This is a genomic window from Paenibacillus physcomitrellae, assembly GCF_002240225.1.
Classification (GTDB): domain Bacteria; phylum Bacillota; class Bacilli; order Paenibacillales; family Paenibacillaceae; genus Fontibacillus; species Fontibacillus physcomitrellae.
The window spans coordinates 4738271-4828565 of the sequence record NZ_CP022584.1 but is presented as its reverse complement, the minus strand read 5'-3'; the positions used below and the strand labels follow the sequence as shown (position 1 = coordinate 4828565).

General features: G+C 50.2%; 79 protein-coding genes, 1 tRNA gene and 1 other RNA gene (1 of these 81 only partly in view). 22 read left to right on the top strand and 59 right to left on the bottom strand.

Annotated elements, in window-relative coordinates; all coding sequences use genetic code 11:
* Window positions 1-524: 524 nt before the first annotated feature.
* A complete protein-coding gene (locus tag CBE73_RS21790) occupies window positions 525-758 on the top strand; it encodes an LSm family protein (protein ID WP_094096039.1) in 234 nt (77 codons plus the stop codon).
* 55 nt (window positions 759-813) lie between these two features.
* Here the strand turns inward: CBE73_RS21790 and CBE73_RS21785 are convergent, their stop codons facing one another.
* From CBE73_RS21785 to CBE73_RS21740, 10 genes are all read right to left on the bottom strand, one after another.
* On the bottom strand, window positions 814-1521 hold the full coding sequence (locus CBE73_RS21785) for a GDSL-type esterase/lipase family protein (RefSeq protein ID WP_094096038.1): 708 nt from the start codon (window positions 1519-1521) through the stop codon (window positions 814-816).
* Window positions 1522-1701: 180 nt separating this feature from the next.
* Complete coding sequence (locus CBE73_RS21780; RefSeq protein WP_229752737.1) at window positions 1702-3324, bottom strand: cellulase family glycosylhydrolase; 1623 nt, start codon at window positions 3322-3324, stop codon at window positions 1702-1704.
* Window positions 3325-3670: 346 nt separating this feature from the next.
* The gene (locus tag CBE73_RS21775; protein ID WP_174704791.1) at window positions 3671-4387 is read right to left on the bottom strand and encodes a glycerophosphodiester phosphodiesterase; all 717 of its coding nucleotides are present in this window, start codon (window positions 4385-4387) and stop codon (window positions 3671-3673) included.
* 79 nt (window positions 4388-4466) lie between these two features.
* Window positions 4467-5513, bottom strand: a complete 1047-nt coding sequence (locus CBE73_RS21770; RefSeq protein WP_094096036.1) for a CehA/McbA family metallohydrolase — start codon at window positions 5511-5513, stop codon at window positions 4467-4469.
* On the bottom strand, window positions 5513-5983 hold the full coding sequence (locus CBE73_RS21765) for a hypothetical protein (RefSeq protein WP_094096035.1): 471 nt from the start codon (window positions 5981-5983) through the stop codon (window positions 5513-5515). The genes CBE73_RS21770 and CBE73_RS21765 overlap by 1 nt, the downstream gene beginning before the upstream one ends.
* Window positions 5980-6825 (bottom strand): ABC transporter permease, encoded by an 846-nt coding sequence (locus CBE73_RS21760; protein ID WP_094096034.1) that lies wholly within the window; start codon window positions 6823-6825, stop codon window positions 5980-5982. Before CBE73_RS21760 ends, CBE73_RS21765 begins: the two co-directional genes overlap by 4 nt.
* Entirely contained in the window at window positions 6822-8000 is a 1179-nt protein-coding gene (locus CBE73_RS21755) for an extracellular solute-binding protein (protein ID WP_094096033.1), read from the bottom strand. Before CBE73_RS21755 ends, CBE73_RS21760 begins: the two co-directional genes overlap by 4 nt.
* A gap of 112 nt (window positions 8001-8112) precedes the next feature.
* Window positions 8113-9150, bottom strand: a complete 1038-nt coding sequence (locus tag CBE73_RS21750; RefSeq protein ID WP_094096032.1) for an ABC transporter ATP-binding protein — start codon at window positions 9148-9150, stop codon at window positions 8113-8115.
* A gap of 54 nt (window positions 9151-9204) precedes the next feature.
* Complete coding sequence (locus tag CBE73_RS21745) at window positions 9205-10029, bottom strand: ABC transporter permease (RefSeq protein ID WP_094096031.1); 825 nt, start codon at window positions 10027-10029, stop codon at window positions 9205-9207.
* A gap of 35 nt (window positions 10030-10064) precedes the next feature.
* Window positions 10065-11066 carry a LacI family DNA-binding transcriptional regulator gene (locus CBE73_RS21740; protein WP_094096468.1) on the bottom strand — a complete coding sequence of 334 codons (1002 nt, stop codon included), beginning with the start codon at window positions 11064-11066 and terminating at the stop codon, window positions 10065-10067.
* A 346-nt stretch (window positions 11067-11412) separates the two neighbouring features.
* Here CBE73_RS21740 and CBE73_RS21735 point away from each other — a divergent pair, with 346 nt between their 5' ends.
* The 3 genes from CBE73_RS21735 (at window position 11413) to CBE73_RS21725 (ending at window position 15320) form a co-directional block, all read left to right on the top strand.
* Complete coding sequence (locus CBE73_RS21735; protein WP_094096030.1) at window positions 11413-13173, top strand: DEAD/DEAH box helicase; 1761 nt, start codon at window positions 11413-11415, stop codon at window positions 13171-13173.
* A 2-nt stretch (window positions 13174-13175) separates the two neighbouring features.
* Window positions 13176-14108, top strand: coding sequence for a YqhG family protein (locus CBE73_RS21730; protein WP_094096029.1), 933 nt, complete (start codon window positions 13176-13178; stop codon window positions 14106-14108).
* 153 nt (window positions 14109-14261) lie between these two features.
* Window positions 14262-15320 (top strand): hypothetical protein, encoded by a 1059-nt coding sequence (locus CBE73_RS21725; protein WP_094096028.1) that lies wholly within the window; start codon window positions 14262-14264, stop codon window positions 15318-15320.
* Between the two features lie 96 nt (window positions 15321-15416).
* Here CBE73_RS21725 and CBE73_RS21720 read toward each other — a convergent pair whose 3' ends face one another.
* On the bottom strand, window positions 15417-15611 hold the full coding sequence (locus CBE73_RS21720) for a YqzE family protein (RefSeq protein ID WP_094096027.1): 195 nt from the start codon (window positions 15609-15611) through the stop codon (window positions 15417-15419).
* A 201-nt stretch (window positions 15612-15812) separates the two neighbouring features.
* Between CBE73_RS21720 and CBE73_RS21715 the strand changes: the two genes are divergently transcribed.
* Window positions 15813-16481, top strand: a complete 669-nt coding sequence (locus CBE73_RS21715; RefSeq protein ID WP_244905509.1) for an N-acetylmuramoyl-L-alanine amidase family protein — start codon at window positions 15813-15815, stop codon at window positions 16479-16481.
* A gap of 7 nt (window positions 16482-16488) precedes the next feature.
* Here CBE73_RS21715 and CBE73_RS21710 read toward each other — a convergent pair whose 3' ends face one another.
* The 6 genes from CBE73_RS21710 to zwf form a co-directional block, all read right to left on the bottom strand.
* A complete protein-coding gene (locus CBE73_RS21710; RefSeq protein WP_229752739.1) occupies window positions 16489-17379 on the bottom strand; it encodes a divergent polysaccharide deacetylase family protein in 891 nt (296 codons plus the stop codon).
* 103 nt (window positions 17380-17482) lie between these two features.
* Complete coding sequence (locus tag CBE73_RS21705) at window positions 17483-18874, bottom strand: MATE family efflux transporter (protein ID WP_094096025.1); 1392 nt, start codon at window positions 18872-18874, stop codon at window positions 17483-17485.
* A 185-nt stretch (window positions 18875-19059) separates the two neighbouring features.
* Window positions 19060-20565, bottom strand: a complete 1506-nt coding sequence (locus CBE73_RS21700) for a copper amine oxidase N-terminal domain-containing protein (protein WP_094096024.1) — start codon at window positions 20563-20565, stop codon at window positions 19060-19062.
* An 85-nt stretch (window positions 20566-20650) separates the two neighbouring features.
* On the bottom strand, window positions 20651-22774 hold the full coding sequence (locus CBE73_RS21695; RefSeq protein ID WP_229752741.1) for an acyltransferase family protein: 2124 nt from the start codon (window positions 22772-22774) through the stop codon (window positions 20651-20653).
* Window positions 22775-23047: 273 nt separating this feature from the next.
* The gene (gene gndA / locus CBE73_RS21690; RefSeq protein ID WP_094096022.1) at window positions 23048-24466 is read right to left on the bottom strand and encodes an NADP-dependent phosphogluconate dehydrogenase; all 1419 of its coding nucleotides are present in this window, start codon (window positions 24464-24466) and stop codon (window positions 23048-23050) included.
* A 46-nt stretch (window positions 24467-24512) separates the two neighbouring features.
* Window positions 24513-26045, bottom strand: a complete 1533-nt coding sequence (gene zwf / locus CBE73_RS21685) for a glucose-6-phosphate dehydrogenase (RefSeq protein ID WP_094096021.1) — start codon at window positions 26043-26045, stop codon at window positions 24513-24515.
* Between the two features lie 195 nt (window positions 26046-26240).
* On the opposite strand from zwf, the gene CBE73_RS21680 reads away from it, so the two are divergent.
* Window positions 26241-27119, top strand: a complete 879-nt coding sequence (locus tag CBE73_RS21680) for a LysR family transcriptional regulator (protein ID WP_094096020.1) — start codon at window positions 26241-26243, stop codon at window positions 27117-27119.
* 88 nt (window positions 27120-27207) lie between these two features.
* On the opposite strand, the gene CBE73_RS21675 is transcribed toward CBE73_RS21680, so the two are convergent.
* The gene (locus tag CBE73_RS21675; RefSeq protein ID WP_174704790.1) at window positions 27208-27771 is read right to left on the bottom strand and encodes a TetR/AcrR family transcriptional regulator; all 564 of its coding nucleotides are present in this window, start codon (window positions 27769-27771) and stop codon (window positions 27208-27210) included.
* Between the two features lie 115 nt (window positions 27772-27886).
* On the opposite strand from CBE73_RS21675, the gene CBE73_RS21670 reads away from it, so the two are divergent.
* Together CBE73_RS21670 and CBE73_RS21665 are read left to right on the top strand one after the other, a co-directional pair.
* The gene (locus CBE73_RS21670) at window positions 27887-28864 is read left to right on the top strand and encodes an SDR family NAD(P)-dependent oxidoreductase (protein WP_094096018.1); all 978 of its coding nucleotides are present in this window, start codon (window positions 27887-27889) and stop codon (window positions 28862-28864) included.
* 155 nt (window positions 28865-29019) lie between these two features.
* On the top strand, window positions 29020-29916 hold the full coding sequence (locus CBE73_RS21665) for a polysaccharide deacetylase family protein (RefSeq protein WP_094096017.1): 897 nt from the start codon (window positions 29020-29022) through the stop codon (window positions 29914-29916).
* 247 nt (window positions 29917-30163) lie between these two features.
* Here CBE73_RS21665 and CBE73_RS21660 read toward each other — a convergent pair whose 3' ends face one another.
* The 15 genes from CBE73_RS21660 to CBE73_RS21585 all read right to left on the bottom strand — a co-directional run bounded on the left by CBE73_RS21660 (window position 30164) and on the right by CBE73_RS21585 (window position 53183).
* Window positions 30164-31357, bottom strand: coding sequence for a sugar ABC transporter permease (locus CBE73_RS21660; protein WP_094096016.1), 1194 nt, complete (start codon window positions 31355-31357; stop codon window positions 30164-30166).
* 2 nt (window positions 31358-31359) lie between these two features.
* Window positions 31360-32871, bottom strand: a complete 1512-nt coding sequence (locus CBE73_RS21655) for a xylose ABC transporter ATP-binding protein (protein ID WP_094096015.1) — start codon at window positions 32869-32871, stop codon at window positions 31360-31362.
* A 127-nt stretch (window positions 32872-32998) separates the two neighbouring features.
* Window positions 32999-34093 carry a D-xylose ABC transporter substrate-binding protein gene (gene xylF, locus CBE73_RS21650; RefSeq protein WP_229752745.1) on the bottom strand — a complete coding sequence of 365 codons (1095 nt, stop codon included), beginning with the start codon at window positions 34091-34093 and terminating at the stop codon, window positions 32999-33001.
* Window positions 34094-34292: 199 nt separating this feature from the next.
* On the bottom strand, window positions 34293-35876 hold the full coding sequence (locus CBE73_RS21645) for a helix-turn-helix domain-containing protein (protein ID WP_094096013.1): 1584 nt from the start codon (window positions 35874-35876) through the stop codon (window positions 34293-34295).
* Between the two features lie 55 nt (window positions 35877-35931).
* A complete protein-coding gene (locus tag CBE73_RS21640; RefSeq protein WP_094096012.1) occupies window positions 35932-37371 on the bottom strand; it encodes a sensor histidine kinase in 1440 nt (479 codons plus the stop codon).
* A complete protein-coding gene (locus CBE73_RS21635) occupies window positions 37368-38351 on the bottom strand; it encodes a sugar-binding protein (protein ID WP_229752747.1) in 984 nt (327 codons plus the stop codon). The genes CBE73_RS21640 and CBE73_RS21635 overlap by 4 nt, the downstream gene beginning before the upstream one ends.
* 244 nt (window positions 38352-38595) lie before the next feature.
* Window positions 38596-40968 (bottom strand): vWA domain-containing protein, encoded by a 2373-nt coding sequence (locus CBE73_RS21630; RefSeq protein WP_094096011.1) that lies wholly within the window; start codon window positions 40966-40968, stop codon window positions 38596-38598.
* A 465-nt stretch (window positions 40969-41433) separates the two neighbouring features.
* A complete protein-coding gene (locus CBE73_RS21620; protein ID WP_094096010.1) occupies window positions 41434-43200 on the bottom strand; it encodes a sugar-binding domain-containing protein in 1767 nt (588 codons plus the stop codon).
* 21 nt (window positions 43201-43221) lie between these two features.
* Entirely contained in the window at window positions 43222-45234 is a 2013-nt protein-coding gene (locus tag CBE73_RS21615) for an alpha-L-arabinofuranosidase C-terminal domain-containing protein (protein WP_373286388.1), read from the bottom strand.
* A gap of 23 nt (window positions 45235-45257) precedes the next feature.
* Window positions 45258-46157, bottom strand: a complete 900-nt coding sequence (locus CBE73_RS21610) for a carbohydrate ABC transporter permease (protein ID WP_094096008.1) — start codon at window positions 46155-46157, stop codon at window positions 45258-45260.
* A 15-nt stretch (window positions 46158-46172) separates the two neighbouring features.
* Window positions 46173-47132 carry an ABC transporter permease gene (locus CBE73_RS21605; protein WP_094096007.1) on the bottom strand — a complete coding sequence of 320 codons (960 nt, stop codon included), beginning with the start codon at window positions 47130-47132 and terminating at the stop codon, window positions 46173-46175.
* A gap of 34 nt (window positions 47133-47166) precedes the next feature.
* Complete coding sequence (locus CBE73_RS21600; protein ID WP_094096006.1) at window positions 47167-48732, bottom strand: extracellular solute-binding protein; 1566 nt, start codon at window positions 48730-48732, stop codon at window positions 47167-47169.
* A 116-nt stretch (window positions 48733-48848) separates the two neighbouring features.
* A complete protein-coding gene (locus CBE73_RS21595; protein ID WP_094096005.1) occupies window positions 48849-50441 on the bottom strand; it encodes a response regulator in 1593 nt (530 codons plus the stop codon).
* A gap of 24 nt (window positions 50442-50465) precedes the next feature.
* On the bottom strand, window positions 50466-52238 hold the full coding sequence (locus CBE73_RS21590; RefSeq protein ID WP_094096004.1) for a sensor histidine kinase: 1773 nt from the start codon (window positions 52236-52238) through the stop codon (window positions 50466-50468).
* An 87-nt stretch (window positions 52239-52325) separates the two neighbouring features.
* Window positions 52326-53183 (bottom strand): AraC family transcriptional regulator, encoded by an 858-nt coding sequence (locus tag CBE73_RS21585; RefSeq protein WP_308420953.1) that lies wholly within the window; start codon window positions 53181-53183, stop codon window positions 52326-52328.
* Between the two features lie 122 nt (window positions 53184-53305).
* Here CBE73_RS21585 and CBE73_RS21580 point away from each other — a divergent pair, with 122 nt between their 5' ends.
* Window positions 53306-54844, top strand: a complete 1539-nt coding sequence (locus tag CBE73_RS21580; protein WP_094096003.1) for a sulfatase family protein — start codon at window positions 53306-53308, stop codon at window positions 54842-54844.
* A 20-nt stretch (window positions 54845-54864) separates the two neighbouring features.
* The gene (locus CBE73_RS21575) at window positions 54865-56115 is read left to right on the top strand and encodes an anaerobic sulfatase maturase (RefSeq protein WP_094096002.1); all 1251 of its coding nucleotides are present in this window, start codon (window positions 54865-54867) and stop codon (window positions 56113-56115) included.
* Window positions 56116-56264: 149 nt separating this feature from the next.
* Here CBE73_RS21575 and CBE73_RS21570 read toward each other — a convergent pair.
* From CBE73_RS21570 to CBE73_RS21550, 5 genes are all read right to left on the bottom strand, one after another.
* Window positions 56265-56348 (bottom strand) — tRNA-Leu (locus CBE73_RS21570).
* Window positions 56349-56500: 152 nt separating this feature from the next.
* The gene (locus CBE73_RS21565; protein WP_094096001.1) at window positions 56501-56737 is read right to left on the bottom strand and encodes a hypothetical protein; all 237 of its coding nucleotides are present in this window, start codon (window positions 56735-56737) and stop codon (window positions 56501-56503) included.
* Window positions 56738-56898: 161 nt separating this feature from the next.
* Window positions 56899-57234, bottom strand: coding sequence for a hypothetical protein (locus CBE73_RS21560; protein WP_094096000.1), 336 nt, complete (start codon window positions 57232-57234; stop codon window positions 56899-56901).
* 108 nt (window positions 57235-57342) lie between these two features.
* Window positions 57343-57915, bottom strand: a complete 573-nt coding sequence (locus CBE73_RS21555) for a xanthine phosphoribosyltransferase (RefSeq protein ID WP_094095999.1) — start codon at window positions 57913-57915, stop codon at window positions 57343-57345.
* Window positions 57916-58009: 94 nt separating this feature from the next.
* Window positions 58010-58612: a DedA family protein gene (locus CBE73_RS21550; protein ID WP_094095998.1), complete on the bottom strand. Its 603-nt coding sequence runs from the start codon at window positions 58610-58612 to the stop codon at window positions 58010-58012.
* 172 nt (window positions 58613-58784) lie between these two features.
* Between CBE73_RS21550 and CBE73_RS21545 the strand changes: the two genes are divergently transcribed.
* Complete coding sequence (locus CBE73_RS21545; RefSeq protein ID WP_094095997.1) at window positions 58785-59834, top strand: YkvI family membrane protein; 1050 nt, start codon at window positions 58785-58787, stop codon at window positions 59832-59834.
* A 126-nt stretch (window positions 59835-59960) separates the two neighbouring features.
* On the opposite strand, the gene CBE73_RS21540 is transcribed toward CBE73_RS21545, so the two are convergent.
* Window positions 59961-61088 (bottom strand): glycosyltransferase family 4 protein, encoded by a 1128-nt coding sequence (locus CBE73_RS21540; protein ID WP_094095996.1) that lies wholly within the window; start codon window positions 61086-61088, stop codon window positions 59961-59963.
* A gap of 204 nt (window positions 61089-61292) precedes the next feature.
* On the opposite strand from CBE73_RS21540, the gene CBE73_RS21535 reads away from it, so the two are divergent.
* The gene (locus CBE73_RS21535; RefSeq protein ID WP_094095995.1) at window positions 61293-62726 is read left to right on the top strand and encodes an RsmF rRNA methyltransferase first C-terminal domain-containing protein; all 1434 of its coding nucleotides are present in this window, start codon (window positions 61293-61295) and stop codon (window positions 62724-62726) included.
* A gap of 118 nt (window positions 62727-62844) precedes the next feature.
* Entirely contained in the window at window positions 62845-62940 is a 96-nt protein-coding gene (locus CBE73_RS22295) for a dihydroorotate dehydrogenase (protein WP_188793281.1), read from the top strand.
* A gap of 109 nt (window positions 62941-63049) precedes the next feature.
* Here CBE73_RS22295 and CBE73_RS21530 read toward each other — a convergent pair whose 3' ends face one another.
* The 6 genes from CBE73_RS21530 to CBE73_RS21505 all read right to left on the bottom strand — a co-directional run bounded on the left by CBE73_RS21530 (window position 63050) and on the right by CBE73_RS21505 (window position 68782).
* Entirely contained in the window at window positions 63050-63868 is an 819-nt protein-coding gene (locus tag CBE73_RS21530; protein ID WP_094095994.1) for a Cof-type HAD-IIB family hydrolase, read from the bottom strand.
* Window positions 63869-63922: 54 nt separating this feature from the next.
* On the bottom strand, window positions 63923-64678 hold the full coding sequence (locus CBE73_RS21525) for a pseudouridine synthase (RefSeq protein WP_094095993.1): 756 nt from the start codon (window positions 64676-64678) through the stop codon (window positions 63923-63925).
* Window position 64679: 1 nt separating this feature from the next.
* The gene (locus CBE73_RS21520; protein WP_094095992.1) at window positions 64680-66299 is read right to left on the bottom strand and encodes an RsmB/NOP family class I SAM-dependent RNA methyltransferase; all 1620 of its coding nucleotides are present in this window, start codon (window positions 66297-66299) and stop codon (window positions 64680-64682) included.
* An 82-nt stretch (window positions 66300-66381) separates the two neighbouring features.
* The gene (locus tag CBE73_RS21515) at window positions 66382-66852 is read right to left on the bottom strand and encodes a DUF309 domain-containing protein (protein ID WP_342351906.1); all 471 of its coding nucleotides are present in this window, start codon (window positions 66850-66852) and stop codon (window positions 66382-66384) included.
* Complete coding sequence (yjbM, locus tag CBE73_RS21510; protein ID WP_094095990.1) at window positions 66839-67660, bottom strand: GTP diphosphokinase; 822 nt, start codon at window positions 67658-67660, stop codon at window positions 66839-66841. The genes CBE73_RS21515 and yjbM overlap by 14 nt, the downstream gene beginning before the upstream one ends.
* Before the next feature lie 27 nt (window positions 67661-67687).
* Window positions 67688-68782 (bottom strand): quinone-dependent dihydroorotate dehydrogenase, encoded by a 1095-nt coding sequence (locus CBE73_RS21505; protein WP_094095989.1) that lies wholly within the window; start codon window positions 68780-68782, stop codon window positions 67688-67690.
* A gap of 216 nt (window positions 68783-68998) precedes the next feature.
* On the opposite strand from CBE73_RS21505, the gene CBE73_RS22255 reads away from it, so the two are divergent.
* A complete protein-coding gene (locus tag CBE73_RS22255; protein WP_174704789.1) occupies window positions 68999-69136 on the top strand; it encodes a hypothetical protein in 138 nt (45 codons plus the stop codon).
* Between the two features lie 11 nt (window positions 69137-69147).
* Here CBE73_RS22255 and CBE73_RS21500 read toward each other — a convergent pair whose 3' ends face one another.
* From CBE73_RS21500 to CBE73_RS21490, 3 genes are all read right to left on the bottom strand, one after another.
* Complete coding sequence (locus CBE73_RS21500; RefSeq protein WP_094095988.1) at window positions 69148-70572, bottom strand: L,D-transpeptidase; 1425 nt, start codon at window positions 70570-70572, stop codon at window positions 69148-69150.
* Window positions 70573-70800: 228 nt separating this feature from the next.
* Window positions 70801-71043: a ferredoxin gene (locus tag CBE73_RS21495; protein ID WP_094095987.1), complete on the bottom strand. Its 243-nt coding sequence runs from the start codon at window positions 71041-71043 to the stop codon at window positions 70801-70803.
* A 124-nt stretch (window positions 71044-71167) separates the two neighbouring features.
* The gene (locus CBE73_RS21490; protein WP_373286389.1) at window positions 71168-72466 is read right to left on the bottom strand and encodes a DNA polymerase IV; all 1299 of its coding nucleotides are present in this window, start codon (window positions 72464-72466) and stop codon (window positions 71168-71170) included.
* 159 nt (window positions 72467-72625) lie between these two features.
* On the opposite strand from CBE73_RS21490, the gene cimA reads away from it, so the two are divergent.
* On the top strand, window positions 72626-74245 hold the full coding sequence (cimA, locus tag CBE73_RS21485; protein ID WP_094095986.1) for a citramalate synthase: 1620 nt from the start codon (window positions 72626-72628) through the stop codon (window positions 74243-74245).
* Between the two features lie 94 nt (window positions 74246-74339).
* Here the strand turns inward: cimA and CBE73_RS21480 are convergent, their stop codons facing one another.
* A complete protein-coding gene (locus CBE73_RS21480) occupies window positions 74340-74897 on the bottom strand; it encodes a TlpA family protein disulfide reductase (RefSeq protein WP_094095985.1) in 558 nt (185 codons plus the stop codon).
* A gap of 114 nt (window positions 74898-75011) precedes the next feature.
* Between CBE73_RS21480 and CBE73_RS21475 the strand changes: the two genes are divergently transcribed.
* Window positions 75012-75473 (top strand): M67 family metallopeptidase, encoded by a 462-nt coding sequence (locus tag CBE73_RS21475; RefSeq protein WP_094095984.1) that lies wholly within the window; start codon window positions 75012-75014, stop codon window positions 75471-75473.
* Between the two features lie 34 nt (window positions 75474-75507).
* Here CBE73_RS21475 and CBE73_RS21470 read toward each other — a convergent pair whose 3' ends face one another.
* From CBE73_RS21470 to CBE73_RS21460, 3 genes are all read right to left on the bottom strand, one after another.
* Window positions 75508-76242, bottom strand: coding sequence for an exonuclease domain-containing protein (locus CBE73_RS21470; RefSeq protein ID WP_094095983.1), 735 nt, complete (start codon window positions 76240-76242; stop codon window positions 75508-75510).
* Window positions 76239-77315, bottom strand: coding sequence for a DUF294 nucleotidyltransferase-like domain-containing protein (locus CBE73_RS21465; protein ID WP_094095982.1), 1077 nt, complete (start codon window positions 77313-77315; stop codon window positions 76239-76241). The genes CBE73_RS21470 and CBE73_RS21465 overlap by 4 nt, the downstream gene beginning before the upstream one ends.
* Before the next feature lie 72 nt (window positions 77316-77387).
* Entirely contained in the window at window positions 77388-78779 is a 1392-nt protein-coding gene (locus CBE73_RS21460; protein WP_094095981.1) for an ammonium transporter, read from the bottom strand.
* A gap of 302 nt (window positions 78780-79081) precedes the next feature.
* On the opposite strand from CBE73_RS21460, the gene CBE73_RS21455 reads away from it, so the two are divergent.
* Both CBE73_RS21455 and CBE73_RS21450 read left to right on the top strand, forming a co-directional pair.
* On the top strand, window positions 79082-79510 hold the full coding sequence (locus tag CBE73_RS21455; protein ID WP_094095980.1) for a MerR family transcriptional regulator: 429 nt from the start codon (window positions 79082-79084) through the stop codon (window positions 79508-79510).
* A 29-nt stretch (window positions 79511-79539) separates the two neighbouring features.
* Window positions 79540-80223, top strand: coding sequence for a zinc metallopeptidase (locus CBE73_RS21450; RefSeq protein ID WP_094095979.1), 684 nt, complete (start codon window positions 79540-79542; stop codon window positions 80221-80223).
* A 72-nt stretch (window positions 80224-80295) separates the two neighbouring features.
* Here CBE73_RS21450 and gltC read toward each other — a convergent pair whose 3' ends face one another.
* Window positions 80296-81207 carry a glutamate biosynthesis transcriptional regulator GltC gene (gene gltC / locus CBE73_RS21445; RefSeq protein ID WP_094095978.1) on the bottom strand — a complete coding sequence of 304 codons (912 nt, stop codon included), beginning with the start codon at window positions 81205-81207 and terminating at the stop codon, window positions 80296-80298.
* A 54-nt stretch (window positions 81208-81261) separates the two neighbouring features.
* Window positions 81262-81882, bottom strand: coding sequence for a rhomboid family intramembrane serine protease (locus tag CBE73_RS21440; RefSeq protein WP_094095977.1), 621 nt, complete (start codon window positions 81880-81882; stop codon window positions 81262-81264).
* Window positions 81883-82039: 157 nt separating this feature from the next.
* Here CBE73_RS21440 and tpx point away from each other — a divergent pair, with 157 nt between their 5' ends.
* Entirely contained in the window at window positions 82040-82558 is a 519-nt protein-coding gene (gene tpx, locus CBE73_RS21435) for a thiol peroxidase (RefSeq protein WP_094095976.1), read from the top strand.
* 148 nt (window positions 82559-82706) lie between these two features.
* Here the strand turns inward: tpx and CBE73_RS21430 are convergent, their stop codons facing one another.
* The 4 genes from CBE73_RS21430 to cshA all read right to left on the bottom strand — a co-directional run bounded on the left by CBE73_RS21430 (window position 82707) and on the right by cshA (window position 86140).
* Complete coding sequence (locus tag CBE73_RS21430; protein ID WP_094095975.1) at window positions 82707-83099, bottom strand: DUF1499 domain-containing protein; 393 nt, start codon at window positions 83097-83099, stop codon at window positions 82707-82709.
* A gap of 118 nt (window positions 83100-83217) precedes the next feature.
* Window positions 83218-83408, bottom strand: a non-coding RNA gene (ssrS, locus tag CBE73_RS21425) — 6S RNA.
* A 109-nt stretch (window positions 83409-83517) separates the two neighbouring features.
* Window positions 83518-84327: a YesL family protein gene (locus CBE73_RS21420; RefSeq protein WP_094095974.1), complete on the bottom strand. Its 810-nt coding sequence runs from the start codon at window positions 84325-84327 to the stop codon at window positions 83518-83520.
* Window positions 84328-84565: 238 nt separating this feature from the next.
* Window positions 84566-86140: a degradosome RNA helicase CshA gene (cshA, locus tag CBE73_RS21415; RefSeq protein WP_094095973.1), complete on the bottom strand. Its 1575-nt coding sequence runs from the start codon at window positions 86138-86140 to the stop codon at window positions 84566-84568.
* 302 nt (window positions 86141-86442) lie between these two features.
* On the opposite strand from cshA, the gene CBE73_RS21410 reads away from it, so the two are divergent.
* The 3 genes from CBE73_RS21410 (at window position 86443) to CBE73_RS21400 (ending at window position 89288) form a co-directional block, all read left to right on the top strand.
* The gene (locus CBE73_RS21410) at window positions 86443-87264 is read left to right on the top strand and encodes a YitT family protein (protein WP_094095972.1); all 822 of its coding nucleotides are present in this window, start codon (window positions 86443-86445) and stop codon (window positions 87262-87264) included.
* 272 nt (window positions 87265-87536) lie between these two features.
* Window positions 87537-87731: a hypothetical protein gene (locus tag CBE73_RS21405; RefSeq protein WP_094096463.1), complete on the top strand. Its 195-nt coding sequence runs from the start codon at window positions 87537-87539 to the stop codon at window positions 87729-87731.
* A gap of 198 nt (window positions 87732-87929) precedes the next feature.
* Entirely contained in the window at window positions 87930-89288 is a 1359-nt protein-coding gene (locus CBE73_RS21400; RefSeq protein ID WP_094095971.1) for an MATE family efflux transporter, read from the top strand.
* A 516-nt stretch (window positions 89289-89804) separates the two neighbouring features.
* On the opposite strand, the gene pfkA is transcribed toward CBE73_RS21400, so the two are convergent.
* Window positions 89805-90295, bottom strand: partial view of a 6-phosphofructokinase gene (pfkA, locus tag CBE73_RS21395; RefSeq protein WP_094095970.1) — the 3' portion only. The gene runs 481 nt beyond the window's last position; only the last 491 of its 972 coding nucleotides appear in the window; its start codon lies off the right edge, out of view; it ends in the stop codon at window positions 89805-89807.

The following is a 90295-nucleotide window of genomic DNA, read 5'->3' as shown; positions in this document are numbered from 1 at the left end:
ACTCATTTTGAATCTGACGAGATCGGATGAAATTCAATCCGTTAGGATTGTTTCACCCTAAGTATCTCAATTTATTTCTCACTCGTTGTTCAGTTTTCAAAGATCAAACTTTTCATTTTGTCGCTCGCTTTCGTTCTCAGCAGCAACTCTTATATCTTATCACCTTATCAGCAGTTTGGCAAGCACTTTTTTCGAAAAGTTTTTTAAGTTTATTTAACTTATTAAAATTTCAATAGAAAGCAGCTCATCATTCACTGCCAGCCTTACTGGCCACGACCAGTTGTTTTAAGCGGCTGGAATAAGAATATATCACGATCTCAAGCTGCTTGGCAACCCACATAATTTTCCAATTACTATTTTTTTATTTAGCAGATGTCTGAACGTTCTTCAAGGTTCTAGCTGCCGCACTTCAGTCTTTTAATACTAATCCACCTATATTTAAAGCAATTGTGTCTGCCTCCCGTTATCCGCCGTGCCTGCAAGCCGTTATCCTCATACATTAGGAACAAACAGGAGGTGCTGAAATGATTGATCAGATGTACTATCATTGTCTGAGATACAAGAATAGAAAAGTCAGAATACTGACCAGAGACGGAAATGAATATCGAGGTACACTTGTAGATGTGGATCGGAATAATGTTTATTTGCGTCCTGAAGGCGGCAGCGTCACAACGTCTGCATTCTTTGGATACCCGGGATTTGGGGCTGGACTATTGACTCTAAGCTTGTTTAGTTTATTGGCTATTTCTTTAATTTAACTACAAAGGCATCGGAGAAGAACAAAGCCCTGGGGATTAATCCCCGGGGCTTATGCTATTTTTGCGGAACGGACTGCTGATTCGTATTCAAGACCTGATCAATCAGGGCATTCACTTTGTTTCCCCAAATTTGATACCCGTCACCATTAATATGAATACCATCAATGGAGTAATTGGAAAGCAAATATCCGTTAGGGGCAAGCACTTTATTTAAATCGATGTAAGGGATGCTGTGGGCATTCGCATAACTTTTCAGATACCCGTTCAGCTTTTGAACTCTCTGATTAACCGTCATATAGTTCTTAACTTCTTTCCCTACATATAAAGTCAGGGTGATTGCCGGCGTAATCTGTTCTTCCTGCAAGCGGTTGAGGATATTGGCATAGTTATTAAACGCCTCCTCTGCGGTAACTTTCTCGCTGGTTAAATCGTTGATGCCTGCCATGATAAATACCATATAGGGACTTAAATCCGTGACATAATCCAACCGGCTCAGCATTCCGGAGGTGAAATCGCCGCCTATTCCCCGGTTAGCCACATTCCGGCCCAGCAGCTCATTCCACTGTACATTAAAGGTAAGTGAATCACCAAGCATCACGACGTCGGCATGCTGCACCTTATAATGAGACTGATTAGCTACCTGCAGGAGGTAGGTTTTGTTCTTCATATAAATCGGGGTTTCGGAGGTTGCTCCAATGACCGGAATGGATACCAGAGCAGCCAACACGAGAAAAAACACAATTTTACGACCCAGCTTTTGCATTAGTCCTCTTCCTCTTCATTTAAAATGATGATTCTATTCTTTATTTTCGGCTTCAGCTTGAAAATTATGTAGGTGCGGCTAGAAGATCCAAGCAAGCGGTACCCAAGCAACCATAAAATTCCCAAAAAGGAAAACGTCCCTCCCATATAAATATGAGAAAGACGTTTCCGCATTCTTAGCTTAAGGAGCCGTTGTCACTGTAAAAGCTTCCCATGCCCCTCCCACGCTGTCCCGGCTTGCTACAAGCACCGGCGTGGCGGCATTCAAATCGCAGGTTACATACTTGTTGTTGGCTACCGCCTGGAAGGAAACAGTACCGTCCGCGTTGGTTGTTTTGCGGAATTTCTCCCAGCCTGCAATACCTTGGGCTCTGGCAACCAGTTTTCCACCCTGATTCAAATCGGCAGTTACATATTTGTTATTCGCCAAAGACAAGAAAGATACGGTACCGTCCGCATTGGTAATCATAATGAATTTCTCCCATGCATCCACAGAATCACGATTAGCGACCAGCGGGTCATTACCGTAGTTCTCAGCGGTTACGTATTTACCGTTGGCCACCGCTTTGATGCTCGAAGGAGTGCTAAGCTGAGCGTAAGCTTTTACGATATTCTGCAGGGTTGTATTCTTCTGATGGAAACTTGTTGCAAATTTACTTAATTTGCTCTTGATGGTATCCACGCTGTCGCTGTTCATATTCGGGAACGGGTTGGAATTGTTGTTGTAAAGCCCCCAATTGCCCCCGCCTGTAATTTTGTAGGTCCAGTTCGTCCAGGAGACGTTCAGCGCATCCAAACCGGACAAATATTTCTCCCACAGGTCGTTGAATTCAAATAAAGTGAACTCACCCGCAAAAACAGGCACGTTCCAGCTCTGCTGGTGGGAGGCGATATCCGCGAACCATTGATTGATACTGTTGCTCTGGCTGTTGTAGTCTTTATCGTTCCAATCATAGTTGTGCAGCTCATACACAGTGTTGGTCCAGCCGTAAGTGGAAGGAGAAACAATATTATTCCAGTAGCCGAAAGCTTCGACGACGATAATATGATCCGGATCGATCGCCCGAACGGATTTGTATAATCTGTCGTACATTTGGCTGATAGAAAGACTGGAATTGTTGCTTACCGGTTCATTAAGCAAATCGTAACCTGCGATCACCGGGTTGCCTTTGTAATGGTTAGCAAGACGCTGCCAGATTTGGACCGTCCAGTCCTGATAAGTCGTGTTGCTCCACAATTCATTAGCGCCATCCCGTCCTCCGCTTTGCCAGCCGTTCATATTCCCTGGCACTCCGTGGAGATCCAGCATCACATAGATCCCGCGAGCGCCCGCTTCGGAGACAAGCCAGTCCAGCTTGCGAAACGAAACACTGTCTGCTTTCATAGACCCGTCCCGGTTCATCAGGTTCTCCCAATAGATCGGAACGCGAACCATATTTAATCCAAGGTTCTTGATATTGTCCAGATCGCTGGCCTGAATCCAGGTATCCTGGTAGCTGGCAAAGATGCTGTCGGTAGCGGCCGCTCCAAACCGGTTAAGCAGCGTGGAACGAACTGTCCATTCATCCGTCCCGCCAAGCGGCGACATCCAATTCTCCCCGAGCAGCCATCCGCCCAGATTCGTTCCGTGAAGGTTGACTACATTTCCGTTTCCGTAATTATTTTTAATGAGAGTACCGCTTGTCTTCAAAAAGTCACTAGCTCCGATCGCAGCCGCTTCGGCCTTAGGTTGGGTGCCAAACTGCATCAAACCAAAAATCAGGGTGAAGGCGAAAATGAACGAAAAGGCTTTTTTGACTTGCAAGATCAGTTCCTCCTTTAAATGTATTGTCCCATGCGGAGACCAACCGCGAATCCGTCAGCCTCACCTCCTTTCATTGAAGGAATTCGAAATCGATTTCATTTACTCCATTGGTAAGAACAGTACCCGATTACCTGCATTCCCTATGTAAAACGCTTACATTTTTCTTTTTCGCTAAGATTATAGTTAGAATATGGCAATTATGTCAATCTGATTTTAGCGCTCTTCGCGATCCCATTTTCCGATTCAAAAAGGTTTTGTTTCTCATGTCCTAAAACAAAAAAAGCACGCGTTTTGGGCGCGCACTTCATGGCTTGCTGTGATTCTGAAAGGTTTAGATGGTTAAGTTTCACGTTTGGCGTCTCTTCATCCTTAACCCAACCAAGGCTTCCACATTCCGGGCGGTTATGGACGCTACCCCCATATCGGCATACAGCTCCATAAGCTTTGTATCATTTACTGTCCAGGCATAGACCGGCAATTCTAAGGCTTGAGCACGTTCCAGCAGCGCCGGAGTTATGAATTCATGATAAATGTTAATCCCGAAGCAGGAGGTTTCCAAGGCGTCTTGGCAAGTTTGGCTGACTGCCTGTTCATAAGGAATGGACGTAAACAGCTTAACGTCCGCATTCAAGAGCTTTCTCAGTTTAGGTTGGCGCTGCTCGGCCTCCCGGGCACGGTCCACCTCGCATCCGGACAGAAAAACTTGTTCCAGCATACCCAGTTTATCAACAACTGCAGCAGCCGCATTTATGGCCTCATCCGTTTTCAAGTCCAGATTGGCTATTTTGCCGGACGGTTTGATGATCTCCAGCATCTCCTCCAAGGTACGGAAGCTGATGATTCCCTTCTTCCCCGCATGATCTACCTCTACCTCCAGCTTACGAAGCTCAGCGAAATCCATTTGGGAGATACGGATCTGCTCGCCGCCGACTGCAGGCCAAAGATCGTCATGAGCCAAAACAGCCACGCCGTCTCTGGTTACCCGTACATCCTCTTCAATCACATCCGCTCCAAGCTCAATGCCTCTGCGAACGGATTCCAACGTATTGTCCAACGTTTCCATACAACCGGTATGGGCCGTAACTAAAGGAAAGGACTTTCTTTGGGCCGCACTAACAGTCATCCAGAATCTCTCCCTTTCTCTATTCAAAGTAAACGGCATTCGTAAACGCGATCAAGGTTCTGACGCCGTGGATGATGCCCCATAGCTCGGCACGCAGCCATTTTAGTTCTTCAGCCGGAACTTCAGCCGTAATTTGTGGCAGATCCCGAAGCAGTGAGCCTTCGAACAACACACCTTGGTTACTGTCCAGCTTAAGTGTAAAAGTTTGCTCCGGCAGCTCCCAATGTCCGCTTCTCACCGAAAAATCGGCTGTGGCCAGAACTTGGACAAAGGAAGACTGGACAGCGGAGAGTTGAACAGCAGAAACATGCTCCTGATCAAAAGTTTGTCCGCTTTCCGGAAGGCCGGGTATGACGTCGCCTATTCCGTACGTTGTTCCTTCCCGGCTGATTTCAAGATCAAGCCGCGGTCCCAGCGTTACGGTGGCTCTTCCCGACGACAAGGCTTGGATTGCCCGGTCCCTCAGGGGAGCATCGTTGTCTTCCAGGCGCAGGTAGGTGACGGACAACGGCTCATCCGTAGGCTCCTGATGGTGCCAGTCACGGCCCGAAGTGGCGGCCAAACGATAGCCTTCGTTTAACCTGTCCGTCCAGAAACGGTAGGCTCTGGCATTGTTATTTTTCACAGGGGCAAATGTTGTGGACCAGACTTCGATATAATCGATATCGTTCCAGTCACTGACCTCGAACTCCCAGTAGCAGCCCGTACACATCGGACTCCCGGGACGAAAAGGATGCGCCATGCCGGCAATGCCGCCCTGTTCATGAACCTTGGCAAGTCCTGCGTGAATATCTCCGGGGCCTACCGGCCGCCAATCTACATACCTGTCTAACCCGATTGTTACCATATGCCCGAAAAATGTCGTCCACTCCATTCCCGGAATAATGGAAATCCCGTTCTCCCGCTCGACTTCCTCTTTGCCTGCAAGTCCTGTCATGGTGTTGTGATCCGTCAGGGCAATACAGTCAAAGCCAAGCGCTTTGGCACCGGCAGCCAGCTCCGACAAAGATTGTTTTCCGTCGCTGTGAAACGTATGCGTATGCAGCTCGCAAGCCAGCCAGCTCATCAGGCATCCCCCTCTTCCTGCCAAATTTGCAGCGAATAGGCGCAGCCGTCCGTTACGATGGCATGCACGCTTAACGTCACTTCCCACAAACCTTTGAATAATTCCCCGTGTTCCAGCCCCGGAGATGCCTCATCCCGGCTTATAACCAAATGCTGCTCCGGGTCATGCCGATGGGCGGCTCCGCGGTGCCCGTCCGGCGCGTCCACGGAAACGGTAATCAGATTTTTGAGCGGTAAATGGGATTCCCAGCGGGCTTTCGCCTGCTCCTGGAATTCCTCTTCAACATACAGTCCTACGCTTTCTTCAATTAAAGTTTTGGCTTTCTCCCGATCCTCCAGATTTTTAGGGCCGTAGGCAAAGTCGACACAGAGCTTCCCGCCTGGGCGGGGAAGAAAAAAGCGGTAAGCGATATGCGATCTGCTGCAGCAGGGAGTCACTTGGCCTTGTACGTCTATCAGATAGGTCTTCATGACTGGCGCATCCCTTCTTCCTTGATCATGGAACGGATATAGAAATAACCGATAAACGAACACAGCAGGAAGGTAAAGAAAGCCATAGCCGCAGCAAGCTGACGGTCCTGGAAAACGCCGAAGACCTGCTCCATCGAAACCCCGAGCATTTGCGGCGCGTTAGGTCCAACCAGATAAGGTGCCGTAAAGGATCCGATAATCCCCATAAAGACAAAGGTTACGGCAACCAGCAGTGTTTTGTAGGTCAGCGGCAGAATCAGTTTGAAAAAGATCCGGAGTCTGCCGGCCCCCACATCCTTGGCGCTTTCGATCACGGCATCGGGAACCCCTGACATGGCCGAGCCAAGCAGCATTGTGGTAAATGGAATGTTGAACCATAGATTCGCGATAATGATGCCTTTCATATCAAAAATAATCCGTGGAAAACTTTCGTTCCCCATATGGTACAAAATCCGGGAAGCCCAGCCGTGATTGCCCAGCAGCTGGATCATGCCATAAGTGGCGATAACAGCCGGGATGAAGATGGGGATCATGTACATCCGGCGAATCCAGCGTACGGCAAAACCGTCATTAAACCTCATGTATACGGCAAGGATATAACTGATTAACAGGACAAGCACCGATGAAATTAAGGTGACTTCAAGCGTGAAAATAATATTGGAACGCATCAGCTTGTCGGTGAACAGGTACCGGTAGTTCGAGAAATCATACCCGCCTTGCTCATTCGTAAGGCTTTCTTTTAAGGAACCGATGATAGGCAAAACGACGATGAACACCAATATTAGAAAGGAAGGGAGTACCAGGGCTAACCCCAGCATCCCCCTTTTTGCCTGTTTACTCATTGGGCAGCAACTTCACTTTGCCATCTTTTATTGATTTCCGTGCCTAGATCGCCCAGGTTGAATGTACGGAAGCCGTCGGATGCGCCTTTAAAGGAATCCTGAATGTCCTGCGGCATGTTGGACAGCTTGATACCTGGGAAGCCGTGCATTTTGCTGACCACTACGGCTTGAGCCTCAGGGGATAAAACAAAGTCCAGGAACTTGTAGACGGCATCCTTCTTGTCAGACTCTTTAGGAACCATCAGGTAAGTTGGACCTCCGTTAAAGCCAGGCGTTACCTGCTGCATTTTGATGGATGCAGGAAGCTGTCCTTTGTCGAGCTGATCCAGCACCATATCGGACCAGGCCGGGATCATGTCCACTTCGCCGCTGGCCAGCAGGTCAAGTGTGCCCTGGTTTTTCTTCGGATAAATGCCCTTGCCGTATACGTATTTGCCCAGATCCTTCAAAAGATCAAAACCTTGCGTCCACTGGCTTTCAATGCTTGGGTCGGAATTGTGAATCGCATCCTCAGGCAGGAATTTATAAATGGATGTCGTCACGAAAGAGCTGCCCGCTCCGCCCGTGGAAGGATCGTTGTAAGCAAACTTTTCGGGATTGTTCTTAATCCAGTCATACAGCTCGTCCAGCGTCTTCGGCGGGTTAGGGACTTTGTCACTGTTATAAGCCAGCAGGACCGCGGAAGAACGGTACGGAATCGCCAAATTGGAAACGTCCTGGAGCGTTTGCTGGTCTACGTTGTTCAGGTTAGCGATCTGATCGGCTGCAAGCGTATCCCAAAGGTCGTCTTTCTGTCCTTTAGTCACGTCATCAACGCCGCTTTCATACAGGTCTACACCGCCGGAGCCTTTACCGGCCTGCTTGGCGGCCAGAATTTTATCGTAGGTAGGCTGTGCCGCCGTGCCTGAAGCGACGTAAACGGGTTTCACTTTAATGTCCGGATTTTTCTCCTCAAACATCGGAATAAGCGCCTTCCACAAATCATCCACGTTCTGCGAGCCTGTATAGTAGAAAGTAAATTCAGAGGATTGAGCTGCCGATGGAGTCCCTGCATTTGCGTTTGCACTGCCGGGCGGAGCCGATTCAGCCGTCTTATTGTCACCGCAGCCTGCAAGCAGAGAACCTGCCAGAACTAGACTTGTCAGTAAAGAAAAAGCCGTTTTCTTTTTAACCATGAAATAATACCTCCTCATAATTAGGAAAGATGATTGGGATAGGATAAATAGCTAATGGCCAGAGCGTCCAAGTTTGTTTCTGGATTAATGGGTTGTCCCTGGATTTCAGACTTTAAACCTCCGGATATGCCAGAATTTTGGCATACTGTACGGAAACCTCCTGACCAGGATGCAGTTCCTTGACTTCATCTCGCGCCAGAAATGCCCGAATTGTACCTTGTTCACGGACATCAACGGAAACCTCGGCATAATGTCCAAGTACCATGATCTGTTTGATAATGCCGTGAAGCCCAGGTTCCTGTCCCGCTGAAGTCTGCACTACAACATCTTCAGGCCGAATGGCCACGGTCACAGAACCCGAAAGCAAATGTGAATTCGGAAAGCTTAATGGACCTGTCGTAATCGCGCCTCTGGCGACCACCCCCTTAACAAAGTTCATTTTCCCTATAAACTGAGCGACATAGAGAGACTTGGGAACATCGTAAATTTCCTGCGGCGTTGCGATCTGTTCGATATGACCATGGTTCATGACCACAATCCGGTCGGAGATGGACAAAGCCTCTTCTTGATCATGGGTTACAAAAACCATGGTCAGTCCGAGCTCGGCCTGAATCTCCCGCAGCTCCTCGCGCATCTCGTGGCGGAGTTTGGCATCCAGCGCGGAGAAAGGCTCGTCCAGCAACAGCACGGACGGCTTGAGCAGCAACGAACGCGCCACCGCTATCCGCTGCTGCTGGCCGCCGGACAGCTGGGCGGGATATTTTTTCCCGGATCCCGGCAGACGAACCAGCTCAAGCACCTCGTCAATCGACTTATCGCGTTCGGACTTCTTGACCTTGCGGATCTTGAGGCCGAAGGCCAGGTTGTCATAAACCGTCATATGCGGCCACAGGTTATAACCTTGGAAAACCATGGACGTAGGGCGTTTCTCGGGTGGAGCGCTCAGGACACTTTTGCCTTCGATCAAAATGTCGCCGGAGTCCGGATCCAGAAAACCGCCGATGCTGCGCAGCACCGTTGTTTTCCCGCAGCCGGAAGGACCAAGAAGCGTAATCATCTCGCCTTTAGCCACATCCAGTGAAATATCGGATACCCCGTCGCCTGTCTTATAACGTTTAGTCAGTCTCTGGATCGATAATTGAACCTGCATAAGGACCTCCTTGAATAAGTAAAAGTGACGTAATGATTAGCGTTCTCAGACAGATTACTTGATCTGAAATCCGCTCGATAGAACATCTGCGCTTACGAATTTCTGGGCGGCGAACAGCAGAATGATGGTCGGAGCGGTCAGGATAATCGAAAATACGGCCCCTGCATAAGCCGGGTAATCGGTAATAATGCCGTACATGACAACGGGCATCGTTCTAAAGTTCGGTACACCTACCAGATACGTTCCTTGTGCTTCGTCTAAAGAGTTCAAAAAGGTGAAGATTGAAGCCACGATAATTCCCGGCATGGCCATTGGCAGTGTAATGCTGCGAAAAACACGGAACGGGCTGGCTCCGACGTCCCTCGCCGACTCCTCCTGCGCCGTGTGTACATTACGGAAGGCGGAGGTTGGTATCCAGGTCATAAACATCAGGACGTTAATGATATGAATCAGCACCACGCCCGCCAGCGTGTTCATCAGCCCTACCTTGTAGAACAGCACGGCGATCGAGACGTAAAGCCCCATCTTCGGGAAGGCGTGCGTCAGCAGGAATGAAAACAGGAAAAACTTGCTGAGCGGGAAACGGATTCTAGCAAATGCGTAAGCCGCCGGGATACACAAAATGATGGACAAGGCGGTTACGATGGCGGCAATGCCGAAGGAAAGGCCTATCGATTTGGCGATTCCGTCCTGCGAAAGCACAAAACTCCACCATTTCAGGGACCATTCCCTCGGAAGCATGTCCGGATAATTCCATTTGCCCGTAAAGGCCAGGATTGCCAGATTTAATAACGGCCCCATAAAGAAAATGACGAAGACGACCAGCAGCAGAAACTCGATAATTTTCTTAGGCCCTACCGCTTTCAAATACCACCTCATGCAACAAACTCTCCTTTCGTTATATAAGCTGCTTGCTAAGTGGAAGACCGGATAACCAGCTTCGGCGCTAGTTCAATTGCCGTGTCCTCGACCGCTTCCTGACGGATCAGCTTGTCTAGCATCACGCAGGCGAGCCGCCCCATTTTTTCAGTGTCGACTTTAATCGTGGTCAAGGAAGGCGTTAATATGGAAGCCGTTTCGATATCGTCGAAACCCATGACGGCAACCTGCCCGGGAACTTTCACGGAATGTTCCATCAGAAACTTCATGGCGCCAAGCGCAATCATATCGTTGGTGCCGAAGACGGCCGTGTATTGCCCGCCCTGAAAATGCTCCCAGTTCTCCTCCATTTTGCGGTAGCCTTCTTCAAAGGTAGACGCTTCAGGATAAGCGATCGAGGAATCGGAGCACTCCAATCGTTGCTCGTTTAGGTAACTCCTGAAGCCTTCCAGCCGTAAATGGTGGCTCCGGTGAGACTGCGGACCGGCAAGCATGAAGATCCGTCTGTGGCCCAAGCCGGTCAAATGCCGGGCCGCCTCCCGCCCGCCGTCCTGATCCCGGTTGACGATATGGATCACGCCGGAGACGTCCGTAGAACCGTTGACCATAACATAAGGGACGCCGAATTTGCCGATATGGTCGATGACGTTTTGTTCCAGCCGGCTGATCAGGATCAGCCCGTCCACTCTTTTCTCCAGCATAAAATCCGCGGAACGAAACGACATTTCCTGATCGGTCGTGACAAACACGGAATAATTCATCTGCGCCGAGGCGGCCAGGATGGCATCCAGTATTTTTCCGTAAAAAGGATGGGACACTACGGGATAATGACTCCGGTAAATAAGAATTCCGATATTGTGTGTCCTTTGTGAAACCATGGCCCGTGCTACCGCATTTGGTTTGTACTGAAGCTCCTGGATCACCTTGAGAACCTTGTTCCGGGCTTCCTGGCTGGTATAGCCGCGCCCGGATATAACTCTTGAAACCGTAGATTTAGATACGCCCGACAATTGGGCGATTTCTTTAATGTTGCTCACACCCTTAACCTCACTTTCATGTGAGACCGTTCCCATATGAGATCGTTCCCACATGAAACAGAATACCTTTCGAATGTAAGTTTCGTATTAATCCGGGTAATCAAAAATGTAAATAATCATGAGGCGAAATTCGACAATTTACGCAGATCTCATCTTCTAACCGGGAAAAGGCCAAAGAAAACGCTATTATATTAACCTGGTGTTAACATCGTTTGCGGCAGGTAAATACGCAGTACAAGTCCTCTCTCTTTTCGGATACCTCAGATTCCGGTTATGAACTCCTTCCATTTCGTCCATACTACTTCTACAAAGTTTCTTGTTTGCCGACAAAGGAGGTAGTTTGGACATGAGCGTGCAGGACATCCCGGAACCATACAGCGGTGTGCCTATCACTTTTGATCAAAGCTGGCACGAGAATCTGCAGAGCCGTCTCGACAGAGGGGGCCCGTGGGATGATGTTCGTCTTCTGCGGCTTTCGCTGCAGGCAGAACAAGCCGGTCTTGTCACCCATTTCGAGGAATTGCAGTGTCTTAAACATCTTTCGGCTGTTCAGCCTATGCCGCATCAGGTCGATACGGCGCATAAGGTTCTGTTTGAAATGCGCGGCCGGGCCATTTTGGCCGACGAAGTCGGCTTGGGCAAAACGATTGAAGCAGGCCTTATCCTGAAAGAATATTTAATCCGCGGTCTTGTCCGTAAAGTATTGATTCTTGTTCCTGCTTCGCTAGTGCTGCAGTGGGTCAGGGAGCTGAATCAGAAATTCGGCATTCCTGCCATTGCTCAGAAGAAGGAGCATTCCTGGCAGTCCGACATCGTTGTTGCTTCCATGGATACGGCCAAACGGGATCCGCATAAAGATATTTTGCACGGCGGAGTCTATGATCTTGTGATTGTAGACGAGGCCCATAAGCTGAAGAACAAGAAAACGACTAATTATCAGTTCATGCTGGGACTGCGTAAAAAATATTGTCTGCTGCTTACGGCAACGCCCGTTCAAAACAATCTGGACGAGCTGTTCAATCTCATCACCTTGCTGAAGCCAGGGCAGCTGGGCAAACAGAACGAATTTGCGGCCAATTTTGTCGTTGATAAAAGGAAGCCCAAAAACGAAGATGCGCTTCGCGGCGAGTTATCCAAGGTCATGATCCGCAACCGGCGCAGCGACGGCCAGCTCGACTTCACCAAACGGATCGTTCGCAACATCCCGCTGGAGCTTTCCGAGGAAGAGAAAGCGCTGTATGACGGCGTTACCACGTTTGTCAAAGAACAGTACACGGCGGCCGGCGGTGATTTGAACAGCCTGTTCTCCCTGATCACTTTACAGCGGGAAGTATGCAGCAGCCGGGATGCGGTATTCGTGACGCTGGTCAACTTGTCGAAAAAGCTGGCTCCCGACTCCCCGCTGCGCGATAAGATTTGGGAGCTTGTTCACACGATTAAAGCGATTAAAGCCAACACCAAAGCGGAGAAAACATTCGAGCTGATCCAAAGCATCGATCCCGGCGAGAAGGTCATTATTTTCACCGAATACCGTGCGACCCAGGAATCACTGCTAAAGTATTTCCGTGACCGAGGCATGAGTGCCGTTCCCTACAGCGGGAATATGAACCGGGGCAAAAAAGACTGGATGATGGATCTGTTCCGCGGCCGGGCCCAGGTAATGATTGCCACCGAAGCCGGCGGCGAAGGCATCAACCTGCAATTCTGCCATCATATGATCAATTTCGATCTGCCGTGGAACCCGATGCGGGTTGAGCAGCGGATTGGACGGGTTCATCGTCTGGGGCAGAAAAATGACGTTAAAATCTATAATTTATCGACCGTCGGTACGATTGAGGAGCATATTCTTAACCTGCTGCACGAGAAGATTAATATGTTTGAAATGGTCATCGGCGGCCTGGACGTTATCCTGGAACGCTTGGAGAAGCAAGGCTCGCTGGAGAAAAGCATTTACAAGATTCTGCTTGAGGCCGATAACGAGGAGCAGATTAAACAAGGTGTGGAATCGCTGGCCTCCTCAATGATCGCGATCAAGGAGGAACTGGAATCGAGTCAAGAGGAAGGTAACAGCGCACCGCCGGTGCAAGAATTGCTGGGAGGTTCGTAACGATGACTATGACGGCAAAGGAAATTCGTAATTATGTCCGCGCCTATCTGGAAGCGACGGAATGCGAGCTTCGCGAGGAATCCGAGCACCACGTAACCGTCAAGCTTTCCCCGCAAGCGGATCGCGAGCTTACGAACCGCCCTTATTATTGGGCATATGTGGATCGCTGCAATGTCGAACCCGAAACGATGTCCTATACATTTGTGTTTGATCCGGAGCGGTATGACTCCGCCTTCCCTGCCGCTGCACCGGAGGTGGACTCCGTAATGAGCCGCCATTTCGGCGCCGTCCGGCCGCTGCCCATCCTGGGACCGGGCCGGATTCAGCGGGAAGATCTGTCCTTTGGAAGCCCACGGCTTCAGCAGCTGTTCGAAGCGGCCAGACGCGGAGGCAGTTTTGTCTATGTATTTGAAGATCCGGGACAGCTGCAGCGGAGAACCCTGCTTCCTGCTGCTTATGAACCGTGGCTGGGCGTATGCTTTAAAGCGGAATTCGCCTGTGACATGAAACGGGAGGAGCTGCATTATTACGGCATATCGCTGACCAGTGGAACAGTCGATCCCCGGTTTGGCGACCGAGTATCCAAAATCCCTTTACTGAACCGGCTGCCGGAGAATATCAGCATTGTCCCCACTTCCCTCACCCTTAAGGAAGGCAAGAGCCTGCTTGAGGAGCAGATAGAAGCCTATCTGCGTCAGCTGGACGACAGCTGGGCGCTTGAAGCCCGGGCAAGACTGGAGGAAGAGCTTGCTATTCTTGACGGCTACTACAGCCATTTGCTTGAGGACGAAAATGAAGAAACGCGCTTGGGAGCCAAGCAGCAATATGAAGCCAGAGGCGAGGAGATCAGGTGGCAGTTTGAGCCCCGTATCCAAGTTTCCGCCATAAACTGCGGCATCTTTCATCTCCGTTCCAGCCTGATGCCAAGAACCTGACTTCTGTCGCTAAAAGACAGCAAAAATAGAAGTCCCTTGCAGCGCGGCTCACGACAGGGACTTACACCCTTTTTTGCACAGTTTAACTACAATGGAGAAAATTCGATGTAAGGACAAGTCTCACCATTTCTAAAAAGTGCAGGTGATGATGTCATGAAAGGCTTCGCCTTATCCAAAAATATAACCCTGCTCCTGCTCGGTGCACTGCTGCTCACTCCAGCAGTCGTAGGAAATGCAGCTGCTCCTACCGGTTCTACTGTTTCTACTGCTACTGTTCCTGCCGCTTATACGGCTTTCTCTTCCTTGCTCAAAGAGGCTGAAGCTCCGCAAGAAACCGCGCCTGCCGAGGTCCAGCTGTTTGCCCGCAAACTGATTCAAACGCTTGGTGAGCAGGAAGGCTTCACGGAATGGAAAGAAAGCACCGCAGCGATTGATCCGCTCGGTCCCGGTACCCATGGCTGGCTGGTCAGCTTGATATCCCCGAGCCGGACTCCGGTAGGTTATCTAATCATAGGTGCTAAACCTGAGGGCGGGCTGGCGCTGATTGAATACGGCAGCGGTCCAGAACCATTGTACAACCCTAAACGACTTTCGCTGGGCAGCAATGACAGTCTGGTACCGCTCTATGGCGGCCCTACGCTCACTCAATGGAAAGTTATTAATCAATCAGATCAATCGGGTCAAACAGGTCAGTCCGGCAAGTCGCCGTCCATGTATTATGAAGCTGCCGGCGGCGAAGCGCTGCCGGATAGCGATGCAGACTGGCTAAGCCGTGAGAAAGCTTCGCCTCTTTCAGACTTAAGCGGAACTGTTGTTATGTACAGCGGCGCTCAGGGGAAACCGGAGGCAGCAGATTTGCCGAAACCTGAATCTTCCGTTCAACATTCCCTTTTCTTCCATCCAGACGATAATATATTGTGGATGACTGGAAAGTCTCTTAAGCTTAATCCGGTTCAATTCAAAAATGCAGCCGCTTTGGCGGACAAACCAGTCAAGCCGGACAGATGGGTCTTGTTCTCCTCAGGAGCTTCCCGCACTTATGCGCAATCCCTCCCGATTTCCGGCTACCAGCTGTGGAATCAAACGGCTGCCGGTCAAGCCGGCTCAAAGCCGATCGTATACTTAATCAGTCAGACGGAAAATTTGACCCGCTATATCTCGTTTAGCGCGCTCGCAGAAGCCGGAGAATTTAAAGCCTGGACAGGCCGTTAGTTCCTGCCATTCAGACAGCATACCGCATTAAAAAACAGAGCTGCTTTCCGGGCCTAGCTCCTATCCGGAAAACACTCTGTTTCTGTTTGTCTTCTCTCAGCGTATATTTCGCCGTTTGCGTTTAAAGGTGTTTTGTCCCCACATCGATAAAGAAGCCGGGAGCATTCCAAACCATTTTGTACTCCATGGTTCCTTGACCTGCTTCCGTACCTTACGGACTTCCTTCGGTGTTTCTACATAATCTACTACCCGCTCCGTTATAAACCTGACCAGTTCGTCACCTTTGGCCATCTTGTCTTCCTCCTTGCATCTTCTGATTTCATTTCTTATTCCGCCCCTGACGTTATCTTTATTGTGTACAAATAGAGACTTTTTAAACGGGCGGATGCATAAGGAAGCTGAGGTTTGCTTACGATAAAGGCAAATAAATCCTTGTAAAGGGTGAACGGTATGATTAAAGGTCAGCAAAACAAATGGTTTCTTACTCTCTTCATGGTTTCAATTTCTACTGTTCTTCTGCTGCCTCTTCCGGTTCGGGCAGATGACAAGCCGGCGGATAATCCGGCGCACCATGCTTTTCCAAAACCGGTGATCCTGATTGATGCAGGGCATGGCGGCATAGACGGCGGAACATCTCATGGGGACATTTTAGAGAAAAACATCAACCTGGAAATCGGCCAGCGGCTGTATATGCTACTGCGGAGTGAAGGGTACAGGGCGATTCTGAACCGAAACGGAGATTACGCGCTCAGTGATGAGAACCGCTGGCACGGCAGCCGGTCCCGTCATATGAGAGATTTGACCCAAAGAGAACGAATGAGTGAGGATGTTAAAACTTCTATCGTGGTCAGCCTGCATGTGAATTGGTCCAAAAATAAAACAAGAAAAGGCCCTATCGTTCTTCATCAGGATGAAGGACGAAGCGCCCTGCTGGCCGCCTGTCTCCAGGAGCCCTTAAATGATCTTTACCACAGTTCCTGGAAATCGGAGGTCGGTGAACCTTTTTATCTGCTTAATCATACGGAGGTTCCAGCTGTAATTGTCGAGACAGGCTTTATCAGCAACGAGGAGGACCGGAATTTTCTGAACTCGTCCCAAGGGCAGACGAAGGTCGCCCAAGCGATTGTCGCGGGGATTGCCCGTTATTTTCTTGAGTCTTAACGGCGCGTTAAGGTAATATTCCACGTAAAATGGGATCGCCGTTACGTTCTCGGACAAATTCACTCAGCGTTACAAATTCTACGTCCTTCGGCATCTGATGGATTGAGCTGCGGATGACGCCAGCTGTCTTGGTCCCCGGAACACCGACGTGTCCAATGATGATGCAGCTGTCATGATCTTTCATCCAGTTCATCACCTTGTGCATTTGCTGGATGATATGCTGCTGATTATATTGATCGTCGAGGAAAAATTCATTGCCGATGTCCGGCATGCCTTTCTCCTTGCACAGCTTGCCTACAACAGTCTTATAATTCGTACGGCTGTCCAGGAAAAACAAACCGCGTTCCCGGCAAACATCCAGCACGATGGACATGATCCGGGGGTCAGCGGTTATTTTGGAGCCCATATGGTTGTTGATGCCAACTGCGTACGGAACGTTATCAATCGCCTGCTCCACCCGGGTCCGGACTTCGCTATCGCTTAAGGAACTCATGATGGCACCTGGGCCAAGCCACTCCGGTTTGCCGTGATTGGGTTCCATGGGCAGATGAACCAGCACATCAAACCCGCGTTCGTGGGCCATCTTGGCATCCCGCTCTGTTGTCGGCATAAAAGGCATGACCGCAACGGTCAGTTTAATCGGCATCTTCATGATTTCCTGCGTTCCATCCATATCATTGCCTAAGTCATCGATGACGATGGCTAATTTCTTGACAGCTGAGGCTGGTTTGGGCGCTGGCTGTTCGATGTCAGAATCGAAAGGCCTTCCTGCTGGCGTCCCCTGTGTAAGTGAAGAAGCCCCGGCCAAACCGGGCTGTAAGAACAAAACCGCTCCAAGCATAACCTGGGTCAGCCAAAACACGGTTTTGTTGAACGGATTTCTGATTCCTGTGCTCATCTCGTCTTCCCTCCACTCGTAGTTGTCGGTAAATACATTGTTTGATGTTGGAGGAAGGATTAGTACAGGAAAATGAAGCCTTGACGCACAGGTACAACCATTATTAATCGATCAGCTTGTGCTGATACCATTTGTTGCCGGCAAAACGCCGCATGAATATGAAACCCCGGATGCCCCACTCCAGTTCCATGGCCAGCCAAACCCCAAGAATACCGAGCGGCGAAACCACACCAAGTATATAGCCGAGCACGACCCGGAACAGCCACATGGAAAGCATGGAAACGATAGAGGTATATTTGGAATCCCCCGCCGCACGCAGGGCGGATGGCGCTATAAAACTGATCGACCATAATGGGATCTGGATCAAGGAATTAATCAGCATAATGATAAAGATGTCATGTACGATTTCCTGTGGCGGATGAAACATCGAGACAAGCGGATGAAACAGCGACATGACGATCGCTCCAGTCAGAACAAACGACAAGGACGACAGCCATACGAAGGATTTCGTGAACTTTCTGGCGTCATCGATGTTTTTGCTGCCGATACATTGCCCCACAACCGTAATGACGGTCAGAGACAATGCGTTGGCCGGGATCTGCACCACATTCGCCAAGGTCCCGCAAATCGCATTGGTTGCAATGGCATTAGTACCGAGACCAACAATGAAGATTTGGGTCAAAATTTTCCCGCCGTTGAAGAACATCTGCTCCGCTGCAAACGGCAATCCTATAAACATGATCTTCTTGAACATGGCCCAATTGATCCGAATCATATCCATAATCCGCAGCTGCAGATTCGTATCGACTCTGACCAGATAAAGAATCGCGCAGGCCGCAGCCAGATAGCGTGATACGTTCATGGCAACCGATAGTCCTGTTACCCCCATATGCATAAAATTAATAAATACAATATTCAAAACCACATAAGACAAATTCATGATCAGCGACAAAAAAAGGGATGCACGGCTTCTGCCGATCCCCCGAAGCGCTCCGCAGACCGCCTCCACAATCCCGATGCCGAGATAGGAGACGCTGCTGCCGATCAAATATATCCGTGCATTATCAAAGACATCCGGCGCCGCTGAACCGAAGAGCAGGTTCAAAGCCGGCATATGAAATACACTTAGCAGCACGCCAATCCCCAGCGACAGAACCGCCACAGAAGAAATGGTCCCGGCCGTAGATTTGGAGACCATGTTCGGATTGTCGCTTCCCTTATACTGGGCCACTACAACCGTACCGCCGGTAGCTACCGCAACAAAGACGCTGATCAGAAAGATATTCAGGGAATCCACCATGTTGACCGCACTTACGGCAGCAACCCCTGATGAACTGATCATGGCCGTATTAATTAAATTCAGCCCCACTATAAAGGCCTGATCCACCAGAAGCGGAATAAAGAGGGCAATCATCTGCGGATAGCTGATGGATTTGCCTGAGAAATATTTCGTTAACAATGAAGCAGGTTTGAGCTTAACGAGAGCCTGGGACATGGAATCACATCTTTTACTATTTGATTTGCCGGATCCATTCCGGCCTAGAATTCCCGACCTTACCTTAACATTCAGGTTTCATTATGCTCCTATAGCTGCGGCTGGTCAATACAAAACGGCACACGCCCTGCAGTTGTTACTTTAGACAGGGGTGTGCCGTTAATCGTTCTATTTACTTATTTGGTTTAGTTCCGAACCACTTGGAGGGAGCCATCGCTGTTCCATTCAACATGCGCCTGGAGTCCTTCTGCCAGCACACGAAGCGGTGCGTAAGCCCGGCCGTAAGCATCGATAAATACCGGCTGCGGCAGGTCCACATTGTTCCCGTTAACAATCGCGGTTTTGGCCCCCGGCTTAAAGATCAGCTGACCTCCGTCAAGATCTTCCGTAATGACGATATTTCCGTCTTTGACCTGAACCGCTGCATCCAGATTTTCTGCCAGATAACGAAGCGGAATCATCGTAGTATTTTGTTTGACGATGGTGTCATCAAATTCCGGATCGATCGGGATCAGCTTGTTCGTAAGTCCCAACTCATTTCTGAACACGTTGTAGACTTCCGATTGGGGATCCAGATTCCGGAGGATCGTTCCCGGAGTCATCGGGACAACCGAAAGATCAACGCCGTTATCCGTGTTCAGCAAATCCGCTTGAATCGCTTCATTTACGTTCCACTGCTCACTGGATACTTTATAACTGAAGCTCTTGAAAGGAACACCTTCCGATTGCGGCAGGTTCACCTTCAGCTCCAGGTTCTGCTTGCGGAGCTTGTAGCTGCTGTCTAAATAAATATCCGTAGTCAATTTCGTATCTTTGCTTAAGACTGCTGCAGCATCCGGCTGTTCTTGGAGCATTTGATTTACCGTTTCGTCATAGCTCAGTACTACAAGATCAAGCGCTTTTTGAAGTTTAGTGTAAGTTTCAGCTATGACAGCATCACGGTCATCCAGTGGAACATTGCCCAGCCCGCTATTCAGATCCTGAAGATTCGTTAAGCCTTCTTCTTTCAGGACCGGCAGCAGGTTGTCGTAAAGCCCGCCGATCAGCGTTTTGAGCCCTTCCTGGTCATTGGAAAGCGCTTCAAGGAAAGTCTTAAGCAGTCCTGTCAGCTCGTCGCCGGAAACCTCGGCATGAAGTTTGGTCAAGCTGAGCGGCTCCCCATGAATGGTTTCATTCACCTTGGTCACGCCGATCACGGATGGATTAGGCAGATGTTTGATGACGATGGATTGGATCTGTTTCACTAATTCCTGAGATTTCTCAGGGTTCAATCCTCCCAATCCCGTGTTCGTCATTTCGTTTGTCAAAGGAAGATAGAAGGGTTCTTTCGCTCCCTCTACCTGTACAGCCAGGGCATCTTCGTTCACAGAAAGCTTAAACGGAATGTTGAACTTGCTGGTGTCCAGTTCCCCTGTTGCTGACATGGTAGAAGTGTTCTGTACTTTGACATTGTCTAATTTAAGGGTCAAAGAATTAATAAGTTCAATAATCTCTTGATCTTCTTGCGTTGCTGTGCTGTTTGGCTCAAAATGCAGTGAAAGGTTCAAATTAGATTCGGCTGACTTGACCTCCGCATTGCCAAGGAGCATCTTGTCTACGTCGAACCCGCCTACAGGCTGACAGCCTGCCAGCACCAGCAGCAAAGCTACTGCCGGAAGAACCCACTTTAAACCGGATTTCCATTTCCTCATTTCCTACAAACCCCTCCTTTATTTTATTGAAATTCTATTATCCCATCTCTCTAACTATTTGTAAAATCTCCCTTACCTTCCAATTCTACTTATCTGATAAAGCGTGGTTTAACAGCAGGGCATAGGCGGCCGCTCCTTCTGGCTTTAAATGGACACCGTCCTGTTCAAAATAAGAGGTTTGACCGTCGCTCGCCTGATACCAATCTATGATTTGTATCCGGGTATCGGTTGACGAAATTTTATCGAGCGCCTGATTCACAGTTGCTTCCCACGGCCTCGGCACACGTGTATTCACCAGCAAAATTCGGTTTGCATCCTTTAATAGAGCAAGAACCTTCTGCATCTGTTTGTTTGAAAAAGCTCCGTTTGTGCCGAGCTCCAGAATCACCGTCTCCCTTAACTGCCCTTCTTCGGCTAATCGCTGTAAAACAGCCGGCACATCCACCATCTGACGGCCGATTTTGCCGTCTATAACAGCATCCGGATACATGGTCTGCAGATCGTCCTGAATATCCAGCATAACGGAATCCCCAATGGCCGTGATGTCACTGCCTGTGCCGTGAGGTTTATCTTTAGAGGGTTTCTCTTTGGAAGGGTTAGCCGAATCATCCGGCTCCTTCGCCGGTTGTGAAGCTTGCTCCTGACCGGAAGTGTCTTCTTGCGGATGGTGTTCTTCTGATGAGTGTTCTTCCGGTGAGTTCTCTTCAGATTGGGAACCTTCAGATTGTTCTCCGCCAACGTTTGAAGGCAAAGCTTCCTCTGGGCCTGCTCCTTTGCCGCCCGTAGTCTGTTGGCCGGTCGGGCCGATTTGGCCGGTGTGGCCAGTTTCGGAAGGAGCTTTTCCCTGGTGGCCGTCTGAATGTTCCGGCTTATTCTGAAACACCGGCATAACCGTTGTGACAGCGCCAGCCTTCCCGGATGCTTCCGTCGATCCCAAGAAGAACGAGGGCACATATAAATGAATGAAGCTGAACAAAATCATGAACAGGACGAAGGACATTGAAGCTGCCGGCAGCCTTTTCCATCTTCTCCAAGCAGAATTTGTGGTGGACAAGCTCGCAAGCCAGCCTTGAAATCCGTAATGCCGAATCGGATCCTCTACCCATCGGTAAGACGCGGCGGCCAGCAGGAAAGTAGCCAGCAGCTGCAAAAGCATTCTAAGCCAGTGACTGCTTCCGGTGTCCAGCTGCGGAGTGGTCAGCATAATGACCGGGTAATGCCAGAGGTATAAGCCGTAAGCCCGTTTGCCTACCCAAACCAGAGGTCTGGCGGAAAACCAGCCGCCAATCCGGCTTCCCGGATGGGCTAAAACGGCGATCAAAATGGCACTCACAAACGCAATTCCGAACAAACCGCCTTGATAAAGAAAATCATCATATTGATCCGAGCTATATGTCCAATAACCAAGCAGCACCAAGCTTATCATACCGGCTGAATCCAGGAGGAGACTGGCCTGCCGGGAAACCTGCAGCTTTAACTTCCCGCTTGGCCAGACTAGCGCCAAGGCTGCGCCGATCAGCAGAGCAAACCCTCGTGTATCCGTACCGTAATAGACACGGCTCGGATCGGTCCCCGGCTCATACAGCAGCGCCATCAACACGGCCGACCCGGCAGCGAGTCCCAGTACCCATCCCGCAAGCCAGATCCGGCTTCGAATCCATTTAAGTCCGGCAGCAAGCAGAACAGGCCAAACGATATAGAACTGTTCTTCCACCGCAAGCGACCATAAATGCCCTAATGGGGAAGGTGGACCGAAGGATTCAAAATAGGAGACTTTGTGAAAGATAAACCACCAGTTGCTTATGTAAAGGAGAGCAGCAGGCACATCGCCGCGGAGCTCTGATAACGGAGACGAATCCCCAAGCCAGGCCCCTGCAACAACAGCCGACACTACGATCAGCATAGCAGGCAGAAGCCTTCTTGCACGCCGTATCCAGAACTCTTTGAGCGATAACCGGAGGGTGCCCCTGCCTTCCCCCGCTGCCTTGCCGTTTGCCAGAATATCCGTGATTAAATAACCGGACAAAGTAAAAAATACCGCTACCCCAAGAAATCCTCCGGGAAGCCATTCCTGCCGGAGATGATAAATCAAGACGGCCAATATGGCCAGTGCCCTTAATCCATCAAGTCCTGTCATATACCGCCGCTTTGGCAGCGGGAAACGATCGGAGCTCCCATCCTGCGCTTTAAAATCTTCTGTCCTCTTCAATGCCCTCGATCCTTTCTCCTTTTTTATCTGTGAGTTCATTATATAAAAGCTTTCCTAGGCATCGATCTCAATAAAGTTAAAAAGGAATGACAAGATTTTTATAAGAAGGACAAAGAAGGCAAATCCGTGCTTGACCGGCAGCGTCCATTCAAAAACAAACAAGGCTCCTGAAACGGCAGAAAGCCATTCAGAAGCCTTGTTAAGTAAAGCATTTCAAGCGAAATATGCTGCTTGTTCGTTATTTGTAACTCTTTATACGTTATACGATATTCTTTATTCGTTATTTTGCATCCATTGGAAATGGAAGCTGCCCGGCTGATCTACACGTTGAAACGTATGAGCGCCGAAGTAGTCTCTTTGCGCCTGCAGCAGGTTGGCCGGCAGCCGCTCCGTGCGGTAGCTGTCATAATAAGCCAGCGCAGAAGAGAAGGCCGGAACCGGAATGCCCCGGGTTACCGCAACTGCAATAACTTTACGCCATGCCTCTTGATAACTCTCGATCACGCCGCCGAAATATTCATCCAGGAACAGGTTGTTCAGCGCCGGATCACGGTCATAAGCGTCTTTGATATTCTGCAGGAAACGGGCACGGATGATACAGCCGCCGCGGAAAATCATCGCAATGTTGCCGTAATTCAAGCTCCAGCCGAAATGCTCGGAAGCGGCTTTCATCTGAGCAAAACCTTGCGCGTAGGAGGCAATTTTACTTGCATAAAGGGCTTTGCGCACCGCTTCGATAAATTCTGCGCGATCACCTTCATACGCCTTCGCTGCCGGACCGTTCAGCTTCTTGCTGGCTGCCACACGTTCCTCTTTCATGGCCGAAATAAAGCGGGCGAAGACGGATTCCGTAATAATGGAGAGCGGAACGCCGAGATCCAGAGCGCTTTCGCTGGTCCATTTTCCCGTTCCTTTCTGGCCGGCGGAATCCAGGATTACATCAACCATTGGTTTGCCGGTATCCGGATCTTGTTTGGAGAAAATATCAGCCGTAATCTCGATCAGATAGCTGTCTAGCTCGCCGTTGTTCCATTCGCTGAAAATGCTGTGCAGTTCGTCGGTGCTTACGTTCAGCACATCTCTCAAGAGCTGATAGGCTTCGCCGATCAGCTGCATGTCGCCGTATTCGATGCCGTTATGCACCATCTTCACATAATGTCCGGCTCCGCCCTCTCCAATATAAGTCGAGCAAGGATCACCATTAACTTTGGCGGAAATGGCCGTCAGGATTGGCTCTACCAGCTCATACGCATCACGCTGGCCGCCAGGCATGATAGCCGGACCTTTCAGCGCTCCTTCTTCACCGCCGGATACACCTGCTCCGATGAAACGGATGCCTTGAGCTTCCAGGTCCTCATTTCTTCGCTGTGTATCCGGGAAATGCGCATTGCCTCCGTCGATCAGGATGTCGCCTTTGCTCAAAAATGGAACCAGTTGATTAATTGTATCGTCTGTTGGCGCTCCCGCTTTGACCATGATCAGGATTTTGCGCGGTGTCTCCAGGGACTGCACAAATTCTTCAATGCTGTAGGTACCGACGAAGTTTTTGCCCGGCGCTTCCGCCAGCAGTTCTTTCGTTTTCTCCGGGGAACGATTATACAAGGCTACTGAAAAGCCTTTGCTTTCAATATTCAAGGCCAAATTTTTGCCCATAACGGCCAGGCCAACGACTCCAATTTGCTGTTTGCTCACTTTTCTAATCCTCCAATGGTATTTATCGATATATGATTGTAGTTTTTTATTGATTGACGCTTTGAGCGTATTCTCGGATTTGAACAGGTTTCTCTTCGGAGCGTTCCGGCTCTTCCACGTCCAGCCACCAGTGGTTGCCGTCCTGGGCCAGCAGCTCGTGAGCCTGGCGAGGTCCGCTGGAACCAGCTGGATATTCATGAAGCGGAATCAGGTTCTCTTCGAAGGCCTCCAGAATAGGCTGTACCCATTTCCAGGACAGCTCCACCTCATCCCAATGCGCAAAATAAGTGGAATCCCCATTCAGTGCATCATGAATCAGGTTCTCATAAGCTTCCGGAAGACCGGTTTGACCGGCCAAAAGCTCCACTTCTACCGGCTTTAGCTCTCCTTTATGGGCAAGATCCATCATATTAAGCTGCAGTGTAATCCGCTCTTTCGGTCCCAGTTCAATGATCAGCAGATTAGGTTTGGCCTTATCGTTCTGTTCGCCTGCCGGCTGGGCCAGCGGCTCCTTGAATTCAATGACAATCCGGGTCGCTTTCTCTCCCATACGTTTGCCGGTGCGGATATAGAACGGCACCCCGCGCCAGAAGAAATCATTGATCAGCATCCGGACAGCCACAAACGTTTCGTTGGTGGAATCCGCCGGAATACCGGGCTCGGCTTTGTAGCCGGGAACCGGAAGTCCCTGCTGGCTGCCGGCCACGTATTGACCGCGGACCACCTGCTGGCTTACGTCCTGCTTGCGGAGCGGATCAAGTGCTTCCATGACCAGCTTCTTCTTCAGGCTGACTTGATCCGGCGTGCTTTTTCCAGACAGTTGGGTGGCAGTCATCATGAGCAGCTGGAGCATATGGTTTTGGACCATATCCCGCAAAGCACCCACGTGGTCGTAGTACCCGGCTCTTTCCTCTACGCCAACGGTTTCGCTTGCCGTAATCTGCACATTGGAGATGTATTGCTTCTTGAGCAGCCCCTGAATAGCCGGATTGGCCTGCCACAAAGCTTCAAGCCCTTGAACCATCGGTTTGCCGAGATAATGGTCAATGCGATAGATTTCCTCTTCTTTAAAGAAATGGCTTAAATATTGATTCAGCTCTCTTGCCGAGAGCAGATCGTGCCCAAACGGTTTCTCAATAACCAGCCGTTTCCAGCCTTTCGCGGAACCAAGTCCGCTCTGATGAATATTGGCGGCGATCGTTTCAAAATATTCTGGGCCTACCGACAGGTAGAACAAACGATTAGGCGGCAGCTGCAAAACCTGTTCCCGCTCTTCCACCAGCGACAGCAGCTTCGAATAATCCTCCGTGCGGTCAATGTTCAGGACGCTGTAGCGGAATGCCTGCAGAAAAGCCTCCAGGTCTGCGCCTTCCTTGACCCCGCTTCTGGAGAATTCACGCAGCGATTGCTCGACCTGCTGGCGGAATTTAACATCACTCCATTCTCTTCTTCCCAGACCTACCAGGGAGAAGGTACGCGGCAGCTTATGATCAAGATATAAATTATAAAGGGCCGGATAAATTTTTCTTTTGGCGAGATCGCCGGTTGCTCCAAATAAAACAAGGGTTACAGGTTCCATCTTCTTACTCCTTTCAATATCAAGCAGAGCTTGGGTCGACACTCCCTACGGTGACTGTATATACGTTGATGAGCTCGGAGTATGCTGGATGAATTCCTCCATGCGGCTCTGGTTTCTTGTTTGTAGCTCCACTATAATACTTTTAGGTGCCATATAAGTAATTAATATATTTCACAGGAGATATAGATCGTGTCTATGACTAACAATTATGAGTTATACAAAGTGTTCTATTGGGCTGCCAAGACAGGCAGTCTTACGCAAGCGGCCAAAGCGCTATTTCTGACCCAGCCGAGCGTCAGTCATGCCATCAAACAGCTGGAGGACAGCTTCGGAATCCCCTTGTTCCACCGGAATGCCAAAGGTGTTGTCCTCACTCAGGAGGGCTCCATGCTTTACTCCTATATCGAGCAGTCTCAAATCCTGATTTCACTCGCGGAAGAGAAAATGGCCGCTCTGAAAAATCTGGAAAGCGGAGAGCTGCGGATCGGCGGCAGCGACTCGCTGTTCAAACATTATTTGCTGCCATACCTGGAGAACTTTCACCGCATGTACCCGAATGTGAAGCTGCATTTAAACCATGGCACCACCCCGGAGATCATTTCGGTGCTGAAGGAAGGCAAAATTGATTTCGGCGTCGTGCGGATGCCGATTGTTGATCCGCAGCTTGAGGTCAAAGAAAGCTTCCAGCTGAACGATTGTTTTGTCGCAGGGGAGCAATATGCCGAGCTGAAGGACAAAGTACTCAGCATTGATGAGCTGCTGCAGTACCCGATTATCCTGTTCTCTCGCAACAGCCGAGTGCGGATGGCGATCACTGAATTGTTTGAACGGTACGGCTACAGCATCAAACCGGAGATTGAGGTCGGCAGCGTTGATCTGCTGATTGAATTTGCCCGCAGAGGGCTGGGCATTTCTTATGTCACCCGGGAGTTCATCGCCAAAGAGCTGGCGGAAGGCTCGCTGTTCGAGGTGAAGCTTGACGTGGAGATGCCACCTTCCCAGGTCGGCATTATGATTAAACAAAGCCTCCCGCTTTCCAATGCGGCGGCCAAATTTATTGAACTGATCTCTTGATCAGTACAAAAAAACACCTTCAAGTTATCCGCCGCTTCTTACTTGCGAAACGGCGAGTTTCTTGAAGGTGTTTTGTTTTTTTCGCTAATCATTCCTGTTTGGAAGTAGAAGAGACGATTTGCAGCAAATCTCGGAGCATATGGCGAAGCTCCTCCGAGCTTTTGGCCACCGTTTTAAATCCGCGCAAAGCCCCTGTTAACAGATGCCCTACTCTCTCTGCAGGAATCCCCACATCAGCCTGTACCTCGCGCTCCTTCAGCAAAGCAGCCAGCAAGACGGCCAATTTATCATAACTTGTGTCCAGCGCCTCCCTTGCGAATTGGTAGGAGCTGTCTGTGATTTCCTGATATTCCGGCGAATGCAGCGAGGCGTCAAAATTGCGGACCGACCATACCTCAAAGGCAAACATCATTTTGTCCTCGGCCGTGTCCAGCGCCGGCAGCCCTCTCTTAATCTCTTCAATGAGAATATCCCCGTGATAGACAATAGCAGCGTTAAATATATCTTCCTTTCTCTTAAAGTACAAATAAAGCCCTGCACGGGAAATGCCGGCCGCCTCCGCTATATCATTCATGGACACCCGCTTGTACCCGTATTTGAAAAAGACCTCTAATGCAACTCCAACAATGTGTTGTTTCTTGTTCTCATCCATACCCTCATTATTATACACTTTACAAAAATTGTCCATCTGTATAATATAGACATGTAGACATTTATACTTTATTTGTCTAATTGTATAAAATAGATAACAGAGGAGTTAATACACAATGAGAACCGAACAGAAATCTCTGCAATCGGGCTTTCGCCCCGAAACAACCGCTCAGGAAGTGATCCAAGGACATGATCTGCGTGGAAAAGTAGCTATCGTCACCGGCGGACATGGCGGCATCGGACTGGAAACAACCCGAGCGCTCGCCTCGGCTGGAGCGACCGTTATTGTAGGTGCTCGAGACATCAAGAAGGCCCAAGAGGCTCTTGCTTCCCTGGAACAGGTAGAAATCATCCGTCTCGATCTGGCCGATCCTTCCTCCATTGATGAGTTTGCCGATGTATTTCTGCAGTCGGGCCGGGCCCTCGATCTACTGATTCTGAATGCCGGCGTTGCTTTCCCTCCGGCGATTCGGGATGAACGCGGTTTTGATGTTCATTTTGCCGTCAATTATCTGGGTCATTTTCAACTGACAGCACGCCTCTGGAATTCGCTTAAACGTTCGGGTAATGCCCGCGTCATCGCCCTCTCTTCAATCGGTCATCTCTCCGGGCCGCTGGATCTGGACGATCTCCATTTCACCAAGAGACCTTATGATAAAGGAGCTTCCTACGGCGCATCCAAAACAGCCTGCTCGTTATTTGCTGCCGAGCTGGATCAGTGCGGCCAGGCACATGGCATCCGCGCGTTCTCGCTGCATCCCGGCGCCATTCTCAGCGGCCTTGCCCGTTACATGAGCGATGAGGAGCTGGCGGCTGCCGGCGCGAAACGAAATGAAGATGGCACCTATACCTCTTCAGGAGGTTTCAAGACGGCCCAGCAGGGTGCGGCTACAACCGTATGGTGTGCGGTTAGTCCGCTGCTGGAAGGAAAAGGCGGCGTCTATTGTGAGGACTGCGATATTGCTGAGCTGCTGTCGGAAGACAGCCCGCTGCAGCATGGCGTCCGACCTTGGGCCGTTGATCCTGAGACAGCCCGGAAGCTGTGGAGCATCAGCGAGGAGTTGCTTCAAATTCCGCACGGGACTTTTAATTGACAAACTGAAAGTTTGACTATCGGCGAAACGGCTGTTTCTTAAAACTTGATGCATTTTTGAAACTTGATATATTTTTGAATTTCGCAAACAGGTTATGACCCCGCGGAAAAGTCCATAAATATATCAAGATCATTCATTTTAAGGAGCCGTTCCCGATGAAAACCTCTGAGCTGTTAGGCTTTAATCCAGTCGACCGTTTGTTATTGATCAACGCCGACGATTTCGGCATGTGTCAGGCCACAAATGCCGGGATTGCCAGTCTGATACGAAGCGGCATGCCGGTTTCGACCAGCATTATGATGAACTGCCCGTGGGCGCTTGACGCTTCCAGACTGGGCAGACAGCTTTCCCACAGCGATGTAGGCGTTCATTTAACCATGACTAGTGAATGGGAGACCTACAAATGGGAACCGCTCAACGATGTCTGCCGGTCTGCGTCCCTCCGCACTGAAGACGGGTTCTTCCCGGCTGACTGCCAAACCTTTGAATCCCAAGCCGACCCGGAAGAGGTAAAAGCCGAAATCGACGCCCAAATAACAAAAGCATTGGCATGGGGCATCGCCCCTACCCATTTGGATAACCATATGGGCAGTCTGTTTGGTCTGGCTACTGGCCGCCATTTTGTCCAAATCCTGATAGAGGCCGCGGCGAAATACGGACTTCCGCTTCGTCTGCCCAGATCCGCCGGATCATTCACTGACCCGGCTTTGGCCGAGCTGGCCGAAAGCAGCGTCAAATTTGCCGATCATCACGGCGTGCTGATTCCGGACGATCTGCTCAATTGGCCTTATGCTCCGGAAACAGCCTCTTATGCGGAAGCCAAGAACAGGCTGTTCGTTGCGTTCGAGCAAATGTCTGCCGGCATCTCCGAGCTGATCATGCACCCTTCCGCTGTTAACGACGAGCTTAAAGCGATTACGCCGCATTGGCGCTGGCGCGGTATCGAGATGGGGCTATTAACGGACCCCGATACCTGGGACAAAATCAAACAGGAAGGCATCCGGGTGGTCCGCTGGTCTGATTTACAGGCTGTCCAGCGGAGGCTGGCCTAGACCACACGGCCATTACGGCTGTCGCGGCTATTTACAACCGTTCGCGTGTGAGTTCGCATCGAAAGCATGAAGCGAATTTAACCGCGAACGGCTTCTTTTTTTAGACCGGCAGAGGGCCGTGTCCTTCCTTGTTTATCTCGCCGGCGCGGCTATTTTCACGCAGAAGAACAGCAAAAACGGCATCCGAAGAGAATCATCTCCTCAAATGCCGTCTTGTTCTTTTCATGACACCCAGTTTGCCAATCAATTATCTTACACCCTTGCGGCGGTTCGAAATGTCGAGCCATACGGCGAAGACGAGAATCGAACCTTTCACCACGTACTGCCAGAACGATTCCATCCCCATCAGGGACATCCCGTTATCCAGCGAAGTCATGACCAAAGCGCCGATCAGCGCGCCGACTACGGTGCCCGCACCGCCCATCAATGAAGTTCCGCCGATCACGCAAGCTGCGATCGCATCCATTTCGGCCATGTTCCCTGCCGTAATCGTCGCAGACGCGAGACGGGAAGTCAGGACGATCGAAGCGATGGAAGCCAGCAGACCGCTGAGCATAAAGATCATCATCGTTTTGAAGCGGATATTGATGCCGGACAAACGGGCCGCTTCCGGGTTGCCGCCCAAAGCGTAAATATGGCGCCCGAACGTAGTTTTGGTGGACAGGAAGAAAAAGATGACTGCAAGCACGATCACGAAAATGATCGGGAAAGGAATGCCTTTATAAGCGTTCATCACCAGTACGAACGCAATCACCAGCAGGGACAATACGACTGCTTTGATAATATCCACGCCGATTGGGGATACTTCGAAACCGTATTTTTGCCGGGAACGGCGTTTCCGGAAGGTGGACCATAAGATAAAAGCTACAGCGATCAAGCCGAGAATAATGCCAAAGCCTGAAGCAAAATACGCGTTGCCCAGCATTTCGATGAAGGAATCCGATACCGGAATCGTTGTGGATTTGGTAACGCCCATCAGAATGCCGCGGAAGACGAGCATGCCGCCCAAGGTGACGATAAAGGCCGGAATCATTTTATACGCAACCAGCCAGCCTTGGACAAGTCCAAGCACCAGACCGGCTGCCAATGTGACAAGAATTACAACATACGCCGGCAGCTCGAGCCAGTTGCTGAAAATCGCAGCGATCCCGCCCGTCAAACCAACGATGGAACCTACCGAAAGGTCGATATGACCAGCCACGATGACGAGCACCATCCCGATAGCCAGGATGGAGGTCACGGACATCTGCGTAAACAGGTTGGACAAGTTCCGTGAAGTCAAAAACGTAGGATCCAGGATGCCGAAGAGCGCCCAGATCAGGATCAGCGCCCCGACCATGGTATAGGCGCGCACATCCATTTTCCCGAACAGGCTGTTCCAGAGCGACGTTTTGGCTGCAGGGACATTTTGCTGCGTTTGAAGATCCTTTTGAAGCATCATGGTTATTTCCCTCCCGTTGCGGCTTGCATAATATTTTCTTGCGTCGCTTCCCGCCAATCGAATTCGCGGACGAATTCCCCTTCGCTCATCACCAGAATCCGGTCGCTCATGCCAAGCACCTCGGGCAGCTCGGAAGAAATCATAATAATGGCAACCCCTTGCGCCACCAGCCGGTTCATCAAATGATAGATTTCGTATTTCGCCCCGACATCGATGCCGCGGGTCGGTTCGTCCATGATGAGGATTTTAGGGTCGGACATCAGCCATTTGCCGATGACCACCTTTTGCTGATTCCCCCCGGAAAGCGTACCGACCAGCGTTTCCAGCGACGCGGTTTTCGTTTTCAAATCCTGCACGTACTGAAGACCCCATTTGATTTCCTCATTGACGTTGATGACGCCCATTTTCGATACCTTGCGCATCGTCGCCAGCGTCGTGTTGGTTTTGACATCCATACCCATCACGAGCCCTTGACGTTTGCGGTCCTCGCTGACCAGCGCAATCCCCGACTTGATAGCGTCCGCTACCGAACGGATTTTGGCCGGTTTGCCGTCAATCCTCACTTCGCCGCTTGAACGTCCCGGATAGGCCCCGAACAGGCTGCTGACAAGCTCTGTCCGGCCTGCGCCCATGAGCCCGGCAATCCCAAGAATTTCGCCTTTGCGAAGCTCGAAGTTCACACCCTTGATGACTTTTTGACTGCGTTTCTCCGGATGCCAGACGTTATAATCCCGCACTTCCAGCACCTTCTCGGACGGGGTATGCTCTACCCTTGGGTAACGCTCCGTCAATTCACGGCCAACCATAAGAGATACGACCTGGTCGTCGTTCGTTTCCTGACGAGCCAGCGTTTTCACCGTTTGCCCGTCACGGAGAACCGTAATGGTATCCGCCAATGCAAAAACCTCCGGCATTTTATGCGAGATGTAAACGCAGGACACCTCTTCACGGCGGAGCTGGTTCAAAATATCCATCAAGATTGCGACTTCACTTTCCGTAAGAGCAGCCGTCGGTTCGTCCAGAATAAGGATTTTCGTATGTTTGGACAACGCTTTGGCGATTTCCACCAGCTGCTGCTGTCCAATCCCCAAGCTTCCGATCTTCGTATCCGGAGAAAGGTTCAGCCCGACTCTTTTCAACCAGATTGAAGCGTTGTGATAGAGTTCATCCCATTGGATAACCCCATGTTTCGTAGGCTCGGAGCCCAGAAAAATATTTTCGCCGACCGTCATTTCCTTGACGAGCGCCAGCTCCTGATGGATGATGGCGATCCCGGCTTTTTCGGCGTCGGTAATATTGTGAAACTGCTTTTTCTCCCCGCCGATGACGATGTCGCCGCTGTAGGTCCCCGCCGGATAAAGCCCGCTCAGCACCTTCATCAGCGTGGATTTGCCGGCTCCGTTCTCGCCGCATAGCGCGTGAATTTCGCCTTTTTTCACTTTGAAGTTCACTCGGTCAAGAGCCTTGACGCCGGGAAATTCTTTGGTGATGTTAACCATTTCTAACACATGCATAGGCTTAGCTCCCCTTCCGGCCCGGTAATTCGGCAGGGCGCGTACCCAACGCTATCCTACTCTAAAACCGTCAAGGTTTATGAAGAAATTCGCAAAGGACCCGCGCCCGCACCGTTGTTACGCTAGTTTATTCTTTTGGCCATTGGTCCTTCGGAACGTTCTTATAAACCTCTTCCAGCTTGTGGAAGCCGTCTTTGATGACCACATCCAGGTTGTCTTTGTTCACCGCAATCGGATCCAGCAGCACGGAAGGAACGTCGATTTTGCCGTTGTTAACGGTTTTGTCCGCTTTCACTTCTTCGCCTTTAGCCGCGGATACGGCCATTTCAGCTGCGGTTGTTGCGATCAGGTTGATCGGTTTGTAGACGGTCATCAGCTGTTTGCCCTCGGCGATCCGCTGTACGCCCGCCAGGTCGGCATCTTGGCCGGATACCGGAATTTTGCCGTCCATGCCTTGTGCGGTCAACGCTTGAACCACACCGCCTGCGGTGCCGTCGTTTGCAGCGACTACGCCTTGAATGTCATTGTTATTGGCAGTGAGCGCATTTTCCATGTTCTTCAAAGCTTCTTCCGGCTTCCAGTCTTTGGAGAACTGATCATATACGATCTTGATGTCGCCTTTATCCACAAGCGGCTTGAGCACGTTCATCGCGCCTTCTTTAAACATGTGCGCGTTGTTGTCGGTATCTGCCCCGCCGATGTATACGATATTGCCTTTCGGAGCTGCTTCGGTAACGGCCTGGGCTTGAAGCTCGCCGACCCGTACGTTGTCAAAAGAGATGTAATAGTCCACGTCCGCATTGTTGATCAGACGGTCATACGCGATCACCTTGATGCCTTCCTTGTGTGCTTTCTCCACGATTGGCGCGGTAGCTTCCGCATTGTGGGCCACGACGACCAGCACGTCTACGCCTTGCGAGATCAGCTGCTCCGCCTGGCTCATCTGCACCGCGTCGTCGCCGTTGGCGGCGAGTACCTTCACTTCTCCGCCCAGCTCTTGGACTTTGGCGGAAAAAAGGTCGCGGTCTTTCTGCCAGCGTTCCTCTTTCAAAGTATCCAGCGACAAGCCGATAACGATTTTATCGTCTTTGGCATTCCCGCCGCTTCCGCTGTTTGCAGAGTTTTTACTGTTTCCGTCCGACACAACGCCGCACGCCGCCAAAGTGGATGCGAGCAGAATGGACGCCAAGCTTAACCGTAAAGTAGACCCGAAATTTCTCAATTTTTTCGCCCCTTTTCCAAATCTTAGGATTGATTGCGCTTTCATTTAAGATTCTAGCACCGGGATGAAAGGAAAGGGGCGATGAATGCCTGCACTTCTTTGCCCTCCGCCTTCACTTGTTTGGCCTCAAATGAAAGATAAGCTCCTTCCAAAGTCTTTCACAGGACTTTTTAGTCCTTGAGCGCAAAAAAGTCCTTGTTCAAATGAACAAGGACTTGGCGCCAGCCTGCTGGCGGTACTCACTTGGGGGAATGCCCATGGCCTTTTTGAAGACGCGGCTGAAGTAGTTCGGATCGTTGTACCCAACCTCGTAACAAATTTCCTTCAGACTGAGATTCTGCTCTGCGATCAGTTTCTTCGCTTCGTCGATGCGCAGCCGGGTCACGTAATCGATAAAAGTTTCGCCCGTCTGCAGCTTGAAGAGTTTGCTGAAATAATAAGGGCTTAAATTTACGAATTCCGCGCACTGCTCCATAGAGATATCCTCTTTGTATTTCTCATCGATATAAAGCAGAGCTCTCTGCAGCACACTGGAGCGGCTTTGCTCCTTCTCTTCCTTCATACCGTCAATCAGGGTCCCCAGCCATAAGACCGCTCCGCTGCGAAGCGTTTCGGCGTCTTCAGCCGCCCCGAGGGTAGAGATCAGCTCGGCACCGTCCCCGAGGCGTGCCCCGCGGCTCAGAAACAGGAGCAGGCCCACCACTTCTCCTCGCAGCCGAGGAAACGACCGGGGTTCACTTTGCTCCAACCGATCGAACAGCAGACTAAACCGCTCCGTTGTATCCTGCTTGTCGAACCGCAGCAAAGCATCCAGCAGCTTCTTCTCGTCGTCCAGTGAAATGATTTTCCGGCCCAGGCTTTGTGTAATATCGTCGTAATGCCGGACGCTGACGATATCGCTGTCATCGGCGCAGACGCGCAATGCCTCGCGGTAGGAGCGGTTCATGCCGTCCCAGCCCTCTCGGATTGATCCGATGCCGACGGAAAGCGGAACCTGAAACCGCTCCTCGATGAAGCAGCGAATTTTCTCTCCCCATTCCAGAGAAACGACCCGCTGCGAATAGGCAGGTTTGCCGGGAGGAAACGGAATGAACAAGGCCATCTGGTAGCCGACCACCGGACTGACCATGCAGGACAAATTCGGTTTGGCCATCTGCTTGACGGCCTCGTAAATCTCTTTTTTGACGAGCTGGAACGTTTCCAGCTCCTTTTTGGTACGGCGGGAGTAGGACAGCACCATCGCGTATCCTTTGTGCCACTGCAAATCCAGGAGCCCTGCTAACTGCTCCAGCTCCACTTCCTGAACGCATTCCAGCATCAGCATCAGCGAGAGCTCGTTCTCAGCCAGAGGCATCAGCTGGGACAGCTTCTCCCGCAGGGCCAGCTGGTCGTTTCGCGCCCGTTTCTCTTCCTCCCATTCGGCAATAAGCGTTGTCAGCGTGTCCTGCACCTCCGCCGTACTTGCCGGCTTAAGCAGGTATCCGCGCACACCTAACGCCAGTCCTTCCTTCGCATAAGAGAAATAATCATGAGCAGTAACGATTACAATCTTGGCCGCCGGATCCTTGGACATAATTTCACGGACAGCCTCCAAACCTTGAATACCTGGCATTTTAATATCCATAAAAATAAAGTCCGGCCGTTTCTCTTCCGCGATCTGGATCGCTCTCCGCCCGTTTTCGGCGTGCAGGAATGTAAACGTGTCCGGCATCATATGCCGGATCATCAGCTCCAGGCCTTCCCTTTCCAGTGCCTCATCGTCCGCAATCAGCAAGCTGTACATGCCTATTCCCCCACTCTTTTGTTGTAAATGTCTCCTCCATTGTCCCCAATTACGTTTATGGCGCCGTGGTCATAAAGGGCAGCCTGAACAACACCGCTGTTCCCGCACCTTCTGCGCTTTCGATTTCGATTTGCTGCTTCCCGTCAAAAAATAAATGCAATCTTTTGAACACGTTATGCGTTCCAAGCCCGGTTGATTTTCGTTTGCTTCCGCCGATACGAGGCGCATCCTCCCTGATGGATTTCAGCAGCATTTCCGCCGTTTCCCGGCTCATGCCGACACCATTGTCCTTAATTTCGATTTGCACCGCATCCCCGCGGTACTCGATACTAAGCTTCAACATGGCGCCCTCCTCCATTTGCTCAATCCCGTGCACAAAGGCGTTCTCCAGAATCGGCTGCAGCGTCAGGCAGGGAATCAGTCCGGCGAGCGCACGCTCATCAATGTCCATCACGAATGTTATACGGTCCCGAAACCGCGCTTTCTGGATTTTGATATATTCAGTGACATGCTCCACCTCTTCCCGCAGCGGAACCGCCTGGTTAAGCTTCTGCAGATTGTATCTGAGAAGCCGTGATACGGATACGGTAAGGTCGCTTGTTTTTAAAGCTCCTTCAATGTAAGCAAGTCTCGAAATGGAGTTAAGTGTATTAAACAAAAAGTGCGGATTAATTTGGCTCTGAAGCGCCTTCAACTCCAATTCCTTGACGAGCCGGTCCTTTTCCAGGCTTTGAATGTTGTCCGCCAACAGCCTTTGAATATTATCGAGCATTCCGTTGAAAGCCCGGTTTAAAATACTGATTTCGTCGTTTTTATCGCTTTCCGGCGCTTTCGTATCCATACGCCCCTTGGAAATTTGTTTGGCCGTAGAGACAAGCCTACGGATCGGTTCAATAATGCTGCTCGACAGCCACATAGCCAGCATAATGCTTAGCGCAGCCGCGTTAATCACCATCAGAATCCCGTATCTGTTCAGCTTCTCCGTCGTATCCATCATTTCCTGATAAATAGGCTTGTATTGCTCCAGCTCAATGTCCACCAGTTCCTGCGCTTCCTCCCGGATAAAACGTTCCGTCTGCTCCGCTTCAATATATTCTCCGGCTATCGTGTTGTAGTCCTGGTATTCAATCTGATCGATCATTCCTTCCACCTGCTCCAGAAAGGTATCGATAATATTGCGGTAATTCACAAGCGGTAAATCACTGCTGCCTGTCGTCTCCAGACCATCCAGCTCCTGGCGAAGCCGTCGCACCTCATCCAGATGCTGCACAACTCCCGGCAGGCTGTCCGTGTCCATCTGCATAATATAGAAGTTCAAGGACTGCATGCTGAGCTCAACCTCATTGGATACGTCCTTATACAACAAAATCCGGTTCATCATTAGGTTATAGCTTTCCTGCACATTTTTACTGCTTTCAAACAGAAAGAAAGAAACCGAGCTCATAAGGAGCACCAGCAGCGGTATAAAAATAAACAGCTTTCTGCGGATCGTCACAGGCTTTCTCCTTCCATTGCGTTGCTCTTGTCAAGCACTTTGACGTCGGTAAAATAGTCAGGCTCCAGTTGTTTTCCTTGAAAATGCTCATTCAGCAGCTGTACCGCCATTTGTCCCATCAGAAAAGGCTGCTGCGCCACACTCGCTTCAATTTGACCGCGGGTGATCGCATCCAACGTCTCTTTCTGGTTATCAAAGCCGATAATTTTGAGCTTATCCCGCTTCAGACTTTGCGCAGCCTGCAGCACACCCATGGCGTCCGTCGCACTCGTGCCGACCATAATGGTGATTTCGGGGTGCCGCATAAGCATATTGGCCGCCTGTTGAATCGCCTGCATATGCGAAATGTTTGAGCTGCGTACTTCGACAAGCTCAAGCCCCTTGTAATCTGCTACCGCTTTCTTTAGTCCATTCAGCCGCTGCAGCTGGCTTTCAGCCTGATCGCTGCCGATGATGACGCCGATTTTCCCTACGCCGCCGGTCGTTTGCACGATCAGCCGGCCCAAACGTTCGCCAGCAGCTTCGTTATCGGTGCCGACATAGGCAAGCCGTTTGCTGCCAGGAGCATCCGTATCAATCGTGATGACCGGAATACCTCGTCTGACGGCCTTATCAATCACGGGCGTAAAACTCTCCTCGTTCAGTCCTTGAACAATTATCGCATCCACCCGCGCGGCGATGGCCTTTTCCAGCAGGCTGAGTTGTTCTTCCATATTGTTGCGGATTGCCCCGGCGAATTCGATGTCTATGCCGAGTTCCTTCGCGGCTTGTTCCGCTCCCTTTTCCACCCTGACCCAATACGGGTTATAGCGCTCCTGTTCGATAAGCACGATATGGTAACGGTGTTCCCCGTTTCCGGGCCGTCCCTGCAATTCTTTCACGATACTGCCCATTTTGCTGGAATGGTGAGCAAAGCTCATAAACAAATAGGTCAATAATACAAATAAGACCGTAACACCGGCTAGCCATTTTTTATCCAAGCTCCTTCACCTCAACCTTTATCCTACTCTAGAGTTGAAAACGGTTGCAATATGAAAATTGGATCTTTCTGGTTATTTCAAATCTACTTCGAGACAAAGCCAAGCCGTTCGTCTAGTTTATTGTGCATATAAAAAAACAAGCCCTTGAAGGCATCCAGCCATTCAAAAGCTTATTTTTATTGAGATAGAATCCGCTTGAAAGGACTCCATTTCCCCTTTAATCAATCACCTTTTGACCGCAAAATCACTCTTCCTCTTCTTCGATTGGAATTTCGACAGATACCTTAACATCACCCACAGTGGTACGTAATATGGCTAGAAGCGTATTCTGCTCAAAAAGATTGATAACCGGCGCGGTAAGCCGGAAGAGAATCGTATCCACTTCTCCAGGCTGATTAACGCCAAGATCAATATTATTAAGCGTTTCCGCTAAATACGGCTGATCACGGACAACCAAGGATCGGGGAACAAATTGGAATCCTGCAGGAAGACCAACTTGCAGCTGTTTCACAATCGCAATGTCGGCCACATTTTGGACCGTTATAATGATCGTTATTTCTCCTCCCGGGAAAACGTCGGGCGGGTCCATCCCGATCTCTACAACCGGAGGTGGGGGGACCGGAGGCTCGATAAACGGGAGCTGAGGTGTGCAGAAGGCAGGCACGAACACCAAAGCGGGTGGATAAGGCAGTGTTCTTTCCACTCTCGCTTCTACCCAACTTACGGAGGCTTCGATATTAGCCGGGATATCAGGTACGTTCTCGCCGCTTTGAGAGATTACGCCTGGATTCGGAGTGAGGTCAAAAGCGATAATCGCTCTGAAGAAACGCCCTTCTTGTAGAACGGCTTCCTCCGGAGCCCACAGGTCGCCGGCTCGTAAAGCGATAATATAACGATCCCCCTCTTCGATTACGCTGACAGGTCCGCCATTCAAATCGACAGGCTGAAATAGAACCGGACTTTCCGGTGTCTGCACAAAGGCAACCTGGAGCGAATTCGTATCCAGTGTGAAGGTACCATCATTCTGCAGAGGAGACACATCGCTGGAACGACGGGGAACCATATCGGTGATGACGACATCGCTAAAGAAACCAAGCTCTGCGTTAGTGACGGCAAGCATCTGATCACGCAGCGCGTCTTGAGCATGGGCAACTTCGAGAGGAACGAAAAAGGCTTGGCCCGAAGACGCCGTTTCATTCAAATATTCGGGCAGCAGAACCGAATGGCCGATCCCGATCGTATCGATCCTAATCCCATTCGCGCGGATGGCTTCCGAGGCGGCGATCATAAACCGCTTGGCTTCGTTGCTGCCGAAGATATTCCGGCTTGTTTGCTCGTAATAATCGATAAGCCGGGTTTGCGGGATTTTTTCGTCGGTGGCGAAGATCATAAGCTCCGTCTCGGAGTTGTCAAACGTGACCGTCTCGAGCTCGCGGCCGATCAGGCTTTGACGGAAAAAAGCATCTTCATATACCGGTTGAAGAGGGATACCCGTGTCCGATTGCGAATATTGCCAAATGCCTCCCACCTTGGCGAAGAACGGGCTGTGCTGGTAGTAATAATAATTAGCCGCAAATCCAATGCGTCCATTAGACCAGTAATAACCGTTTAATGTAATGTCGTCGAGCAAATTGGGTATGGCTGGCACACGCGTCGCATTGTCACTGTTTCTTCCATCGAAATTATGCCATTCACCGGCAAACGGATTAATGGTGAGCGACTGGGTTGCAGCTGTAAAGAACGCTTCGCTCCTTCCAAGTGCACGCATTTTGAGACTGACGACTTGTAACGGCGTGAAGGTTGCTCGGTCGAAGCTGCTCGGGTCGATACCTTCCCGGATCAAGTCCTCGTTCGTAACTTGTGCCCGGATACCGCCAGAATCGGCAAAGAGTGTGTTCCCCTCTTGGACGAGAAGCGCTGCATTGATCCGATTTGGAATATCGGCTTCATTATAGTAGGCATAGAAAGTGGACGATGCTGCGCTCTCACCATCCGTCAAAAGAATGATCAACTTGTGAGCTTCAACTGGAATATCTTCTAACAGTTCACCGGCTAAAAGAAAACCCGATTCGATATTTGTATTGCTGTAACGACTTATATTGTTGATCATCGTTTCAACTTCTTCCTCATTCTCATAGAAAAAGGTGGTTTTGTCCGCCACGCTCCTAAAGTTGGCCAGCGCCGTTACCGCCTGCGCCGGGTCGTAGCTGTTGGCGCCTATGTAATGATCTTGTACCGGTGCACCGCCGCCGGCTGGTACCGTTAAAGGAGCCGGGTTGACTAAACCGCTAAATCTTCCTTCGGCGTCAGCCTGCGTGACATGCACCCTGGCTCCGTTTCCGAACGATACAACGGCGATATGCTTCTCGACGGACGCATATTCTTCAGAAAAAATAATGTCCAGGAAGCCGTGAATCGCTTCAACCGCAACCTGAAAGCGTGTTGCCGTATTGTTGTTGACATCCTGTATGCCCATCGTCGAAGTTGCATCAATAGCGAACACCAGATACAAAGGCAAATCCAATGTTGTAAGGCTGCCCTCCGCTGAAAGCTCAACCCGGAACGTACAAGGTGTATCCGGGCTGCTGCTTGCGCTTTTACTAATGTTTAATGCCAAGGTTCTCAACCCTTCCACTTTTCTTAGAATAGCGATTTCGCTTAGGTTATATATATGCTCTAACCAATCTCAACTATTCGCTAGCCGACCTGCGAAAGGACGATGTTGAGAATACTCTTGCGAGCTGTGAGATTTAAGTTCATTGAGTTCTGCCAAAAGAATAACATTCTAGTAGAGGCCTATTCGCCAATTGCCCACGGTGCAATTCTCGATCATCCAGAGGTAAGGCTATCGCCGATAATTATGGCGTTATCTGTTGCCCAGCTCTTCGCTACGATATCCGGCTTGGTCTGGTGGTCATTCCCAAGACGGCAACCCCGGAGCATATGAGAATAAATGCCGAGCTTGATTTTGTAATCAGCGATACGGATATGGAGACTTTGAAGAAGGCAGACTGGCTAGACTGCAAACAAAGGGACCAACCCGTCTTCCGCTGGTTAGTCCCTTCCTCCGCTCAGTTGAAAATCAAGCCAGATTAATTTCCTTGATTTTGTCCATCGGGAATTTCGGTTTCCGTTCCTCCGTCAACAGCCCGTTGATTTCTTGCTGCACATCGGTTAGTTGCGTATAACAAAAGCCGCAAATGTAGTCAACGCTTTTGATCGCCTGAATCAAACCTTCGAAACGGTTCAAGAACTCTTCGTCCGTCCTTACCTGATGTCCATAACCCCAACCTTTATCCGATTCGAAAGCGATCCCGCCGAACTCGGTAATCATGATCGGCTGGCCCTTGTACTCGTAACCGTCTGCTAATGCATATTTCCATTGGTTGCAGGGAATTTCCTTACTCACGATGGCGTCCTTGTTGCCCGCGTACCGTTTTAGGAAACCTTCTCCCGTCTCGACATAGTCGTGCAGCGTAATAATATCGGAAATCGTATGCTCCCAGCCGTCATTCGTAATGACCGGCCGGTACGGGTCAATGGACTTGGTCAGATGGTAGATGCTTTCCGTAAATTTCTGCTGTCTCTGATCGTGCAGAATGTAGGGAACTCCCCAGGACTCATTAAATGGCACCCAAGTGATAATACTCGGATGGTTATACTGCTGGTGGACAATTTCCAGCCATTCCTTGGTGAAGTTCTCTACCGCATCATCATGAAATTCAAATGTTGCCGCCATTTCCGACCATACCAAAAGCCCTTTAACGTCGCACCAATACAGGAAGCGGGCATCTTCAATTTTCATATGCTTGCGCACGCCGTTGTAGCCCATTTCCAGCATGTAATCAATATCGGCAATAAGCGCATCCTCACTCGGCGGAGTCAGGTGACTTTCCGGCCAGTAACCTTGATCCAACATCAGCCTCTGATAGATCGGCACATTGTTGAGCAGCACTTTGCCTTTCTCGATCGATACTTTTCTCATGCCAAAATAAGAGAATACGCGGTCTATGACGACCTCATCCAGATACAGCACGAATTCCACATCATATAAATTCGGTTGCGCGGGCGACCAGAATGCTTTCTTCCATGGGCCGTTCGCTTCATGCACCAAATCGACTTCCACGCTGAAGCGGGGCCGATCGACCGCAAGGCTTACCGTCTTAACATGGTGATCCTTCAGGGTCACGATGGCTTCGAGCCTCAGGCTCCCTGCCGCGGTCTCAAGACCCCGCACCCGGAAATCAAACGACACCCGGGCACGATCGAGATCGGGCGTGATTTTTACCGAATCCAGCCTTTGCTCCTCCACGTATTCCAGCCAGACCGTCTGCCAAATGCCTGTGCTTTGAACATAGAAACATTCGAAATTATCTTTCGTCCAACGCTGTTTGCCCCGTGGTTGGGTGCAGTCGTCACTGTCCTCTGCCTTTAACGTTATAACATTATCCGCACCGAAGGTCAGGTATGGTGTTATATCAAGGGAAAATGCGGCATAAGCCCCCTGATGTCTGCCCGCCGGCTCCCCGTTCACCCATACCTTGGCGATATAATCTACCGCCTGAAAGTGCAGGACGACCCGTTTTCCAGCCGCTTCCTTCGGGATCAGCACGCTCCTGCTGTACCATACCCGAGCATGGAATTCCTCCAGGCCAATGCCGCTTGCCTCGGTTTCGTACGTAAACGGAACCTTAATTTTATGCGTTCCCGTCAGCTGCTCCTGCCACTTTTCAATTTCCCCGACATTCTGATCGTCGAAGCGGAAGTCCCATTCGCCGTTCAGGTTCATCCATTCATTTCGGACAAACTGAGGTCTTGGATAATCTTTGATATAACCTTTGGTTGTCATGTGATATGCGATGCCTCCTGTTTACCGGTTCGTTCTCATTTCCAATACATATATGGATGACCGACGAAGGACATATCCGGCCTTCCAAGTCTCAACGGGTACGTCGCTCATTTGGCTGGCGATGCGATTCGGCTCAAAGACGGTATTCAAGTCCTGATCGGAATCTCCTGTAATGACATGAAGAAGCGTTCCTTCGGAAACTTCAAGCTCGCGCAAATCAAGGGTTGTCGTTACTTCATGCAAGCTCCGGTTAACGATAAAGACCGTGATCACGCTGCCCTCTTCATTGGTGCAGGCTACGACATCCAGATCCGGGAGTTCATCCAGCTTGATCGGAGCCGGTTTGTTTGATTGAACGGAGAAGGTGCCGCATTCGGTATGCACAGGCAGCAATCTTGTCATTTTCCGTCCGGCGTAAAGCTTCATCACTTCATAAGTAGGGGTTCCATAAACGTTCAGCGGGTGCCCACTCCAGCCTGGCAGCTTGCCGCAATATTGGTCGGCATAATAGTCGCCAACCCGGATGCATCCCCCGAGCCAGCCGTTGACCAAATCGGAGAAGCTGCCGATGTGCACCAGATCGCTTTCACGCAGCATTTCATTCAGATTAGCGGCGTTGGCAACCGCTGCGCCCAGCGTATGCTCTTCCGGCACTCCTTTTCTAACGTTATTGGGATAGTACATCGTGTTATATTCGGTAATTGCCAGCTTCACATGGCTGTGTTTCGAACTTGACAGGATTTGTTCTCTCGTCTGCTCGATATTATGTCTCGTCCATTCCGGGAAGCTGGCGATCGCCTTGTAACGCTCTTCTGCTGGCGTGCTGCGGTCCATCGCAAAACGATTGTATCCATGATACAAGTGCAGAGTCAGATAATCGATCCGCTCTCCCGCGATGTCAAGCACCGCCTTGTTCCAGTCCTGATCCGTATGCCCGCAGGCTAGAATCACAACCTCAGGGTCGGCCTCCTTCATGGCTTCGATGAAGGTTACGGTTCGCCGGGCGAAATCGTCGGCGGCACACGTTCCTACCTGCCAAGCGCCCCACACCTCGTTGCCGATCTCCCAATACTTCACGTTGTAGGGTTCAGGGTGTCCATTGGCGGCGCGTATCGCACCCATGGGGGTATCGGTGCCACCATTGCAATATTCAACCCACTGCGCAGCTTCCTCTGGCGTTCCAGAGCCGTCATTCACGCAGATCAGCGGTTCGACCTGCAGCTCCCGGCAGAACCGGATGAATTCATCCGTTCCGAAATATTTGCTCGTCCAGCCTCCCCACGCCTCGTTATACATGACCGGGCGTTCAAGCACCGGTCCGATGCCATGTTCAAAGTGGTAGGCACTGATATAGTTGCCGGCCAGTCTCATCATCCCGGCGTTCAAATCCTTTGCCATTTCAACAACTTCCCGCTTCACGAAGCCGATATGGTCCTCCGGCAGCAAGGAGATATGATCGATCCAAAGCATGCCGGTAGAGACGCTATCTTGCCATCTCGGATGCTCGGCAGGCACATAAATACGGAATTCCGCATCGGCGCAATTCCGGCCGATGGCCAATACGGCCTCATATTCCCGCCAATTGTGGCTGTCCAGCTCAATCCGTTCCAGGCCTAAACGTTCCTGACGAAGCCGGTCCACAGCCTCGACAATGACATAGCGAATCTCAACCGAAGCTCTGGCCACCAGCTTGACCGAATAACGGATCGGCCCTTTGAGCGCCAGTTGCTGGGCGATCCCCGCATAAGCCTCATCATCGCTTAGAATCCGGATGCGCTGAGCGCGCCCCGAGTGTTTCGGCGCCGGAGCTTCCAGGGCATATTTCGTATTACGTCCGTTCGTATAGGGAGACCATTGCCCCGACACTTCGGCTTTCCCTTCCGCTTCGCTCTCAAAGTCCATGTCCCTTAGCGGGAAAGCCAGCATCGCTTCCATATGATCCCGGATGTCTTCAACGAAATGTCCAAACAAATAAGGGTTAATTCGATGCCCGTTCGGCTGGCTGCCGTCGATGGTAATCGTTGCTTTATTCATCAATGGTTTACCTCCGTTCGCGTTTATCCTTTAATAGAGCCGATCATGACGCCTTTGACAAAATGCCGCTGCACAAACGGATACATGACCAGCACCGGCAGACTGGAAACAATAATCACCGCATATTTAATGCTTTCGGAGAGAAGAATTTTCTCCTCCATCCCAACGTTACCGCCATCGACGCCCGCAGACTGGCTGATCATCAAAATTTCCCGCAGGATCAGCTGGAGCGGGTAAAGCTGCTCGCTGCGAATATAAATCAGCGCATTAAAGAATGCATTCCAATGGCCAACCGCATAGAACAAAACCATTACCGCCAATATCGGCTTGGACAACGGCAGGATGATGCTGATCAGCAACCGCCAATTGGAGCAGCCGTCGATATGCGCCGCTTCCTGCAGTTCCCATGGGATGCTAGACTGGAAATACGTTCTCATGACGATCAGATTGTAAGTGGAGATCGCCCCCGGAATGATCAGCGCCCACATCGTATCGACCATGCCGAGACTCTTGACGAGCAGGTAGCTCGGAATAAGTCCGCCGCTGAAGAACATTGTCAAGGTAATGATCAGCATCAGCCCTTTACGTCCCGGCAAATCCGGCCGTGATAGCGGGTATGCCGCCAGAAGGGTCATAGTAATATTGATCAGCGTGCCGACGACAGTGTAGAGAATGGAGTTCCGGTAGCCGATCCAAATCTGATCATTGTGCAAAATATTGTTATAGGCTTCAAGGTTGGCACCCTTCGGAAGCAGCCACACCTCTCCGCTCAGCACCCTTGCAGGGTCGCTGAACGATGCGCTAACCACAAATAATAAAGGATAAAGTACGAGCATAATGATCACCGCAGCGATCAAATATACGATAACATCGAACCAACGTTCGTCCGATGGACCTTTCGCAGCAACTGCTTCTTTAGCCATAATCCGTCCCCTCCATTACCAAAGACTCGTCTCCGACGTTTTGCGTGCGAACCGGTTGACCAGCAGCAGCAAGGTCAGGTTGATTAAGGAATTGAAGAGTCCGATCGCTGCCGTGTAGCTGTATTCCCCCTTCAATATCCCCGTCGTATACACAAACGTGGAGATAACGTCGCTCGCTTCGAGATTCAGGTTATTTTGCATGAGTAAAATTTTCTCGAAACCGATGTTCATAAACTGCCCGATATCCAAAATGAGCAGGATGACAATGACGGGAACGATTCCCGGCAGAGAGACGTGCCAGATCCGCCGCATCCGCGATGCGCCGTCCATCTTGGCTGCTTCGTACAACTGCGGATTGATTCCGCTTAGCGCCGCGATGTAGATAATGGATTGCCAGCCCATATTCTGCCAGATGTTCGAGCCGATAAAGATGGTCTTGAACCATCCGGCCGATTCCATGAAGCGGATTTCCGAGCCGCCCAAGGCATGGATCAGCATGTTGACGGGACCATTCGTGGACAGAAGCACGGTTAATATCCCTACGATGACGACAACCGAAATGAAGTGTGGAATATAAGTGATATTTTGCAGCAGCTTGCTGTAGCTTTTGCTTCGCATCTCATTAATGAGAAGAGCAAGGAATATCGGAATCGGGAACGCAAGGATCAGGGAGAGCAAATTAATGGAGAGCGTATTCCAGAGCAGTCTCCAAAAGTAGTACGAATCAAAAAAACGCTGGAAATGCTCGAAACCAATCCAACTGCTGCCCAAAATTCCCTTGCCCGGATTAAAATTTTTGAAAGCGATCTGCAGCCCGTATAAAGGGCCATACTGGAACAGCAAATACCATGCCATCGGCAGCAGCAGCATGAGATACAAATCGTATCTCTTTGCGATCTGCTTGATGAGGCGGCTGCCCCGTTTCGCTCGGAACCGGGGCGCCGCGGCAGTCTCATGGATTTCTGCGTTATTCATGAACATCCACTCCTATCCCGCTTGAGGATCTGCCTTATTTAGCCATTTTGTCATAAGCGTCTTGATAAATTTGCTGAAGCTCGTCAATGTTCATCTTTTTCAGCGTGGACTGGAACTCCTCCCACTTGTCGAAGCTCAAAGCCCCCGCAATAAATTTGGTGCTTTGCTCTTCATAATACTTGTCGATATCGTTGCGGAGCACATTCACCTTTTGAGCCGTTTCCTCGTCAAACATTGGTGCAGCATAACGAATTGTCGGCATGTACGGATCCAGCGCCTTTTGGGCCTCTTGAACTTGTGGAGGATTAATGTAGGAAGCCACATATTCGCTGATCAGATGAGGCGCGCCTCCACCGGCATACGGAGTAAGCTTCGGCTGGGTTTCGGCTGTAGAGAATTCCGGCTTATAAGTCGGTTTGCCATCAACTAATTCGTAGTGCTCGCCCTCCCGTCCGAATCTCAGCAGCGTCGAGCCTTCATCGCTGTAGAAATAGTCAATCCAGCGCATGGACACTTCCGGATATTGGTTGACCGAAGTGATGGCGAACGCACCTTGGTCACGCGGAACCGGGGCTCCCTGGCTTTGAAGACGGTCGCCATGCGGGCCTTCGAACGGAGCAATCCCTGTATACTGATCAGCAATCGGCAGGAAGTTGTTGTTGGTCTGGTCAAAGAACACTCCCGTATTTCCCGAACCTTGTTTCGCCAAATACTGCGCTTCCGTATGGGAGAATATTTCAGGATCCAGCAGATTCTCTTGGTACAGCTTGTTCAGGAACATCAGCATTTCTTTGTTGCGTTCGTTCCCCATCCAGATTTCAACCTTGCCATCGACGATGTTGACGTTGTAGCCGAACTGCTGGTCAAGTCCAAAAGAACCGCTCATCGCAGCCACGATTGGGAGGCCTGTGCGGGCCGTAAGCGGAATTTCGTCCTTCTTTCCGTTTCCGTTCGGGTCCTCATCCCGGAAGGCCACCAGCACATTGTACAGTTCGTCCAGCGTTTCCGGCACTTTCAGGTTCAGCTTCTCCAGCCAGGCCGTATTGATCCATCTCTTGTCCGTACGGGCCGAATCCAGCGTAACGATGCCCGGAATCGTGTAGATATGTCCCTCCGGCGTAGTGATCGATGCTCGAATTTCCGGGTATTCCTCCATCAGTTTCTTAAGATTGGGAGCATATTCTTCGATCAAATTTTCCAGTGGAATCAATTGACCGCCGGCTCCGTAGCGAACCGCTTCAAGCGGTGTGATCGCGGAACGGTACATAATGTCCGGCAGCTCGTTGGATGCAAACAGCAGATTCTTTTTCTCGGCAAAACCGTCGGTCGGAGATTCAATGAACTCCATTTGCACATTGGTCATTTTCTCGTAATCCTGAAATACCGGCATGTCCTTAAACGGCCCGTTAACAGGGGCGATCCGGGTAAACGCCTTCAGTTTGACCGGTTCCTGCACGATCGGAAATCCCTCTTTGCTGACCTCCGATACTCCGCCTCCTTCAGAAGCATTTTTGTTCGCGTTCGTACCGGAACCGCAGCCCCCCAGCACCAACGCGGCTATCAGCACCGTGCTGATCGTTTTTCCCCAATGTGTTCGCATCTTTTCATGACCTCCTTCGTGAATGGCAAAACATCAATCGTTGTAAGCGTTTACTGAATTCAGTATATTCGATCCACACCGGCGCCAAATTCCACAAATATGACCACATACTCCACTTATTTGACGGAATGAGGAGGTTTGATTTTCTGCACGTAAGCTTGGGGCGTCACGCCGGTCCACTCCTTGAACACTTTGAAAAAATAGTTATAGGTGCTGAATCCCACCTGCACGCTAACCTGCTTGACCGAATATCTGCCGCTTTCCAACAGCTTGCGGCTGGCGTCGATCCGAACCTGGTTCACGTATTCCGAAAACGTCATCCCCGTCTCCTCTTTGAAAATCCGGCTGAGATACGAGGGATGGAGCCCGATGGCCCCCGCCGCAAGCTCCAATGTGATATAACTTGGATATTTCTCAAGAATCAGCAGGATCGCCTGCGAAACATGCCGCGAATGGGGGCCGGCCGCACGCTCCCGCTTTAACCGGTCAAGCAGATCCTCGTAATAGGAATACAACCATTGTTCCAAACCGTCCACGCTATCGATCCGCCCCAAATCCTCCCGCGCCGAGAAGCCGCTTCCCGCCTGGTCACCTCCGGCGAAAGGAACCCATTTGCGTGCCGCCTTCTCCCCTATAGAGAGCAGCTCACGGACGATCATCTGGACCCCTTGGGCATGGACCGGCTGCTGATGAAGACCCTTAAACGCGGAGGCAATCACTTCCCGCGCGCCTCCCCGATCTAAATTTTCCATGGAGAGGAGGAGTTGCTTCTGTTCTTCAATCGTTAAAGAAACTCGTTCGGAGAACGTCCCCTCCAAAGTCATAGGACAAGAAGCGTCAAGAACCTGCTCGGCAGTACGATAGCTAGCCTCAAGCTTGGACAAGCTGGAACATACGTGGCCAATCGCATAGGTGCATTTCAAATTCAAAAACAGCTCCAGCGAATGGCGCAGGTGGCTCATCAGCCTTTCCGCTTCACTAGCAGCAGCCTGCTCACTCCTGTCCTTGAATGCGAACAAGACAGCGATGCGGCCGTTTTCCATATAAGTCACGGTCCGTTCCGGTTGATCCCCGAGGGTCTGCTGCATAAGATCAATGACTTGCTGGACCATCCGGTGGGTCTGCATGTCGCTTCGGGATTCCGCCAGCAGCAGGAAGGAGGAAATTTGCATCGCTGCGGCAGTATAACACACCGTATCCTGTAACCGTCCGCTTTCCCGGGCATAATCCTCCAGCTCTCTGACTGCCCCGGGTCTTCCCCGCATGGTTTGGGCAAGGAGTTCCCGAAATTTCGAAGGGCTGCCGAGCTTCCGCAATTGGCCATCCTGGTCCTTCTCCATTTCGCGGACCGCTTTCCTTAATACGCCCAGAAGCTGATCGGCGTCCAAACGATGCTTCAGCAGATAATCGACTGCCCCGTTCTTCAAACACTCGCGAACATAGTCGTAATCATCATAGCTGCTAAGCATGATGGTCTTCACGGATGGATAACGTTCCCGGATTGTTCGGTTTAATTCCACGCCGTTCATGCCCTGCATATTCACGTCCAGGATAACGATATGGGGCCGAAGCTGATCCATCATCCGGAGCGCTTCCTCTCCCTCATAGGCTTCGCCGCAAAGCCCGAACCCCTGATTTCGCCAATCCGACAGCGATCGAAGATGGTGATGCACTAAAGGTTCATCGTCAACCAACAATACTTGATACATGGCCTATTCCCCTTTTTCGTATCTTTAGTCCAAGTCTTTCGATCGAGGAAACCGAATCTCCACTTTCGTATACAATCCCTCTTCGCTATAGAGTCTGATGCCGTAGGGTTCACCGAAGATCCTGGATATCCGCTCATGCACATTGCGAACCCCCATGCCGCTGAATCGCGAAGGAGCTTCTGCTTCCTCCCCCATCAAAACTTCCAGCTTCTCCTTGCTCATGCCCTTGCCGTTATCCATCACTTCGATCTTCAGATCCCCGTCCTCCTCGAAGATGCGGATCAGCACAAATCCCCCCTGCGCCGAAGGCCCGAAGCCGTGCATAAGCGCGTTCTCCACGATCGGTTGGAGCGTAAGCTTCGGCACCCGGCACTCCAGCAATCCTTCATCCTCAACCTGAAATTCCACGGGGACCGGCTCCAGAAACTTGTATTTGGCAATGGCGACATAACTGGATACATAACCAAGCTCCTCTCGCAAGGTTAGGAACTCTCCGGAATTCCCAAGCACGCCCCGCATCAACTCGACCAACGCTCCGGATACCTCCTCGATATTGGGAACTCCGTTCAGATTAGCCAAATACTTGATTGTGTTCAGCGAATTATAGAGAAAATGCGGACGGATTTGCGCCTGCAGCGCGGTAAGTTCCGCCTCCCGCTTGGCCTGCTCGCTCATTCGGATCCCTTCCATCAAACGTTTCAATTCATCAACCATGCTGATGAATACCCGATACAAATCGCCAATTTCGTCCTTGGTAACGATCTCCGTCCGCGGAAAATCCAGATTTCCATCCTTGACTCGCATCATCATCGTTTTGAGTCGGCGGATATGAAGGGTAGTCCGCGAGGATATTTGCAGCGACCCGATCAGAACAACGGCAAATACGGCGACGGCAACCTCCACCATCAGGTTGCGGATCTTCTCCGATTTGCTCAGCAGAGAATCAAGCGGGATCAAAGCGCGTGTGGTCCATCCGGTATTTTCGGACTTTCGGCTGACGACGATATAACGTTTGCCGTCGATGGCCCGTTCGACGGTTTCCTCCTGATCAGACGGTTCTACCTCCTCATAAACAGCCTTGGTCATTTCGGCAGAAACGTCTGAGGGGGCAGAATCGGACTGAAAAACAAGCTGTTTCTGCCCATCGAGCACGTACAGAATGCTGTCTGAGGTAGGTTTCACGCCGTACGTCGTTCGAATGAAATCATAATTCAAATCCACCATGACGACGCCGATCGTCTCCCGGTTATAGCGGAGAACGCGCCCAACGGATATCGCCTCCGATGTATCCGACCTTTTGAAATACGCGTGGCGTTCCCCTTTACTTAACATGAAGTCCATCGTTTCGGTATCCAGGAACGTACGGTCGATCCAGGGTCCTCCCGAGAAGAATACTTTGCCGTTCAGGCCAACTACGGCAATGCGGGAAATATAAGGTTTGTAATCGATCATTCCGGACAGAAATTCGGTAATCCGCTTCTGTTCCTGAAACCATTCGTAGCTGATTTCTTCGTTGGGGCTTAGAATCGTATTGATGACCGTATTTTTATTCGTCGCTACCACCGTATTCAAGCGGTCGATTTCCTTGAGCATGACGTTCAAGGATTCGTCGGCATGACGAATGCTGTCCGAAACGGAGGTGATGGCATTTCTTTTGATCGTGTCGCGCATGTTGACATAGATGATGCTGGTCACGGAGACGATGGCTAGAAGCATCAGCACCCCAAAAGCGATAAATATTTTCCCTTGAATGCCTAGTTTCGGCGAAATCCACTTGCGCAGCCTTGCCAATGTCATGATCTCCTCCCCTTTATATCCGGATGCGGCCGCTCCATAAAGTAAGCGCTTACGAAATTTCGGGTGCTTTCCGCCTTCTCTGCACGTTCAAGTCCTACTGTTTCGCATCGCCAAAGGAGGCATTTTGTAATACATTTTAAAGGCTCGAGTGAACGTATACAGACTCGGATATCCCAAAGACAAGGCGATCTCGGTTACGGAAGCATCTGTTTCGATGACGAGCCGCTTGGCCTTATCCATTCGAATCTTCTGCAAAAATTTCTGCGGAGACACCCCGATCTGACTGGTGAACACATTGGAAAAATAAGAGCGGTGAACCCCTGCAAATGCTGCGACCTGCTGCACGGTAATTCCCTCCGTCGCATGAAGATCCATAAACGCTATGCACTCGCCGATCCAGCCCGAAGGTTCGGTCAGTTCGGCTGGCGCCGTCTCGGGGATCAGCTCGGCCAGCAGCCGGCAGATTCCCCCTTGGAGCTCCAAGGAAGCAGCTGGACTCCACCGCTCTAAGTTTCCTAATTTCTCGATCATATCCTCCAGCAGTTCCCTCACTTGCTGAGTAACTATCTCTTTCGCGAACGGTCTCTCCGGTACCAGACCTGCAAGCTTTAATAACGGCTTGACGCGGCTGCCGTCTATGGCGAGCCAGTACATTCGGAGCGGCTGCTCCGAGGGCAGCGCATGATAAAAGTAGGTCCGGCCAGGAAGCAGGCAAAATAAATCGCCCGGCTGCAATTCGACCCGTTTGCCTTCGAATTCGAAGCACACGTTTCCTTCCAGCACAAAATGAAGGCTGTAGCACTCAATCCTTTTCGGCCCTACCTTATAATGGGGCTTGGCTACGTTGCGACCCGCCCGGACAGGCCACAGCTGGGCTTCCCGATCCAGGTAACCGGGCGTGTAATAAAGAAACTCGGCATATTCATGTTCATATTCCTGCATCATCTCGTACCTCCCTCCTCCTACTCGTTCTCTTCATAGATAACAAAATGATAAATGTTATGTAACACAACGCCATTTATAAATCACGCATTAATCAATATTATCATAATAGGAGGGGATAAAATTTGTCCAGTAGACCTAACATTTTACTAATTACTAGTGACCAGCAGCATTGGAATACCATCGGCGCATTCCAACCTGAAATCTCCACGCCGAATCTAGATCGTTTGACCCGGGAAGGAACGACGTTCGGCCGGGCTTATTGCCCGAATCCAACCTGTACGCCAAGCCGCTCTTCGATCATAACCGGCATGTATCCAAGTCAACACGGCGCATGGACGCTGGGAACAAAGCTGTTGGAGGACCGTCACACCGTCGGCGAAGATTTCAAGCAAGCCGGGTATCAAACCTCATTGATCGGCAAAGCGCATTTCCAGCCCTTGAAATCAACGGCCGAATACGATTCAAAGGAAGCTTATCCGCTACTGCAGGATTTGAACTATTGGCGGGACGATCATGGGCCGTTTTACGGCTTTGATCACGTCGAACTCGCGCGCAACCATACAAACGAAGCTCATGTAGGGCAACATTATGCCTTATGGCTGGAGGAACAAGGATGCTCCAATTGGCGGGACTATTTCCTGCCCCCGACCGGAACGATGGACCCCACGCAAACCTACAAGTGGCCGATTCCGGAAAAATATCATTACAACACATGGATAGCAGAACGGACAAATGCCCGTCTGGAAGAACATCACAAAACGGGGGAACCTTTCTTCCTGTGGGCCAGCTTCTTCGACCCTCATCCGGAATACTTGGTGCCGGAGCCTTGGGATACGATGTACGATCCGGAGCAGTTGACGATCCCGTCGATGGTGCCGGGGGAGCACGACCGGAATCCGCCGCACTTCGGCTTAACCCAAGAGGAAAATCCGGATTTCTCTCATTTAATGGAAACCGGATTTGGCATCCATGGGTACCGTTCCCATCATCATTACGAATATGGGGCGAAGCAGCGGCTTACGGAGTACGATAAGAAGAAGCTAGTCGCGATTTATTACGGTATGATCAGCTTGATGGATAAATATATCGGACGGATCCTGGATAAGCTGGATGCTTTGGGGCTGGCCGAAAATACCCTTGTTGTCTTCACGACAGACCACGGCCACTTCTTCGGCCAGCATGGCTTGCAAGCCAAGGGCGGATTTCATTACGAGGATTTGATTAAGCTGCCGTTCATCGTCAGGTACCCTGGCCATGTACCCTCCGGGCGGTGTTCGGATGCGCTGCAATCCCTGGTCGATTTAGCCCCAACCTTTCTTTCCTTCTGCGGTTTGCCTATTCCGCGGACGATGGCCGGGGTCGATCAGAAGGAGGTGTGGCTGGGCCGCCGGGATAAGGCCCGGGATCACGCCATCTGCGAGTTCCGGCATGAACCGACGACGATCCACCAGAAAACCTACATCGATGAACGTTATAAAATCACGGTGTATTACAATCAAACGTATGGAGAGATTTTCGATCTTCAGGAGGACCCCGAAGAGCTTTATAACTTATGGGATGAACCTGGCTGCGAAGGGTTGAAGACGGAGCTTCTTCTCAAATACGCTTGGGCTGAGCTTGGCAAGGAACCCATGCCGATGCCCCGAATTCATCACGCTTAGCGCGGACAGGAGGATGACCAATGTCGGGAACCTGCATGATAAATGGGCAAGCTAACCTCGGCGTGATGTGGAAAACCGTATCGGAAGATTGTAACTTGGCTTGCGATTACTGTTACTACAGCACCTGCGGAGGGAAGCCCGGACCGAAGATCAACCGGATAGATTCAGCCTTATTGGATAAATTCATCAAAGAATACATGCAGTTCAGCCAAGGCGCTGCAACATTTGCCTGGCAAGGCGGGGAGCCGCTGCTGGCCGGCCTTGATTTTTTCAAAGAAGTCGTTTATCTTCAGGCCCTTTACGCCCCGCCGCATACGGTTATCAGCAATTCCTTGCAAACCAATGCCACGCTGGTCGACGACCGCTGGGCGGCCTTTTTCAAAACCTATCAATTCCTGATCGGCGTCAGCCTGGATGGGCCCAAGGAAGTTCATGATTCTCGGCGAGTGAATGCCGCCGGCAAGGGCAGCTTCGACCGGGTTATGGCGGGAATCGAGCATTTGCGGAAGCATCAGGTCGATTTCAATATTTTGACGGTGATCCACAAGGGGAATGTAAGTGAAGCGAAGACCTTAATGGCATTTTATCGTGAGAACGGTTTCAACTTTGTCCAGTTCATCCCCTGCATGGATTTCCGATCCCAGCAGGTGGACAAACCAGGCGAATATGAAATTACGCCGCAAGAATATGGCGATTTTCTGTGCAGCATCTTCGACGAATGGTACAATGACGGCTATCCGGAGGTGTCCATCCGCTTCTTCGATAATATGCTCGGCGTCTATTTGAACCGGGAGGCCGAGCATTGCGTACACCGGGCTGCATGCCCGACAAGCCTGGTGCTGGAGCAGAACGGCGATGCGTTTCCGTGCGACTTCTTCATTAACGAGAAATGGACCGTCGGCAATGTGGCCGGCTCTTCCATCGCCGATATGCTTGCCCATCCGAACTACGCGCGCTTCCACCAGATGAAGACGGCTTTGCCGGACAAATGCCGTTCCTGCGAGTGGCAACGACTTTGCTACGGGGGCTGTCCGCGAAATCGCAAATGGAATCCGGAGGGGACCGAATCCGATCCGGATTATTTCTGCCAAAGCTATATGCAGATTTATGCTTATGCCGATGAGCGCATGCAGGAAATGAGCATGCGAATGCGCCGGGAAATGTATTCGTATCATTTGCAGCACGATTATGCCGGCAAAACCCCAGGGCGAAACAAGCCTTGCCCATGCGGAAGCGGCAAAAAGCATAAAGCGTGCTGCGCTGCCCTGTAACCCCCTATATTCTAGCTAACGTATGAAAAAGATAATCTGCTCATACCTGCTTATCGCTTCTCATTAACGTACGTACGGACAATGTCGGGTTTACGAAAAAAAGCTCTTGAATTCTACAGGAGAATTCAAGAGCTTTTCGTTTTGAATAATGCGGTCGAGAGGACTCGAACCTCCACGGGGGTTAGCCCACACGGACCTGAACCGTGCGCGTCTGCCAATTCCGCCACGACCGCATATTTGCAATATCCTATAGCAGCGACAAGGAATAATATATCATGGTTCAAGCAACATTGCAAGGTTTTTTCAAATATAAAAAAACAAGCCCTACTGCCCGGTCAGCAGCATTAGGCTTGTCCTGTTCAAGTCATGCGAAGCATTTGAAGTTTTATTCGTTGCTGCCTTCGCCGTCGCCAGCTTCGGCTTCTCTCGGCTCCTCAAACGGCCGGTAGCTATAGCTGCGGTCCAGTTTGACGATCTTCCGGTTCCGCTTGCGGACCATGACATGGGTGGCATCCCAAGCCACTACGATGCCGTTAACATCGTTGCTCTCCAGTGCATCCCGAACGACACGAATCCGTTCTCCGGACAGCCGGTAGGCGTTTAATTGCTCATCGCTGATCATTTCATTCCCTCCTCTTGTTTAAAACTTAGTGAATGGTTCGTAAACTACAAAGTCCGCAGCCTAGGCTCCAGCCGCTCTTCCGCAAAAAAAGACCTAAATGGAATGCCATTTAGGTCTTTGTATAAAATTCAATAAATGCCCTTGCCTAAACCGACATTTTCTTATTTCTGATCTGCCTGCGCATGCTCTTTGGTATCGTTGGTCTCAAACCAGAAGTCCAGCACCTTGGCAGACATGACTCTCTGCTCGATATACCCTACTTGCTGCGGGGTAAATAAGTCTCTCCATGGGAAGGACAGCTCTTCGCAGAGGCCTGCGATGGTTAACAGCTCCGACCAGCCCACATAACGTTTGTACCAGAAGAACTGAGGATGTTCCAGCATATAGGGATAAAGATCATCGAATTCGGTATGTTTACAATCCAACGCTCTTTCGAACGTAACTTTGGCGGCTTGCAGCTTTTCAATAAAAAACTCGGCATTTGGTTCTTTCCCCATTGTTATTGCCTCCCCTCTCTAGCTACTTCTTATTATATCGAAAAAAGCCTGACCTGCAAAGAACGAAGCAAAAATTGGTCTTCAGCCTAGTTCAGATCGATTTGAGGACTATTCGGCAAATTTGACGGTTCCGCCTTCCAAAGAGGCGATTTTGGCCAGCGATTCAACGCGGATTCCCTGCTCGCGCAAGGATTTGGCGCCCTGCTGGAAGCATTTTTCCATGACTATCCCTACCCCCGACAAGCTGGCTCCCGAACGTTCAATAATTTTGATCATTCCTTTGGCAGCATCACCATTGGCAATAATATCGTCCACGAACAGCACCCGATCCTCTGCATTCAGGAATTTACGCGACAGCACCAGATCCGTCACAATCCCTTTGGTAAAAGAAGGCACGCGCTCCACATATGAATCCGGATCAGCAAGCAGCGTCTTCTTCCGGCGTGCAAACACCAGCGGCACTCCAAGCTCATAAGCAGTAGCAAAAGCAACGGCGATACCGGAGGATTCCACGGTAACCACACGGGTAATGCCCTCTTCTTTAAATATAGCGGCAAAGGCTCGGCCCATTTCCATTGTCAGCTCAGGATCCACCTGCTCATTTAGGATCGCATCCAGCAGCAAAACCTGATCTGAAACCACAACGCCCTGCTCCAATATTTTCTGTTTCAATAGTTCCATTTAATTTCCTCCTACTTCTAAGCCGATGCTTTTCTGTAAAATACCATAATGCAAAGCCGCCAGCAACCTATAATTTTCAGCTTTTCCGCGTTCCTTACGTTTCCCTGTTCTTTCTCTTCCAGAGCATGTGAAGAATCCAGGCAACAACGAGAAAAACAATCACTGCCAGCGTAATTCTCCAGACATGCAAATGGACAAAATAAGCAACCCTGCGCCAATGTTTGCCGAACGTATGACCAATGTAGATAAATACGGTACACCAGATGGCTGCCCCCACACCGGCATAGATCAAATAAAGCTTGAGGCTCAGGCGGTACACGCCGGCGAGATACGAGGTTACCTGTCTTAAACCCGGAACAAAATAGCCAAGCAGCACGCTCCAGCTGCCATATTTGGCAAACCATTTTTCCGTGGCGGCAAGCCGTTTCGGGGTGATCATGATCCACTTCCCGTACTTATCCAGCAGCGGTTTGCCAATTCCGCGCCCCAATCCGTAGCTAAACAACATGCCGGTCATACTGCCCAGAAAAGTGGCCGCAAGCGCTGCCCCGAATTGGAAATGTCCTTCTGCCGTTAAACCTCCAAACATGATGACCAGCGTTTCATCCGGAACCGGAATTCCCATAAACCCCAGTGCGAGCAGCCCAAACATTGCAAGATACCCGTACTGGGCTATATAGGACATAATACTGCTCAATGGAAATCCCTCTCTTTCTATGTGGAGAACCCTAAGTCATTTTAATCCTTTTTGAATTCGCTTTGCAAAAAGGACAGGCAGAAGTCATGTCCAGCCCTGCTGGAACATAACTTGTACTAAACGTGCATGCCTGTGCCATGAAACGGCCAGTCCTTTTCGAGGAGGAACAACCATGAGGAACGCCGCCAAAGTTTTGCAAGTTGCTTTTACTTATATCGGCACGATCGTCGGTGCAGGTTTTGCAACCGGCCGGGAAATTTTGCAGTTCTTTACGCAATACGGTAAATGGGGAGTCATCACCATCATGGTGGCTACTCTATTGTTCGTCTGGCTGGGCACCAAAATGATGCTGCTCGCCCACGATATTGGCGCAAGTTCTTACGAGGATCTTAACCGTAAACTCTTTGGACGAAGAATAGGCTGGTGGATCAGCCTGTTTACGCTTATCGTGCTGCTGGGCGTCAACAGCGTGATGCTGGCCGGGGCCGGTTCCGTGTTTATGGAGCATTTGGGGCTTTCCTATCAGCTTGGCTTATGGATTACCTTGATCGGCACTTTCTTGCTGCTGGGCAAAGGCATGAACGCAATTCTTCAGCTGAACTCCATTGTTGTCCCGCTGATGATTACGTTATCTATCATCATTATCAGCGCTACGGTCGGCACTCCCGGTGCCCAGCGGTTCTTAAGTCTTGAAACGGACAGCAGCCCATTGCAAACGTGGGCCTCCCCGTTTATTTACAGCGCTTTTAATCTCTCCATGGCTCAAGCGGTGCTTGTTCCGATCGGCAGCCAAATCAAACAACGCAAAGTGATTGTCTGGGGCGGCATTCTTGGCGGCTTAGGCATCGGGTTTATGCTGATGGCCGGACATTTTGCTCTCTCCGCCCACATGCCCGGCATTGTCCAGTTCGAGATTCCGATGGGCACCATTGCCGTACAGCTCGGAACAGCTGTCCAGCTCGTGTATGTGCTTCTTATTTTTCTGGAAATCTTCAGTACGTTTGTGGCTGACATTTACGGGGTCTCCCTGCAGATCCGAACGATGTGGAATATACCGGAACGCTGGCTTTCGCTGATTATCCTCTGCTTCTGCTATTTGACCAGCCAGATCGGCTTTAGTTCGCTGCTTTCAGTGCTGTACCCCGTATTCGGTGTCTTCAGCCTGTTTTGGGCCGCTATGCTGGTGCTGTACCGCAGTCCTCGTATAACGGCTAAACGTTAAGTATTATGGATGATGGATTAAGGACCGTCTTCAGCAAAAAAAAGCCGGCCGCACGAGTTGGACTGCACGGCAGTTCAACCGGGCAGACCGGCTTCGCTTTTTTCAATAATATTAAGAGTACAGTCATTAGCCTGGCTTAACTTCCAGATACATCTTCTTCAGTTCATGCACGGCCCGGTTAAGCGAATATTTGGATTTGGCCCGCTCGGAAGCAGCTCTGGCCAAAGTGTAGCGGTAATCCGGATCATTGATCAGCTGTTCCAGCGCAAGCGCCAAAGAGGCAGGATCCTCCGGAGGAACCAGCAGTCCGTTGACTCCATTCTCAATTTGCTCCGGAATGCCGCCGACTTCACTGCCCACCAGCGCCAGACAGCACAATGCCGCTTCCGCAAATACCGAGCCGAAGGCCTCTGCACGGGATGGCAGAACAAAGATATCAAAGAAAGGCATAAACTCCTCCGGATGCAGCGTGTATCCATAGAAGATCGTTTCCTCATAAATCCCCAGCGATTGGGCCATATTCTCTAACTCTGTCCGGCTCGGACCATCCCCTATGAGATGCAGCACAAAAGGAAGGCCTTTCTGTTTCAATTCGGCGCAGGCGCGAAGCAAAATATCCAGTCCTTTTGCCGGAACAAGGCGGCAGACGGTGACGAGCTGGGCCACTTCATTTTCGTGGGCTACCGGTTTAAAGCGCTTCTCATCATAACCGTTTGGAATTACGGTAATGTCCTGAGGTCTATCGACATATGGAGCCAAATAATTGCGGAAAGAATGGGACACCGTCAAGAGGCGGTCTGTGCGTTGCTCCAGTTCCCGGTAAAGGGAGACAAGAAAACGATGTTCGAGACCGTTCTCCTGAATCCGTCCGTTCAGGATCAGCTCCCGCTCATAACTGGAGTGTACGGTCTGGATGACGGGAACATCTGGAAATACGTCTTTCATCGCCATACCGACAATCGGATGATGGGAATGAATGACATCGTATGATTTATCGATCCGCAGCTTGGTCCACCACACATAATCCAAATAGGTCTGGACATATTTCTGCACAATCGGACTCGAAGCGTATTCCTTCCAGTCGAAGGTTTGAAACGCAACCTCCCCGCTGCCCTTCATGCGGACGCGTTTCGGAATGGAGAACAAATCCATCTCCCATCGAGGAGGCGTAAAACGCTCCTGCAGATAAGGAATCATCGAGGAGACACCGCCCGGTTGCTCCGGGGGAAAAAACAAGGCTTGCAGCAGCTTCAAGGGATAGTCCCCCTTTCACTTCCTAATTAAGTAATCGGTCAGGTTCAGTCGTTTAACCTCGTGTTCGTGTTCTACTTTCATTATGCCATGCCGGGAACCAGACGTCATTCCCTCTTTTGAGATGAGGCCCCGTTATGTTAAACTTCTGAGAGATTAAATTTATTGATCAAAGCCAGAAGTTTTAGTGAAAGGAACTGTTGTTTCATGCCATCTGTACCTCTGCCTACCGCCTATCGGGATCAAATGATCCAAATGCTTGGGGCCACGGAAGCCGAGACGTTTCTCAGCAGCTATTCGGCGGAACGTCTTTACGGCCTGCGCGTCAACACGCTGAAAGTTACAAACGATTCCCCCATGATGAGAGCGCTTCACCAAATATTCGGTCTGAAGCCTGTCTCCTGGTGTCCGGACGGATTCTATTATCCTGAGGATAAACGGCCAGGTAAACATCCTTACCATGCTGCCGGTCTCTATTATATTCAAGAGCCTTCCGCTATGTCAGCCGTCGAACTGCTTGATCCGAAACCCGGGGAAACCGTGCTCGATCTGGCTGCGGCGCCTGGCGGCAAATCTACACAGATTGCGGCCAAAATGCAGGGAGAAGGATTGCTCGTCTCCAACGAAATTCATCCCGCCCGCGCTAAAATATTAGCCGAAAATATAGAACGGATGGGCGTCCAGAACGCCCTTGTCACCAATGCTTCGCCGGATCAGCTTTCCGCCCGTTTCCCCTTGGCCTTCGACCGGATTATGCTGGATGCGCCCTGCTCGGGTGAGGGCATGTTCCGCAAGGATGAACGAGCTGTGGAGGAATGGTCGCCCGAAGCGGTAGAGCTTTGTGCCGCCAGACAAAGAGACATTCTGCACGATGCCGTCAAAATGCTGAAGCCCGGCGGAACGATGGCATATTCTACCTGCACGTTCAACCGGTCCGAGAATGAGGAGAACATGCGCTGGCTCCTGGCTCAATACCCGTTCATGGAACTGCTGGAGGAGAAAAGAATCTGGCCGCACCAGCAGGCTGGCGAAGGCCATTATGTCGCGCTGCTCCGCCGTGCTGACACCGATCCGGGGGACCAGCCATTTTCGGATAACAGCCCAGGCAACCTAAACAGCACAAGCTTTCCCGGCAAATCCTCAAAATCCTCCCGCAGTGCCAGAGTTAAAGGGACTGCTGTCAAAGGAAACGAAGAAATGCAAGCCGTTCAAACTTGTCTGAGCTGGCTCAAGGAGCAGACCACCGGTTTTCGAGTCGATGAGGACAGGCTGGTAGCATTTGGCGAAGCTCTGTACCTGCTTCCCCGGGGCAAGGAACTGCAGCTCACGCCGGACCTCCTGAAAGGCTTAAAAATCCCGCGGGCAGGTCTCCGGCTGGGCGTCTCCCGAAAGGGCCGCTTTGAACCCGACCATGCTCTGGCGCTTGCCTTATCCCGTGAACAAGCGGTCAGCTCCGTCGATTTCGCTGCAGATTCCGCCGAGATTGCGGCCTATCTGCGCGGTGAGGTTTTGGCCGTTGAACCGTCCTTACAAGGCTGGACACTTGTTATGATAGACGGCTTCCCGATCGGGTTTGGCAAATGCAGCGGCGGTCAGCTCAAAAATCATTATCCCAAAGGCTTGAGACAGACCGGCAAATAAGAAGAAAATAAATAAATGACACACTTCCGGGCTTTCGCCCTTCCTATTTATCCCCCGCTTCATACAATATCCCATACCGCAGCAATCAGGCGGAATCACCTAAAGGGAGGAATTAACTATGGGTGCTGTCTATGGCGGAGGCTGGACTTCGACAGGCGCAATTCTGGTTTTGTTCATTTTGCTGGTTATTATTTCGAGAACTTTCCTCATTTAACGGTTACCTTTCTGCTGGGTTAACTTGAACCCCGCTACAGGTATACAAAAAAGCAAAGAGACCGATCCGTATGATCGAGGTCTCTTTGCTTTTTTTCTTTTTCTTATGTTTAAAGAACCGCCTTGTTCAGACAATATTTCTCCAGTGCGGCTTTGACGCCATCCTCATTATTGGACACGGTTACGTCATCCGCTGCCGCTTTAACCTCCAGCGGTGAATTGTCCATGGCAATGCCAAGCCCAGCGTAAGTCAGCATCGAAAGGTCATTATAGTAATTGCCAATAGCCATAATATTCTCGCGGGCAATCCCTCTCTTCTCCGCTAACTGCTGCAAGGCCGCTCCCTTAGAGGACTGCTTGTGCATAAGATCCACGAAATAATCGCCGCTGCGCAGCATATTAAACGGCTGTTCCCACAAGCTCCAGTCCGCCTCGACTTTATCCATAAATTCTTTGCTGCCCGCTGCTGTAACTTTAACGACGGGCTCAGTAAACTCGCTCAAAGGCGGCAGGTTCTTGGGCGTAATCAGAAACTGCCGGTACATATCCAGCACGTCCTGTTCCAGCTGATCTGCTCCCGGAACATACAGCTTGAAGGTTGTATTCACATCAAAGTGGACACCATTCTCCCGGCAATAATCGAAATAGGGCTGCAGTCCGTTCAAATCAAGCGGAAACTCGTGGATAACCGTGTAAGTGTCCCCTTTCACCCCTACGGTAGCAGCTCCGTTGTGCGTGATAATGGAGCCTTCCAGGCCCAGAGACTGCATGTAAGGGATAGAGCTTTGCGGCGCACGGCCTGTGCAAAGGACGATTTCAACGCCCGTCGCGGCCACAGCCCGAATCACCTCCGCTGTCTCGTCTGTCAGTTTATGATCATCCGTCAGCAGTGTGCCGTCTACGTCAAGCGCAATCAGTTGGTAATTCATCTTTTCACTCCTTATCTATTTCTGATTTCTCTTTCTAACTTTTATTTCTGACTTCTATTTCTGATGAATATTCTGCAGCCGGTTCAATTCTTCCTCCGTTAATGCACGAAACGCCCCTATAGGCAGATCAGGATCGAGCATCAGCGTCCCCATGCTGACTCTTTTCAAATAATGTACTTTGGAGCCTACCGCTTCAAACATCCGTTTGACCTGATGAAACTTCCCTTCCACAATGGTCAATGAAATTCGGCTGCAGCTTTGTCCGTCCTTCTCATAATACTCCAGCACTTGGAGCTCGGCAGGTTTGGTCAGGTAGCCGTCATCCAGTTCTACGCCCGCCGCAAAGCGCTGTTTGTGGCTGTCGCCAATTTCACCAGCTACGTCAGCCTCATAGGTTTTGGGAACGTGCTTCCGGGGAGAGAGCAGCTCATGCGAAAGTGCTCCGTCATTAGTCAGCAGCAGCAGTCCTTCCGTATCCTTGTCCAGCCTGCCGACCGGGAACGGCGAGAACGCACGGTATTCTTCCGGCAGCAGATCGATCACCGTTTTATCCCGATTGTCTTCTGTTGCCGATACCACACCCGCAGGCTTATGCAGCATCAGGTAGACATATTTGCGGTATAGAACCGTCTCCCCGTCGACCTCGACCCTGCTTTCTTCCGGATTCACCTGCAGGCCGCTGTCTTTGACCTTTACACCATCAACGGTGATCCGCCCCTGCTTAACCATCTTCTTAATCTCCGCACGGGAGGCAACGCCGATATGGCCCAGCATTTTATCCAGTCTGATTGTCTTTTTTCCTTTTTCCATATTAAGTCCACCTCCAGCCAGCAGGATATTCGTTCTTGAGCATCCCATCCTGCCATTTGGCCCAGCCCAGCGAATAATCGCCGATCCCAACCAGAACGTATCCCTTCGGCTGGCTGTCATTCAGGCAGTTTAAACGATCCTCTGAAACCTGCAGCGTTTCCCCTTTCAAGTAACGGACGGCTTCCCCATCCTCCAGAGATAACCGGACACTTCTGAGGCTTTCCTCCGGACGTAACGCCGCGGCTAGAGGCTGTCCGGGCACAAATCGGCCGTTCTTGGCCGAACCGACATACCAGCCGGGTCTCACGGTTTTTAATCCGTTTAGCCGATACGGATCCAGCGGTGACAGATAAAGATTTGTTCCGAAAAAAACGGGATAACCGGCCGTTCCGGCCTTATCCGATAAGTTTTGCCCGGCGAACTGGCGCCAGGCGGCCAGCAGCTCCTCCTGGTTCAGCATGACGCCAGCGGCTCCGGACTCCTGCCGTTTGCCGCGGCCTTTGCCTTTATCCGTTTTACCCGTTTTGGACTTGCCTGATTGGACCGGCTTGGCCGGGTTCGATAACTTGGCGGGTTCGACTGGTTTGACCGGGAGCCAGGAATCTTCCTGAATCAGATCCTGATCCTGGGCTTGTATCTGATCCGCATTCTGAGCCTGGACTGGTTGGCCCGTATGCCGCAGAACAGCCACAAAGTGGCCTTCACCCTTAATGCGATGCGGCCAAAGCCGGCCGGTATCTCCCGTTTGCGCTGCAGCTTCATCCGTGTAGACGTCCTGCTCCTCGTTCATATAAGGCGGGTGCAGCCAATCAGGACGGCCTTTAGCCAGTCCCCATTCCGCGGGCAGGGGAACCACTTCAAAATCCGGGTGCCGGGTCAGAAATTCGGCAATCTGGGCCTCATCTTCTTCCGGTGCAAAGGTGCAGGTTGAATAGACGATCGTTCCTCCCGGTGCCAGCATACCGGCTGCTGATTTCAAAATATCGCGCTGCATGACAGAACAAACCTCGACGGAGTGCTTCTCCCATTGACGGGCCATATCTTCATCCTTGCGGAACATGCCTTCTCCCGAACAGGGGGCGTCGATCAGAATTTTGTTGAAATAGCCGGGGAACGCCTGGAGAATACGTTCCGGGCTTTCATTCAGCACGATGGCATTCTTAACGCCATAAAGCTCCATATTTTTAGCCAATGCTTTCGTTCGCAGTTCGCTGACGTCATTCGTGACCAGCACACCTTGGCCCTGAAGCCTGGCGGCAATTTGCGTGGATTTCCCGCCAGGAGCGGCGCACAGATCAAGCACCCGGTCTCCCGGCTGTACATCCAGCGCTTCTGCTGGAGCCATTGCACTGGGCTCCTGAATATAATAAAGGCCCGCATGATAATAAGGATGTTTGCCGGGCTTCCGTCCTTCTTCGATATAGTAGCCGGTTTCGCACCAGGGTACGGGCTTTAACTCAAAAGGAGTCAGCTTGGCAAATGCCTCCGGACTGATTTTTAACGTATTGATTCTGATTCCCGCATACCGGGGATGATCGTAAGAAGCAGCAAAATCCGGGTATTCTTCCCCGAGTAAAGTCTGCATTCGCTCCAAGAAAAGTGGAGGAAGCGTAACGCTCATAGTGACACCCTTTCACCTGACAAAATCGATTGCCGATTCAAAATCCCCCACAAGGAAAAAATGCCGTACCCGGAGTTCCCCTCTAGGTACGGTCTTTTCCTCGCAGTTCATGTTTAGGACCCCTCTGCCGCTTAAGCTGTAAGGGCACGTTCGCTTTCACCAGCGGCGAAGCCTGCTCCACAGCCTTAGCCAGCTCAGGATCACTGATTTCAATCGTCAAATCATAATAATCAAACGGCTGCTCTTGATAATCGGAGAGCCGCTTCACATAAACTTCAAGCTCATCGCGCAGCTTTCCCAGCTTAATGCCCAAACTGTCCGGTGGATAACCGGCCAGTTTGGCAGCGGCGGAGCGCATCATTTTCAGACTGCCCGCCACATTGCCGTCCCGAAAATGGAACAGCCCGACCGCAACCTGCAGCAATCCTTTATATAAAGGATCACTGCCCCGGGCCAGCCAAAGCTCTTCCAACACTTCATGGCATTCAAAATAATCCCGGTCCCGGTTGAAGTAGATCAGATAGGCCAGATACAGCTCCTCATACTTCATCATCAAGCTCCGGATCGATATCTTTTTTGGCCTGTTTAATGATAAGCTTCACTTCGTCCAGCAGCACTTTCATGGCCGCGAGATCACGCTGCTCCCAGATTTGGTCAAATCTCCGCTGCGCGTCAATCGCCTCGCTGATTTTATGATAGAAATAGAGCTGATGAATGAGCTTCAGCGTATCAGACACCAAATTGGAGTCGTCTTCAAAGCTTCGCTGGGCGGTTAATATTTCTTCCCGGATGCTCGACATCTCATTATCCAGCACAAAGGCAGCCTCAGCGGCCTTCTTCAAACGAAGCCGCATATCCGCCGGCAGGCTGTCCCGGTATTTATAATTCAGCGAATGCTCGATGGTCGCCCAGAAGTTCATGGCAAGCGTACGAATCTGGATTTCGGCCAGCACCGGTTTCTGCCCGAAGGCAGTCTGAACCGGATATTCCACGATCATATGGAAGCTGCGATAGCCGCTTTCCTTATAATTGGTAATATAATCTTTCTCATAGAGCACTTTCAAATCTTTACGGTTCCGAATATATTGGGCCACGCGCCGGATATCCTCAACGAATTGACACATGATCCGAATGCCGGCAATATCCTCAATGCCCGTTTCCAAATCCTCCATCGAGACGTTCAGCCGCTTGGCTTTATCCAAAATGCTGGAAATCTTCTTCACGCGGCCGGTAACAAACTCGATTGGTGCATATTCTTCCCGTTTCTTAAGCTCCGAACGCATGGTTTTTAATTTAACTTTCAGTTCCTCCACAGTCTGTTCATAGGGAAGGAGAAAGGTTCCCCAGTCTCTACCGTCCATGTCTGTTCCTCCTGTCCATACCGCCCGTTAACGGTGGTCAGCACCCACCGCTTCGGAAATATGTTGAAATCCGTCCCGCAGCATCAGTTCCCGTAAACTACGGTGCAATCTGCGGTTAATCTCCGGACCTTCATAAATAAGTGCTGTATAAATTTCAATGAGGCTTGCGCCCGCCCGGATCTTCCGGTAAGCGTCCTCTCCGCTGAAAATACCGCCGGAGCCGATAATCGGAAGCTTCCCGCCCGTTTGCCGGTAAATCCGGCTGACGATCTCAGTGGATCGCTCCTGGAGCGGCTTCCCGCTCAGACCGCCCGTTTCCTTGGCATGCGGATGCTGCAGCCCTTCACGGGAGAGGGTTGTATTGGTGGCAATAATACCGGATACGCCGCTCGCGGAGATCGTCTCTACCATAAACTCAAGCTCTTCATCGGTAACGTCGGGTGCGATCTTAACGAGCACCGCTTTCGAACCTCCGTGCCAGGCATTTTGGGTCTGCATTTCGCCGACGACCTGCTCCAGCAACCCCGAAAGCTCGCTGCCATGCTGCAAGTTGCGAAGGTCAGGCGTATTCGGTGAACTGATGTTCACGACAAAAAAATCAGCCTCCGGATACAAGGCCTGAATGCAGCTCTTATAATCAGTATACGCTTCTTCGTTTGATGTTGTTTTATTTTTGCCAATATTCACAGCAATGGGAATCGGCCGGCTCTTCAAAGCCGCCAATTGGGCTGCCATCGCCTCGGCTCCGTAATTATTGAACCCCATCCGGTTAATAAGCGCTTCGTCGGGAGGCAGTCGAAACAGCCGGGGCTGTTCGTTGCCTAGCTGGCCTTTTGGCGTTACTGTGCCTACCTCCATAAAGCCGAAACCGATGGAAGAGAAACCTTCAACGGCTTCCGCATTTTTATCAAGCCCCGCGGCGAGTCCTACCGGAGAAGGAAAATGCAGTCCAAACAGGTCGACCGAAAGCTCCGGGGTTTCTTTTATGCCAAATAAAGATCTAAGTAAGGCAATCCCTCCAGGCATGGCCGAGGTCTTATGTAATCCTCCGATCACCAGATGGTGGGCTTTCTCAGGATCAAGTCTGAAGAAAACCGGTTTTCCAAAATTCCGATAAAGCACTTCTCTTCACTCCGTTCTATAACAGCGCCCTGCGGCACACACATGTTTCCCCACTATCAGTTTAGCGGTTTCGGATCAAAAAGGAAAGTTATTAGGTTTAATTCCCGCCTCTCTGATCCTATCATGGAAAAATACCATGAAAGCCATTACAATAGAGTTGTCCTTCCCGCGTTAACCGCAGGGATGAAGCCACATATATGGAAGGAAGTGCTCTCTATGTCCACCAAAAGAAAACCGCCGTCCCTTCAGCAGAAGAAAGAAGAGGTCAATAAAAAAGGGCTGATCTGGGTCGGGTCTATCCTTGCTGTGATCATCATCTTTTTTGCGGTTATTTTGATTTGGGTCAATATTTGATTATTATTTGATTAGTCCAGCCAGTGATAGTTCTTCCGGGGATTTGTCTGGTCCTGCCTGTCGGGAAATTTGAAACGTTCGCTCGCTCCCGGCTTCACATCGGGCAATATCCCCTTTCCAATTGTTACCTGTATTCCCTTCGGTACCATATCAAACAATTCCTCTACATCGGCTTTGGCCAGACGTATACAGCCCAAAGATTCGTCCTTACCGATGCTGTCGGATTCATTAGTCCCGTGAATGGCATAATTCCCGCCCGACAAGGCCATTCCCCGGCTTCCAAACTCTCCGTTATCGTGCCCGTTCGGGTTAATGACCTTTTCCGTGATCTTGAAGACCCCTTCCGGCGTCCGCTCTCCTCCTAAACCTACTTTATAAGTACGAAGAATAACGTTCCCGCTGGTCAGAGCCAGCAGATGTTTGGTTTTGTCTACCTTGATTTCAAGCGGCTGGCGGAAAAAAGGCTCTCCCGGCTTGCCGGCTGCTTGTCCGGCAGTTAATCCGGCTGCTCCTCCAGAAATTCCGTTCCCCGGATCTCGGGGTGACTTCAGCCCCGCAAGCGCGGCTTGAAAGGCCGGTTCCAGACCGGGAGTATCCCCGGCAATCCAGTTGTTCGGATAGGGCTGATTCAATTCACTGGCTTTCTCCGGATAACGTCCATTAGCCTGCTTGAACTCCTGCATCGCCGTAGACAGCAGGGCCAGCAGTTCCTGCTCCCCGGTCCACTCCTCCGCCTGGCTTTTCAGCTTCAGCTCTTCTGGGGGCTTGCAGCCGCAGTCAGCGGGGTTTAACGCCTGAATGGAGGTTTTTCCCGAGTCTGTATCTTTAACAATGCTGTATTCCAGTGGCATATCCCGGCTCCACAGCAGCCAATCCTGCTGGCTGACCATGCCAAGCATAGCCAGCGGACGGCCTTGCTGGCTGCCTTGTTCAAGCAATACGGACAAGGAGCGTGCCCGCTCCGCCTCTGTGCCTGCAGCCGCGGCCGTAAACATCGGCCTTCCAGGGAGGGTTTGCGCAGCCTGCTGGCCGTCTCCCGTTTGGACCGGAGCAGCAGGAGCAGCGGCGGCTACTTGATCCTGCTGCCCCTCTGGTTGTCCGCCCGCAGTCTTCCCGTTGGTAGGCGCTGCCGTCCACAGCGGTGAGAGCAGGATCAGCAGAAGCAGCATGACCGCTGCCAGCCCCTTCCGCCAGCGCATGCGGATTTTTTCTTTTTGCTTTGATGCTTCCAGCAGCTCTGCCGCGTATTCCTTCCACACCTCGTCGGGTGTCTTGCTAGATTCAAAAGCTTCGTAAATATCTCCCGCTTGTATGTAACAATAATTGGCTTTGCCTTCCTGACCGTTCTGTTCGTATTCCTTCCCCAGCAGATACCAGGCCATACGATTATCCGGATGCATCCGTACATAATCTTTCAAATATGCCGAATTATTCATCACGACCTCCGTCATTTGTTGTCCTAGCCAAGAAAAGCCGCAAACCCTGGCCCCTTCTATTTCTATTATCGGCCGAAGTTCCGGAAATCGATATGCAACGAAAGCACCAGTCATAAGCGCGTTGTTCCAGAAACAACAAATCAATAAATCTAAAAATCCATAAAAAAACATCCCTCACGAAAGCGAGAGATGTTCTTCAGCAGTTAAACTGCATGTACGACATGCGTATTAGCCTTCTTTATTAAAGGGTTCATCCGCAATTTTGATGGAATCTGTAGGGCAGCCGTCGCAGGCGTCCTGAAGATCGTCGTATAAACCTTCCTCAATTTCCGTAACGCCGCGGTTAGCATCACTTTGGTAAATCACTTCTGCCAAACCTTCATCATCGTAATCAAAAATGTCCGGTGCCGTAGCGCCGCATGCGCCGCAAGCGATACAAGTGTCTTTGTCCACCCAACTATATTTTGCCATTTGTCTGCCTCCTGTTAAAAAACAATACAAGACCAAAGTGCAGTCAAGCACCCCACTCAAATATAATATAAATAATTGACAATTTCAATTGAATTGGCTATTCATTCCAGAAAGCGCTGCCTTTTCAATCCTGATCCTGATTTTTCAGAAAATCCGTTTGCAAGGAAGTGCCCCGGATTTTATGGTTACGGATCAGAGCCGAAGGGTCATCGCCGAGCATACCCGCCGTCAGAACCGCGCTTTCACCAAATTTGTCCCGCAGCTCATCCATCACTTTGGTCAGCTGCTCTTTCTTCGGCTGCTGCTCATAGCTGAACAGATCCAGTTGCATAGCCGACTCCTCCTTCGGAACCAGGTTTTGAAGTGTGATTCCTAGCAGCCGCACGGGTTTATGGTCCCTCCAATGCTTTTGGAACAGCTTACAGGCCTCATGATATACTTCCTCAGCCGTTTCCGTGACGCTTGGCAGGGTCTGTGATCTCGTAATGGTCTTCATATCCGGCGTACGGATGGTGATCTGCACGGTCTGCGCCATCAACCCCTGCCTGCGCATCCGTCTGGATACCTGATCCGCCAGGTTCAGCATCACCCGTTCAACGTCTTTGATATCTGTAATATCATAAGGAAGAGTGGTCGTATGACCGACCGATTTATTTTTATCCTGCTCCTCACGGACTGGAGTATGGTCAATGCCATTTGCCGCCTGCTTCATCCATGAGCCCATAACGCCAAAATGCTGCTGCAGCTTTCTTTCCTCTGCGGCCGCCAACTGGCCGATCGTGTAGATGTGCAGCTTCTTTAACTTTTCTGCGGTTCTGCTCCCGATGCCGAACAACTGAGCACAAGGTTTATCCCACAGCAGATTTGGAACGTCACGGATTCTTAGAACTGTGATCCCGTTCGGCTTTTTCATATCGGAACCCATCTTGGCCAGCAGTTTGTTAGGAGCGATTCCTACCGAACACGGAAGACCCAATTCCTCGCGAATGCGCTGCTGCAGCTCCTCTGCAATTTGCAGCGGGGTGCCGAATTGTCGGGAGCCGGTTATATCCATATAACACTCATCAATTGAAGCCGTCTGCAGCAGCGGGGTATAGGAATAGGCTATGCTTTGAAACGCTTTGGAGTACCTCCGGTACAGATGGAAATCCGGTTGTAGTACAATTAAATCAGGGCATAATTTCAAAGCCTGACTGACCAGCATGCCCGTCTTTACTCCAAGCTTTCTGGCTACGTAAGAGCAGGTTACGATGATCCCTTTGCGTTTCTCCACACTTCCCGCCACGGCCGTAGCTTTGCCTGCATATTTCTCAGGCTCCTCAGCCTCATGGACCGAGCAGTAAAAGGCGTTCATGTCCACGTGAAGGATGACCCTGCCTTTGGAGGGATAATATTTTTCTATATTGTTCAAGCCATTGTTCACGCCGTTTCCCTCCTGACCCTAACCAAAACAAGTTATACAAAATTAACAAACCATGATACAGTAAAGCAATAAAGTTTTTTCGGTGGAATTATTTTATAATAAGTATATCAAATTTACCTATGTCTTGTTCATCATCCACTTCCATAAGGGGGACTCTTCATGTCTAAGGTTCTTTCTATCTTTGATACTACACTGCGCGACGGCACACAAGGGGAAGGAATCAGCCTCTCGGCCGACGACAAGCTGAAAATCGCCAGAAAGCTGGATCAATTGGGCGTTCATTATATTGAAGGCGGCATTCCGGGCAGCAATAACAAAGACATTGAATTTTTCCGCCGCGTCCAGGAGCTGCGTTTGCAGGCTAAAGTCACCGCTTTCGGCAGCACCCGCCGCAAGAACAGCGAAGCTCATCTGGATGCCAATCTGAACCGGATCATTGAATCCGGCGTACAAGCAGCAACTCTGGTCGGAAAATCGTGGGACTTCCACGTACATACCGCGCTTCAGACGACACTGGAAGAGAACCTGGCGATGATTGCCGATTCCATCGCTTTTCTCAAACAGCGTGGACTTGAAGTTATTTTTGATGCTGAACATTTCTTCGACGGCTACAAACATAATAAAGACTACGCCCTCGCCGTGATGAAGAGTGCCGCAGCCGCTGGAGCCGATTGGCTCGTCATGTGTGATACAAACGGAGGAAGCATGCCTGGCGAGGTCCATTCGATTGTTACGGATGTCCGCAGCCAGTTGGGAGCAGCGCAGCTTGGCATTCATACCCACAACGACTGCGAGCTTGCTGTCGCCAATGCCCTAAGTGCTGTTCAGGCGGGAGCTACTCAGATTCAGGGCACGATCAACGGATACGGCGAACGCTGCGGCAATGCCAATCTTTGCTCTGTTATTCCGAATCTTCAGCTTAAGCTCGGATATGAAGTGTTACCTGCCGAGCAGATTGGTCAATTAACCAACACGGCCCGTTATATCAGCGAAATCGCGAATGTTCACTTGCCAAACAACCAGCCTTACGTGGGCACCTCCGCTTTTGCTCATAAAGGCGGCATACATGTCTCCGCTATTTTGCGGGATTCCAAAACTTATGAGCATATCCAGCCTGAACTTGTCGGCAACAAGCAGCGGATTCTCGTATCCGAGCTGGCGGGTCAAAGCAACGTAGTTTCCAAGGCTAAAGAGATGGGAATCGACTTTGATCCTGCTAACGATCAGACGAAAGAGGTTATTCAACATATTAAAGACCTTGAGCATCAAGGTTATTCCTTTGAGGGCGCGGATGCTTCCCTGGAGATGCTGCTCCGCAGCGCTAATGGGGATATTGAAGAGAAATTTGTATTCGAATCGTTTAAAATGCTGGTCGAGAAGACAGCCGGAAAACCCGTTGTTTCCGAAGCTTTCGTCAAACTTAATGTAGGCGGCTCAAGCGTCTATACGGCGGCGGAAGGTAACGGACCAGTGAACGCGCTCGATAACGCCCTGCGCAAAGCGCTCGTTACTTATTTTCCGCGGCTTAAGGAAATGCATCTGTCCGACTATAAGGTTCGTGTATTAGACGAGAAAGACGCAACTGCCGCTAAAGTACGCGTTCTGATTGAATCCAAGGATCTTTCCAGCAGCTGGAACACCGTCGGGGTGTCCGAGAACGTGATCGAAGCCAGTTGGGAAGCGCTCGTCGACAGTATTCGTTACGCCCTGATCGGCGAAACCTTTAAGGAAACCGACCTCGGCGCCGAGGAGCAAAACCACGGACTCGTCAATCATTGATTTAAGATTTGAGGATAAACTTCTAAACAGCATTATCATGCAGCAAACCCGGAATCTCCTGTATCAGGATGCTCCGGGTTTTGTTTTCCCCTTATTACTTGTCGAGCAGAAGACTGCGGACTTTAGCCTCCAGATCCTCCGGAGGGAGAAGCCCGATGATCATTTCCCGCACAATTCCGTTTCGGTCGATAAGAACCTGAGTCGGGAACGCCTGGCCACGGTACTTTGAATAAACGGCTTCTTTACGATCCATCAGAACAGGGAAAGGAATCCCGAATTCATCAACAAAGGACTTCACCTTGGATTCGTCATCATAAGCGGTGACGTTCACCCCGTAAACATCCAATTCCGTTTTATATTTTTCCGCCAGCTTCACCAGATCAGGCGCTTCCAGCCGGCAGGGCTCGCACCAGGAAGCCCAAAAGTTCAGCAGCAGCGGCTTATCTCTTTTTCCATCAATCCGATAGGTTTGTCCATCCAGTCCTTTCAATTCAAAAAACGGCGCCTGCTTTCCGATTTGAACACGACCTTCACTGCCGGCGGCCTTGGCGTCAGCAGTCAAAGCCGGATATCCTAAATAAACCGCATTGCATAATAGCATTACGGCCAGTCCTAACAAGATCGATTTGTAAACATAAGCTTTTGACTTCATGCGATCGTTCCTTTACGGTAAGATTACCAAGATTTATGTCTTATTGTGCCCAACCGTAAGAAGAAACATTACACACGCCCCCCCATAATAGCCGGAAAGGAATCGGAAAGATCGATGAAAACAGAAAGCAGTGGTCATCAATTGAAAATAAATATAGAGCTCAATGAACAGATTCTAATGGCTATTCATCAGCATATGGCTGCCTGCCATCCTTTAGAAGGATGCGGAATTTTGTTTGGCGAGCCCTCAGCTGGAAGCGTCCAAAGCTGGCAGATCACCGAATTTAGGCCCGCAGCCAACCGTTCCTCACAACCCGAACGAGCCTTCTCACTGGATCCAGCTGTTTGGGTCCCGAGCAGCTTGTCCCCGCGTCTGTTAGGCATTGTTCACAGTCATCCGGTTTCCGCACCCGTGCCGTCTCAGGAGGACTTGAAACAGCTGCAAAGCTTCGGAGAACTGATCAAAGTGTATATGATTGTTTCAACTGAACACAAAAATCCCCCTAATCACTCGCTGTACGGGGTTCAATCAGGGGAAGACGCAGGATATATTTTAATAAAGCTTCACGCAAATTAGCTTATTCATTCGAAATGAAACCCGCTTTATTACTTTAAGAATGGCTTAGAAAAACGTAGAGATCGCCAAGCGTATATACAGCTCTCTCCCCCAATTGATCCACCAGCGCCGTCCAGAGATACGCCGTCATTTTGGCATCTTCCAGAGCATGATGCCGGCGGGTAATCGGAATGCCGTACCAATTCAGCCACTCATCAAGACTGACCATATGGCTGTCCGAATGCAAGCGTTGAGCAATCATCATCGTATCCAGTACCCGGTGCCCCAAATGGCTTTTTGATGTTTTCCATAAGGCCAGGTCTAAGAAAGCTTTGTCATGGCCGCTGCAGTGCGCGATTAACACCCGATCATCCACAAAACTCATAAACCCGTGCAGCGCTTCAACCAGCGGCGGAGCCTGGTCGGCCATTTCCTGGGTAATACCCGTAAGGTTCACAATCTCTTCTGGAATCCGTTTGGAGGTTTTGGCGATCACATGGTGAGTCTCATCCTGCTGAACCTGAACGCCTTCTACTTTAACGGCACCAAACGACAGAATTTCATCCCCTTGCTTGGGATGAAACCCTGTCGTTTCCAAATCGAATACAGCTGTCTTTAATTCTTTAAGCTGAATATGAAGCGTCTCAGGTCTTCGAAGACCTTTATTCAGCGACCGCAGAAAAGCAATCTGCTGGGCGCTTTCAGTGCCGAATTTAGACGCGATTGCAGAAGGTAAAGTTCTATTTTTAATGGCGTTCCATAAACCGTGAGTTTGTTCCGGCTCTTTCATGGAAGCCTCCTTTCCGCAAAACGATGCTGCCTTTGAAGCATCCGGTACAGCTGGCGGACCGTATGCAAACTTTCCCTCAGCTCTCTGGATACATCCTTCTGCTTGAGTGTTTCTTGGGTTAAGTAAGAATCCCCTTGCAGGACGCCGTCTTCCGTATAGCGATTAGTAAGCGACCTGAATTTCAGCGATTTCGTGAAAGCTCTCCGCAGCGCATCGATCCATGGCCTCGGGAAGGCCTCCAGCTCATGTAACTTCAGGATCCGGTCCTGCGTTGATGTTTCGTTGATCCCATAATATAAAGCTATACAACGTATTCCGTTAACAAGCGGGATATACAACCCGTATTTCACGTCAAACTCGCCGGCGTGTTCGCCGAAACGCTCCGTGATGACCTGTCCCAACACATTTAAGGCAGCCTTATGCCTGACCGTATTTCCTAATAAAGCTGCCTCCAGCTCTTCATTACTGCTCATCAGCTGCATAAAGTCACTGCGCCATTCAGCAGCCAGCTGACGATCGCCGGCAATGCAACGCAAATCGGAAGCAATCGTTAGATACCGCACGTCTTCCCAGCGGAGTTCTTCTCTCCAGTCCGCTAATTGTTGATGCCACCCGAATAAGCTCAACCGCCACATCGGATTGGATACCATCACCTTCCCTTTGCAGGGAGGGTAGCCGGTTTCCTCCAGAATTCTGGCCAACACCAGACCAAATTGTTCAAAATATTGATCGGCGGCGGCCCCTCCGCCATCGGCGTAAATTAAACCATTATCCTGGTCACTCCATGGCGTTTGTTCCTCGCGGCCACCGCTGCCAAACAGAACAAAAGCGAAGGGGACGGGAGGAACTCCCGCACCTGCCTCCGCTAATTCCCGCTCACAGATCGAGATGGCTTGCACCATCACTTCATCCTGAAGCCGGTTTACGCTTTCGTTCCAATCCTCGATGGGGACCGAAGAGAACAGCTGAAGCAGCTTGTTCTCTTCTTTCCATCTGGCTAAACGCAGTTCGCTGGAAGTCTCCGCAGAATGAATACTTGATAAATCAATAGTTGGCGAAGCAGCTTCTTTCATACGGGGCACTTCCTTTCTCTAACCATCATATTTAAGGAATCAGATCAACATTGCTAGAGCACCAGATCATCCTTATTTACTAATATCTCTGCCGGAGTTATTAAGCAAACCCATTTGTTCCGGATAACCATAAGTGCCATGCTCACTGATATCAAGTCCCATAGTCTCTTCTTCCTCAGTGACACGTAGTCCTGTAACAGCCTTGATGATCCCCAGAATAATGAAGGAAAGCACCAGGACGAATACGAACGTTCCGACCATGCCCAAAGCTTGAACACCCAGCTGGTGGAAGCCGCCGCCGTAGAACAAACCGGCTTGACCTACGCCAACCGTGTCAGCAAGATCGCCTGTTGCGAAGAAACCGGTGGACAAAGCGCCCCACATACCGGCGATGCCGTGTACGGAGAATGCGTAAACGGGATCATCCAGCCCTGCTTTTTCAAACCATTGAGCTGTAAAGAATGTCAACACGCCTGCTACAACCCCGATTACGATGGCCGCCCACGGTTCTACGAATGCACATGAACCCGTAATAGCAACCAACGCCGCCAATACACCGTTCAGCATGCTAGGGATGTCCGCTTTGCCAAACACCGCCCAGGAAATCAGCAGCGCGGCAACGCCGCCTGCGGCAGCAGCCAGGTTAGTAGTCAGGGCTACATAGCCAAAAAATCCGTCGTTCATAGCGGAAAGTCCACTGCCCGGGTTGAAACCGAACCAGCCGAACCACAAAATGATTACACCCAATACGGAGAGCACTTGGTTGTGTCCAGGAATGCTGTTAGGCTTACCGTCTTTATTGTATTTACCAAGGCGCGGTTTGAGCAGGAAGGTTGCTACCAGAGCCGCTGTCGCACCTGTCAAGTGAACGACTGCCGAGCCCGCATAGTCCTGCATGCCCATTTCGGCCAGCCATCCGCCGCCCCATACCCAGTGAGCGATGATTGGGTAAATGATAATCATAAACAAAAGTCCGAAGATAATGTAAACACTCAGCTTCGCGCGTTCGGCCATACCGCCGCAGGCGATCGCCAGTGAAACAGCCGCGAAAGAGAATTGAAACAGAAACATGATCACCATCGGCACTCCGGCTGCAGTTAATGCATCAAATGAAGGAGTGTCTGCGTTTCCTCCAAAGAAGAAACCCTCGTAGCCAAAAAATCCGTTGCCATTGCCGAAGCCGAATCCAAAACCGAGGGCCCAGAAAGCGATAACGGCTATCCCTAATGTAAGAACGGTTTTACCGGCTACGTGGCCGGCATTTTTCATACGTACGGATCCAGCTTCAAGTAGAGCGAAACCAGCCTGCATAAAGAAGACAAGCACAAAAGCCAGAAATACAAACAAGGAGTTCACACCGATTTCAACTGCCGGTGCAGTTACGTCATCTGCAGCAAACGCGGAGACCGGAACTGCAAATAGTGAACCGAAAGTCAACAAGCTTAACAACCACTTCTTCCTCATATAACCCTCTCCTTAATGTCATGTTTCTTTACATGTTTTTTTATGTTAAAGCGATTATAATCAATTACCTAGTAACTTGACAACAACATTTTTTTAATTTCTTGAAAAATAATTCGTAGTTTCTCAAATACCTAACACATAATGTTAATTACGAATAAATAAATTTTCTCAATCATATATTGAAATCATGTTTCAAAGCATGACGTTTGACTGTATACTTTCAAATCCTGTATTATACTATATATAAAAAAACATATACTTATTAAAGAACGGTTAGGACAGGGAGTGATACATTTGGGACTATAAAATTGTACCGAATCGGGGAACTGGCCAAAGCCGCAGGCGTCAGCGAACGAACTATTGATTACTATACAAAGCTGGGATTGATTTCTCCGGAGACAAGAACGCACAAAAATTATCGGCTGTACAGTCTTGAAACCTTAAACCGCCTGGAACGTATTAACCAGTGGAAACAAGAAAAGTACACACTGGAGGAGATCCGCGCCAGACTTGAGGAATTAACGGATATCAACGAAGAGCAGGTTTCGGAGAAGCTGACCTCGCTCGAGCTTCATCTGCAGCAGCTGGAGCGTGAAGTCAAGGAGCTAGAGCCTTTGATTTCCCAGCTTAAGCCTGGTCAGGCCAATAAGGTTTACACGCATATCATGCCTTCCAGCTTGGCTTGCATTGAAGCACTCCGTTTATTAATGAATCATGGACCCTTCACATGACAACACTTTAAATTACGGAGGTATGACACATGTATTTTGACGGTATGTACATTTTAATCATCATTGCGTTCATCTTCTCCCTCTGGGCCCAATTCAGGGTAAAGGGAACTTTCAACAAATATACCGAGGTCCCCAACTACAGCGGCATGACCGGACAGGAAGCCGCACGGCGCATGCTGGATGCCAACGGACTTTATGATGTGCCGATTGAACCGGTACGCGGAAGCCTGACAGACCACTACGATCCGATTCACCGAGTTGTACGTCTGTCGGAACCGGTTTATTACGAACGTTCTATTTCCGCCGTTTCCGTAGCCTGCCATGAAGTCGGTCATGCCATCCAGCACAAGGTTCATTATCCGATGCTGGTGCTCAGACATCGCATCTTCCCGATTGTGAACTTTGCATCGGGCGTTGCTCCTTTTCTGCTGATTGCCGGCATTTTGTTCAGCGCCTTTAATCTGCTTGGACTCGGCATTATCTTCTTCTCCGTGGCCGTGGCTTTCCAGCTCATTACACTGCCAGTCGAATTTAACGCCAGTAACCGCGCGCGCAAAATTATGCTGGAGCAAGGTTATGTCACCCCTAGCGAATCCAAAAGCGTCGGCAAAGTGCTGAACGCTGCTGCTTTGACCTATGTCGCTGCCGCGCTTATCTCCGTACTGGAGCTTCTGCGCTATATCCTTATCTTTACCAACAATAACCGAGAATAATTTATACGGAAACATCAGGAAAAACAAGAACACCCGCAGGGCCCATGGCCTTGCGGGTGTTCTTGTTTTACGTTATTTGTCAGCTTCCGGACAGGGCTTGACGTTGAAATGCTCCAGAAGGAAGGTTCGGAATGACTGAGCGACAAGCGGAAGCTTGTCATCGGATCGATAGATAAGGCCAATCGTACGTGTTACTTTGGGAGCTGATATTTTCACCCGGGTTGGAGCCAGGTTTCCGTTATGGTAAGAAGCCATCTCCGGAAGCAGACTTACGCCCATTCCTGCCGCCACCAAACCTCGGATCGTATCCGTCTCTTCGCCTTCAAAGGCAATTTTGGGCGTAAACCCCGCCTCCAGACAGGCATGAAGCACAATCGGCCGGAGCGAATAACCTTTGCTGAATAAAATAAACTTGTCATCCTTCAATTGATGCAGTGTAATTTCGCTTTCACCGGCCAGCGGATGACCGGGAGGAAGGATCGCAAACAGCTCCTCGGTCAGCACCACATCCCCCGATACCTGTTCATGATGATCCGGGAAAGGAGAAATAAAAGCCAAGTCCACTTCGGCTTCCGTCACATCCCGGATCAGCGTGGTAAACATCCCTTGCTTGAAACGGAACTTGACATTCGGATACCGTTTCTTGAATTCCGCAATGATCACGGGCAGCAAATGAACGCCAAGGCTGTGCGGGAACCCGAGCCTGATCTCCCCCTGTTCCGGATCCAGAAACTCATGAACCTCAGCAACGGCCCGGTCCAGATCCTTAAGGATGGATTCGACCCTGGTGCAGAACAGCTGTCCGACCGCTGTCAGCTGCAAATTTCTGCCTTTCTGTTTGAACAGCTCTACTCCCAGCTCTTTCTCAAGCTGATGAATCTGCCTGCTGACTGCGGATTGAGCAACGTGCAGCTCCTCCGCCGCTTGTGTAACGTGTTCCTTGCCTGCTACTTTAACAAAATACTGCAGTTGTCTTAGTTCCACTCGGTTGTTCGCTCCATTTCCGAATTGCATCGCTTTGCCTAAAGTAAATAATGGTTAAGTTTTAAAACGTCTGGTGAGACGAATCAAAAGCCCGTATACAAAAAATCCGCCGATTAGACCTCCCAAATGGGCCATCCAGTTCGTACCGGTCATGGCGAAGGAAAAGATGATTCCTACCAGCAGAATCGCGTAAAGCGTTTTTCTGGAGCCTTCATCGATCAGGTTGCGCTGTAAAAGGGCAATATATAAAAAGGCCCCATATACCCCGTAGATTGCGCCTGAAGCGCCTACGGAAAGCGTATACTCCATAGCGTGCCGGTAGAAGGCCATACTCAGTGCATTGCCGAGCACCCCGCTTACCAAATATACGAGTAAATACCGCCACCAGCCCAGTAAACGTTCCAGCGGAGGCGCAAATACTAGAATAGCAAAACAATTAAACAAGAGATGCGAGAAGTTCAGATGTAGAAAAATAGCGGTCACATACCGCCACCAGTCCTGGCTGTACGGAAGCTCAGATCCAACGGCCCCAAAGCGGAATAGGGTTTCCATATTGCCCGCTCCGCCGTTAAACAGCAGAACACAATACATAACCAGATTAATGACCAGGATTAGTGAAGTAACCGGATAATATTTCAGATAACTTCTCCAGTTCTCATAACGAATAAATATCATACTTACCTTCCTTTGGTGATGCATTTTTCATTTTATTGGACAAGCGCTTTTCAAAACGATTATAATGGATTTTGGCACGAAATACCAACGAAAGACCCTGCATTTCGAGCTTTCCTTGGTGTTTCTCTAACAGATGAACCAGAGGAGGAATATAAAAATGGCACAAGAACGTGCAAATGCTGCTACTTTCAAAGGTAATCCGCTCACACTGGTAGGTCCTGAACTTAAAGTCGGTGATAAAGCGCCTGACTTCACGCTCAGCAAAAGCCTGGTTGAAGAAGTTTCCCTGAAGGATTTCGAAGGCAAAATCAAGCTAATCAGCGTCGTTCCTTCTTTGGACACCGGTGTCTGCGATGCTCAGACACGCCGTTTCAACCAAGAAGGCCATGATCTCGGCGACCAGGTAGCTGTACTTACGGTCAGTGTAGACCTTCCATTTGCTCAAGCCCGTTGGTGCGGAGCTGCCGGTATCGATCGTGTCATCACTTTATCCGATTACAAACACAGATCCTTTGGCGAAGCGTATGGTGTTCTGATCAAGGAATTCCAGCTTGACCATCGTGCCATCTTTGTCCTCGATGCGGACAATACGATCCGCTATGTTGAATACTTGGGCGAAATGTCCGAACATCCGGATTACGACAAAGCCATCGCCGCTGTCGAAGCACTTCTGTAGTAGAAAAACAACGTATATCCACGGGTTCAAGACCCGTAAGTCAAGATCCCGTAATAACAATAAAAGCGAGCACCGGCATATCGGACTCGCTTTTATTATTTTATTCAGTCATTATAGTTCAGTCATTATAGGACCTAATTGCTCATAATCAGGCCGATGTTTTGTAACGGCTCAGCTTCTTATCTAATATGCTGAACAATCCCTGAATATTCCGGTAATTTGCCCCCAGGTCACCCAAAGAGCCGCGGGTAGCGGAATAAATGTCAATCGCGCTCCGTGTAGGGCCGGTCCCGACGAGAGAAACCGTAATATCCATGACCCGGCCGAAAGCCGTTCTTTTCTCGAGCAAGATCTCGCCTACGGAAGGCACTTCATGAACGACCTTGTAGCCCGGCACCTTCTTGAGTGTGGAGCTGACCTCATCCCACAATTTATCTTTGGAAAGCTGATAATAACGTGTCTTCAGCTCAGGCACCTTTGCCCGGTCACTCGTTCCTTCCACACTGCGGAACAACCCGGTTAACGTTCTTTTTAGCGACAAAACCGTTTCCTCCTCCGTCAAATCCGACAATATCATGATTTGCTGTCATTGTAACATTCACAAAAATAAAAAGCACCCATCCAGCCCAAAGGCGGATCGGCGCTATAATGAATAAGTTTAGGGTCCCGCATATGCCGTCCGGTTACAGTGTCCGTGAACCTGCTCAGCAGGTGGGTGACCGCAGCCAAACCTTTGAATTCCCCTTATCATGTAGATAGGGCTTTCCAGCAGTTTGGAACATATAAGTCTCCCTAGACATTGTCATTGGTTCAAAACAACAAATAACCGCAACGCACATCGCAGGATGTATATTCATTATAGAGCTTGCCCCGGTAAAAGTAAACCAACCTACCGGGGATTCCGCGCTTGAAAAAATCTCCAAAGCTTATTTCGATCCAGAACCCTTAGGACCTCATGATTATGATCTTTTATCCGGATCTTTATCCTGGCCTGCATCGGAGTTAGGCTCTTCTGCTTCTAACGAACCGTTGGCTTCCGCCGCCGCCTTCGCTTCGGCCTTTTCATTCATCTTGGCAATCTGAGCCTGCATCTTGGTATAAGTCGCAAAGAAATTCAGGAATGCGAGCCAGGCAATAAGCGAAGCCGTGCCAAAAATAATCAGCCAGGTAAATTTAGCTGTCAGGAACAAAAGCACCGCAGCTCCCGCCAGTGTAGAGAACGAGCGGAAAGGACGTATGATGGTCAGAAGCACCGCATTTTTCAGCATTGTCGTTGTTTTCAAATGATAGTGCGCCACCATCGAGAAGAAGTTAAACAAGGAAACCAGCAGCAAAATAAGCAGCAGCAGCATAATGATGCCGATCAGTTGCAGATTCTGCGTCTTGACCATGTAAACCCGATAATCGATCACCATAATGACAAAGAGCAGGGTATAGAAAATCCCGCCGATCATACTTTGTTTGTAGTTCTCTTTGTAACCTCTAAAAAAGGTTCGGGTAACGCTCACATCCGACTCACCCATGACCCATTTGCGGACTACCGTAAACAAAGCCGCCGTAGCCGGGAACAATGTAAACGGTGCCAAGATTGCCATGGCGTAAAGCGATGATGCGTCATTCTCCAGTCCATTCACAATCATCAAATATTTAGTCAGCAGAAAAAATAAAAACGGAGATGAACACACCAGCCAAAGCAGGTTGCTGCCTGCGATTCTCATAATCCATTCCGTGATGCGGTACAAGCCGCCCATAACTCCTCTAAACTCCAAGTAAGTCCTCCCCCTCGCCATTCATAAACTGTCTCTACTTTAACTATACCTTATTCGACATTAGCAATCCAGTTTGGCACGCGGTAAATTCTGAAAACCGCTTAAAACTTTGGTTTAATTCACAAAAAAAGCTCCACAACTTGAGAGAATTCCTCTATCTTGCCTCAAAAAAAAGAAAACAGGGCAACGCCGGGTGGCACTGCCCTGTTCATTCACTCTTCAGCTTTAGAGACTCTGCTTATTTGTTCTCTTCACTGCGGTTGTATGGCCGGCGTTCGCCGCCGCCGCTTGGACGAGGTTTACGGTCATAGGAGGACGAACGATTGTAGTCACGACCGCCGCCTTCTTTGCTGTAACCGCCTTTGCCGCTGCCGAAGCCGCGGCCTTCACGGTTGTCCCGTTTGTAAGAACCGCCGCCGTTGCTGCGGTTGCCGTAGCCGGAAGGCTTGCGTCCGCTGGAACGGATATCCGGTTTGCGGCGTTTCACGCGAATTGGCTCTTCCGGAGTCAGCTCGATATGAGAGTTCTCGTTCTTGTCGCCGCCTGTCACCAGTTTGATGGCTGCTGCAAGCAGGTTGACGGAATCATATTGCTCCAGCAATTGAATCGCAATCCCTTTATATTCGTTCAGCTCTCCGCTTTCCACGATATCGATCAAACGTTCAGCCGTAATCCGTTGTTTGCCTTCAATTGCCTCAGCAATACTTGGCAAAGGTTTGCGTGGAATGCGGTGGCGTGTTACCCGTTCAATGAAATGCAGATGATCGATTTCGCGCGGGGTAACGAAGGAATAAGCTGCGCCTTCTTTACCGGCACGGCCTGTACGACCGATACGGTGAACATAACTTTCCGGATCCTGCGGAAGGTCAAAGTTAACGACATGCGTTACACCGGAAACGTCGAGACCGCGGGCTGCAACGTCTGTTGCTACCAGGACATCGATGCTGCCGTCACGGAATTTGCGCATTACGGTATCGCGCTGATTCTGGGACAAGTCGCCATGCAGGCCGTCCGCAGAGTAACCACGCTTCTGCAAAGCTTCGGCAAGTTCGTCAACCCGGCGTTTGGTCCGGCCGAAGACGATAGCAAGCTCAGGGGATTCCATATCAAGCAAGCGGGACAAGGCATCGAATTTCTGACGTTCGTTCACTTCGATATAAGCCTGGTCGATCAAAGGAGCGCTGACTTGTTTAGGGATCACGGATACATGCTCCGGATTTTTCAAAAATTGCTGTGCCAGCTTTTGGATATTCGGCGGCATTGTAGCAGAGAATAACATTGTTTGGCGCTCATCCGGAACCATTTTCAAGATCGCCTGAATGTCTTCCATGAAGCCCATGTCCAGCATTTCATCCGCTTCATCAAGAATAACCGTTTGCACGTCGTCCAGTCTGATGGTTTTACGATTAATATGGTCCAGCAAACGGCCTGGTGTACCGATGATAATTTGCGGCTTCTTCTTCAAAGCGCGGATCTGACGGGAGATATCCTGACCGCCGTAAATAGGCAGGGAACGGATTCCTTTGAAACGGGACAATTTGCCGATCTCTTCAGCAACCTGAATCGCAAGCTCACGAGTAGGGGCCATGATCAGTGCAACGATGCGTTCTTCTTCCCGTGGAATCTTGTTAATCAATGGAAGACCAAATGCAGCTGTCTTACCTGTACCCGTTTGTGCCTGGCCAATCAGGTCTCTGCCTTCCATTGCAAACGGAATGGATTTAGCCTGAATGGGTGTCGCTTCTTCAAAACCAAGTTCCGTAATAGCTTGCAATACCTTTGGCTCAAGGCCGAATTCTGAGAATGTGCTCAATATGTTCAAACTCCTTCTATATGGTGGACAACTCCACAATCTTGACGTTATTCTTAAGTAGCGGTAAACGTTTATAGACTGTCCCAACGAACCTAAAATTTTTCACGGACAAACTAAATTCAACCTAGGACGATCTTAAACATATCTAAACGGCACGGTTTCAAATGAAACAATGCTTCCGGTCTCTTCTGCGTAGATGGAAATCACTACCTACTCAAGAATATCTTTATTAGTATATCACAAAACATTCACAAAACACCAGTTGCTCTAAAAAGGTAAATTCAACGATGAGGTGAAAGTCTTTGCTTAAGGAAATAAGGAATGGTTTAGTTGTTATTATCGGAGCTGCACTGATTGCAGCAGGTTTCAATCTGTTTCTCGTTCCGCATCAGCTGCTAAGCGGAGGAGTATCCGGATTGTCCATGTTGGTCAATTATATAACGCCTATTAATTTGAGTATTTTATATTTTACCTTCAACATCCCGCTGCTGATAGCGGGGCTTTTCCTTCTTGGAAGACGTTTTATTCTGCTCAGCATTTTGTCCGTTGTCTCCGTCACTTGGTTTGTAGCAGTCATTCCAAGTACAGCAGTAGCTACCGATAACATACTGTCAGCTGTGTTTGGTGGCGTTTTGGTTGGTCTTGGCAGCGGCATATCCTTCAGGGTAGGCGGATCGTCGGGCGGTTTTGATATTTTGGGGTCCATTGTTACCAGGTACCGGGATTTCCCGATCGGCAACGTGCTTGTCGGGATGAACGCGCTGGTCATCCTGGCCATGGGGTATATCAATCAAGACTGGAATCTAGTACTGGCCTCCATCCTTTCGCTTTATATCACGGGCAAAGTGCTGGATTTCATCCATGTCGGGCATATCAAGATCACGGTTTACATCATCACTAATGAATCGCAGGCCCTGCTCGAACGATTACTGACTCATCCACGTGGCGTAACGCTGATCAAAACGGAAGGAGCATTTTCACATAAGGAAAAAGATATGCTCATGACAGTCACTACCATGTATGAACTGGCAGAACTTCGTGAAATAATAAAAGCAACAGACCCTACTGCATTCGTGAACATTGTGGAGACGGTCGGCGTTATGGGAGCGTTTCGCAGACGTTAGCACACAGGCAAACTTAAGGCAAGGCTGCAGGCGAGCCTCCTGTAAAACAGGAACAAGCCTATCGCGAAACAGGTATAAGCCTATCGTAAAACGGGTAGATGTTACCTGCTTTTATCCCTGAGTTGTGATACAATAAACGTGCGCCGGTTCTTCACCTTTTTATGAGTTGTACTTGTTCGGTCCCTAATTTCACAGACTTTGCTTTTCCGATGATCTTGAATGATTCTGTTTATTGCAGAACGAATGATTCCAAAGGAGAAGGAGTGGTTGTTGTGGAAATGGAAACGGTCAAACTGGAACAAATCGTCATAAAGTGGTTTCCCGACATGCTGCCGTTCTTCAAACAACAAGAACTGGATTCCATCATCATGCTGAGAGACGGCTTTAAAATGTTGGAACAAGAAGATGCGATGGAAATTATGCAGTACAGCATTTGCGAACATCAAAACACAAGTTTGCTTCATTAAAAAAAGGGCATTACTCTTTTTGAAATTGAAGAGCCTTAGGTTTTTTGGAATGAAAGCCGTCTCCTATGGAGGCGGCTTTTTTAAATTGGCTAATTGTCCCCTGTTCAAAATGAGCCGGATCTACTAAAATAGAATTTCACTTGAATAAAATTTTACATGACTTGTAACCTTTTATGGATCGGAGCTTTTAATTATCTTATGAAACCAACAGCGACGTTTAAACAGAAATATATCCTTTTCCTGCAGATCTTGATCCCTATTTTAATTACCCAGGTTACGATGTCGCTTATGACCTTCTTTGATACCGTCATGTCTGGTCATGCCAGTCCTGAGGATTTGGCCGGAGCTGCCGTTGGATCAAGCCTTTGGGTGCCTGTTCAAACCGGATTAAGCGGAATTTTAATGGCAGTAACCCCTGTGATTTCGCATCTGATCGGCGAAGGACACAAGAACAAAGTAGCCTATCAGGTCATGCAGGGCCTGATGCTCGCGGTTATTGTCGGGTTAATCGTCATCGCAGCGGGAGCGCTGCTGATTTCCCCGATTCTGAATGCCATGCATTTAACGCCAAAGGTTCACCATGTCGCCTTTTATTTCTTGACGGCTATGGGGACGGGAGTTCTTCCGCTGTTCGGATATGTCGTGCTCAGATCCTCCATCGACGCCTTGGGTCAAACCCGGATTTCCATGGTTGTCACTCTGGTCTCGCTGCCTATCAACGTAGCAGCTAACTATGTGCTAATCTTCGGGAAATTCGGATTTCCTAAACTCGGCGGCATCGGTTCCGGGGTAGCTTCCGCTTTCACCTATTGGTGCATCTTCATTCTGGCGCTGTTTATCGTTCGGCAGACCTCTACTTTCAGGGAATATAATCTTCTGCGGAACTGGTACCGGATCTCCCTGGCCAAATGGAAAGAGCTGCTTAAGATCGGAGTGCCGATCGGGTTCGCGATCTTCTTTGAAACAGCCGTATTTGCGGCCGTAACCTTGCTGATGAGCGGATTTGACACGATTACCATCGCTGCCCATCAATCGGCCATCAATTTCGCTTCGACCCTGTACATGATTCCACTCAGCATCTGTTCAGCCCTGACGATCCTCGTCGGCTATGAAACCGGGGCATCCCGCCTGAGAGACGCCAAGCTTTACGGCCGAATCGGCGTCATTTCCGCAGCTCTGCTGTCGCTGATCACCGCCGCCGTTCTTATGATCGTCCGCCAAGATGTGGCGGAGCTTTATTCCACCGATAACGCTGTGATCGCCATGACGAAACATTTTCTGATCTACGCGATATTCTTTCAGATCTCCGATGCGATTGCGACCCCGGTTCAAGGTGTTCTTCGGGGGTACAAAGACGTCAACTCAGCGTTCTGGATTACTTTGCTTTCGTATTGGGGCGCCGCCTTGCCTTTAGGGTTTATTCTGTCTAAATATACAGACCTCGGCCCTTACGGCTATTGGGTCGGCCTGATCACCGGCCTTGCGATTGCAGCCGTTCTGCTGTTGTTCCGATTAAGACAGGTAGAGCGGCGGCAGGCCCTTCGGCTGCCCTCCTAACGCGCTATAAAAAAGGGTTCCCAAGCTGGGAACCCTTTTTGCCCTTCTATTCCTCGCGCGCGAGTATAGGAGAGAAAAACCAATCACAATCAGAATTACAGGCACAATGAACCAGAACCAGTTGATATTAAAGATGCTGTACGTAAAAGAACCGCCTCCAGCATACATCGTAGCGGTATCATGTACCGATTCTAAAGCAGAAAGGATAAAACCTGTACACAGAATAATTACAGCACAAATAATCGAAGTGCGGCCCAGGAATATCTTGGTCACAAAATCCGCTCCCACATCATAATAACACCTTATAAGGTGTTATTATCCAATTTTTCAAGGATTAAAAACGCTATGACAGGTTTGTTCTCCCGGTTGTGTACTCTGTAAGGACATTTGAGTTTAAGTTTTCCCTACAGCCAAGTAATCATCCACGCCAAAGCCAGGAGCACAAAAAAGGCCTTCGGGAAGACATAACTTCCTAAAGGCCTTTCTACATTGGAGATCGCAGCCAAGCAAAGTCCCTTATTGGGACAAACGCTGAGCCAATTCGTACATCTCCATGTTAAAGTCTTTTTTCGTTTTGACGACTTTCTCAATATCCGTTGCCACAAGCTGTCCATTAATGACGCCGCAGGCTTTGTTGGAGTCGCCCTCGATCAGCTTCCGAACGGCAAAATCGCCGAGACGGCTTGCAAGGTTGCGATCAAACGGCGTTGGGGATCCTCCGCGCTGGATATGCCCCAGAACCGTTACACGAGGGTCAATGCTTGGATAACGTTCCTTGAGCGCATCGGCCACGTCTTCACCACGGCCAACCCCTTCAGACACGATAACAATACTGTGTCTCTTACCATGCTCGAAGTTTTGTCTCATCCGGTCGGCAACCTCATTCAGATCGTAAGGAACCTCCGGAATAAGAATGGTCTCCGCACCGGAAGCGAGTCCCGCATGCAGGGCAATATCCCCGCAGTGGCGGCCCATAACTTCAACCACCGAAGAACGTTCATGCGAAG

Excerpts from the sequence above, each read along its gene's own strand:
- CBE73_RS21440 (WP_094095977.1), bottom strand. The coding sequence starts at position 81,882 with ATGATATTTATTCGTTATGAGAACTGGAGAAGTTATCTGAAATATTAT.
- CBE73_RS21470 (WP_094095983.1), bottom strand. The coding sequence starts at position 76,242 with ATGAAAGAGCCGGAACAAACTCACGGTTTATGGAACGCCATTAAAAAT.
- CBE73_RS21555 (WP_094095999.1), bottom strand. The coding sequence starts at position 57,915 with ATGGAACTATTGAAACAGAAAATATTGGAGCAGGGCGTTGTGGTTTCA.
- CBE73_RS21665 (WP_094096017.1), top strand. The coding sequence starts at position 29,020 with ATGAAAACCTCTGAGCTGTTAGGCTTTAATCCAGTCGACCGTTTGTTA.
- CBE73_RS21460 (WP_094095981.1), bottom strand. The coding sequence starts at position 78,779 with ATGAGGAAGAAGTGGTTGTTAAGCTTGTTGACTTTCGGTTCACTATTT.
- CBE73_RS21620 (WP_094096010.1), bottom strand. The coding sequence starts at position 43,200 with ATGACAACCAAAGGTTATATCAAAGATTATCCAAGACCTCAGTTTGTC.
- CBE73_RS21575 (WP_094096002.1), top strand. The coding sequence starts at position 54,865 with ATGTCGGGAACCTGCATGATAAATGGGCAAGCTAACCTCGGCGTGATG.
- CBE73_RS21500 (WP_094095988.1), bottom strand. The coding sequence starts at position 70,572 with ATGAATAATTCGGCATATTTGAAAGATTATGTACGGATGCATCCGGAT.
- CBE73_RS21475 (WP_094095984.1), top strand. The coding sequence starts at position 75,012 with ATGAAAACAGAAAGCAGTGGTCATCAATTGAAAATAAATATAGAGCTC.
- CBE73_RS21495 (WP_094095987.1), bottom strand. The coding sequence starts at position 71,043 with ATGGCAAAATATAGTTGGGTGGACAAAGACACTTGTATCGCTTGCGGC.
- CBE73_RS21705 (WP_094096025.1), bottom strand. The coding sequence starts at position 18,874 with ATGTCCCAGGCTCTCGTTAAGCTCAAACCTGCTTCATTGTTAACGAAA.
- CBE73_RS21525 (WP_094095993.1), bottom strand. The coding sequence starts at position 64,678 with ATGGAAAAAGGAAAAAAGACAATCAGACTGGATAAAATGCTGGGCCAT.
- CBE73_RS21770 (WP_094096036.1), bottom strand. The coding sequence starts at position 5,513 with ATGAGCTGGCTGGCTTGCGAGCTGCATACGCATACGTTTCACAGCGAC.
- CBE73_RS21535 (WP_094095995.1), top strand. The coding sequence starts at position 61,293 with ATGCCATCTGTACCTCTGCCTACCGCCTATCGGGATCAAATGATCCAA.
- CBE73_RS21605 (WP_094096007.1), bottom strand. The coding sequence starts at position 47,132 with ATGAATAACGCAGAAATCCATGAGACTGCCGCGGCGCCCCGGTTCCGA.
- CBE73_RS21530 (WP_094095994.1), bottom strand. The coding sequence starts at position 63,868 with ATGAATTACCAACTGATTGCGCTTGACGTAGACGGCACACTGCTGACG.
- CBE73_RS21750 (WP_094096032.1), bottom strand. The coding sequence starts at position 9,150 with ATGCAGGTTCAATTATCGATCCAGAGACTGACTAAACGTTATAAGACA.
- CBE73_RS21660 (WP_094096016.1), bottom strand. The coding sequence starts at position 31,357 with ATGATGCTTCAAAAGGATCTTCAAACGCAGCAAAATGTCCCTGCAGCC.
- CBE73_RS21765 (WP_094096035.1), bottom strand. The coding sequence starts at position 5,983 with ATGAAGACCTATCTGATAGACGTACAAGGCCAAGTGACTCCCTGCTGC.
- yjbM (WP_094095990.1), bottom strand. The coding sequence starts at position 67,660 with ATGGACGGTAGAGACTGGGGAACCTTTCTCCTTCCCTATGAACAGACT.
- CBE73_RS21725 (WP_094096028.1), top strand. The coding sequence starts at position 14,262 with ATGAAAGGCTTCGCCTTATCCAAAAATATAACCCTGCTCCTGCTCGGT.
- CBE73_RS21755 (WP_094096033.1), bottom strand. The coding sequence starts at position 8,000 with ATGGTTAAAAAGAAAACGGCTTTTTCTTTACTGACAAGTCTAGTTCTG.
- zwf (WP_094096021.1), bottom strand. The coding sequence starts at position 26,045 with ATGGAACCTGTAACCCTTGTTTTATTTGGAGCAACCGGCGATCTCGCC.
- CBE73_RS21600 (WP_094096006.1), bottom strand. The coding sequence starts at position 48,732 with ATGCGAACACATTGGGGAAAAACGATCAGCACGGTGCTGATAGCCGCG.
- CBE73_RS21520 (WP_094095992.1), bottom strand. The coding sequence starts at position 66,299 with ATGAGCGTTACGCTTCCTCCACTTTTCTTGGAGCGAATGCAGACTTTA.
- CBE73_RS21645 (WP_094096013.1), bottom strand. The coding sequence starts at position 35,876 with ATGTACAGCTTGCTGATTGCGGACGATGAGGCACTGGAAAGGGAAGGC.
- CBE73_RS21480 (WP_094095985.1), bottom strand. The coding sequence starts at position 74,897 with ATGAAGTCAAAAGCTTATGTTTACAAATCGATCTTGTTAGGACTGGCC.
- CBE73_RS21745 (WP_094096031.1), bottom strand. The coding sequence starts at position 10,029 with ATGAGGTGGTATTTGAAAGCGGTAGGGCCTAAGAAAATTATCGAGTTT.
- CBE73_RS21560 (WP_094096000.1), bottom strand. The coding sequence starts at position 57,234 with ATGGGGAAAGAACCAAATGCCGAGTTTTTTATTGAAAAGCTGCAAGCC.
- CBE73_RS21585 (WP_308420953.1), bottom strand. The coding sequence starts at position 53,183 with ATGATGCAGGAATATGAACATGAATATGCCGAGTTTCTTTATTACACG.
- CBE73_RS21790 (WP_094096039.1), top strand. The coding sequence starts at position 525 with ATGATTGATCAGATGTACTATCATTGTCTGAGATACAAGAATAGAAAA.
- CBE73_RS21735 (WP_094096030.1), top strand. The coding sequence starts at position 11,413 with ATGAGCGTGCAGGACATCCCGGAACCATACAGCGGTGTGCCTATCACT.
- CBE73_RS21760 (WP_094096034.1), bottom strand. The coding sequence starts at position 6,825 with ATGAGTAAACAGGCAAAAAGGGGGATGCTGGGGTTAGCCCTGGTACTC.
- CBE73_RS21710 (WP_229752739.1), bottom strand. The coding sequence starts at position 17,379 with ATGAGCACAGGAATCAGAAATCCGTTCAACAAAACCGTGTTTTGGCTG.
- CBE73_RS21615 (WP_373286388.1), bottom strand. The coding sequence starts at position 45,234 with ATGAATAAAGCAACGATTACCATCGACGGCAGCCAGCCGAACGGGCAT.
- CBE73_RS21450 (WP_094095979.1), top strand. The coding sequence starts at position 79,540 with ATGTATTTTGACGGTATGTACATTTTAATCATCATTGCGTTCATCTTC.
- CBE73_RS21565 (WP_094096001.1), bottom strand. The coding sequence starts at position 56,737 with ATGATCAGCGATGAGCAATTAAACGCCTACCGGCTGTCCGGAGAACGG.
- CBE73_RS22295 (WP_188793281.1), top strand. The coding sequence starts at position 62,845 with ATGGGTGCTGTCTATGGCGGAGGCTGGACTTCGACAGGCGCAATTCTG.
- CBE73_RS21720 (WP_094096027.1), bottom strand. The coding sequence starts at position 15,611 with ATGGCCAAAGGTGACGAACTGGTCAGGTTTATAACGGAGCGGGTAGTA.
- cimA (WP_094095986.1), top strand. The coding sequence starts at position 72,626 with ATGTCTAAGGTTCTTTCTATCTTTGATACTACACTGCGCGACGGCACA.
- tpx (WP_094095976.1), top strand. The coding sequence starts at position 82,040 with ATGGCACAAGAACGTGCAAATGCTGCTACTTTCAAAGGTAATCCGCTC.
- CBE73_RS21545 (WP_094095997.1), top strand. The coding sequence starts at position 58,785 with ATGAGGAACGCCGCCAAAGTTTTGCAAGTTGCTTTTACTTATATCGGC.
- CBE73_RS21680 (WP_094096020.1), top strand. The coding sequence starts at position 26,241 with ATGACTAACAATTATGAGTTATACAAAGTGTTCTATTGGGCTGCCAAG.
- CBE73_RS21775 (WP_174704791.1), bottom strand. The coding sequence starts at position 4,387 with ATGGAAACGTTGGACAATACGTTGGAATCCGTTCGCAGAGGCATTGAG.
- CBE73_RS21675 (WP_174704790.1), bottom strand. The coding sequence starts at position 27,771 with ATGGATGAGAACAAGAAACAACACATTGTTGGAGTTGCATTAGAGGTC.
- CBE73_RS21515 (WP_342351906.1), bottom strand. The coding sequence starts at position 66,852 with ATGATGAAGTATGAGGAGCTGTATCTGGCCTATCTGATCTACTTCAAC.
- CBE73_RS21670 (WP_094096018.1), top strand. The coding sequence starts at position 27,887 with ATGAGAACCGAACAGAAATCTCTGCAATCGGGCTTTCGCCCCGAAACA.
- CBE73_RS21785 (WP_094096038.1), bottom strand. The coding sequence starts at position 1,521 with ATGCAAAAGCTGGGTCGTAAAATTGTGTTTTTTCTCGTGTTGGCTGCT.
- CBE73_RS22255 (WP_174704789.1), top strand. The coding sequence starts at position 68,999 with ATGTCCACCAAAAGAAAACCGCCGTCCCTTCAGCAGAAGAAAGAAGAG.
- CBE73_RS21400 (WP_094095971.1), top strand. The coding sequence starts at position 87,930 with ATGAAACCAACAGCGACGTTTAAACAGAAATATATCCTTTTCCTGCAG.
- CBE73_RS21595 (WP_094096005.1), bottom strand. The coding sequence starts at position 50,441 with ATGTATCAAGTATTGTTGGTTGACGATGAACCTTTAGTGCATCACCAT.
- CBE73_RS21610 (WP_094096008.1), bottom strand. The coding sequence starts at position 46,157 with ATGGCTAAAGAAGCAGTTGCTGCGAAAGGTCCATCGGACGAACGTTGG.
- CBE73_RS21465 (WP_094095982.1), bottom strand. The coding sequence starts at position 77,315 with ATGAAAGAAGCTGCTTCGCCAACTATTGATTTATCAAGTATTCATTCT.
- CBE73_RS21590 (WP_094096004.1), bottom strand. The coding sequence starts at position 52,238 with ATGACATTGGCAAGGCTGCGCAAGTGGATTTCGCCGAAACTAGGCATT.
- CBE73_RS21700 (WP_094096024.1), bottom strand. The coding sequence starts at position 20,565 with ATGAGGAAATGGAAATCCGGTTTAAAGTGGGTTCTTCCGGCAGTAGCT.
- CBE73_RS21715 (WP_244905509.1), top strand. The coding sequence starts at position 15,813 with ATGGTTTCAATTTCTACTGTTCTTCTGCTGCCTCTTCCGGTTCGGGCA.
- CBE73_RS21730 (WP_094096029.1), top strand. The coding sequence starts at position 13,176 with ATGACTATGACGGCAAAGGAAATTCGTAATTATGTCCGCGCCTATCTG.
- CBE73_RS21655 (WP_094096015.1), bottom strand. The coding sequence starts at position 32,871 with ATGCATGTGTTAGAAATGGTTAACATCACCAAAGAATTTCCCGGCGTC.